Annotated in this window: 93 protein-coding genes and 5 pseudogenes (1 of these 98 running past the window's edge); 50 read left to right on the top strand and 48 right to left on the bottom strand. The window is 67.7% G+C overall.

The features are described 5' to 3' along the window. Window positions 1-519 precede the first annotated feature (519 nt). Together L0P92_RS01640 and L0P92_RS01645 are read left to right on the top strand one after the other, a co-directional pair. The gene (locus L0P92_RS01640) at window positions 520-1,077 is read left to right on the top strand and encodes a TetR/AcrR family transcriptional regulator (protein ID WP_234760564.1); all 558 of its coding nucleotides are present in this window, start codon (window positions 520-522) and stop codon (window positions 1,075-1,077) included. 426 nt (window positions 1,078-1,503) lie between these two features. Beyond that, complete coding sequence (locus L0P92_RS01645; RefSeq protein ID WP_234760565.1) at window positions 1,504-1,899, top strand: hypothetical protein; 396 nt, start codon at window positions 1,504-1,506, stop codon at window positions 1,897-1,899. Between the two features lie 794 nt (window positions 1,900-2,693). On the opposite strand, the gene L0P92_RS01650 is transcribed toward L0P92_RS01645, so the two are convergent. After that, window positions 2,694-3,551, bottom strand: coding sequence for an alpha/beta fold hydrolase (locus L0P92_RS01650; RefSeq protein ID WP_234760566.1), 858 nt, complete (start codon window positions 3,549-3,551; stop codon window positions 2,694-2,696). Window positions 3,552-3,627: 76 nt separating this feature from the next. On the opposite strand from L0P92_RS01650, the gene L0P92_RS01655 reads away from it, so the two are divergent. After that, entirely contained in the window at window positions 3,628-4,221 is a 594-nt protein-coding gene (locus tag L0P92_RS01655; RefSeq protein ID WP_234760567.1) for a CGNR zinc finger domain-containing protein, read from the top strand. Window positions 4,222-4,485: 264 nt separating this feature from the next. Here L0P92_RS01655 and L0P92_RS01660 read toward each other — a convergent pair whose 3' ends face one another. The 6 genes from L0P92_RS01660 to L0P92_RS01685 form a co-directional block, all read right to left on the bottom strand. Continuing rightward, window positions 4,486-4,878 carry a YybH family protein gene (locus L0P92_RS01660; protein WP_234760568.1) on the bottom strand — a complete coding sequence of 131 codons (393 nt, stop codon included), beginning with the start codon at window positions 4,876-4,878 and terminating at the stop codon, window positions 4,486-4,488. Window positions 4,879-5,692: 814 nt separating this feature from the next. Beyond that, window positions 5,693-6,706, bottom strand: a complete 1,014-nt coding sequence (locus tag L0P92_RS01665; protein WP_234760569.1) for a GDSL-type esterase/lipase family protein — start codon at window positions 6,704-6,706, stop codon at window positions 5,693-5,695. 227 nt (window positions 6,707-6,933) lie between these two features. Continuing rightward, complete coding sequence (locus L0P92_RS01670; RefSeq protein ID WP_234760570.1) at window positions 6,934-7,782, bottom strand: SDR family oxidoreductase; 849 nt, start codon at window positions 7,780-7,782, stop codon at window positions 6,934-6,936. A 490-nt stretch (window positions 7,783-8,272) separates the two neighbouring features. Then, window positions 8,273-8,755 carry a VOC family protein gene (locus L0P92_RS01675; RefSeq protein ID WP_234760572.1) on the bottom strand — a complete coding sequence of 161 codons (483 nt, stop codon included), beginning with the start codon at window positions 8,753-8,755 and terminating at the stop codon, window positions 8,273-8,275. Between the two features lie 306 nt (window positions 8,756-9,061). Next, window positions 9,062-9,982, bottom strand: coding sequence for an alpha/beta hydrolase (locus L0P92_RS01680; RefSeq protein WP_234760573.1), 921 nt, complete (start codon window positions 9,980-9,982; stop codon window positions 9,062-9,064). 244 nt (window positions 9,983-10,226) lie between these two features. Then, the gene (locus L0P92_RS01685) at window positions 10,227-11,183 is read right to left on the bottom strand and encodes an alpha/beta hydrolase (protein WP_234760574.1); all 957 of its coding nucleotides are present in this window, start codon (window positions 11,181-11,183) and stop codon (window positions 10,227-10,229) included. A 125-nt stretch (window positions 11,184-11,308) separates the two neighbouring features. Here L0P92_RS01685 and L0P92_RS01690 point away from each other — a divergent pair, with 125 nt between their 5' ends. After that, window positions 11,309-12,307: a helix-turn-helix domain-containing protein gene (locus tag L0P92_RS01690; RefSeq protein WP_234760575.1), complete on the top strand. Its 999-nt coding sequence runs from the start codon at window positions 11,309-11,311 to the stop codon at window positions 12,305-12,307. A 913-nt stretch (window positions 12,308-13,220) separates the two neighbouring features. Continuing rightward, window positions 13,221-14,438, top strand: coding sequence for a cytochrome P450 (locus tag L0P92_RS01695; RefSeq protein WP_234760576.1), 1,218 nt, complete (start codon window positions 13,221-13,223; stop codon window positions 14,436-14,438). A 245-nt stretch (window positions 14,439-14,683) separates the two neighbouring features. Here L0P92_RS01695 and L0P92_RS01700 read toward each other — a convergent pair whose 3' ends face one another. The 3 genes from L0P92_RS01700 to L0P92_RS01710 form a co-directional block, all read right to left on the bottom strand. After that, window positions 14,684-16,522: a pectinesterase family protein gene (locus L0P92_RS01700; RefSeq protein WP_234760577.1), complete on the bottom strand. Its 1,839-nt coding sequence runs from the start codon at window positions 16,520-16,522 to the stop codon at window positions 14,684-14,686. Between the two features lie 367 nt (window positions 16,523-16,889). Further along, the gene (locus L0P92_RS01705) at window positions 16,890-19,154 is read right to left on the bottom strand and encodes an ATP-binding protein (RefSeq protein ID WP_234760578.1); all 2,265 of its coding nucleotides are present in this window, start codon (window positions 19,152-19,154) and stop codon (window positions 16,890-16,892) included. Between the two features lie 272 nt (window positions 19,155-19,426). Next, the gene (locus L0P92_RS01710; RefSeq protein ID WP_234760579.1) at window positions 19,427-20,413 is read right to left on the bottom strand and encodes an alpha/beta hydrolase; all 987 of its coding nucleotides are present in this window, start codon (window positions 20,411-20,413) and stop codon (window positions 19,427-19,429) included. Window positions 20,414-20,828: 415 nt separating this feature from the next. Here L0P92_RS01710 and L0P92_RS01715 point away from each other — a divergent pair, with 415 nt between their 5' ends. The 8 genes from L0P92_RS01715 (at window position 20,829) to L0P92_RS01750 (ending at window position 32,251) form a co-directional block, all read left to right on the top strand. Beyond that, window positions 20,829-22,424, top strand: coding sequence for an ABC transporter substrate-binding protein (locus tag L0P92_RS01715; RefSeq protein WP_234760580.1), 1,596 nt, complete (start codon window positions 20,829-20,831; stop codon window positions 22,422-22,424). A 73-nt stretch (window positions 22,425-22,497) separates the two neighbouring features. Further along, entirely contained in the window at window positions 22,498-23,433 is a 936-nt protein-coding gene (locus L0P92_RS45370) for an ABC transporter permease (protein ID WP_308289595.1), read from the top strand. After that, a complete protein-coding gene (locus tag L0P92_RS01725; protein WP_234760582.1) occupies window positions 23,430-25,451 on the top strand; it encodes a dipeptide/oligopeptide/nickel ABC transporter permease/ATP-binding protein in 2,022 nt (673 codons plus the stop codon). The genes L0P92_RS45370 and L0P92_RS01725 overlap by 4 nt, the downstream gene beginning before the upstream one ends. After that, entirely contained in the window at window positions 25,448-26,470 is a 1,023-nt protein-coding gene (locus tag L0P92_RS01730) for an ABC transporter ATP-binding protein (RefSeq protein WP_234760584.1), read from the top strand. The genes L0P92_RS01725 and L0P92_RS01730 overlap by 4 nt, the downstream gene beginning before the upstream one ends. A gap of 90 nt (window positions 26,471-26,560) precedes the next feature. Next, the gene (locus tag L0P92_RS01735; RefSeq protein ID WP_234760585.1) at window positions 26,561-27,562 is read left to right on the top strand and encodes a LacI family DNA-binding transcriptional regulator; all 1,002 of its coding nucleotides are present in this window, start codon (window positions 26,561-26,563) and stop codon (window positions 27,560-27,562) included. Window positions 27,563-27,604: 42 nt separating this feature from the next. Further along, window positions 27,605-28,600 (top strand): alpha/beta hydrolase fold domain-containing protein, encoded by a 996-nt coding sequence (locus tag L0P92_RS01740; protein WP_234760586.1) that lies wholly within the window; start codon window positions 27,605-27,607, stop codon window positions 28,598-28,600. 132 nt (window positions 28,601-28,732) lie between these two features. Further along, window positions 28,733-30,277 (top strand): long-chain-fatty-acid--CoA ligase, encoded by a 1,545-nt coding sequence (locus L0P92_RS01745; protein WP_234760587.1) that lies wholly within the window; start codon window positions 28,733-28,735, stop codon window positions 30,275-30,277. A 174-nt stretch (window positions 30,278-30,451) separates the two neighbouring features. Continuing rightward, window positions 30,452-32,251, top strand: coding sequence for a glycoside hydrolase family 15 protein (locus L0P92_RS01750; protein WP_234760588.1), 1,800 nt, complete (start codon window positions 30,452-30,454; stop codon window positions 32,249-32,251). A gap of 99 nt (window positions 32,252-32,350) precedes the next feature. Here the strand turns inward: L0P92_RS01750 and L0P92_RS01755 are convergent, their stop codons facing one another. Next, entirely contained in the window at window positions 32,351-33,508 is a 1,158-nt protein-coding gene (locus L0P92_RS01755) for an FAD-dependent monooxygenase (RefSeq protein ID WP_234760589.1), read from the bottom strand. Window positions 33,509-33,632: 124 nt separating this feature from the next. On the opposite strand from L0P92_RS01755, the gene L0P92_RS01760 reads away from it, so the two are divergent. The 8 genes from L0P92_RS01760 (at window position 33,633) to L0P92_RS01795 (ending at window position 42,422) form a co-directional block, all read left to right on the top strand. Next, window positions 33,633-34,538, top strand: a complete 906-nt coding sequence (locus tag L0P92_RS01760) for a LysR family transcriptional regulator (protein ID WP_234760590.1) — start codon at window positions 33,633-33,635, stop codon at window positions 34,536-34,538. A gap of 120 nt (window positions 34,539-34,658) precedes the next feature. Beyond that, complete coding sequence (locus L0P92_RS01765; RefSeq protein ID WP_234760591.1) at window positions 34,659-35,597, top strand: VOC family protein; 939 nt, start codon at window positions 34,659-34,661, stop codon at window positions 35,595-35,597. A gap of 160 nt (window positions 35,598-35,757) precedes the next feature. Further along, entirely contained in the window at window positions 35,758-36,561 is an 804-nt protein-coding gene (locus L0P92_RS01770; RefSeq protein ID WP_234760592.1) for an MBL fold metallo-hydrolase, read from the top strand. 25 nt (window positions 36,562-36,586) lie between these two features. Further along, the gene (locus L0P92_RS01775; RefSeq protein ID WP_234760593.1) at window positions 36,587-37,402 is read left to right on the top strand and encodes a beta-keto acid cleavage family enzyme; all 816 of its coding nucleotides are present in this window, start codon (window positions 36,587-36,589) and stop codon (window positions 37,400-37,402) included. 334 nt (window positions 37,403-37,736) lie between these two features. Next, a complete protein-coding gene (locus L0P92_RS01780) occupies window positions 37,737-38,555 on the top strand; it encodes an alpha/beta hydrolase family protein (protein WP_234760594.1) in 819 nt (272 codons plus the stop codon). 271 nt (window positions 38,556-38,826) lie between these two features. Continuing rightward, entirely contained in the window at window positions 38,827-39,465 is a 639-nt protein-coding gene (locus L0P92_RS01785; RefSeq protein ID WP_234760595.1) for a TetR/AcrR family transcriptional regulator, read from the top strand. 490 nt (window positions 39,466-39,955) lie between these two features. Then, window positions 39,956-41,599 carry an AMP-binding protein gene (locus L0P92_RS01790; protein WP_234760596.1) on the top strand — a complete coding sequence of 548 codons (1,644 nt, stop codon included), beginning with the start codon at window positions 39,956-39,958 and terminating at the stop codon, window positions 41,597-41,599. A 94-nt stretch (window positions 41,600-41,693) separates the two neighbouring features. Beyond that, window positions 41,694-42,422 (top strand): SDR family NAD(P)-dependent oxidoreductase, encoded by a 729-nt coding sequence (locus L0P92_RS01795; RefSeq protein ID WP_308289603.1) that lies wholly within the window; start codon window positions 41,694-41,696, stop codon window positions 42,420-42,422. A gap of 48 nt (window positions 42,423-42,470) precedes the next feature. Here the strand turns inward: L0P92_RS01795 and L0P92_RS01800 are convergent, their stop codons facing one another. The 9 genes from L0P92_RS01800 to L0P92_RS01840 are packed head-to-tail and all read right to left on the bottom strand — an operon-like array spanning window position 42,471 to window position 53,102. Beyond that, on the bottom strand, window positions 42,471-43,439 hold the full coding sequence (locus L0P92_RS01800) for a TIGR03617 family F420-dependent LLM class oxidoreductase (RefSeq protein WP_234760598.1): 969 nt from the start codon (window positions 43,437-43,439) through the stop codon (window positions 42,471-42,473). Continuing rightward, window positions 43,436-44,239, bottom strand: coding sequence for an enoyl-CoA hydratase/isomerase family protein (locus L0P92_RS01805; RefSeq protein ID WP_234760599.1), 804 nt, complete (start codon window positions 44,237-44,239; stop codon window positions 43,436-43,438). Before L0P92_RS01805 ends, L0P92_RS01800 begins: the two co-directional genes overlap by 4 nt. A gap of 3 nt (window positions 44,240-44,242) precedes the next feature. Beyond that, window positions 44,243-45,397, bottom strand: coding sequence for an acyl-CoA dehydrogenase family protein (locus tag L0P92_RS01810; RefSeq protein ID WP_234760600.1), 1,155 nt, complete (start codon window positions 45,395-45,397; stop codon window positions 44,243-44,245). A 42-nt stretch (window positions 45,398-45,439) separates the two neighbouring features. Further along, window positions 45,440-46,051 carry a TetR/AcrR family transcriptional regulator gene (locus L0P92_RS01815; RefSeq protein ID WP_234760602.1) on the bottom strand — a complete coding sequence of 204 codons (612 nt, stop codon included), beginning with the start codon at window positions 46,049-46,051 and terminating at the stop codon, window positions 45,440-45,442. After that, window positions 46,048-47,853: an acyclic terpene utilization AtuA family protein gene (locus L0P92_RS01820; RefSeq protein WP_234760603.1), complete on the bottom strand. Its 1,806-nt coding sequence runs from the start codon at window positions 47,851-47,853 to the stop codon at window positions 46,048-46,050. The genes L0P92_RS01815 and L0P92_RS01820 overlap by 4 nt, the downstream gene beginning before the upstream one ends. Window position 47,854: 1 nt before the next feature. Continuing rightward, window positions 47,855-48,727: a TIGR03084 family metal-binding protein gene (locus L0P92_RS01825; protein ID WP_234760605.1), complete on the bottom strand. Its 873-nt coding sequence runs from the start codon at window positions 48,725-48,727 to the stop codon at window positions 47,855-47,857. Then, window positions 48,727-49,491, bottom strand: a complete 765-nt coding sequence (locus L0P92_RS01830; protein ID WP_234760606.1) for an enoyl-CoA hydratase/isomerase family protein — start codon at window positions 49,489-49,491, stop codon at window positions 48,727-48,729. The genes L0P92_RS01825 and L0P92_RS01830 overlap by 1 nt, the downstream gene beginning before the upstream one ends. Then, window positions 49,484-51,496, bottom strand: a complete 2,013-nt coding sequence (locus L0P92_RS01835; RefSeq protein WP_234760607.1) for an acetyl/propionyl/methylcrotonyl-CoA carboxylase subunit alpha — start codon at window positions 51,494-51,496, stop codon at window positions 49,484-49,486. The genes L0P92_RS01830 and L0P92_RS01835 overlap by 8 nt, the downstream gene beginning before the upstream one ends. Before the next feature lie 7 nt (window positions 51,497-51,503). Further along, on the bottom strand, window positions 51,504-53,102 hold the full coding sequence (locus tag L0P92_RS01840; RefSeq protein WP_234760608.1) for an acyl-CoA carboxylase subunit beta: 1,599 nt from the start codon (window positions 53,100-53,102) through the stop codon (window positions 51,504-51,506). A gap of 357 nt (window positions 53,103-53,459) precedes the next feature. On the opposite strand from L0P92_RS01840, the gene L0P92_RS01845 reads away from it, so the two are divergent. The 3 genes from L0P92_RS01845 (at window position 53,460) to L0P92_RS01855 (ending at window position 57,687) form a co-directional block, all read left to right on the top strand. Beyond that, on the top strand, window positions 53,460-55,136 hold the full coding sequence (locus L0P92_RS01845) for a class I adenylate-forming enzyme family protein (protein WP_234760609.1): 1,677 nt from the start codon (window positions 53,460-53,462) through the stop codon (window positions 55,134-55,136). Further along, on the top strand, window positions 55,133-57,028 hold the full coding sequence (locus L0P92_RS01850) for an AMP-binding protein (protein WP_234760610.1): 1,896 nt from the start codon (window positions 55,133-55,135) through the stop codon (window positions 57,026-57,028). The genes L0P92_RS01845 and L0P92_RS01850 overlap by 4 nt, the downstream gene beginning before the upstream one ends. A gap of 71 nt (window positions 57,029-57,099) precedes the next feature. Beyond that, window positions 57,100-57,687, top strand: coding sequence for a biotin transporter BioY (locus L0P92_RS01855; protein WP_234760611.1), 588 nt, complete (start codon window positions 57,100-57,102; stop codon window positions 57,685-57,687). An 89-nt stretch (window positions 57,688-57,776) separates the two neighbouring features. Here L0P92_RS01855 and L0P92_RS01860 read toward each other — a convergent pair whose 3' ends face one another. From L0P92_RS01860 to L0P92_RS01890, 7 genes are all read right to left on the bottom strand, one after another. Continuing rightward, window positions 57,777-58,766, bottom strand: a complete 990-nt coding sequence (locus tag L0P92_RS01860) for a CdaR family protein (protein WP_234760612.1) — start codon at window positions 58,764-58,766, stop codon at window positions 57,777-57,779. A gap of 587 nt (window positions 58,767-59,353) precedes the next feature. Continuing rightward, entirely contained in the window at window positions 59,354-60,838 is a 1,485-nt protein-coding gene (locus L0P92_RS01865; RefSeq protein ID WP_234760613.1) for an aldehyde dehydrogenase, read from the bottom strand. Window positions 60,839-61,111: 273 nt separating this feature from the next. Beyond that, window positions 61,112-62,317 carry a CaiB/BaiF CoA transferase family protein gene (locus L0P92_RS01870; RefSeq protein ID WP_234760614.1) on the bottom strand — a complete coding sequence of 402 codons (1,206 nt, stop codon included), beginning with the start codon at window positions 62,315-62,317 and terminating at the stop codon, window positions 61,112-61,114. A gap of 358 nt (window positions 62,318-62,675) precedes the next feature. Then, the gene (locus tag L0P92_RS01875) at window positions 62,676-63,926 is read right to left on the bottom strand and encodes a serine hydrolase domain-containing protein (protein ID WP_234760616.1); all 1,251 of its coding nucleotides are present in this window, start codon (window positions 63,924-63,926) and stop codon (window positions 62,676-62,678) included. A gap of 144 nt (window positions 63,927-64,070) precedes the next feature. Then, a complete protein-coding gene (locus L0P92_RS01880; protein WP_234760618.1) occupies window positions 64,071-65,636 on the bottom strand; it encodes an MFS transporter in 1,566 nt (521 codons plus the stop codon). A 633-nt stretch (window positions 65,637-66,269) separates the two neighbouring features. After that, window positions 66,270-67,577, bottom strand: a complete 1,308-nt coding sequence (locus L0P92_RS01885; protein ID WP_308289598.1) for a serine hydrolase domain-containing protein — start codon at window positions 67,575-67,577, stop codon at window positions 66,270-66,272. A gap of 57 nt (window positions 67,578-67,634) precedes the next feature. Further along, the gene (locus L0P92_RS01890; RefSeq protein ID WP_234760620.1) at window positions 67,635-68,447 is read right to left on the bottom strand and encodes an SRPBCC family protein; all 813 of its coding nucleotides are present in this window, start codon (window positions 68,445-68,447) and stop codon (window positions 67,635-67,637) included. 559 nt (window positions 68,448-69,006) lie between these two features. Here L0P92_RS01890 and L0P92_RS01895 point away from each other — a divergent pair. Then, window positions 69,007-70,728, top strand: a complete 1,722-nt coding sequence (locus L0P92_RS01895; RefSeq protein WP_234760621.1) for an ABC transporter substrate-binding protein — start codon at window positions 69,007-69,009, stop codon at window positions 70,726-70,728. Window positions 70,729-70,901: 173 nt separating this feature from the next. On the opposite strand, the gene L0P92_RS01900 is transcribed toward L0P92_RS01895, so the two are convergent. Beyond that, entirely contained in the window at window positions 70,902-71,348 is a 447-nt protein-coding gene (locus L0P92_RS01900) for a MarR family winged helix-turn-helix transcriptional regulator (RefSeq protein WP_234760622.1), read from the bottom strand. Window positions 71,349-71,499: 151 nt separating this feature from the next. On the opposite strand from L0P92_RS01900, the gene L0P92_RS01905 reads away from it, so the two are divergent. From L0P92_RS01905 to L0P92_RS01930, 6 genes are all read left to right on the top strand, one after another. Further along, on the top strand, window positions 71,500-72,504 hold the full coding sequence (locus tag L0P92_RS01905) for an amidohydrolase family protein (RefSeq protein ID WP_234760623.1): 1,005 nt from the start codon (window positions 71,500-71,502) through the stop codon (window positions 72,502-72,504). Between the two features lie 110 nt (window positions 72,505-72,614). Continuing rightward, window positions 72,615-72,923 carry a hypothetical protein gene (locus tag L0P92_RS01910; protein ID WP_234760624.1) on the top strand — a complete coding sequence of 103 codons (309 nt, stop codon included), beginning with the start codon at window positions 72,615-72,617 and terminating at the stop codon, window positions 72,921-72,923. Window positions 72,924-72,943: 20 nt separating this feature from the next. Continuing rightward, on the top strand, window positions 72,944-74,443 hold the full coding sequence (locus tag L0P92_RS01915; RefSeq protein WP_234760625.1) for a class I adenylate-forming enzyme family protein: 1,500 nt from the start codon (window positions 72,944-72,946) through the stop codon (window positions 74,441-74,443). Window positions 74,444-74,521: 78 nt separating this feature from the next. Then, window positions 74,522-76,006, top strand: a complete 1,485-nt coding sequence (locus tag L0P92_RS01920) for an aldehyde dehydrogenase family protein (RefSeq protein ID WP_234760626.1) — start codon at window positions 74,522-74,524, stop codon at window positions 76,004-76,006. 52 nt (window positions 76,007-76,058) lie between these two features. Further along, entirely contained in the window at window positions 76,059-76,865 is an 807-nt protein-coding gene (locus L0P92_RS01925) for an SDR family NAD(P)-dependent oxidoreductase (RefSeq protein WP_234760627.1), read from the top strand. A 47-nt stretch (window positions 76,866-76,912) separates the two neighbouring features. Next, entirely contained in the window at window positions 76,913-78,397 is a 1,485-nt protein-coding gene (locus L0P92_RS01930; protein ID WP_234760629.1) for an MFS transporter, read from the top strand. Window positions 78,398-78,450: 53 nt separating this feature from the next. Here the strand turns inward: L0P92_RS01930 and L0P92_RS01935 are convergent, their stop codons facing one another. Continuing rightward, entirely contained in the window at window positions 78,451-79,449 is a 999-nt protein-coding gene (locus tag L0P92_RS01935; RefSeq protein ID WP_234760631.1) for an enoyl-CoA hydratase/isomerase family protein, read from the bottom strand. Between the two features lie 101 nt (window positions 79,450-79,550). Between L0P92_RS01935 and L0P92_RS01940 the strand changes: the two genes are divergently transcribed. After that, entirely contained in the window at window positions 79,551-80,792 is a 1,242-nt protein-coding gene (locus tag L0P92_RS01940; protein ID WP_234760632.1) for a CoA transferase, read from the top strand. Next, window positions 80,789-82,189: an amidohydrolase family protein gene (locus tag L0P92_RS01945; RefSeq protein WP_234760634.1), complete on the top strand. Its 1,401-nt coding sequence runs from the start codon at window positions 80,789-80,791 to the stop codon at window positions 82,187-82,189. The genes L0P92_RS01940 and L0P92_RS01945 overlap by 4 nt, the downstream gene beginning before the upstream one ends. A gap of 18 nt (window positions 82,190-82,207) precedes the next feature. Here the strand turns inward: L0P92_RS01945 and L0P92_RS01950 are convergent, their stop codons facing one another. Beyond that, window positions 82,208-83,293: a zinc-binding dehydrogenase gene (locus L0P92_RS01950; protein ID WP_234760636.1), complete on the bottom strand. Its 1,086-nt coding sequence runs from the start codon at window positions 83,291-83,293 to the stop codon at window positions 82,208-82,210. Window positions 83,294-83,395: 102 nt separating this feature from the next. Between L0P92_RS01950 and L0P92_RS01955 the strand changes: the two genes are divergently transcribed. From L0P92_RS01955 to L0P92_RS01965, 3 genes are all read left to right on the top strand, one after another. Beyond that, window positions 83,396-83,908, top strand: a complete 513-nt coding sequence (locus tag L0P92_RS01955; protein WP_234760637.1) for a carboxymuconolactone decarboxylase family protein — start codon at window positions 83,396-83,398, stop codon at window positions 83,906-83,908. Window positions 83,909-84,162: 254 nt separating this feature from the next. Next, window positions 84,163-84,663 carry a Zn-ribbon domain-containing OB-fold protein gene (locus L0P92_RS44980; RefSeq protein WP_237695140.1) on the top strand — a complete coding sequence of 167 codons (501 nt, stop codon included), beginning with the start codon at window positions 84,163-84,165 and terminating at the stop codon, window positions 84,661-84,663. A gap of 23 nt (window positions 84,664-84,686) precedes the next feature. Continuing rightward, window positions 84,687-85,853, top strand: coding sequence for a thiolase family protein (locus L0P92_RS01965; protein ID WP_234760640.1), 1,167 nt, complete (start codon window positions 84,687-84,689; stop codon window positions 85,851-85,853). Between the two features lie 76 nt (window positions 85,854-85,929). Here the strand turns inward: L0P92_RS01965 and L0P92_RS01970 are convergent, their stop codons facing one another. The 5 genes and pseudogenes from L0P92_RS01970 to L0P92_RS01990 form a co-directional block, all read right to left on the bottom strand. Next, complete coding sequence (locus tag L0P92_RS01970) at window positions 85,930-86,460, bottom strand: DUF6624 domain-containing protein (protein ID WP_237695141.1); 531 nt, start codon at window positions 86,458-86,460, stop codon at window positions 85,930-85,932. A gap of 96 nt (window positions 86,461-86,556) precedes the next feature. Further along, window positions 86,557-86,679: pseudogene (locus L0P92_RS01975) on the bottom strand (IS5/IS1182 family transposase); the annotation flags it as partial. A gap of 450 nt (window positions 86,680-87,129) precedes the next feature. Next, on the bottom strand, window positions 87,130-87,648 hold the full coding sequence (locus L0P92_RS01980) for a DUF4978 domain-containing protein (RefSeq protein ID WP_234760641.1): 519 nt from the start codon (window positions 87,646-87,648) through the stop codon (window positions 87,130-87,132). A 60-nt stretch (window positions 87,649-87,708) separates the two neighbouring features. Continuing rightward, a complete protein-coding gene (locus tag L0P92_RS01985) occupies window positions 87,709-87,891 on the bottom strand; it encodes a hypothetical protein (RefSeq protein ID WP_234760642.1) in 183 nt (60 codons plus the stop codon). Window positions 87,892-88,076: 185 nt separating this feature from the next. Further along, a complete protein-coding gene (locus L0P92_RS01990) occupies window positions 88,077-89,630 on the bottom strand; it encodes a glycoside hydrolase family 31 protein (RefSeq protein ID WP_234760643.1) in 1,554 nt (517 codons plus the stop codon). Between the two features lie 211 nt (window positions 89,631-89,841). Between L0P92_RS01990 and L0P92_RS01995 the strand changes: the two genes are divergently transcribed. From L0P92_RS01995 to L0P92_RS02010, 4 genes are all read left to right on the top strand, one after another. Continuing rightward, window positions 89,842-90,900 (top strand): LacI family DNA-binding transcriptional regulator, encoded by a 1,059-nt coding sequence (locus tag L0P92_RS01995; RefSeq protein ID WP_273633977.1) that lies wholly within the window; start codon window positions 89,842-89,844, stop codon window positions 90,898-90,900. Window positions 90,901-91,291: 391 nt separating this feature from the next. Continuing rightward, window positions 91,292-92,530: an ABC transporter substrate-binding protein gene (locus L0P92_RS02000; RefSeq protein ID WP_234760646.1), complete on the top strand. Its 1,239-nt coding sequence runs from the start codon at window positions 91,292-91,294 to the stop codon at window positions 92,528-92,530. After that, window positions 92,527-93,483, top strand: coding sequence for a carbohydrate ABC transporter permease (locus tag L0P92_RS02005; RefSeq protein WP_234760647.1), 957 nt, complete (start codon window positions 92,527-92,529; stop codon window positions 93,481-93,483). Before L0P92_RS02000 ends, L0P92_RS02005 begins: the two co-directional genes overlap by 4 nt. Continuing rightward, on the top strand, window positions 93,480-94,325 hold the full coding sequence (locus L0P92_RS02010) for a carbohydrate ABC transporter permease (protein ID WP_234760648.1): 846 nt from the start codon (window positions 93,480-93,482) through the stop codon (window positions 94,323-94,325). Before L0P92_RS02005 ends, L0P92_RS02010 begins: the two co-directional genes overlap by 4 nt. A gap of 172 nt (window positions 94,326-94,497) precedes the next feature. Here the strand turns inward: L0P92_RS02010 and L0P92_RS02015 are convergent, their stop codons facing one another. Together L0P92_RS02015 and L0P92_RS45145 are read right to left on the bottom strand one after the other, a co-directional pair. Continuing rightward, window positions 94,498-94,677 carry a hypothetical protein gene (locus L0P92_RS02015; protein ID WP_234760649.1) on the bottom strand — a complete coding sequence of 60 codons (180 nt, stop codon included), beginning with the start codon at window positions 94,675-94,677 and terminating at the stop codon, window positions 94,498-94,500. Continuing rightward, window positions 94,678-94,803, bottom strand: coding sequence for a hypothetical protein (locus L0P92_RS45145; RefSeq protein WP_273633978.1), 126 nt, complete (start codon window positions 94,801-94,803; stop codon window positions 94,678-94,680). A 311-nt stretch (window positions 94,804-95,114) separates the two neighbouring features. On the opposite strand from L0P92_RS45145, the gene L0P92_RS02020 reads away from it, so the two are divergent. The 3 genes and pseudogenes from L0P92_RS02020 to L0P92_RS02025 form a co-directional block, all read left to right on the top strand. Continuing rightward, window positions 95,115-96,380, top strand: a complete 1,266-nt coding sequence (locus tag L0P92_RS02020; protein WP_234760650.1) for a family 43 glycosylhydrolase — start codon at window positions 95,115-95,117, stop codon at window positions 96,378-96,380. A 771-nt stretch (window positions 96,381-97,151) separates the two neighbouring features. Further along, window positions 97,152-97,819 (top strand): annotated as a pseudogene (locus L0P92_RS45615) (DUF6192 family protein). Beyond that, window positions 97,786-97,960: pseudogene (locus L0P92_RS02025) on the top strand (IS110 family transposase); the annotation flags it as partial. The pseudogenes L0P92_RS45615 and L0P92_RS02025, both read left to right, overlap by 34 nt. A 450-nt stretch (window positions 97,961-98,410) precedes the next feature. On the opposite strand, the gene L0P92_RS02030 reads toward L0P92_RS02025, so the two are convergent. Beyond that, the gene (locus L0P92_RS02030) at window positions 98,411-99,076 is read right to left on the bottom strand and encodes a TetR/AcrR family transcriptional regulator (protein ID WP_234760651.1); all 666 of its coding nucleotides are present in this window, start codon (window positions 99,074-99,076) and stop codon (window positions 98,411-98,413) included. Between the two features lie 281 nt (window positions 99,077-99,357). Here L0P92_RS02030 and L0P92_RS02035 point away from each other — a divergent pair, with 281 nt between their 5' ends. Next, entirely contained in the window at window positions 99,358-100,488 is a 1,131-nt protein-coding gene (locus L0P92_RS02035) for a cytochrome P450 (protein ID WP_234760652.1), read from the top strand. Window positions 100,489-100,714: 226 nt separating this feature from the next. On the opposite strand, the pseudogene L0P92_RS02040 reads toward L0P92_RS02035, so the two are convergent. From L0P92_RS02040 to L0P92_RS02065, 6 genes and pseudogenes are all read right to left on the bottom strand, one after another. Further along, window positions 100,715-101,142: pseudogene (locus L0P92_RS02040) on the bottom strand (transposase family protein); the annotation flags it as partial. Between the two features lie 37 nt (window positions 101,143-101,179). Beyond that, window positions 101,180-101,442, bottom strand: a pseudogene (locus L0P92_RS45620) (IS481 family transposase); the annotation flags it as partial. Window positions 101,443-101,637: 195 nt separating this feature from the next. After that, window positions 101,638-102,408 carry a glucose 1-dehydrogenase gene (locus L0P92_RS02050; protein ID WP_234760653.1) on the bottom strand — a complete coding sequence of 257 codons (771 nt, stop codon included), beginning with the start codon at window positions 102,406-102,408 and terminating at the stop codon, window positions 101,638-101,640. 12 nt (window positions 102,409-102,420) lie between these two features. Further along, entirely contained in the window at window positions 102,421-103,116 is a 696-nt protein-coding gene (locus tag L0P92_RS02055; protein ID WP_372497191.1) for a TetR/AcrR family transcriptional regulator, read from the bottom strand. 57 nt (window positions 103,117-103,173) lie between these two features. Then, window positions 103,174-104,025 (bottom strand): SDR family NAD(P)-dependent oxidoreductase, encoded by an 852-nt coding sequence (locus L0P92_RS02060; protein WP_234760658.1) that lies wholly within the window; start codon window positions 104,023-104,025, stop codon window positions 103,174-103,176. Window positions 104,026-104,112: 87 nt separating this feature from the next. Then, window positions 104,113-104,673: a TetR/AcrR family transcriptional regulator gene (locus L0P92_RS02065; RefSeq protein WP_234760660.1), complete on the bottom strand. Its 561-nt coding sequence runs from the start codon at window positions 104,671-104,673 to the stop codon at window positions 104,113-104,115. Between the two features lie 122 nt (window positions 104,674-104,795). Here L0P92_RS02065 and L0P92_RS02070 point away from each other — a divergent pair, with 122 nt between their 5' ends. The 6 genes from L0P92_RS02070 (at window position 104,796) to L0P92_RS02095 (ending at window position 111,150) form a co-directional block, all read left to right on the top strand. Then, window positions 104,796-105,287, top strand: a complete 492-nt coding sequence (locus L0P92_RS02070) for a VOC family protein (RefSeq protein ID WP_234760661.1) — start codon at window positions 104,796-104,798, stop codon at window positions 105,285-105,287. 73 nt (window positions 105,288-105,360) lie between these two features. Then, the gene (locus L0P92_RS02075; RefSeq protein WP_234760662.1) at window positions 105,361-106,116 is read left to right on the top strand and encodes a dienelactone hydrolase family protein; all 756 of its coding nucleotides are present in this window, start codon (window positions 105,361-105,363) and stop codon (window positions 106,114-106,116) included. Between the two features lie 286 nt (window positions 106,117-106,402). Beyond that, complete coding sequence (locus tag L0P92_RS02080; protein ID WP_234760663.1) at window positions 106,403-107,128, top strand: response regulator transcription factor; 726 nt, start codon at window positions 106,403-106,405, stop codon at window positions 107,126-107,128. Next, window positions 107,125-108,594: a sensor histidine kinase gene (locus L0P92_RS02085; RefSeq protein ID WP_234760664.1), complete on the top strand. Its 1,470-nt coding sequence runs from the start codon at window positions 107,125-107,127 to the stop codon at window positions 108,592-108,594. The genes L0P92_RS02080 and L0P92_RS02085 overlap by 4 nt, the downstream gene beginning before the upstream one ends. 228 nt (window positions 108,595-108,822) lie before the next feature. Then, window positions 108,823-110,163 carry a DUF3500 domain-containing protein gene (locus L0P92_RS02090; RefSeq protein ID WP_234760665.1) on the top strand — a complete coding sequence of 447 codons (1,341 nt, stop codon included), beginning with the start codon at window positions 108,823-108,825 and terminating at the stop codon, window positions 110,161-110,163. 501 nt (window positions 110,164-110,664) lie between these two features. Beyond that, a complete protein-coding gene (locus L0P92_RS02095) occupies window positions 110,665-111,150 on the top strand; it encodes a carboxymuconolactone decarboxylase family protein (protein WP_234760666.1) in 486 nt (161 codons plus the stop codon). Between the two features lie 72 nt (window positions 111,151-111,222). On the opposite strand, the gene L0P92_RS45375 is transcribed toward L0P92_RS02095, so the two are convergent. The 4 genes from L0P92_RS45375 to L0P92_RS02115 form a co-directional block, all read right to left on the bottom strand. Further along, window positions 111,223-111,468: an aminotransferase class IV gene (locus L0P92_RS45375; RefSeq protein WP_308289599.1), complete on the bottom strand. Its 246-nt coding sequence runs from the start codon at window positions 111,466-111,468 to the stop codon at window positions 111,223-111,225. Window positions 111,469-112,035: 567 nt separating this feature from the next. Continuing rightward, window positions 112,036-113,223, bottom strand: a complete 1,188-nt coding sequence (locus L0P92_RS02105; RefSeq protein ID WP_234760667.1) for an FAD-dependent monooxygenase — start codon at window positions 113,221-113,223, stop codon at window positions 112,036-112,038. Further along, window positions 113,220-114,797 carry a class I adenylate-forming enzyme family protein gene (locus L0P92_RS02110; RefSeq protein WP_234760669.1) on the bottom strand — a complete coding sequence of 526 codons (1,578 nt, stop codon included), beginning with the start codon at window positions 114,795-114,797 and terminating at the stop codon, window positions 113,220-113,222. Before L0P92_RS02110 ends, L0P92_RS02105 begins: the two co-directional genes overlap by 4 nt. A gap of 23 nt (window positions 114,798-114,820) precedes the next feature. Continuing rightward, window positions 114,821-115,343 carry part of the coding region annotated (locus L0P92_RS02115) for a benzoate-CoA ligase family protein (RefSeq protein WP_308289601.1) on the bottom strand (this coding region is incomplete at its 5' end). The annotated region continues 1,000 nt past the right edge of the window, so 523 of the 1,523 annotated nt are shown.

Here is a 115,343-nt window from a genome sequence, read left to right on the forward strand (position 1 = left end):
AGTCCCGCCGCATACGAGACCGCACTCACAGCCTGACCACCACACCGATGGTCTCCGCCAAAGCGGAACAAGCTCAGGGGTGACGCCTATACAGGCGCGGGAGCCGGCGCTCAGGTCGTAGCCCAGCCAGAGGCGGGCGACTGCGGCTACGCCCGAGGATCCGTACTCGTCTGGGTTTGAGAACCGGCTTCTCCTCTGTCCTCAGGACCGTGACCCGCGACCTGTTGCCTCGCCCGGGCAGCGCGACGTGCACCTGGCTTCGGCAGGAGGGGCGATTCCGGAAACTTGTGGTCGTCACTCAGCCTGGCTGGACGGTCGAGACGGTGGCCGTTCGCATCAGGCCTTGGTGCAGTTGGGCGCCGCCCAAGCGGTGTCACACGCGGAAGCCCTCGGATACTTTGTTGGTATACGAAAGCGATCTGATTCAGCATGAGGTGACACATGACGTTCGCGGGTGCATCGAGTACGTCTGCCGCTCCTGCGCAGCGGGCTGCCGTGCCGCGAACGCGCCGTAGCCGTATGACAGCCGAACGGGAGGCGGAGTTGTACACCGCCGTCCTCGACCAGTTGCGCAGGGTCGGCTATGAGGCACTCACCGTGGACTCCGTTGCCACCCATGCCCGGTGCAGCAAGGCAACCATCTATCGGAGATGGAGGGGGAAGCCCGAACTGGTAGCCAAGGCTCTGCAACATGCGAGGGGCACCTCCCTTGAGGACCCGGATACCGGATCACTGCGCGGCGACCTCCACGCCATGCTGACGCTGACGGACGATGAGCAAATCCGAAAAAACGCGACATTGGTGCGAGCTTTGGCCAAAGCCGTACAAACCAACCCTGATCTCCTGAAAGCCCTAAAAGAGCTACTGGTCGACTCTGAACCGACCGGACTCAACACCCTGTTGCACCGAGCAATCGAACGAGGCGAGATCCGCTCGGGTTACAAGGCAGCGCAGTACCTGCCCCATCTCCTGATTGGGGCTCTGCTCTGCAGATTATTGATCGAAGACCAGCCGATCGATCGCGCGTTCCTGAGCCGATACATCGATTCTGTCGTCCTCCCCAGCCTCGGTCTCTGAGTATCGATCCCCTCCACGTCATGGAGACCGTCCGGTGCAGCCACCGTCGCGGTGAGACTGACCCAGCAATCTCCTTCGCCCATGTCGAAGATGTGCGGGTGGACGTGCTCGACCGTTCAGCACACTGTTGGACGCTTGGCTCATGGCTTCGTCACAGGCGTGAGGCGACAGGCAGATGCGTTGAGTCGCGCCCATCCCGCGGCAGGCCCGGCGGAACCTCCTCAGCCTTGCCCTCGACCAATGCAATTCGGCCATCTCTGCAGCGCGCCTGTCCCAGCAAGCACGGCGCAGCACCATTGAAAATTCAAGTAGAGCTGCGTAGGGTCACGCCCAACTCCCCCTACAGGACCGTGCGTTGCCGTTCCGCGCCGTAGCAGGCAAGTGTCACCGGCGCCGTATCCGGCAGCACGCATGACAGGAGTACAAATGAAGCGTCATTCACGCTCCAACCGAGCACGGATGAGTGTTGTAGCAGGATCGATACTGACCGCCGGCACCTTGGCGGTCACCCCCGCTGCAGCGGCACCGGCCCAGCAAGAGGCATCCGATGTGACAGTGATCCTGCGGATCACTGTCAACCCCGATCCCTCCTGGGCCGAGGACGCTGTCATGATCTCGGTGCCGGGTTCCCACGGCAACTGGGATTGCCACACGGGCTTCGCACCGCATGTCCCCAAGGACGTCGAGGTCAGCGTCCCAGCGAACACGAACGTCACGATCTGGTCCAGCCACGGCTGCTACGACGCCATACAGATGAGCGGGGCATGGATCCCGCAGGACAAAGATGGCCAGGTCATCAACGTACGCGTCGGAGGCCAGTAGCACAGCACCGAGCTCGCCCGTTTAGCAGCTGACTCGGGGGCGTCGGCGCCCTGTAGTCACTCCTCGAAGTGGCTACAGGGCAAGTCGGCGGCCTTCCGGGCGGCCCCACCAGCCCACGGCAGACGAACTCCAGCGGCACGGCCGCATCGATCGTGCCGGTGGTGCTCACCCCCCAGCAGATCGGGCGTGGTGCTCGCGGCGAAAGCTCCGGGCACATTGTCCCGTCTTCTCCTGGTGCATTCAGGCTCGCCCGCGCCCGGCCTGACAGGCCGAGATACAGCTCCGCGGCGGTTGCCGTATCGCGCGGTTCGCCGGGGTCGCCGCCCTGGAACGCACGGTCGCCGTGGTGAGCTCCACCAGTCGGCGGTAAGAGCCTGTGTCATATCTCCGGTCGGATCAGCGCGCGGCGTCTGGTGCGTGTGATCGCAAGGCGCCGGAGCGTCCTCGTAGCGGAGCTACCAGGACGTTTCTGCAACGCGGCTGGGGGTCCCCCACGCCCTTAAGGCAGTGGGGGAGTGCGTGCCAGGCGTCGCGCGCCCGGCCGAGGATATGACACAGGCTCCAAGCCCGTGTCGGTGCTGTGTACCCGGTCGTCGAGGGACATCTCCGGGCAGGTGAACCGGGTCCACCGGCCCCCTGCTCGACGCAGGCGGACATGAGCGTGTCGATCCGCTACGGCGAACGGCCGATGGATGTCGCCGCTGCCGCGTCAGCTGCACTCCACACTCGGCTCCCTCGCACCTGAGGAGTATGGGGTGGCGTCGAAAATGATCTTCTTCGCTCAACGGTTGTCGTCAGCCGAGGAACTTCCGCAGGTGGCTCAGGAGGACGTCGGGACGTTCCTCGGGGATGAAGTGGCCGCATGCGGGGATCTCGGCGGCGGTGACGTCGTCGGCGTACTGGCGCCAGATGTCCAGGGTGGGCAGCCGGGCAGGCAGGCCGGCAGAGCCCCACAGAGCCAGGAGGGGCATGGTCAGACGGCGGCCCGCGGTGGCGTCCTCGTCGTCGAGGGCGAGGTCGCGTTCCTGGGCGCGGTAGTCGTCGAAGCCGGCGCGCAGCGCGCCTGGGCGGGAGAAGGCTCGGACGTAGGCGTCGACGGCGTCGGGAGTCAGGCCGTGACGGTTGTAGGTCCAGCGTTCGAAGAAGTACTCCAGGTAGGCGCGGACGTTGTTCCCGACCAGCAGCTCGGGCAGGTCCGGCTGAATGTGGAACATCCAGTGCCAGTAGCCGGATGCCACCGAGGCATCGAAGCGGCGGAACATCTCGCGGGTGGGGACCACATCGAGCACGGCGAGCTTTTCGACCTGGTCGGAGCGGTCCAGGGCCCAGCGGTGCGCCACCCGGGCACCGCGGTCATGGCCGACGACGGCCGCCCGCTCGAACCCGAGCTGCCGCACGAGCTCGGCGATGTCCGAGGCCATCTGCCGCTTGTCGTAACCGGTGACAGGCTTGTCGCTGAGGCCGTAACCGCGCAGGTCAGGGGCGATGACGGTGTGTGTGGTGGCGAGTTCGCCGAGCACCGGACGCCAGCACAGGCTGGTCTGCGGCCACCCGTGGAGCAGCACCAACAGCGGCCCCGAGCCCGCGCGCGTGTAATGCAGACGGATCCCGTTGACCTGGGCCACACCCGTGCTCACTGTTGCCGTACTCATGGCTGCTCCCTCTCCGCCCTCAACAACTAACCGCCTCTGGAGGTTATTTTATTGTGTATTCGTGGACAATGGGCTGATGAGGGCGGAAGACGAGTGGCTCTGGCACGGCGGGCGGGTGTGCCTGGACTTCGTCAACACCCTGCGCGATCGATGGAAGGCCTCGCCCCGGGAGACACTGCACGAGCCGGACGACGTTGCGCGCTGGCTGCGCGAGGCCGGCCTGCTCACCGACGGGGTCCGCACCGGCGATGCACCCGCGTCCGCACTGCGCTCCTCGGTGGCCCTGCGCGAAGCCATCGACCGCACGGTGCTGCGCGTGGCCGACAGTGCGCCGCCCACTCCCGCCGACATCACCGTGATCAACGAGGCGTCGGCGGCAGCCCCTCGCCCCGCGCTCCACCTGGTGCTCAGAGATGGCCGGTTGGAGTCGAGCAGCGCGGCTCGGGTCGCCGATGGCGCGACCGCGAGCCTTGGCCTCGTAGCCCAGGACGCGATCGAGTTGCTGCTCTCCCCCGAGATACGACGAGTCCGTATCTGCGACTCCGATCGCTGTGCCCTGCGCTTCGTGGACCGCTCACCCGCACGCAACCGCCGCTGGTGCTCGATGACACGTTGCGGAAACCGCACCAAGGTCCGGCTCCATCAGGCTCGCTCCCGTGTACACGGCTGATCGGCAGGAGCCCAACCCTGTTTCAGACGGCTCGACACCTGGTTCCACGCTTGGCTACGGGGCATGACCCTGCTGGTGACGTCGGCGAAGTGCCGACACCTGGGCCGGCGGGTGCTCGGCTGTTCGGCCCGGGAACATCATCTCTGATGCCCCGGGCCACTCCGGGGTGGGGCCGAGAACTCGACGGCCAGGCTGCCGAGGCCGGATGCGGCCGGCATTCCCAGTAGCGGTCGTCAGTCTCAATACAGGCTGCGCAGACGCTGGTTATTCGATGCCGGACGGATTGTCGATGACGTAGCGCCAGATTCCGTCCGCTCCTCGCCGAACAACGTCGGTCGCGGTGCCCGCCATGCTGATCTCGTTTCCGTCGGGGTCCGTGCCTTTGAGGGACCAGTCGATGACAAGCAGCGCGATGTCGTCCGCCGTGTAGCAGCGGCGCAGGCGGGCCTCCAAGGGGACCCCGAAGCTCAGCAGGCGGGCGTTGACGGCGGACCGCTCCGGGCCGACGACCGGGTGACCCGGCACAGGGACGAGGACGCCGACATCTTCGTAGAGCCGGTCCAGAGCCGACACTTCACCCTTGTTGAAGAGGTCGACCCACTGCGCGACGTGCGCTGTCAGGGCCTCATGGAGGGCGGGATCGGGGGCGATCTCCATCGGTTCAGGGTGTTGACTCCGAGGGTCATGAGTATCTGTCATGACTCCAACATCGTACCAAGCAGCCGAGCCAGCAGGTCGGTACGTCATGAATGGTGCCATGGCGCAGGCTCACCAACGTGGCCAGGCGCCGGGCGACGAAGATGAGCTTATGCTCCGGCTCCGGCAGCCCCGCCGCCGTGGCGGGCCGTGAGCCGAGCCTGATGCTTTTCGTGCCACAACTGCCCTACCTCAGCGATGAGTTCTGCGATCACGTCCGGCAACAGTCCAGTACGCGGTGGTCTGCCACGATCAACTCACGCGCCCTGTCTCCGTCTGCACGGTTCAACAAGCCACCTGAGCGACGACGCACAGCCAGCCGTGCGCAAGGTCGTCAGGTCCCCCCCGTTCGCCTCCGTGGAGACGTCCAGTCTGTCGCCCACGGCCTGCGGAACGCCGTCGGTGAACGACCGAATGTCCCGGAGGCTGTGCATTGGAGGGGGTGTCTGATCCGGCGCCGGTGAACCAGTGCAGCGAATCGCCCACCGTCACCCTTGCAGTCAAGCAGGTCGGCCATCTGCCGTGGGGTCAGACCGTCGTCCAGCAACCGGGTGCACTCCAGCCGCCGTACCTCGGCCTGTGGCCCGGGCGTCAATTCCACCGTCAGGTCCGCGTCAGCACACCTCGCGCTAACGCTGCTATTTCAACGAGGAGTTGACACTACCGAGGCCCCCCGGCGAAATGCACCGGATCGTGAACTGCCTTCCACAGCCCGGTACCCGTCATCCGAACGGCGCCGCGAACCACGACCCGGCCGCATTCCAAGTACCCGGCTCTACTTCTGCTGACCCCGTATGTACGCGGCGAAGCGCTCACCCATGAGCCTCGTGCCGGTCTCTCCTGGATGCAATCCGTCGGGCATCAGCCCCGCGGCGTCGTCGGACTCGGACAGGAGTGTCCGGCCGTCCAGGTACTCGATGGCCGGGTCGTCCGCCCGGCGCTCCTCGACGATGGCCTCAAGAGCGGCGCGGATCCGAACCAGGGTGAGAGAGTCCCCACCGTGCGGCGAATCGCCCGGTGCCGGGGCTATTCGCAAGCCCGTCTCGTCCGGCCCTGACGGCCCCGGGCTGTGCTCCAGCGGCGGGCTCGAAATCGGCGAGATGACAACAATGCGGGGCGCGGCCTGCCCCTCCCTGATCGTGTCGAGGAAGCCATGGACCGCGGGACGGAAGGTACGCAGCGTCATCGAGTCGAAGTTCACCAGGTTGATGCCGAGCTTGAGAGAGATGACATCGGCGGGTGTGTCGCGAATCGCCCTGGCGACGAACGGATCGAGCATCGCGTTGCCGGCGAAGCCCAGGTTCGTCGCCCGCCAACCGAGCTCGCGCGCGGCGACGGCCTGCCACGTACCCGTAGGGTGAGGGACCGAAAGGTTGTGGCTGATCGAGGAGCCATAGTTGATCCAGTGCGGCCTCTCGTCCTGTCCGGCGGAGTCGACCGGCGCATCGGCCCTGACCCCGTGGAAGTCGACCACCGCGCTGTGCGGAAGCCAGACCTCGAGAAGTCGGCGGCCACCGGGCAGTCCGTCGAACACGAGTGTCTGCACCTCGCCCTCCTCACGCTCGACCTTGTCGGTCTGGAGGTCGAGGCCGGCTATGCCGCCCGCGACGGGAAGCGTGTGCACCGTGTCCCCGTCGATGAGTTCGGCGAACACCTCGAACGAGGGCGCCCCCACGAAGTGAAATCGCTGTACGGCGAGGCGAATCTCAAGACGGGTCGCCTCGGTGATCAGTCGCAGCCGCACTCCGGCGGCCGTCTCGGCCGTGAGCCGGATGAAGGCTGTCGGCATCTGAGCCACAGCCCGGGCAGGAAGCCGCGCGGGCCGTAGCGCGGTTCCGACAGCCGTCACATGAAGGGCGCCGTCGATGGCGGAAGCCAAGTCTTTGGCCGAGTAGTCGAACATCTCTCTTCTCCAGGTTTCTGCGGGGGCTCCCGGCCCGAAGGCCTTCGGGCAGCCGGGGCGACACGCGCTGACGTCGCCCTCGGGCGGACAACGCCATCGGTCGACTTCGGATGTCACGCCCCTCGATCGAGCTGCTCTACGGACGCGTCGGACGAGTCCTCGTACAACTCACGCAGAGCCGTGCGCTCCTGGGTGGCGGTGACGTATCCGGCGTCGACATTGAGGTTGACCCCAGTGACATAGGAGGCCTTGTCGGAGGCCAGGAACGCGGCAACCTGTCCGACTTCCTCCGGACGGCCGAAGCGCCTGACGGTCTTCTTCATCTGCTGCACGACCGGCAGGTGACTGGTCTGCGCCAGCATCGGCGTATCGATGACTCCGGGAGAGACACTCACGATCCGCGCCCCACGGTGCCACCAGTCGAACGCGTTGTTCCGAACGAGCCGTACGATGCCGGTTTTGGACAAAACGTACCCCTGGCCCGGGTCCGACGGATCGGCGCCGGCGGCCCGGAGGCGAGCGATCAGGTCGGGGTGCAGCGGCTCATCGAGCACCGAGACGATCTCGGGAGACAACTGCATGAGGTCCGTCATGCTCGCGAACAACACCACTGCGGTGCCCTCACCGACGGCGGGTTCCACGGCGTGCAGCAATCGCGCCACACCGACCAGATTGATGGCGATCGTGACCTCGCCGGGTGCTCCGGAGACCCCGGCCGTGACGATCATCGAGCCCAGCTTGCCTATCCGCGCGCTGAGTTCGTCGATCGCTGCCGAATCCGTGAGATCGCAGACAACGGCCTCACCACCGACTTCGTCCGCGACACGCTGAACGGCCTCCTCGTCGCGATCGACGAGCAGCAGGCGGCGAGAGCCCTTCAGAGCAGCGGCGGACGCCGCGCCCATACCCGATCCCGCGCCCACGACGACATCGACGGCCTCGACGGCTTCGGAAGTGGTCATGCTTGTCCTGCCTTTCAAGGGTGTTTGCTCTGGTCTTGCGTAAGAGCGGAGAGCTCACAGGTTCTGGGTGTGGCTGTCGTGGCAGCGTCATGGGCAGGCTCGACAAACTCGGCCGGCCGGAACCCCGCGCTGACTCGACCACTGGCGGGCGGAGCCCACTGGCGGATCTGACACGTGATCGAGGCCGCGTGTCGTGAGCATCCACACGCCGCGATGACCCGCAGCCGCGCCGACGCGAACCCCAGCTCGGAGCCGAGTTCATCGCCCTACCCGGCGGTGGCAGGGACGCGCTCGGCAGTGCCGTCCAGGCCGCGCGTCCTGCGCGGGGTGAACCGTGACGGGATGGTGCTGCCAAGGCTCACCTCCCATCGCGACCACGGCTCGACATCACGATGGGTACGTCCTCCTCTCCTCAGCGGCGTTGCGACCATCAGAGCGCACGTGCTGGGCCTGTACCGCCTGTCCTGCCGCATAGCCCTTGAGCGGCGGATCAGCCGACGACGAAGGGCGCAAGGCTGTCGAGTCGGGCGTCCCATTCCTCCGGAGTCGTGGTACGGCGCATGAGTTCGAGCCGTGGTCCGTGAGGGTGGGTGTAGTAGCCCCAGGTGCGCGCAGCCGGATCCTCGGCCGCGTCACCGCATTCGAAGGAGTAGCCCTGTGCGGTGATCTGGCGGGCCGCCTCCTGGAGTTCTTCCACCCAGTACGCGAGGTGGTGGACCTGGCCGCCTCGATCGACTTCCCACGGCGTGCCCGGCGTGGCCTCGATGAGGTGGATTCTCGGCTTCTGCCGCGTGATCACCGCGCGGTTGGTGACCGTACGAATCTCGTCCCCGATGAGCACGGGGAAAGGCTGCGCGACGGTCGCTCCGTCACCCCATTCGTAGTCGAAGAGCTCCCGGTAGCGAGAGACGGCTTCGGTGAGGTCGTCCACAACGATGCCGATCTTGTAGAACTCGGCGCCTCTCAGCAGCATTCAGGCCCCTTCCTTTCGACATCTGTCCTCGGCCTGCTTCGCCACAGTGGCCGGGTGCGACGGCACCGGGCCGTGGACAACGGCCAGTTCGTCGTTGCCGGGCACGCCATGGGGCGACCTCGGCGATTCAGCGGATCTCAGGCTTGATGTGATGACATCGGCTTCCGTGCGGCGCACCCGGCAGGTCCGCCGCCAGGGGCCGACCCGCGGTGCGCACTTGACGAGGATCGCGGCCTTCGGCGCTGGGCGACGGGCGGCCGTGTCCGTGTCGATCGTCGATGGTGGTCCCGGCGAGGCCGCCGGCTCTCACTCGGATACCCGAAGGTGCCGCTTCTCGAAGTGCAGCACGTCGGCCTCCAGTTCCGCGTCCTCGGGTGTGTGCCCGCCGAACCCGCCGTGCGGCGCGGCCTCTAGCACTCGGAGTTCCACAGGAACGCCCGCGTTCAGCATCTTGCGGTGCATCCGGACCGTGTTGGACAGGAAGAGGTCCCGGGTCCCCGTCTGCAGGAAAGTAGGGGGAAATCCGGTCACATCGCCGAACAGCGGGGAGAGGTAGGGATGCGAGAGATCCTCTCCATTCGCATACAACTGATTCCATCGGGTGAGGAGCCCCATGTAGTCGATGCCGAGATTCGTGCGGAAGGAGTCACCCGACTCTGTGAGGTCCAGCTCCGGAGTGAGGAGCACGAGTGCGGCGGGCATGGGCAGGCCCTGGTCCTTCGCCCGGAGCAGGAGCGCCGCCGCGAGATTGCCTCCGCCCGACGCGCCGCTGACAACGATCTGATCGGGTGACCGCTCCTTCAAAGCACGGCGGTAGACAGTGAGACAGTCGTCGAGAGCCGCCGGATACGGATGACGGGGTGGCATCCGAAAGTCCGGGACCCACGTGATGGCGTCTCGTTTGACTGCTTTGTGTGCGCTCATCTGCCATGCGAGGTCTCCACCGCACATGAGCAACCCGCCGCCATGGATCTCGACGACGATCGGAGCCTCGTCCTTCTCCACGAGGTGACCCGGCACGAGTTCATAGGTCCTGACGCCGTCGACCTCGATCTCACGACGCGTCAGTAGCCGTTCCGAGGGCTGGTACTGAGCGAACATCTCGCGCACCGGCGCGTCTCGGACTTCGATGAACCGCAGCCATCCCTCGGTGTCGTCCAGAGCGGGTTCGGCGACGGTGTCGGTGAACTGGTCGACGGAGAGGGCGGCCCGCGCCTCCTCACTCACACTTGACGGGGCCGGAGGCCGTTGCTGGAGGTGGATGGGTCGCGAATCCGCCATGTCGTTCTTCCTTCTCGTTCATGGATCGCTGAATGGCCGTGGAACACCGATGTCGGTCACGGACGCCGATTCGGCCGCTTCAGTCGAGCAGCTCAGGGCACTCGGTGGGCCGCGATGAGCGGGCGTGCTCAGAGGTGCTCATCCGGCCGGCCCCCTTACGTGTGGTGATCGCGCCGTCACGTCGGCCTCCTCAGGCGACGCGCGCCTTCAGACCGCGGCTCAATGCCGAGATCATGTCGGAGGTGACGCGCTTGCTCACGGCCGACTCCGGGACGACGCCTCCGTGGATGACCCCCGGGTAGAGGACCAGTTCCGTTGGGACATCAGAGTGCGCCAGACGTTGGGCGTATGCGATGTCCTCATCGCGCAACGGATCGTACTGACAGGCCGTGACGAACGCGGGAGGCAACCCGGACAGATCCTCGGCACGGGCAGGCGCCGCGTAGGGAGAGACCTCGGAGGTGCCGCGCCGTCCCTCACCTAGGTAGAAGTCCCAACTGGCCTGGGCCGCAGGTCGATTCCAGAGCGGGACGTCGTCGTAGTCACGCATCGACGGAGTCTCCAAGCGATCGTCGAGTTCCGCGGACGCCAAGTACTGAAAGCAAAGGCCAGGTCCACCGCGGTCGCGCGCCAGGAGGGTGACAGCCGCGGCAAGTCCGCCCCCCGCGCTCTCTCCCGCCACTCCGATGCGATCCGGGTCGATCCCCAGCTCACTGGCCGCTTTCGCGGTCCATACCAATGCCGCGTAGCAGTCCTCCAGTGCGGCCGGGAACGGATTCTCCGGCGCGAGGCGGTATCCCACGGATACGACCACCGCACCCACCTCCGCGGAGATGCGTGTGGCCGTGGCATCGAACTCCGCGATGCCACCCATGAAGAACCCACCACCGTGGAAGTACAGCAGGCCGGGCAACACATCGCTGTCACGCGAAGCGGGCTCATACACACGGACAGGGACATCGGGTGCGCCTTCAGCCCCCGGAACGGTGAGATCGCGTTTCTCCATCGCGATGCCTGGTTCGTACGGAGGCAGCCCGGTACTGACCGCTTCTTCGCCCAGCGAGCGCATCATGCGAACGTCCGTGACCCGCCCGTTCGGGACCATGGCGAGCCACGGCGCGATCTCGGGGTCGTACGCGTAGGTCATGGTGCCTCCTCGACGGGCGATACAGGAGTCGAGTATGAACGGACCGCGGGGCGATCACACTCCGGCAGCTGGCGGGCAAATCACGCACCAGAGCCACCAGATGGCGGTGTCGTAACCTGAACGTCATGAGGGGGCTACTGCTCCGGCTCTCCGCGCTCGACGCCGCCGCGGAGAACGCCGTTCGCGTGATCCGGTTCTTCGACGAGCTGATGGCGCGCCGCGTGGACCTGGAGACGCTCACACGGGAGACGTCGAAACTCGCGGAATGCCCTGTGGGAGTGGCCGAGGACGAGAGCCAGGTCCCACCCGGCTCAACTGTGCGACGACTGCACGGCGGAAACCTGGTGTGGCTTGCCCGGCCGGGCGACGCGCTCCCTCTCGACGAGATTCTCGTCGAGAGGTTCGCCCTCACCGCTGCCGTGCTCCTGGAGCATGCGTCGGTTCCGTCCACCGGACTCGGCAACGCGGCACTGGTCGAGCTGGCGCTGTCCGCCGGAGCGGGCGAAGCCGATCGGTCACGGGCACTACGCCTGCTGGGAATCCGGCCGACCGCCACAGTGACCGTACTGGCGTTGCGAGCTACGCCTGAACAGGCCAAGGGTGTCGCTGACACGTTGGGCGGCCACATCTCCGAGTTGGGCAGACTTCATGCCGTCATCACCTCGCAACCGGTGACGGACCTCCATGGGCCCGTCCCGGCCGGCGTCGCCCCGCCCGGGCCTGGAATCGAGGCACCCACGGCGTGGCGACGTGCCCGGACCGCCCTGATGTTCGTCCGACAGGAGCATCGTCACGCGGTGCGCTGGGGCGAGCTCGGCGCACTGGCCGTTCTGGCCGAGCGCGCCCGGCCGCAGGACATCTCAGAGGTGCCGGACATCGCCGCACTGGATCGCATCACAGCGGAACCCGGCGGCACGGAAACCCTGGAAGCGCTCACCGCGTTCTGCGACACCGGCTCGGTCCGCAAGGCCGCGGCTCTGATACACCGCCATCACAGCACGCTCGCGGTGCGGCTTGAGCACGCCGAGAAGCAGCTGGGTTTCGTGATCGCGACTCCGGCGGGGAAGCGGCGCCTCGATCTCGCACTGCTCCTCAGACGGCTGCGCGAGTCCGCCGAGGTGTGACCCGGCATCCGGCGCGGGCGACGACCTACAACGACTCCGGGTGGCCGACCCACGAGAACCTGAACGCGGGCCAAGGTGTATGCGGTCCGACTGTTTCCTGGACCGCGCCTCTGACCTGCTCAGATGCCCTGGGTCTGCACGAACCGGCGGAGTTGGGTCGACAGAGGACGGCGGACTGGACGCCGGCGAGGACACGGATGTCGATCCACCGGGCGAATACCGTCGAGCGGATCGACTTCAGTATCCGCAACGGGATCGGACAGCTCGCGCTCCGCACTCGGACAACCCCGGCGTGCCGTCTGCGCATGATCAGCGGTCGACGGGCTGAAGTGACTCCCCACTTCCCGCCGATAATGGTCACCATTAATATGGTCGTGTGCCACGGACAGCGAGAGCCGCAAGGTCGGACACCCAGGAGAAGCCCCTCCGCGCCGCAGAGACGGTCTTCGCCAAGGACGAGGTGGACCGTGGTCAACTGCGCCGCGTCGTCCGCAGAGCCGGGCATGGAAGCGCTCACGTGCGTCAGCAGTTCACCCATACCGCTTTGTCCAACTCTCTCCCAGCGGGCCCCCAACGCCCCACACCATCCCTCGCCCGGCCCTGCATGGCAGTCCCCTTGGGACGTCATCCAGCGCATGGAGCAGGACTTTCGGCATGCACGCGGTACGCCGTGGTCGGTGAGGAACACCTCGATGACGAACAGCTCTTTCTCAACGATCTGATCGCCACGAGCCCCGCACGGCTACAACCAGGCGCTGCCCATGGAGCCGCCGCGAAGGTCCCTCGGGGGCGTGCCGACCAGGTCGCCCGCACGAGGCGGTGACCGCTGGTTCCGTGCGCCCTCGCGACCTTCGAGCCGGCGGTCTCACCACGCCATACCCCCCACCACGAAACCCCCACCAGGAGATGTTTCATGAGCCGACCCGAGCAGTCCTTCCGTCTCCCCCTGCCCACAGCGGGGCCCCTGGAGGCCCCGACCGAATGGAAGGAGATGCGCGGACGGTGCCCCGTGGCCGCCGTCGAACTCCCCAGTGGAGACAAGGCGACGTACTTGACCCGTTACCATGACGTCAGGACCCTCCTCTCCGACCCCCGCTTCACCCGCCCGACGGCTCAGGACAACGCGGCGAGGATCGCTCCCGACGGCGCGGGCGGTCCCGTCGCAAACGGTGACCCCAGCCTCATCGGCGCCCAGACGGGCGAGACCCACATGCGGCAGCGACGGCTGTTGAGCAAGCACCTCACCGCCAAGCGTGTGACCACGCTGCGCCCCAGCATGGTGGCCATCGCGGACTCTCTGATCGACGACATGCTCGAACACGGGCAGCCGGCGGATCTCAAGGCAAAGATCGGCTTTCCTCTGCCCGTCTACGTGATCTGTGACCTCTTGGGTGTTCCCGTCCAGGACCGGGACCGTTTCTCTCATTGGTCAAATGCGTTCCTGAACGTCAGCCGCTACTCCGCAGACGAAGCCCGGGCGTCTCAGGCCGAGTTCGCGCAGTACATGTCCGAACTCATCGTGGCCAAGCGCGCTCGACCGAGCGAGGATCTCCTGAGCGCCCTGATCAAGGACAATGAGGCAGACGGCGATGGCCTGTCCGAAGCACAACTCGTCGGCGTCGGGATGGGACTGCTCGTGGCCGGCCATGAGACCACCACGAACATGATCGGCAAGATGGTCGCCATGCTGCTCGCCGAGCGCACTCACTGGGAACAGCTACTGGCCGACCCCTCCCTCGTGCGCACCGCCGTCGACGAGACACTCCGATTCGACCCGAACTCCGGCTTCGGGCTCCGGCGTTACCTGACCGACGACGTCGACCTCGGCGGAGAACTCGTGCCGAGCGCCAGTACCGTCTTCTGCAGTCTGTCCGCAGCCAACCGGGACGAGCAGACCTTCGCCGAGCCGGACCGGATGGACCTCAGCCGGACGCCCAATCCTCACCTTGCCTTCGGTGCCGGACCCCACTCCTGTCTCGGCCAGACCCTGGCCCGGGCTGAACTCCAGATCGTCCTCGAAGCGCTGCTGCGCAGGCTGCCCACGCTGCGCCTGGCTCAGCCGGTCGAGGAACTGCGACGACTCGACGGCCTGTTGGTCGGCGGCCTGCAGGAAGTGCCCGTGCGGTGGTGATCCCTGGTCCGGTCCCCGGGCACTCCTTCTTCGTGGTACGTGGCGTGTGACGCCGCTTCATGTTCTGGTCGCCCCTGACCGCTGCGAGCCTCACTCATGAGAGGCCGCCGCGTGACATCAGTGGCCCACACCGTCACATGACAATCGGCTCTTGACGATCACAGGCACAATGCCTTGATCGCCAAGAGCCGATCTTGGTGTCCTGGGGTCGAGAATTCCGTGACCGACGTCCGAAGACGCCTACCTCAGAAGACCGGATCCCAGCCGTCGGTGCCGGCCAAGTACTTGCGTGCCGTGTAATCGGCGGCCTCGGTGGCAGTCATCTTCGGGGCATCCGCCCCGACGCCCGCTCCGGCGCCGAAGTTCGCGTACTCCCTGAACCGCGCCGACCGCCAGGAGTAGTCCGGCATCATGTCCGTCCAGGGCTGGGCAGAGTTGATACCCGAGTGCACGTTCGTGTCCCGGACCAGCGCCTGGGGCCACACATCCGGGGAGTTGTGCCATGGCCGACCGAGATACATCGTCTTCTCCGGCACGCCGTTGGTGAAGATCTCGCTGTTGGTGATCAGGATGCCGTACTTCTTGCTCTTGTCCGTGTTCGGCGCCAGAACAGTACCGCCCACCCAGTTGCGTGCGGCGATGTTGCACCGGTCGAACACGGCAGTGGCGTTGCCGAAGATGAAGTCCACCGTGCCTTCGATGTAGCAACCGACGAAGTACTGGCGGGCCTCAGTTGTCGGCGTCACTCCCTTGACGAGGATCGTGTCCTGGCGACTGATGATCCGGGACTGGCTGAATGTCTGCCGATCGCCCATGGCGGCCACTGCGACGGCCTGGGTGTCGAACGGCCCGACCTCCGGGTGATTGGCGGGGTCGAACGAGTTGATGATGGTGAGTTGGGCGACCGTGATACCGGGCGCCTTGAATGTGGCCACGGCGCTGCCCTGAGTGCCGTATGGAAGACCCGTCGCGGGGTTGATCATCCCGTGGGCGCGCTCCGCGGTGATGACGACGTCAGCGGCGTTGCCCGTGCCTCCCCCGATGAAGAGGTTGCTCTTGCTCGCCGGAACGGTGATCGTCTCGTGGTAGGTACCCTCCGCGAGAGTGATGACGTGCTGGATCCCGTCCGAGGGGGCGGCGTCGATCGCCGCCTGCGCGGTCGGGTAGTCGCCGAAGCCGTCGGGCTGGACGTAGGCCGAGAAGTCGGCTTCGGTGAGGTGCCTCCCCTTGGTGTTGAGGCTTGAGTGGTGGGCTGTCATGAGGTACTGCGCGATGGCGGCGACGGTCCCGAAGACGAGAGGGCCGACCTCAAGGGGAGCGCTCAGCACAACGGCGCCTCCGAGGATCGCGGTCAGGAACACCCTGCTCATGAGAGCCCAGTTGTTGTGCTGTGCCACATGCGTCGGGGTCACCGTGAATGCCTGGCCCCGGCCGAAGGCGGTGGCGGTCTCAGCCGCCTGGTTCCGGAAGCGAGAGGCCTCGGCGACCGCCACGATCATCTGGAGGATCGCCGGCGCCGCCATCCTGACGTAACCACTGGCAGTGTTGTCGCCGTTCTGGAGCAGCAGCACAGCGTTGTGGAGGCTCGCGGGGCTGATCTGCATACCGTCTCGGGTGGCTCCCTGCTGTTGCAGGTCGTTGTAGTTCGCCAACCCCTCGAACCGCGTATTGACATTGGCGCCAGTGCCCGTGCGTATGGCACCAGGCAGGTTCACGTCCGCCTCCAGCGTGAAGAACCTGCCAAGGTTCACGACACCGGAACCATCCTCGACGCCCTGCCTCCACCCCATGACATAGGAGTCCGACCGGCGCATGAACAACCGGATGAACTCTGGGCGGTCTTCGGCGTGCAGGTCGATGGCGATGAAGTCGTCGGTCCCCGCCACGTCGGTGACATCGACGGCAGGGCCGCCGCCTTCCGGTCTGACTCGGCCTGCGCTGACACCCTGTCTGATGCCGTTGATCATGGCGGCGTAACCGGCCTTGGCCTCATCAGGCTCGCTGCTGATCCGCCAGGTGACGTTCGCGCCGGTAGCGGCGCCGGCAGTGGTGGCGCTGGTGACCACGATGCCGCCGGCCAGCATGCCGGCGGCGGTCGCAACCGTCACTGCGGCGAGAAATGACCTGCGGGGAAGTCCCCCCGGCCTTGCGGTCGTCATGAAAAGCTCCAGGGTCGTGTCGACTGGTCGTCGGATTGTTGAGTCCAGTGATTGCCGTCAAGGCGACAACTCATCGAGTGTCTTGCCGGCTCTCGCCGTGGGAGGGAAGGCAGGCCCCATCCGACGCCCTCACACCGAGTCATTGGCGACTTGATGAGCGCGGGAGTCCATGGCGCCGTGCGAAGTCGGCGGCTCTCGGCTCCCGGAGGCGCGTCAGTGTGACCTGATGTCAATCAGCATGCACAGGAAAACGCCCGTGGGCCATGGGTACTTTTACCAACTCACATGGGACTCAAGATGTGGGTACTTGGCTTTGTGTCCACCAAACCGCGATCTGGGCTCGGCACCTGAAGTCGAGCTTTGCCCTGATGTTCTCGACATGACGGTCGGCGGTCCGCGGCGAGAAGCCCAGGCGGGCAGCGATCTGCCGGTTACTCATGCCCTCGGACACGAGTCCGGCCACTTCCCGCTCCCTGCGAGTCAGCGAAGGCGAGGCCAATGCTGCCGGAGCATCGCCGCAGTCACGGGCGACGCTCAGAGCAAACCCGATGGCTTCGACGGGGTTGTCGTACCGATCACCTTCCGCGAGTGCCTCCGCGTACGCCGTAGGTCCCAGCACCTGCAAGACCGCCTTCTCGCACTCCGTGTGCCCCTCGGTCAGATAGGGGGCAGCGCCGAACTCGGTGTTGCTCTGCCGGGCCAAGGCGTGCGCCGCACCGAGCAGTTGTCCGGCCCGCAGGTGGTCGCCACGGGACGCGAGTGACCAAGCAAGGATCTCCAGCAGTTGCCAGACCAGGATGTGGTTGTTGAAGCCCTGCTGCATCCCGAGAGCGTTCCTGATGAGCTCAAGGACCGCTTCACGATCGCCACGTGTGTATGCCTCATAGGCCAGAGCGCCCAGTGCCAGACCACGCCCCAGCCGCTCACCATGGGCTTCCGAGGTGGCGACCGCCCGCCGGCCGGTGTCCGCGGCCCTCGGGTCGCCCAGAACGGCCCGGACCAGCGCCAGCCTGCCAAGTGTGACGATCACATGGAACTCGTCCCTCAGCTCCGCAAATGTCGCAGCCGCGTCCTCGTAGTGGGATGCGGCTGCCTCCAGATGCCCATCGAACTGCGCCAGTGCACCACGCAGGTCTTGGAGACAAGCGAGCAACACGAGGTCGTCCTCATGCTCGGCCACTTTCGCGATCTCCTCCGCGTACCGTTGGGCAGCGGAGCGGTCGGCCTGGATCAGGGCCATCCGCGCCACGATCCACAGCGCCCGGCCGCGGGCCGCAGTGGGCTCGGGCGCGGCTGCCAGGACCCGGTAGAGAATGCGGCGTCCCTCCCCCAGGAAGCCGCCCGCGTACCAGTGGAAATACAACGCAGCGGCCAACTGGACCCCGGCCTGCGGGTCGTCGCAGCTCTCCAGAGCCTCTCGCAGGTTGCGGTGTTCGGACCGCAACCGGGCGAGACTTTCCGCTTGTTCGGGACCGCACCAGGTGTCTGCGAGCCGCGCGGTGAGAGCAAGGTAGAAATCACGGTGCCGTTGCCGAAGCCGCGCACCCCATACGGTCCCGGTGAGCCTCTCCGCGCCATACAGGCGCACACTTTCCAGCATGTAATAGCCGGGAAGGCCGTCACGCTCACATGTGAACACCACGGATTGGGTGACCAGCCCCTCGAGCAGCTCCAGTACCTCGGCCGTGGCGATGCCCTCGCCGACGCACACCTCCTCGACCGCGTCCAGCGTGAAGCCGCCGACGAATACCGACAGCCGGGTCCACAGCAGCCGCTCGGAGGGGCTGCACAGTTCGTAGCTGTATTCGACCAACGCCCGCAGACTGCGGTGCCGGGCGGTCACAGCCCGGTCACGGCCCACGATCAGTGCGAACCGATCCTCAAGGCGGGTGACCAGCTGATCGAGGGTCAGCGTGCGAAGGCGTGGAGCAGCAAGTTCGATGGCGAGAGGCAGCCCGTCCAAGTCCGCGCAGAGCCTGGCAGCAGAGGACCGGTTCGCCGGGGTGAGACAGAAATCCGGGCGAAGAGCCGCTACACGGTCCGCCAGCAATTCGAGAGCGTCCCGCTCCGCCAGAGGCAGAACCGGGAGCAGATACTCACCCGTGACGCCCAGCGCCCGACGGCTCGTCGCCAGAATCCTCACCTCGGCGGCGCGAGTCAGGATTTCATACACCAGTTCGGCACAGGCCTCCTGCAGATGCTCGCAGTTGTCCAGCAATACGAGAGCCCGGCGCCCGGCCAGGTGGTTGGCCACGCGCTCCGCGACGGGCACGGGACTGATGTCCGGAATCCCCACTGTGACCGCGACCACGCCTGCCACCGCTGAGGGATCCACGACGGGGGCCAGGTTCACCAGCCACACCCCGTCCGGGAACTCATCTCCGGACGCGGAGGCTATTTCGAGCGCCAGCCGGGTCTTGCCCACCCCTCCGACCCCCGTGAGCGTGAGCAGCCGGGCGGTTCCGAGGCGTCGACGCGCTTCGGCGATCTCCTCTCCGCGACCGACGAACCGAGTGAGAGCGGCAGGCAGACCTACGCCCGTCGTCCTGTTGGTCATCGCTGTGCGTCGCCTTTCGCACGCCCACGGGTTCTCAGGCGGGCCTTTTCGTACGAGTGGTCGGGCGCCGGCCTGACGGTCCGCTCCACCAAGCACGGCCGGCAGGGGAGGAAACCACCCGCGCAACGTGCGCATCGGCTCGCTCCTCCTCCCCCAGCGTCAAGCGCTCCAGTAGCCCCGCGCGCCCCGGACCACCGGCAGCCACAGGCCTCCGTCGGTTTCGAGGCACCGGCCAACCGGACCATCCGCTTCCGCTGGGGCCCGTATCGCTGTCAGGCGCCGCGACCGGACCGGAATTCGGCCGTCGCCTCGATCACATCGGCGAACATGCGTTCCGACGTTTCCGGCAGCGCGATGTTGTGCAGCATCGGGTACGCCAGATGCCGGACGGGGACGCCATCCGCCGCGAGCCTGGCAACATACCGTCGCCCGTCGTCCCGCAGAGGATCGTGGTCCCCTGTGACGATCACTGCGGGCGGCAGGCCTTCCATGCTGTCGGCGAGCAGAGGCGAGACGTATGGATCCATGACCTGCTCGGGCGACGCATACAGCCGCAGGACGGGTTGCAGGGCTTCCCACTGCCCCGGCACCTCGCGCATCGACTCGGACCCCCCGGCCAGATCCAGGGCCGGAACCAGCAGCACCTGACTCGCGAAGCGCGGGCCTTGCTCATCCCTGGCCAGCAGACACACCGCGGCCGCGAGGTTGCCGCCCGAGCTGGCGCCCATGACGGAGACATCGGAGCAGTCGACACCGAGCTCCGTGGCATTCTCGACGACCCAGCACGCCGCGGCATAGGCGTCCCGCAACTGGCCCGGGTAGGGGTTCTCGGGAGCCAGTCGATAGTCGACGTTGATCACCACGCTGCCCAGACCATCACATATGGTCCGGCAGTGGCCGTCGGTCAGATCGAAGCCACGCTCGCCACCCGCGAGCCACCATGCGCCGCCATGGAAGAACACGACCGCGGGAAAGGGGCCCTGGCCCGCGGGGCGGTAGACGCGTGCGGTGACGTCGCCTCCCTCGACCGGGATGGACAGATCCGTCACCGACTCGACAGCGGGCGCGGCCTGCGTCGTCACGTGCACCGCCAGTACGGCGGCGTGCGCATCGTGCTCCCCACGCACGGCGGCCACCTCCGCTAGCCATGCCTCGCGCGACTGCCCTTCCTGCGGCCGAGCAGGCGGAGGGGGAGGCTGCTGGCCCGCAGGGAGCGCCGCCATGATCTGACCCGCGAGAGCGGCCAGTTCGGGAGACATGTCGTTCGAGGGCATGATCGGGGCCTTTCGGGAACGGGGACGGCAGACCAGCGCCGGCACATGCGGACCGGCGTCACACGAACGCCGCGCACGGCGACACGACCCACCCGTGATCGTGACGGGCGATGGGCGCTCCGACCGTCGGCAATGGGCATCATCGGCTGCGGTCGACCATACGTCAACTGCTTTCCCTTGATCACTTTACGCCGTAACCAAGCAACAGCGCACTGAACCTACCTCCGAAGCTCACATGTCAGCCTACCTGCACTTTGCTTGCCAGATCGAGCCTCAGAGCCACGGAGTCAATGAATGTAAAGTGCTTTACGCGAACTACTTGACGCGAAGGTTAAGTGTCTGTTTCCTGAAGCACAGGCCACGCTCCTCTTCCCTCCCTCCAAACCCTCAGGAGGCATTCATGCGCGTTCCCACCGGTCCGAGACACCCCAGCCGAAGCCGAAGCCTGCCCAAGGCGGTGGCGGCGGGGGTGACGGCCGCTCTCCTCCTCACCGCGTGCAGCGCCGGCGGCGAGGCGGCGGCGGGCAAGCCGAACACCGAGCCCGCAGGAGTGGGCGACCTTCTGACGGTGGCGTACCAGGCGGCACCCCCCACGCTGGACCCGGCCAAGATCGACCAGGCCTTCGCCGGTTTCGTGAACCCGGCCTACGAGCCGCTGATCCGGAGGGCCTCGGACGGCTCGCTCAAGCCCGCTCTGGCGACCTCGTGGAAATACGTGGGGAAGGGAAACAAGCTCTTCGAACTGACCCTGCGTGAGAAGGTGACGTTCGCCGACGGCGGATCGCTGAGCGCCGACGGTGTCGTCAAGCACCTGCGGTACGTGCAGAAGACCGGTGGAGCGTCCGCGGCGTTCCTGCAGGGCGCCACGTTCACGGCCTCCGGCGACCGCACCGTGCGCATCAAGTTCGCCACCCCCAACCCGGTGGTGCCCGACATCCTCACCCAGGACTACGTCATCGGCGATGTCATCAGCCCCAAGGCGCTGGCCAAGCCGACCGCCCTGGCCACGTCGACGTCCGGTGCGGGGCCCTACACGCTCGACCCGAAGGCGACCGTGGCCGGCGACCACTACACGTTCGTCGCCAACCCTCACTACTGGAACAAGTCCGACGTGCACTACAAGCGCGTCGTCCTGCGCGCCATAGCCAACCCGAACACGGCGATCAACGCGCTGAAGACCGGCCAGGTGGACGTGGCGTCCGCCGACTACTCGGTCAGCGCCTCGGCGAAGTCCGCGGGCCTGCAGATCGTGCAGACCCCCTTCGTCATCCAGGGCATCAACTTCCTCGACCGGGACGGCAGTCTGCTCAAGCCACTCGGCGATGTGCGGGTGCGCCAGGCCATCAACTACGCCATCGACCGCACTGCCATCAGCAAGGCCCTGCTGGGCGAGTACGGCGTACCCACGAGCCAGTTCACCGTCCCCGGCGGTGAGGGCTACGTCGCGGAGAACAAGAACGCGTATCCCTACGACCTCGCCAAGGCGAAGCGGCTGCTCGCCGAGGCCGGATACCCGAACGGCTTCACGCTCCCCATGCTCTCCCTGCCCTACGCCGGGATCGGGACCATGGCGCAGGCCCTGAGCGACCAGCTCGGCAAGGCCGGGATCCACGTCAAGCTCCGCACCCTCAACAACCCGAACGCCTACCTCAAGGAACTCTCCGGGGGCGACATCGCCTCCGCCGCGGTGGGCTACGGCTACCAGCCGACGTACATGGAAGGGGTCGGGCTCTTCATGCCCACCGCCCCTGTGTTCAATCCGCGCAAGAGCACCTCGCCCGAGCTCACGCGCCTGTTCGGCGAGCTGACCACGGCCTCGCAGCAGGAGCGTCCCGCCGCGGCCAGAGCCATCCACGACTGGCTGGTCGACAACGCCTGGTTCGCCCCCGTCGCGGCGAGCCCGGTCTTCTACTACGCGCGCGCGAACGTGGGCGGTCTGAAGGTCTCGGCCAAGAGCCCCCTGGCGAACCTCGCGGACTGGTACCCGGTCCGCTGAATTCCAATACGCCCGTGATGACGTCCGGCCGGTCCACGGCCGGCGTCACCGATCTCACCGGAAGGAGGCACACGTGCGTCGCATTGTCCGATGGTCCGTGACTTCGACGGTCCTCACCTTCGCCGTCTCGGCACTGACCTTCGTCCTGGTGTCGCTGACGCCCGGCGACGCCGCCCGTGCGGTCCTGGGCCGTGATGCGACGCCCGAGCAGTACCGCCAGCTCAGAGCCCAGCTCGGCCTCGACGAGCCGCTCGCGGTCCAGTACTGGCACTGGCTCGTCCGCGCGGTCCACGGTGACCTCGGCACCGCTCTGTCCACCGGGCAGCCGGTGCTGCGGACACTCGAGCAGCGGCTGGGCCCCTCGCTCAGCCTGATCACCGGGGCGCTTGTCGTCTCCGCACTCCTGGGCGTCGGCCTCGGCGTGCTCAGCGCCGTCCGCGGCGGTGCCGTGGGCCGCGCGCTGGACCTGCTGTCCATGCTGGGCCTGGCCCTGCCCTCGTTCTGGCTCGGCCTGGTCCTCGTCGCGGCCTTCGCGGTGGCCCTTCCGATCTTCCCGGCCAGCGGGTACGTCCCCCTCACGGACTCACCCTGGGAATGGCTGCGGTCGCTCGCCCTGCCGGTTCTCACCCTCGGAATCGGCGGCTCCGCGACGATCGCGAAACAGACCCGGGACGCGATGCTCGACGAGATGGGCCGCGACTACATCGTCCTGCTGCGCGCCCGCGGACTGCCCGAACGCTCCATCGTCCTGCGTCACGCACTGAAGAACGCGGCTGTCCCCGTGGTGACCGTCCTCGGGCTCCTGTTCGTCGGACTGCTCAGCGGCAGCGTGCTGGCCGAGACGGTGTACGTGGTGCCCGGCCTCGGCAGCACCGCGGTCACGGCCACCCAAGCGCACGACATCCCCCTCATCCAGGGCGTCGCCCTCTGCTTCACGGTCATCGTCATCACCGTCAACCTGCTGGTCGAACTCCTCTACGGCCGGCTCGACCCGAGGAGCCGTGGATGACCCCGTCAGCATCGCCGGCCACCGCGCCGACCGCCGCCGAGCGGCCCGCTCCCTCCGTGCCCGGCGTCGGCCGGCGCCTGCTGCGCCGCCCGGCGGCCGTGACAGCCATCGTCTTCCTCGCTGCCGTGATCGCGGCGGTGCTGCTGGCACCCGTCATAGCCCCGTACGACCCCCTCGCGCAGGATCTGCAGAACATACTGGCGCCGCCCAGCGCGGCGCATCCGCTGGGCACGGACACTCTCGGCCGCGACGTGCTGAGCCGGCTGCTGTTCGGAGGGCGCAGCACACTGACGGGCGCGGCGGAAGCACTCGTCGTCCTGCTCCTCATCGGCGTTCCGGTGGGTGTGAGCTGCGGCTACTTCAAGGGAGCGTACGACGCCGCCGTCATGCGCGTCGTCGACGTCCTGCAGTCGATTCCGGTGATCATCCTGCTGCTGGTGGTGCTGTCGGTGTTCGCCGACAGCGAGTCCGCGGCCATGATCACCCTGGGTCTGCTGGGGCTTCCCGGGCTGATCCGCGTCCTGAGGGGCAACACCATGGTGCTGCGCGACACCCTCTACGTCCGGGCGGCGCGCTCGACGGGACTCACCGAACTCCAACTGGTGCGCCGTCATGTGCTGCCCAGGCTGGTCGGTCCGGTCATCGTCCAGAGTTCGCTCTTCGCCTCCTCGGTGGTGCTGGCCGAGACCGGTCTCGGATATCTCGGTTTCGGAGTCCAGCCGCCGGCACCCTCCTGGGGCAACATGGTCGGTGAGGCGGCCGGGGTGATCGACCGCCAGGCGTGGCTGCTGGTGCCGTCGGGGGCACTCATCGCGCTGCTGGTGCTGGCTCTCGGCGTGCTCGGCGACGGGCTGCGTGACGCCTCGGCCGAGGCGTGGTCCGGTCTGCCCGCCGCCCGCCCGGCCAGGCGCCGGCGATCCGCCGGTCCGGGGCGGGAGAAGGCCGGTCCGGCCGAAACCCGGCGTGACGGGAGCGAGCGACGTTCCGGTGAAACCTCCGCTCCATCCGAGCGGCGTGCTCCGGCCGATGGTGCTCTGCTGTCGGTGCGGAACCTGACGGTGGCCGTTCCCCTCGGCGGTGAGCTCACGACCGTCGTCCGCGACATCGACCTGGATGTCCTGCCCGGCCAGACGGTCGGGCTCGTCGGTGAGTCCGGCTGCGGCAAGACCGTGACGGCCATGGCGGTGCTCGGGCTGCTCAGAGGCGGTGGCCGGATCACCGCCGGACAGGTCCTCTTCGAGGGCCGGGACCTCGTGGGCTTGAGCGGGCGCGAACTGCGTGCCGTCCGGGGGACGGGCATCGGGCTGATCGCCCAGGACCCGATCGGCAGCCTGGACCCGGGGTTCACCATCGGTTCACAGCTCGCCGAGGTCGTCCGACTCTACGAGCGGTGTTCCCGCGGGCGTGCGAAGGCCCGCGCCGTGGAGCTGCTGTCCCTCGTCCGCATTCCCGAACCCGCGGCCGTGGCCGCCCGCTACCCGCACCAGGTGTCCGGCGGCATGGCGCAGCGGGTCGGCATCGCGCTGGCCCTGGCCGGCAGTCCTCGTCTGCTGATCGCCGACGAGCCCACGACCGCACTCGATGTGACCGTGCAGGCGGAGATCCTCGATCTGCTGCTCTCCCTGCGGGACGAGAAGGGCATGGCGCTCATCCTCGTCACCCACGACTGGGGCGTCCTGGCGGATGTGTGCGACGAGGCCGTGGTGATGTACGCCGGCGAGGTCGTCGAACGTTCCCCGGTGGACGAGGTGTTCCGCATGCCCGTGCACCCGTACACGACGGCCCTGCTCGAATCCAACCCCGCCTCGACGGTCCGCGGGAGCCGTCTCGACGCCATCGGCGGCACCGTGCCGCCGCCGGGCGCCTGGCCCGACGGCTGCCATTTCCAGGACCGTTGCGGTCTCGTCCAGGACGTCTGCCGTACCTCCCCCGTGGCATTGCGTCCTCTCCCCGACGGTCGTAGCAGCCGGTGTCTGCGGCATGATGACGCCGCCCGGCTCAGGAAGGTCAGCCCATGAGTCCGGACCCGCGCGCCCACGGCAACGGCAGCGACATCCTGCCCGCCGCCCCGCTCCTCGAAGTGAGCGGGCTGACAGTCACCTATCCCCGCGGCCGCCGCCGGCCTCCCCTGCGCGCGGTGGACGGCGTCGATCTCGTGCTCGACGCGGGCCGTACCGTCGGTGTCGTCGGTGAGTCGGGCTCCGGCAAGAGCACACTCGGTTCCGCCATTCTCGGTCTCGTCACCCCTTCCGCGGGGTCCGTCCGTTTCCGGGGACGTGACATCACACGGCTGGGCGGAGCCGACCGCCGGGAACTCGCCCGTGATCTGCAGGTGGTCTTCCAGGACCCCTACGGCTCGCTCAATCCCACCCAGACCATCGGTGCCACCCTCGCCGAACCCCTCCGGCTGAACCTCAAGTGGGACGCCGAGCGGGCCTGGGACCGTGTGGAGGACGTGCTGCGCCGCGTGGGCATGCCGCCCGGCACCGCGCACCGCTACCCCGCGCAGTTCTCCGGAGGCCAGCGTCAGCGCATCGCGATCGCCCGTGCGCTGACGATGGAACCCGCACTGGTCGTCTGCGACGAACCGGTCAGCGCGCTGGACCTGTCCGTCCAGGCACAGGTACTGAACCTGCTGGCAGATCTTCAGTCGGAACTCGGTATCGCCTATCTCTTCATCTCGCACGACCTGTCGGTGGTCCGTCACATGTGTGACGACGTCGTGGTCATGTACCGCGGCCGGATCGTGGAGAGCGGACCCGCCGACCGGATCCATGAGCGCCCCGGACATCCGTACACCCGGGCGCTGGTGGACGCCGCACCGCTGCCCGACCCCGCTGCGCAGCGCCGGCGGCGTGCCCGCCGCGCCGCATCGCGAACACCTGATCAGCAGGCCCTCCTCGGCAGCGGACCGGGCTGCGCCTACGCCCCGCGATGCTCGCTCGTCCAGGATTCCTGCCTGACCACGGTCCCCCCTCTGGAACGTTCCCGGGACGGGCATCTCGTGGCGTGCGTACGACGTGACGAGGCGCCGTGAGGCATCGGGGCGGTGTGCCGTACCCGGCGGACGAGTACGGCACTGCTCTGACAGCAGAGGAATCGAACGGGTGGGGAGAGACGAAAACCGATGAGCAACGACAGCATCACCATTTACGACGTGGCATCGAGAGCCGGTGTCAGCATCAGCACCGTGTCCAACGTGCTCAACAAGCCGAAGCGGGTGAACGCGGATACCCGCGGCCGGGTACTCGCGATCATCGACGAACTGGGTTTCGTGCCCCGGGACGCCGCGATCAGCCGGGCTCGTAGGGGCGTCGGACGCATTGGAGTGATCGCGCCCTTCACCGCTCACGAGTCGTTCCGCCGCCGGTTGATCGGCGTGCTGAAGGAGGCTTCCGAGCAGGGCAGCGAGGTCGTCGTCTGGGACGAGGCGTCGGCGGCCGCGACGACATCCCCCCTGCTGTCGTCCCTGCCGGTCAGGCGCCGCCTGGACGGCCTGCTCATCATGGGACTGCCCGTGGACAGCGCCGTGGTGGACCGGCTCATCGGTACCAACCTGCCCGCCGTTCTGGTCGACACGAGCCACCCACGTCTGAGCTCGGTGACCGTCAACGACATCACGGGCGGATACCTGGCCGCCCGTCACCTCCTCGGCCTGGGGCACCGGCACATCACGGTGGTCGGTGAGCAACAGGTATCGGACCAGTATGTCTCCCAGGGCCAACGGCGATTCGCCGGCATCGAGCGAGCACTCGCCGAGGCCGGGCTGCCCCCCTCACACATGGAGCGGGTCGTCGCACCGGGTACGGACGTGTCGGCCGGGCGCGCGGTGGTCGCCGCGCTGTGGGCAGCGGGCCGGAGGCCCACCGCGTTCTTCGGGCACTCCGACGAACTCGCCGCCGGAATCCTCGCGGAACTGCGTTCCCTGGGCGCCGAGACACCCACCGGTGTCGGTGTCGTCGGCTATGACGACGGCCCACTGGCGGAGGCACTCCGCATGACCAGTGTGCGCCAACCACTTGAGGAGAGCGGGCGGTTGGCGACCCGGATGCTGTACACCCGCATCGCGGGGCCGCAGCCCGTGGGGGATACCGTCCTCGATCCCGAGGTGATCGTCCGCGGTACATGAGACCGCGGCCCCGAGACCTCCTTCGGAAGGAAAGCGTTACAAGTGACCCCGGAACTCGAAGCGTTCATTCGCTCCCTCATCCAGGTCGTACCGACCGATGAGCTGGCATGGCCCGAACCCGCGCCCGCCACCCCGTCGGATCGGCACGACTGGGAGCTGCGTGTCGCGTCCCTGCGCGAGGCGCACAACCAGCGGACCCTCGACGTCGCGTCGGCGGCGGGCACCCTGCTGCCCTTCTCACCGCCCACGGCCGAGGTGTCGGTGCCGGTCGAAGGCGGGCAGGTGACAGCGCAGGTGTACGCGCCGTCCGGCGAACCGGGTCCGCACCCGGCCGTCGTCCACTTCCACGGTGGCGGCTTCTGGATGGGCGACGGTTCGGTGCTGCGCCGGCTCGACGGTCCGTGGTGCCACCAGCTGGCTCAGGACCTCAACGCCGTGGTCATCAACGTGGACTACCGCCTGGCACCCGAGCACAGGTTTCCCGTACCCGTCGAGGACGGATACGCGGTGGTCCGCTGGGTGTCCGAGAACAGCGCCGCCCTCGGTGTCGACCCGGAACGCGTCGCTGTCCACGGCGTCAGTGCGGGTGCCTTCGTCGCGGCGACCGTCTGTCTCCTCGCCCGCGCGCGTTCCGGCCCGCCGATCCGGTTCCAGGCGCTGATGGCTCCCGCCGTTCTCGTCGATCCGGCGGCCCGCTACCCCGCGGTCTCCTCCCTGCCCGGACTCGACGAGGCGGAGATACGCCGCTGTGCCGAGCTTCTGATGGGGCCTGAGCCGTACGACCCGAGGTCGGTCTCGCCGCTGCTCGCGGAGGACATGTCCGGTCTTCCCGACGCTTTCGTGGCGACGTGCGCGTTCGACGTCCTGTGCGCCGACGGTGAGCGGTACGCCCAGCGGCTGTCGGACGCCGGTGTGCAGGTGACCGCCCGACGCTACGACGCCGTCCATGTCATCGCCCGTCCGGAGACCGACGCGCAGCGCTACGCCGACCTTCTCTCGGCTCTGCGCGGTGCTCTGGCACCGCGACCACGGGACTGACCGGCCGGACGGCGGGCAGCGGCCTCTCGCCGGCTTCGGGAGACGGCTTGCCCGCCGACACGGACAACCAGGCGAATCACCCCGGACCACGGGGCCAACGACGAGTCACACCACACCGAAAGGAGCAGTGCCATGTTGAACCTCGCCCTGATGTTGGAGTCGTCCACGCGCCTCCACCCCGATCGGACCGCAGTGGTGTGTGGTGATCGCCGACTCACCTACGCGGAGGTGAACGCCCGCGCCAACCAGGTGGCGAACCTGCTGCGCCACCGGGGCATACAGCCCGGTGACCGGGTGGCGCTGTCCTGCCCCAACATCGAACAGTTCCCCGTGGTCTACTACGGCATCCTCAAGGCCGGCGCCGTCGTCGTGCCCGTCAACGTGCTCCTGACGGCCCGGGAGGTCGCCTACCACCTGGAGGACTCGGGAGCCACCGCGTACTTCTGCTTCGAAGGCACGCCGGAACTGCCGCTCGGGGAGACCGGATGGACGGGCTTCTCCGCGGTCGACACCTGCGCGCATTTCTTCCTCGTGACAGCCGACGACCGCACCGACTCCCCCGTGCCCGGAGTCCTCACCCTGGCCAGAGCCCTGGAACGGATGCCGACCGAGTTCACCTCGGTCGCCACCGACCCGTCGGACACCGCGCTGATCCTCTACACGAGCGGTACCACCGGGCAGCCGAAGGGCGCCGAACTCACCCACAGCAACGTGGTACTCAATGTGCTGACCTGCCACCGGACCTTCGGCACCCGACCTCATGACGTCCACCTGGTCGCTCTGCCGCTGTTCCACACCTTCGGCCAGACAGTGCAGATGAACGCCGGTTTCGGTGCCGGGGCAACCCTGGTTCTGCTGCCCCGGTTCGACGCCGTCACGGCTCTGCGGCTGATGCAGCGGGAGAAGGTCACCGTGTTCGCCGGGGTGCCCACCATGTACTGGGGGCTGCTCGGAGCCGATCACTCCGCCGTCGATCTCGCCGTGATCGCCGCCGAGCTGCGCCTTGCACTCTCCGGCGGCGCCGCGCTGCCGGTGGAGATCCTGGCCCAGGTGCAGGACGTGCTCGGCGTGCGCATCCACGAGGGGTACGGACTGTCGGAGACAAGCCCGCTCGCCACCTTCAACCATCCGGACCGGGAGACGAAGGCCGGCTCGATCGGCGAGCCTGTCTGGGGAGTCGAGCTACGGCTGATCGACGGCGACTGGGACGACGTGCCCGCAGATGCCGTTGGAGAGATCGCCATCCGCGGCCACAACATCATGAAGGGGTACCTCAACCGTCCCGATGCCACCGCGGAGGCCGTCCGGGACGGCTGGTTCCGCACCGGTGACCTGGCCCGTCGCGACGCCGACGGCTACTACTTCATCGTCGACCGGGCCAAGGACATGATCGTGCGCGGTGGGTTCAACGTGTATCCACGCGAACTGGAAGAAACGATCATGACCCACCCCGGGGTCAGCCTCGTAGCCGTCGTCGGAGTGCCGCACGAGTCCCACGGCGAGGAGGTGAAGGCCTACGTGATCAAGAAGTCCGGAGCCCTGCTCGACGAGGCCTCGCTGATCGCCTGGTGCAAGGACAACATGGCCTCCTACAAATACCCCCGGATCGTGGAGTTCCGCGAGGCACTGCCCATGACGGCCACCGGCAAGCTGCTCAAGCGGGCCCTCCGCCCGTGAAGGGCCGCCGGCACACGCGGAGATCTCCGTGGCACCCGAGCAGTCCGCCCGCGGCGTGATCGCGGGTCACTTCCTGCTTGGTCTCGCCACGGCCCAAGCCGCCCGTACGGGCTCGTCCTGCCGAGCCCGTACGGGCACCCACCACAAAGACAGCAGACTCAACGAAGGAACCACATGTCCAGGCGCATCGAGGACTTCGGCCTCGTCAGCGATATGCAGACCGCAGCCCTCATCGGCCGGGACGGCTCAGTGGAGTGGGCTTGCCTGCCGCGCTTCGACTCCCCCGCCGTCTTCGCCCGCCTGCTCGGAACCGAGGACAACGGTTTCTGGCGTATCAGCCCGGCCGGTACCACCGCGCCGGCGGTGGCCGACCGACGCCAGTACCGTGGCGAGTCACTCGTCCTGGAGTCGCAATGGGTCACGGCCGACGGCATCGTGAACGTCGTCGACTTCATGCCACCCCGCGACTCGGGCGCCCCGCAACTCGTCCGCGTCGTCGAGGGTGTCAGCGGACGGGTGCACATGAGCTCCCGCTTGCGAATACGCATGGAGTACGGCTCCGTCGTCCCCTGGGTTGTCACCCGGGGCGGACGCACCCAGGCCGTCGCCGGGCCGCACGCCCTGTGGCTGGACGGCGATGTCCCCACCTACGGCCAGGACCTGACGACATGTGCCGACTTCACGGTCTCCGCCGGACAACGCGTGGCCTTCGTTCTGAGCTGGCAGCACTCCCACGCGGAGGCACCGGCCGTCCCGGACGCCGAGAAGGCGCTGGAGGAGACGGAGAAGTACTGGGCCGACTGGGCCTCCAGGTGTTCCTACACCGGTCCCTACCGTGAGGCGGTGGTGCGTTCCCTCATCACGCTCAAGGCGCTGACCTACGCGCCGACCGGCGCCATCGTCGCCGCCCCGACGACGTCGCTGCCGGAAGAGATCGGTGGGGTGCGCAACTGGGACTATCGCTACTGCTGGCTCCGCGACGCGGCGATCACGCTGTCCTCACTGCTGCGCACCGGCTATCACGAGGAAGCCCGCGCGTGGTCGGCGTGGCTGGTGCGCGCGGTGGCGGGCGACCCGGAGAACCTGCAGATCATGTACGGAATCGCCGGTGAGCGCCAATTGCCGGAGAGCGAACTGGACTGGCTGCCCGGCTATGAGGGATCGCGTCCGGTGCGCATCGGGAACGGGGCTGCCGGGCAGTTGCAGCTGGACGTGTACGGCGAGGTCGCCGAGACGCTGCACCGGGCGCGCCAGGCAGGACTCCCGGCCGAGACCGGCGCCCGCCTCCAGGCCCGGCTGATCACGTTCCTCGAACGGCACTGGCATGAGCCGGACGAGGGCATCTGGGAGGTGCGCGGACCTCGACGGCACTTCGTGCACTCCAAGGTCATGGCCTGGGTGGCCGTCGACCGGACGATCCAGCTGATCGAGTCGGGGGTCATCGACGGTCCGCTGGAACGATGGCGCGTGCTCCGCGACGACATCCACCGGGATGTGTGCACGAAGGGATACGACCCGGAGCGGAACACATTCACTCAGTCATACGGCTCCTCGGAACTCGACGCGGCCCTGCTGCTCATCCCGCACATGGGTTTTCTGCCCCCCAGCGATCCGCGGGTCATCGGCACCATCGAGGCGATCCAGCGGGAGCTCCTGACCCCCGACGGCTTCGTGCTGCGCTATCCCACGTCCTCCGACGCCGACATCGACGGACTGCCCGGGGACGAGGGCGCGTTCCTGGCCTGTTCGTTCTGGCTCGCCGAGGATCTGGCGATGATCGGCCGGGCCGACGAAGCCCGCGAACTGTTCGAGAGACTCCTCGCCCTGCGCAATGACCTCGGTCTTCTCGCCGAGGAATGGGACCCCGTGGCCCGGCGGCTGGTGGGCAACTTTCCCCAGGCCTTCTCACACGTCGCGCTGTTGGACACGGCACTGCGTCTCGGCACCACGGCCGCGGCGACCGGTCAAGCCTGAGCAAGGACATCGACGATCAGGAGGCCGCGCCCCGACTCGGCCTCCTGATTCTCCACGCTGGATCCAGTCGGCGACCGTACTGGCGTCGATTCGGTCACGTCATGGCCCCGCTGCCCAGAAAGCCTGGTTGAGGAAGTTCTCCACCTGTCTGAGCTGACCCGGCAGCGTTTCACGCATGTGCGCCACCGCGGCCGGCAGGGTCTCCGTGGTGACGGCCATCTCGCCGAAGAGGATCTGATGGGACACGTCCTGGACCAGCTTGACCCGCTGACAGCGACGCTCCATGAAGGCCTGCAGCGAGGCGCCGACCGCCCGACCGGTCGGGGACAGTTCCTCCGCGAGGACGACGGCGTCCTCCAACGCCATACCGGCGCCCTGTGTGAGATGCGGGGCGCAGGCGTGTGCCGCGTCGCCCAGCACGATGGTCCGCCCCTTGAACCAGGGTGAGGGCAGAAGGACCTCGCTGAGAGGGCTGTAGACGATGCCGTCGGCGCCGGAGACGCTGTCGCGCAGTTCGCCGATCAGGCCGCCGTATCCGGCCAGCCGCTCGGCGAGCATCTCGGCCATCCCGTCCGCCGGAATATGCGGATTGCCGGGCTCAGCGGTGACGTGGAGCAGGTACATGCTGTCGTCGCTGAGCGGGATGACGCCCGCCTTCGTGCCGTCGCCCTGGAACAGCATCGTATGGGTGACCTCGGCCGGTCTGGGCATGGTGAGACGCCACACCGAGTAGCCGGTGAAGACCGGCTCGTGCTCGGTGCCGAAGAGACGTCGGCGAAGCGGGGAGCGCTGGCCGTCGAAGCCGATCACGAGGTCGTAGGTCTCGGCTTTGCCGTCGGTGAGGGTGACGTCCACGTGGTCCCCGGTGTCGTGGAGATCGTGCAGGGTCGTACCGTGAGTGACCTTGACACCGGCCTTCTCGACGGCCCCGATCAGGATGCGGTGCAGATCGCTGCGGGACAGCGCGGTGTTGGCGGGAACGTCACCTCCGAGGGCGGACGGACAGTCGACGACGAGCCGCCCCTGCCAGTCGTAAAAGCTGTTGCGGTCGTACGGGAAACCGGCGGCGAGCACCTCGTCCAGGACACCGAGAGCACGGAGTGCCCGCAGGGAGTTGGCGGGCTGGTTGATCCCGACACCGAGAACGCCGGAGTTCTCCCGCAGCTCCACGACATCGACATCGACGCCGCGCCGGCCAAGGGCGATGGCGGCACCCAGGCCACCTATGCCCGCACCGATGATCAGAACCTTTGTCACCTGCATAGTGGCCGCCTCACGTCATTGTGGTGGAACGAGGATGACGGTATGACGGGAGTCACAGTGTTCCAAGCGATGGATATCGATGGAAACTATCGATTGCCATGATGAACGGAGCGGCACCATGGGGCTGGCCGGAGTAGACCTCAACCTCCTTCTGGCGCTCGACGCCCTGCTCATCGAGCGCAATGTGACACGCGCCGCCGAGCGCATGTCCGTGGGGCAGCCGGCGATGAGCGCGTCTCTCAGCCGGCTCCGTAAGCATTTCGACGATCAACTACTCGTCCGCGAGGGCAGGACTCTGGCTCCGACGTCACTGGCGTTGTCCCTCATGCCGCTGGTCCGCGAGGCGGTGGCGGCGGCGGACGCGGTGTTCGGAAGGCCTCGGGGCTTCGACCCCCTGGTGGACCAGCGCTCCTTCACCATCATGGCCAGCGACTACGTCACGCTCATCCTGCTGCGTCCCCTGGTCGCCCGTCTCGCACAGGAGACCCCGCTGCAGCGGGTGAACGTGGTGCCCGTGCGGAGCGACTTCGCGGAGCAACTGCACAAGGACCAGATCGATTTGCTGGTCCTGCCGACCGAACTGGTCGGCCCCAGGCCCACCTTCGCCCACCGTCATCTGTTCCATGACCGCTACGTTCTGGTGGCCGACCGGGACAACCAGGCGATCGGGCCCGCACTGACCGTGGAGGAGTTCGCCCAGATGCCCTACGTGGCCTACAGCGGTGGGCCACTGCCCTCCATCGCCGACGCCCAGCTCGACTCCCTGGGCGTTCGGCGCAGGGTGGAGATGAGCACGGAGAGCTTCGTCATCATCCCCTTCCTCGTGACGGGCACCCCTTTCGTCTCACTGGTCCACGAGCGGCTGGCCCGCCACGTCGCGGGGCAGACCCACCTCCAGATCGCGGAAGCCCCCGTGGCCTTGCGGCCGATCAGCGAGGCCCTGTTCTGGAACCCGCGGCACACCGACGACCCCGCTTACACCTGGCTCCGGGAGCGCATCGCCGAACGCGCAGCCGATCTTTGAATCGATTCCGTCGATTCATTGCATCGATAGGAATCGTTTCCGGTGCTGGTCTGCCGTGCGTAGCGTGCTCAACGCGTCCGCAAGGAAGCGAGGCGCGCATCACACGCTGGAGCAGCCGACATGAATCTCTCGACGACCCCGCGCTCTCCGATCACTCATCTGCGCCATGTCGCGATAGCCGTGCCCGACTACGAGCCCGCGGTGGAGTTCAACCGCGGCGTGTGGGGCCTTTCGCCGGTGGCCGACGACCGTGACGTCTCCTTCTTCGCGGCCGAGGCCAGCTCCGAGCAGTACATACTGCGCGTGCGGCGTGCCGCGGAGAAGCGTCTGGACCTCATCGCCTTCGGTGCGGAGAACGCCGCCGCTGTCGATGCCCTCGCCGAGCGGCTCATCGCCGCCGCAGTCCGTATCGATCGCGAACCGGGCAAGCTGGACACGCCCGGCGGCGGCTACGGATTCCGCTTCTTCGACCCCGAGGGCCGCCTCATCGAGGTGTCCAGCGATGTCGAGCGGCGTGCCGCCCGCGCACTGGAGCCCCGCGAATCGATTCCGCGCAAACTCAGTCACGTCGTGATCAACAGCACGGACATCCTGAACACCAAGGCTTTCTACGAACAGCATCTGGGCTTCCGCCTGTCCGACTGGCTGGAGGACCACATGTGCTTCATGCGTACCCGCATCGACCATCACATCCTGGCCATCAGCTCCGGCCCACACGTGGCTCTCAACCACATCTCCTTCGAGATGCGGGGCATCGACGAGTACATGCGTGGCTCCGGCCGGCTCATCCGGCACGGCAACAAACCTCTGTGGGGCCCCGGTCGGCACGGCGCCGGCGACAACACCTTCACCTACTTCATGGATCCCAACGGCAACGTCGTGGAGTACACGACCGAGCTGGAGAAGATCCACGACGACGAGACATGGGTGCCGCGCCGGTTCGAGGCCACGCCCGAGGCGGCCGACCAGTGGGGAACCGGCGGGCTCATCACCGACGCGATGATCCCGGCGATGTTCAACGAACCGGACAACGGATTGTGGACTCCCTCCCCGCTCTGACGCCACCCAAGACAGGAGCCGCCATGAGCACCGCGCACCACGATGGCCCCAGCCTCGCCCCACCCGGCTGGAAGAGGTCAGCGAGGACGTCTTCGCCTACATCCAGCCCGACGGCAGCTGGTGGATCAACAACACCGGCTTCCTCGTCGGCCGACGCGGCGTGATCAGTGTCGATGCCTGTTCCACGGTCCACCGCACCCGCGCGTACCTCGATGCCATCGGCACGATCACACCGCAGCCGGTACGAACGCTGATCAACACTCACCACCACGGCGACCACACCTTCGGCAACCACCTCTTCGCCGGGGCCACGATCGTCGGGCACGAGGCCACACGCGCGGGCATCCTCGACTGGGGCGAACCCAAGTCCGCGCCGTTCTGGACGGAGGTCGAATGGGGAGACGTCGTTCTGGAGCCGCCGTTTCTCACCTACACCGAATCGGTGACCATATGGGCGGACGATCTACGAGCCGACGTGCGCCATGTCGGCCTGCCCGCCCACACCACGAACGACTCGATCGTGTGGCTGCCCGAGCGCAAGCTGCTCTTCAGCGGCGACCTGCTCTTCAACGGGGGCACACCCTTTCTCGTCCAAGGCTCGGTGGCCGGTGCCCTCCAGGTCCTGGAGGAGGTCGTCAAGCCGCTGGGGGCGACGACCATAGTCCCCGGGCACGGGGCCGTCGCCGGTCCCGAGCTCATCGACGACGTCCTCGGGTACCTGCGGTTCGTACAGGAAGCGGCCCGCGCGGGCCACGCCGCAGGGCTGACTCCGCTGCAGACCGCCCGCGACCTCGACCTGGGTGCCTACGCGGGCCTCCTGGACCCGGAACGCATCGTCGGCAACCTTCACCGCGCCTACGCCGAACTGGACGACGGACCGCTCGGCCGCCGCATCGACGTCGCCGCGGCACTCGGCGACATGGTCACCTACAACGGCGGCCGTCCCCTCACCTGCCTCGCCTGAATCGGCCTTGATCCTCGGAGCCGCCATGACCGCCATCATCACCGTCGCGCCAACCGGCCCGATCGCGACCAAGGCCGACAACCCCGGCCTCCCCACGCAGCCGGAGGAGATCGCCGCCGCGGTCAAGGACGGCTACGAAGCCGGTGCCGCCATCGCTCACCTCCACCTGCGCGACGAGCACGACCGCCCGACGGCGGACCTGGGCATCGCCCGTCGCACCATGGACCTGATCGCTGAGCGCTGCCCGATCCTCATCCAGCTCTCCACGGGCGTCGGCCGGTCCGTACCGTTCGAGGAACGGGAGGCGCTCGTCGAACTTCGCCCGCGCATGGCCACGTTGAACCCCTGCTCGATGAGCTTCGCCGACGGCGAGTTCCGCAATCCTCCCCACGCGGTCCGCCGCCTGGCTCTGCGGATGCGCGAGCTCGGTGTCAAGCCCGAGCTGGAGATCTACGACACGGGCCACCTGGACGCCTGTCTGCGCCTCCTCGATGAGGGGCTCCTCGCCGAGCCTCTTCAGTTCAGCATCGTGCTCGGTGTCCGCGGTGGCATGGCCGCCACCCCACAGAATCTGATGACCATGGTCGACCGGCTCCCGGAGGGCGCCGTGTGGCAGGTCATCGCCATCGGCCGTGCCAACCTCCAGCTCACCACGATCGGTCTGGCCCTGGGTGGAAACGCCCGCGCCGGACTGGAGGACAGCCTCTACCTCCGCAAAGGCGAACTCGCCCCAGGCAACGAGCCGTTGGTCAGGCGTGCCGTGCGGGCCGCTCACGCGCTTGACCGCTCCGTGGCCGACATCGACCAAACAGCCGCGCGACTCGGCCTGAACGCGGCGTGAGGAGCCGAAGTGTTCGAGATCTTCCCTGACAACTACGTCTGGAATCTGTCCGTCAACATCGCGCTGAACACGGGGGCGCACATCACCGAGGTCGCGGAAGCATGCGCGCCCGTCCTCGCGGCGTCCCGCAACGGTGAGGATGCCGGCACCGAGCTCTTCTTCCAGTCCTGGACGGCTTTGGCCGATCGCCTCGTCGGGCTGGCCGAGGAGGACGAAGCCTCGGGTCACCCACTCACCGCGGGCGCCCGCTACTACCGCGCCTCCGTGTACTACTTGACTGCCGAACGACTCCAGAGCCGCCACTTCTCCCCCCCGTCAGGACGCCTACCGCAAGATGCTCGACTCGTTCGACAAGGGCATCACTCTCGGCGGGCAGAACTGTTCCAGGGTCGAGATCCCCTACGAGGGGACCAGCCTGCCCGCCCTGTTCGTCGCAGCGGACGGCGTGACCGGCCAGGCACCGTGCATGGTCCACTACAACGGCCTCGACAGCACCAAGGAGATGATCTACGGCTCCGGCATCGCCCACGAGCTCGCGCGCCGTGGCATTTCCACCCTCATCGTCGACCACCCCGGCAGCGGTGAGGCACTCCGCCTGCGCGGTCTGACCGGACGGCACGACAGCGAGCACTGGTCGGCCCCCTGTCTCGACTGGCTCGAGAACCGCGCCGATGTCGACCCGGCACGCGTCGGTGTCATGGCCTGGTCCCTGGGGGGCTACTACGCCCCTCGCGCCGCGGCCTTCGAGAGACGCTTCAGCCTCTGCGTCGCCTGGGGTGCCAACTACAACTGGGGTGAGCTCCAAAAGCGACGCCTGGCCCGCGAGGGGGACCGACCGGTCCCCCACTACTGGGAACACGTCCAGTGGGTCTTCGGCAAGAACACCTTGGAAGAGTTCATGGAGTTCGCTCCGAGCATGAGCCTGGTCGGCGTCACCGAACGCATCACCGTGCCGTTCTTGATCACTCATGGGGCGAATGACCGACAGATCCCCCGCGAGTACGCCATCGCCCAGTACGAGACAGCCGTCAACAGCCCCAAACGCGAACTCAAGTGGTTCACCGAACGCGAGGGCGGAGTCGAACACGTCAGTGCCGACAACATGGCCGCCGCCACCGGCTTCATCGCTGACTGGATCGCGGACGTCCTCTGACAACGAGCCTTAAGCCATGCCGACCAGCCCTGGCGCTGTGCGCCGCCGGCTGACTATTTGCTCGGGGCTGGAAATCCCCTGCCACGAAGCGCGCACGCGCCATAGCCAACCGGCCCATAAAGCCCCAAAAGACGCCTTGCGTGCGTTATGGACAATAAAAGCGCTGCACTCATGATCAATGCACCGATAACCTGCAACGATCAGAGCGTGAGGGTACGTGCCATACTGGGGCTGCTTCGTATGCAGGTGCTGCACCCCTGGAGGTCAGGCGATGGTCGGCTCCCCACCGCACAAAACTCTACGGGAGCAGAAGCGTGAGTTGACGAGGCTGCGACTGCTTGACGCAGCCCTGGAGACATTCCACAAGAACGGCTATGTGCAGACGACCGCCGAAGATATCGCGTCGGCAGCCGGATGCAGCCGGGCTACTTTCTATCTGCACTTCAATAGTAAGTCGGCCGTCATGATCGGGATCCTGGAACGCATGTGGCCCGATTCGGTCCGTAGTACCGAGAGCTTCGCTGACGCCCTGCTCAACGGGATAACCCGCGATGACATGCGAGCCGAGATCCGGTCGCAGCTGGCCACGTGGAACAAGCACATGGGGGCGCTGTCCGCATTCACCGTGGCAAGCGCCACGGAACCGGACGTCGCGGCATGGCGGGACGACAACCTCACCACGGCGCTGACCATCGTCGCCAGACGAAGCGGCCACCGAAACCCCTTGAGCGAGGACGTTCTCGCACGCATGGCGATTCTGGAACGAATGACCCATGCGGCATTCGAACTCAGCACGAGTGGATCAGGCATCGTGACGGACGAGCAGATCGTGGACTACCTTTCCGACCTGTGGACCGATCTTGTCGGGCACCCGGCCTGGCGGACCGGAGGCACCAGCCACCAGCGGTGAGGCGTGCGGCCCAGGTTGGGTGTCGCAGTCGCAGACGCAGGCGATGCTCCGATCACGCGCCTCCCGCCTCGCACTCGTTCATGGGTGCCGATTGCTTGACACTGTGTCTAGGCACCTGCACCATGGCACCGCGCCGGGTACCACACCCTTCGGACTCGCCGCACAGCCGCACATGGCCACGTCACTGCCAGAAACCCTGACGTGTGCCGACGTCTCGGACCAGCCGTCTTGGCCGCGGCCATGGCGCCGCTTCGCCCGCCCGGCGGGCCGACGGCACACGACCTGCCAAACAGTCCAACGACCTCGCCCACAAGGGGCGAAACTCCTTATATCCGGCCGAGCCGTCCGGGACCGGCTCTACGGCTTCCCCGGCTTGCAAGATGCCTTGCCGGCCAGGACATCCGGGTCAAGGTGCCCACAGCTCACCCGATGAAGCCCGGGTACTCAAGTAGTGCCGCCCATGGACGGCGAAGGACACACGGAGTGCGAAATGACCGACCGGACCATTGACCCGCAGGATGGCAAGACCCTTCCGACCACCCCGCTGACCGCCCCGGCGCGATGGCTGGATGTCCCCGAGGTCTCAGCGGAAGTCGCCGCTCTGCGCGCTCGCTTCACCGCACCTGGCCTGTCGGTCGCGTCGGTCCTGTGCGACGAGCATCCTCGCGACAAGACCGCGTTCTTTCTCGTGGACAGCGAGGTACGCGTTCGTCGTTTGACGTTCGGCGAACTCGCCGATGAGTCACGCAGGCTGGCCACCGCTCTGCGGCGGCGCGGCATCGGACGAGGTGACCGGGTCGGCGTGCTCATGAGCAAGCGCCGTGAGCTCCCCATAGTGCTGCTCGCGCTCTGGCGGCTCGGCGCGGTGCACGTCCCTCTCTTCACCGCGTTCGCGGCACCAGCCGTCAGCGTGCGCGTCCTGGACGCCGGCGCGAAGCTGATCGTCACGGAGCCCGACCAGCGGCAGAAGGTCGACGGTCTTGGAATCCCCGTGTTGGAGGCAGGCGACGAGATCAGCGGGCTCGTCGCATCGCACGATCCGATCGAGGAAAGTGTCGCGGTCGGACCTGATGGCCTGTTCATCCAGCTTTACACCTCTGGCACCACTGGCACCCCGAAAGGTGTGGGAGTACCAGGGCAGGCCATCGGCGCGTTCATCTCCTACATGCAATACGGCTTGCAGCTCCTCGACACCGACACGTTCTGGAACGCGGCGGACCCCGGTTGGGCGTACGGCCTGTACTTCGGGATCGTCGGTCCGCTGGCCACCGGGTGTCCGAACGTTCTTCTGTCCGCCGGTTTCTCCGTCGAGCTCACGGCCAAGGTGGTCACCACCCTGGGAGTCTCGAACTTCGCGGCGGCCCCAACGGTCTACCGCGCCCTGAAGAACGCCGGAGTCACGTTCGGGCACAGTCCCATTCGAGTCGCCTCGTCCGCCGGCGAGCCGCTCACCCCCGACGTCACCGCCTGGGCACCTTCGGCGCTCGGGACAGCCGTCATGGATCACTTCGGGCAGACCGAGCAGGGCATGGTCATCGTCAACGCATGGGATCCGCGTCTTCGTGGCGAGGTCCGTGCCGGCTCGATGGGACAGGCTCTGCCAGGTTTCGTGGCCGGCACAGTCGGCCAGGCGATTGCCCTGTCGGTGGAGCAGAGTCCGCTGATGTGGTTCACGGGATACGTCAACTCGCCCCAACAGACTCGCGAACGGTACACGCCGGACGGCGCGTGGTACCTGACCGGCGACATCGGGCGCGAGGACGCGGGCGACTTCTTCTTCGCCTCCCGTGACGACGACGTCATCCTCGCCGCCGGCTACCGTATCGGCCCCTTCGACATCGAAAGCATCCTCACTTCCGATCCCGCGGTCGCGGAAGCCGCGGTCGTCGGGCGCCCCGACGAGATCCGCGGTGAAGTGGTCGAGGCGTTCATCGTGGTGACGCCGGATGCCGACACCGGCGACGCCCTGCGGACCCGGCTCCAGAACCTTGTCCGCAGTCAGTACGGTGCGCACGCGTACCCGCGGAAGGTGCACGTGGTCGACAGCCTTCCGAAGACTCCGAGCGGCAAGGTGCAGCGGTTCATTCTCCGTGGCCTGACCGACGACGAGGTCAAGGAGCGCTCGAAGCGCTGACACGGGTCACGACCACGGGCGGGTCAGCCCATGTACGAACCACAGGAAACGGTAGGAAGAGGCGGCAGTGCAGCTTGAGAATACGTCCGCGATCGTGACGGGTGCGGCGTCCGGACTTGGCCGAGCGACGGCTCGAGCCCTCGTCGCCGAAAACGTTCGGGTCTTCGGGCTCGATCTGTCCGGCGCCGCGGACACGGTGAACGAGCTGCCCGGCGTCACTCACGTGACGGCCGACATCACCCGCCCCGACGAGATCGAGGACGCGGTGCGGCTCGCTGCCCAGGCGGGCCCGCTCCGCACGGTCATCAACTGTGCGGGCATCGCACCCACGGCGCGCATCGTCGGCCGCGACGGCATACACGATCTCGACCTTTTCGCTCGCGTCGTATCGGTCAACGTCCTCGGCACCTTCAATGTCATGACGTTGTGCGCGCGAACCATGGCCGAGAACGAGCCCGACGAGGGGGGTCAGCGCGGCATCATCGTCAACACCGCGTCCATCGCGGCCTTCGACGGCCAGATCGGCCAGGCGGCATACGCGGCGTCCAAAGGTGCCATCGCCTCGCTCACCCTGCCTGCCGCGCGCGACCTCGCCTCCAAGGGCATCCGGGTCTGCACGATCGCACCAGGAATCGTCGACACCCCCATGATGGCGTCCTTCTCCGCCGAGGTCCGTCAGTCCCTCGCAGCGGGGGTCCCCTTCCCACCGCGGCTGGCACGTCCGGAAGAGTTCGCACAGCTCGCGCTGGCCGTCATCGCGCACGACTACCTCAACGGAGAGGTGATCCGCATGGATGGCGCCTTGCGGATGGGCCCGCGCTGAGAGAAGCCGACAACGATGCGGGTCCCGTAGCCGGCCATGCGAAGAGTGTCAGGTGGCATAGGGCCGGTAGACCATCACTCGGTCGAGCACTCCGTCGTAACGACGATGGATCTCGGCCGGCAAGGCCTCGGATGGCGCCTCCACACTGAATTCCGCGAGAAGGTCGTCATCGATCAGATCGGCCATCGCGTCCCACTCCCCCGCCCGGGACATGGCCCGCAGCCGGGCCGCGAGGTCATCGCGACCGTAGTGGCCGAGGACGTCACGGTAGGCGGGCGTGGAGGCGTAGAAGGCGATCTGCCGCCGGACCGCGCGGCGAGCGGCATCCAGCGACGACTCGTCGTCGCCGGTGATCACCATGACCGGACAGGACAGCTCGAAGTCCGCGGCCGCCGTGGACGAGATCCGCGGCCCGATCACCTCGCGCAGAATCCTCGGGGAGGACAGCGGGTGCGCGATCAGTCCGTCGGCGGTCCGCGCCGCGACCTCGCACATGCGCGGCCCCACCGCCGCGAGGTGGATCCGCGGCGGACCGTGCCCGCTCGGACCTGGGTCGAAAGCCGGTGTCATGAGGGTGTGCCGGTAGAAGCGTCCCCGGAAGTCCAGCGGCGCGTTCTCGTTCCAGCAGGCCCAGATCGCACGGAGCGCGGCGACATACTCACGCATGCGGTCGGCCGGGTGGTCAAACGGTTCTCCGAACCGTTTGACCACATGAGCGCCCACCTGGCTGCCCAGGCCGAGGACCAGCCGGCCTCCCGCATAGCGGTTGAGCTCATGGGCCATGTGCGCGACGACCATGGGGTTGCGCACCAACGCCACCGCGACGGCCGTGCCCAGGCGGAGACGGGTGGTGTGTTCCGCGGCCAGGGCCAGCGGCAGGAACGGCTCCGTATGGGCCTCCAGGGTCCACAGGCCCTCGTACCCCGCCTGCTCCGCGTCGACGGCGACCCGGCGCGCGTCCTCAAGGCGCAGTCCCGCACCTGTGTAGAGGTCGATCGCGACATGTGGACGTCTCATGCCGACCCGTACCGGGGGGCGCGTCGTTCCAGGAACGCCTGGATTCCCTCCAGCATGTCCGAGCCTTTCCAAAGTCGGCGGAACTCCTCGATGCCCTCGTCCACCGCCTGCTGCCAGGGGCGGGACTCGCAGCGCTGCACCGCGAACTTGACCGCGGACACGCTGGTGGGACTGCGACGAGCGATGACGGCGGTCACCTCGTCGACGCGTTCGACGAGACCGTCGGACGGGACGACCTCGCTCACCAGGCCCGCCTGGGCGAGCTGGTGCGCGTCGAGTACCTCGGCCAGCATCAGGATCCGCCGGGCTCGCGTCGCTCCGACCGCGTTGACCAGCCCCGCCTCTCCGCCGACGGCGGGGGCGAGGCCGCGGCGGGAGTGCGCGTCACAGAATGTCGCCGCTTCCGAGGCGATCACCAGGTCGCATCCCATGAGCAGTTCGAAGCCGCCCGCGAAACAGGCGCCGTTGACCGCGGCGATCGTCGGCCGACCGGAGTCGCGCAGTCGACCCAGAGCACTGGCCAGCGGGCGCAGCAGCTCCTCGACGAAGAGTTCGCACCCGTCCGGGTCGTCGAGCCGCTCCCGCAGGTGGGCCAGATCCGCGCCGGCGCAGAACGCGTCGCCGGCTCCGGTGATCACGACAGCCCGCACGCGCGGATCGCTGTCGCACGCGTCCAGCGCCCGATGGAGATCGCCGATGAGGGCAGGGGTGAGCGCGTTGCGCTTGTCGGGCCGGTTCAGGGTGATCCATCCGCCCGCGCCGCGGCGGGTGAAGCGGACCAGTGTGTCGTCGTCTGTCATGGCTCAGTACGACCTCGGCAATCCGAGCGAGTGCTGCGCGACGTAGTTGAGCACCATCTCCCGGCTGACCGGGGCGATACGCAGCAACCGGACGATGCCCCACAGGGGCAGCAGACCGAACTCGGTGCTCAGGCCGTTGCCGCCGTGGGTCTGGATCGCGGCGTCGACGGCGGCGTATGCGGCCTCGGCGGCGGCGTACTTCGCCTCGTTCGACGCCTCGCCCGCCGGCAGGCCGTGGTCGTGCAGCCACGCGGCCTTCGCCGTCATCAGCGCGGCGAGGTCGACCTCGATCTTCGCCTTGGCCAGGGCGTGCGAGACGCCTTGGTGGGTGCCGATCGGCCGGCCCCACACCTCGCGGTTGCGGGCGTACTCCGAAGCGAGGGCCAGCGCGCGCCTGCCGATCCCCACGCAGATCGCGGCCCCGGTGATCCGTTCCGGGTTGAGCCCGTGGAACACCTGTTGGAAACCCTCGTTCTCCACGCCGATCAACTGCTGGGCGTCAAGGCGTACGTCGTCGAAGAACAGCGTGTACTGCTTCTCCGGCAGCGACGCGGCCACCGGCAGTTCGTTCGCGGTCAGACCGGGGCTGTCGGTCGGGACGAGGAACAACGACATGAGGCCCTTGCCCGTGGCGGGCTCCGTGCCGGTACGGGCCACGACGACGAGCGCGTCCGCCTCGTCGACTCCGGAGATGTAGTACTTCGTGCCGCGCAGCACCCAGCCGTCGCCGTCGCGTCGCGCGTGGGTGGAGAGCTGGTGGGTGTTCGAGCCGGCGTCGGGCTCGGTGATCGCGAAGACCACCTTGCGTTCGCCGGTGGCCATGCCTGGAAGCCAGGTCTGTTGCTGCTCCGGGCTGCCGTAGCGCGACAGGACCTCCCCGGAGATCGCGCTCGACACGAGCAGGAGCAGCAGCGGGGCGCCCTGCGCCGCGGTCTCCTCACAGACCAGGGCCAGTTCGGTGATGCCTGCCCCGCCGCCGCCGAATCGCTCCGGCATGTTGATGCCGATGAATCCCTTGCGGCCGAGGATCTGCCACAATTCGTCGGTGGGCGTGTGCTTGTCGGCGTGTTCGGTGTAGTACGCGCCCCCGTACGGGGTGGCGATCTTGGCTACGGTCTCCCGGATCGCACGATGGTCCGGGTTCTCGGCGAACTCCACAGCCGTCAGCGCTCCAATCGTGGTCGTGTCGGCGAAGGGGCCTCAGCGGCCGACATCGGGAATGAACAAGGTCGCCTCGGCCGCGGCGGCCATCAGTTTGGCCAGCCGGTCGTCGGGGACACCGCTCTGGTAGAACAACGTCGAGTGCACGGCGCCGATCGCCGCGTGCACCAGTGCGCGCAGGACCGCGTCGTCCACGTCGGGCCGGAGGACTTCGAGGACATGGACCCATTCCTCGATGTAGAGGCGCTGCTTGCGCCGCAGCCGGTGGCTGTCGTCGGCCGGCAGGTTGGTCATCTCGTTGTGATAGACGCGCATGAGTGTGCGGTCGCCGAGCGTGATGCGGACATGCGCGCCGATGAGCTCCCTCAGGGTCTGCGACGGCTCCAGCTCACGGGCGAGGATGTCGTTGGCGGCGTGGGTCAGGTCGTCGATGACCCGGTCGAACATCGCCACCAGCACGGCCGGCTTTCCGCCGAAGTGACGGTAGATGCCTGAGCCGACGATGCCCGCCGCCGCCCCGATGTCGGACATGCCCACCTCGTGGTAGCCGCGTTCGGCCACCAGTCGCGCCGCCGCGGCGAGGATGCGCTGACGCCGGTCGGGATCGCGTCGGCGGGGCGCGGTGTTCGAGGGGGCGGGGGCGTCGCTCATGGTGTTCCTCCGTCGAGCAGGTCCTGCGGCATCGGTACCAGCCGCGACCGGACATACTCTCCCAGTCCCTTCGCCTGTGGATCGGGGCGTGTGGAGGAGGCCACGCCCTCGCCGAGCAGCCCGGCTATCACGAAGTTCAGCGCGTGCAGATTCGGAAGCTCGTAGCGGCGGATCTCAAGGTCCTTCGCCTCGGGCAGCAGTTCACGCAGCCGGTCGGGCGTGAGATGGTCGCGCAGCCACCGGTATCCGGCTTCGTCGCGGGTCCACAGGCCGACGTTGGCGTTGCCGCCCTTGTCGCCGGAGCGGGCCGCGCAGATCCGTCCGAGCGGTGCCTCGATCAGGCGCTCGCTGACGGATGTCGACGGCGGCGTCTGGGGCTCGATGCGACGAAGCGGCTGGTCAGCGGCGTGTGCTTCGGCGACGGTGGCGGGGACGCCGACCCGCGTGCCGTCGGGCAGCACGACCACGTGTGACACCTCGCCGGCCGGCACGAGAGTCGGCCAGTACACGCCGTAGGAGCTCTCGGTGGACGGCGGGGTCGTGGTGTGGAAACCCGCGTAGCCGCCGAGGGCCAGCTCCATGGTGGCGTTGGAGAAGCGCCGTCCGACCTTGCGCGGATCACGGTCCTTGACGGTGATTCGCAGATGGGCGGTCGCCTGTTCGTTGCTGGGAGCGTCGGGGCGATCGAAGCGCAGCAGCCGCACGTCGACGTCGTCGAACTGGTCGCGGCCGCCGAGAACGGCGAACAGTTCGTCCTGCGCCCAGGCCGCCTTTTCCTCGATGTCCAAGCCGGTGAGCACCAGGGTCATCGTGTTGCGGTAGCCGCCGAGGAAGTTCACGCAGACCTTGAGGGTCTCCGGCGGCGGCGTGCCACGGGTGCCCGAGATCCGGACCCGGTGCGGCCCCTGCTGTTCCAGGGTGACCGTGTCGAAGTGCGCGACCACGTCCGGGTTGAGGTACGCGGGCTCGGCGATCTCGTAGAGCAGTTGCGCGGTGACGGTGCCGACGGAGACCAGCCCTCCGGTGTCCTCGTGTTTGGTGATCACGCTGGTGCCGTCGCTCGCGATCTCGGCGATCGGGAAGCCGGGGTAGCGCCGGTCGGTGACCTCGTGCAGATGGGAGTAGTTGCCGCCGGTCGCCTGCGGGCCGCACTCGATGACATGGCCCGCGGCCAGCGCTCCGGCGAGCTGGTCGAGATCGTGACGCTGCCAGCCGTGCCACCAGGCCGCGGGTCCGGTGACCAGGGACGCGTCGGTGACGCGCGGGCAGATCACGATGTCGGCGCCGGCGTGCAGGGCTGTGGTGATGCCCCAGCCGCCGAGGTAGGCGTTGGCGGTGACGGGCTTGCCGTCGGCGTGCGCGAGGGGCTGCCCGGTGTCCACGTGGGCGAGCGGGTGTCCGGCGGCCATCAGCTCGTCGATGCGCGGCAACAGGTCGTCGCCCGTCACGTAGGCGATTTTCGGGTGCAGGCCCAGCCGTTCGGCGAGGGCGGTGAACTGACCGGCCAGCCCGGACGGGTTGAGCCCGCCGGCGTTGTTCACGATCTTGATGCCGCGGTCTAGGCAGGTTCCGAGCACCTGCTCGAGCTGGCCCAGCACAGTCTTGGCATAGCCGGCGTCGGGGTCCTTCTGCCGTGCCTTCCAGAGGATCAGCATGGTCAGTTCGGCCAGGTAGTCACCGGTGAGCACGTCGATGGGACCGCCCTCGACCATCTCCCGCGCGGCTTCGGGACGGTCACCGAGGAAGCCGGAGGAGTTGCCGATCCGCACCGGACGGCGGGCAGTGGTGGCGTCGGATCGCATCTCAGAGTCCTTCTTGTGGGGCCGTGGCCGGTGCTGTGGCGTGCGGCCGTGTGTGCGTGTGGACGGCGCCGGGTGCGCGCCCCGGGCCGGCCGGGCCCGCGAAGGCCTGGGCGATCACGATCCACTGCTTCGCCGTGGCGCCCGTGACCTGGAGGGAGGTGTCGTCGCGGTGGCGGCGCTGGGTGACGACGAGGCAGAACTCCAGTGCGTCACCGGTGACCCGGTCGGAGGCGTCCTGCGGTCCCCAGTCCCAGCGCTGTCCGTCCGGGCCGGCCAGTTCGACGCGGATCGGGTTGTGCGGGACCTCCAGCCCGTTGACTCCGTAGGCGTACCGCAGGGCGCGGACGCCCAGGTCCGCGATGTGGCGTAGACGTGCGGTCGGTGTCCGGGCGACGTCCATCGTGTCGAGGACGTCCTGACCATGCGCCCAGGTCTCCATCAGCCGTGCCGTGACCGAGGACGCGGGGCTCATCGACGGCCCGAACCAGGGCAGCCGCGCTGCGGGATCGACCTGCTGGAAGGCCGTGATCAGCCTCGCGCGGGACCGGTCGAACCAGGTGAGCAGGTCACTCGGCGCCATGTCGTGGAACTGCCTGGCGATGCGGTCCGGGAAGTCCTCTCCACCGGCGACCAGCTCGGCCGCCTCGGCCCGGAAGCGGTCGGGGTCGGTGAGCGAGGCCCGGGTCACGTCGTCGAAGTAAGCCAGGTGGGTGATCTGGTCGAGTACCGTCCAGCCCGCCGCCGGGGTCTGCCGAGTCCAGTCGTCCTCCGTCAGCGAGCTGAGGACACCGCGCAGTTCGGCGGTCTCGGAGCGGAGATCGCCCACGAGGGAGGTGATCAGTCCGGTGCCCGATCCGGGCGTGGCGACGGCCATCAGCGCCCGCTCCAGACCGGGGTGCGCTTGTCGCGGAAGGCGGCGGGGCCCTCCTGCGCGTCCTGGCTGGTGTAGACGGGCTCCCAGATCCGCTCGGCCTCGTCGAACGCCTCGGTGAGACCCATATGGGCCGAGAGGTAGGCGGTCTTCTTGGCCGCGCGCACGGACAGCGGTGCGTTGGCGGCGATGCGCTCCGCGAGCGCCTGGGTCTCGCCGCGCAGGTCGGCGTCCGGTACGACCTTGTTCACCAGACCGACCTCGTAGGCGCGTGCCGCGCTGAGCGGGTCGCCGGTGAGCAGGATCTCCAGCGCGACGCGCGGCCCGACGAGCCAGGACAACGGGGCAGCCCACGGTGACCCACGGCCGACCTTGACCTCGGTGATCGCGAACCGGGCGGACTCGGCGGCCACGCACAGGTCGCAGTTCTGGGCGAGCAGGAAGCCACCGGCGTAGGCGACGCCATTGACCGCGGCGATGGTGGGCTTCTCGATCCGGATGTTGCGGCCGAACTGCGGTACGAAGTCCAGGGGCGGGACGGTGAGCGAGGTCTCGGCCATCTCCTTGAGATCCCCGCCGGCGCAGAACGCGCGGTCACCGGATCCGGTCAGTACCAACACCTTGGCCGAGTCGTCGTCATTGAAGCGACGCACCCCGGCGAACAGGCCCTCGCGCACCGCCTTGCTCAGCGCGTTGCGGGCTTCGGGCCGGTTGATGGTCAGCCAGGCGACACCGTTCACGACGTCGTAGGTGACGGGCTCAGTCATCGCGCTCCTCCTCGGCTTCCTTGTCCTCGACGACGGCGAGCACGGCGCCGCTGTCGACCTGTGTCCCGACGCCGACCGGCAGGGCGGTGACGACACCGGCTCCGGGGGTGCGGATGGCGTGTTCCATCTTCATGGCCTCGATCACGAGGATCGTGGCTCCGGCTGCCACGCTGTCGCCGACGGCCGCGTCGATCCGTACGACCGTGCCCGGCATCGATGCGGTCAGCGAACCCGCCGGTGCGGTGGTGGAGGGGTCGGGGAAGCGCTCGACCTCGATGAGTGCGTCGTGTCCCAGAGCGCTGTCGACATAGGCCGTCGCACCCACGCGGGTCACGTCGATGACGCGACGGATGCCGGCGCACACCAGGTCGACCCGGGTCGGGGTCGCCGAGAGCAGGGCCGTCTCCGTGACGATGCCTCCCTCGACCGTGGCCGTGAGCCCGTCGCGGTCCAGACGGTAGGTCACGTCGATGGGCCGGCCGTGCTGTTCGAAGGCGACCGTCTGCGGCGCGCTCGGGTTGTTGCGGAAGCCGGAGGGCAGGCCGGCCAGCACGGGAGCCTCGGCGCGGCGGGCGGCCTGGGCGGCCAAGGCCGCGGCGAGCACATGCGTGGCACGCGCCTCCTGGCCGCGTACGGGAACGAGCTTGTCGTAGGCGTGTCGCTCCAGGTAGCCGGTGTCGATGGCGCCGGCCGCGAACTCGTCCTCGCGCAGGATGCCGACCAGCAGGTCGCGGTTGGTGGTGACACCGTGCAGGCGTGCCCTCGACAGCGCTCCGGCCAGCAGCCGCCGGGCGTCGTCGCGCGAGGGGCCGTAGCCGATGACTTTGGCGAGCATCGAGTCGTAGAACGTGGAGACCCGGGTGCCCGAGGCGAAGCCCGTGTCGATGCGCAGCCCGTCGACCCGGGGGAACTCGAAGGTGTGCACGGCGCCGCTGGTCGGCAGGTAGCCGGCGGCGGCGTCCTCGGCGTAGAGGCGTGCCTCGATGGCGTGGCCGGTGATGCGTGCCTCGATGGCCTCGTCCGGGATCGGCCTGCCCGCGGCGATGTCGAGCTGCAGCTTGACCAGGTCGATGCCGGTGATCATTTCGGTCACCGGGTGCTCGACCTGCAGGCGCGTGTTGACCTCAAGGAAGTAGAACCGGCCGAAGGCGTCGAGGACGAACTCGACGGTGCCGGCGCCGACGTAGCCGATGGCCTTGCCCGCGGCGACGGCCGCCTGGCAGAGCTCGGCGCGCAGCGCGTCGTCGACGACGGGCGACGGCGCCTCTTCGATGATCTTCTGGTAGCGCCGCTGGATCGAGCATTCGCGTTCGAAGAGGTGGACGACCGTGCCGGCCCGGTCCCCGAGGATCTGGACCTCGATATGCCGCGGCGATTCGACGAACCGTTCGAGGAAGACCGTGCCATCGCCGAACGCCGAGGCGGCCTCGCGTCGCGCGCTGGCCACGGCCGCCTCGATCTCGTCGAGGTCGTGGACGATACGCATGCCCCGCCCGCCGCCGCCGAAGGCGGCCTTGACCAGTACGGGCGTTCCGATCTCCGCGGCGGCCGCCCGCAACCGCGCCGCGTCGGGCTCCCGGTCGCCGTCGAAGACCGCGCCCGGCAGTACCGGGACGCCGGCCGCGCGCATCAGTTCCTTCGCCGCGGTCTTGGACCCCATCGCGTCGATGGCCTCGGGCGTCGGTCCGACGAAGGTGATGCCGGCCGCCGCGCACCGCCGTGCGAAGTCGGCGTTCTCGGAGAGGAAGCCGTAACCGGGATGGATGGCATCGGCTCCGGTGCGGCGCGCCGCGTCGATGAGGAGGTCGGCACGCAGATAGGTCTCGGCCGGGGTGTTGCCGGGCAGCCGCACGGCTTCGTCGGCGTCGGTCACGAAGGGGAGCCCGGCGTCGGCGTCGGAGTACACCGCGACGGTCGCGATGTCCATGGCGCGGCAGGTGCGGAACACCCGCGACGCGATCTCGCCGCGGTTGGCGACGAGCAGCTTCTGGATCGTCACTGTCATCCTGCTTTCACATCCGGAAGACGCCGAAGCCGCGGCGCCCCTCGACGGGCCCCGAGTGCGCGGCGGACAGCGCCATACCGAGCACGGAGCGGGTGTCTCGCGGGTCGATGACGCCGTCGTCGTAGAGCCGGGCACTGACGAAGAAGGAATGCGACTCGCGCTCGATCTGCGCCTCGACCGCCCGGCGGCGCTGTTCGTCGGCCTCGGCGTCGAACTCGCGCCCGGACGCCTCGGCGGAGGCCTTGCCGACGATCGACAGCACGCCGGCCAGCTGCTGGGCTCCCATGACGGCGAGCTTGGCGTTGGCCCAGGAGAACATCAGTCGCGGGTCGTACGCGCGCCCGGACATGCCGTAGTTGCCGGCGCCGAAGGACGCGGCGACGTTGACGGTGATGTGCGGGACCAGGGAGTTCGTGACAGCGTTGATCATCTTTGAGCCGTCCTTGATGATCCCGCCCTGCTCGTACTGGGTACCGACCATGTAGCCGGTGGTGTTCTGCAGGAAGATCAGCGGCGTGTCGCTCTGGTTGGCGAGGAGGATGAACTCGCTGGCCTTCTTGGCCTCCTCGCTGAACAGCACACCGCGCTCGTTGGCGAGAATGCCGACCGGGTAGCCGTGGATCGATGTCCAGCCGGTGACGAGGCTCGTTCCGTAGCGGGGTTTGTACTCGCTGAAGCGTGAGCCGTCGACGACTCGGGCGATCACCTCGCGCGGGTCGAAGGGCACCCGGAAGTCTGCCGAGACGATCCCGAGCAGTTCGTCGGGGTCGTACAGCGGCTCCTCGACCGGACCGCGTGGGCCCGGCCCGAGCTTGTGCCAGTCGAGGTCCGCGACGATCTGGCGTCCGATGCGGATGCAGTCGAGCTCGTCGACAGCGAAGTAGTCGGCCACTCCGGAGACACGCGCGTGCATGTCGGCCCCGCCGAGCGACTCGTCGTCGGCATCCTCTCCGGTGGCCATCTTCACCAGCGGGGGTCCCCCGAGGAAGACCTTGGCCTGCCGGTCCACGAGTACGGAGTAGTCGCACATGCCGGGCACGTACGCACCGCCGGCCGTGGAATTGCCGAAGACGAGCGCGACGGTGGCGATGCCGCGCGCGGACAGGTCGGTCAGATCGTGGAAGATCTTGCCCGCGTTCACGAAGAGGTCCGACTGGGTGGGCAGATCGGCGCCGCCGGACTCGACGAGATTGATCACCGGTAGCCGGTTGCGGCGGGCGATCTCCAGTGCGCGCAGGGTCTTGCGCAGGGTGTAGGGGTTCATCGCCCCGCCCCGCACGGTGGGGTCATGGGCGATCAGGACGCACTCGACACCGGACACGACACCGATACAGGTCACGATGCTCGCACCGACGGGGAATTCAGTGCCCCAAGCGGCCAGCGACGACAGCTCCAGCAGGGGTGCGTCCCGGTCGACGAGCAACTCGATGCGCTCACGGGCGAGCAGCCGCCCGCGATCCCGGTGCCGCTGGGCGTACTTGGCTCCGCCGCCGGCGCGCGCGAGTTCGAGCTGCTCGTCCAGTGCCGCGATGGCGGCCAGCTGACCCGTGCGGTTGTTCCGGTAGGTCTCGCTCGTCGTGTCGACTCGGGAGCTCAGGACCGGCATGGTCGACTCCATCTCTGCGGTCGCGTGACGGAACTGTTCCCGTCCCGCCACGGGGCGTCGGGCTGGATCTCGCGCCCTGCGAGCCATCTCCCGCCAAAGTGAACGGTCATTTACTAAGTCGCCACTATGACGGACCTCATCGCAAACGGTCAACCACACCCCGTGAAGCCTCGCCATCGCCCGCCCCCAATCAGCAGCGGCGCCGAGCTGTCCGATCCGTTGAACTTTCCTCGCGTCCACCCTCTAGGCAAGCGCGGTAACGAACCCTAGTCTCCGATTTAGTGAATGGCGAGTCACTAAATCGTCGCCGTTGGCAATCGAATCCGTGCCCGTGTGTCTGCAGAGAGGCTGACCAGCATGGAACCCTCACTCGACGTGACCAGCCTGCACAACCGGCGGGCAGTCCATCGCTGGGAACGCACCAGCGTCGGCGATCTGCTGGAGCGGATCACCTTCAGCCACCCCGACAAGGAGGCGACGATCGCCGCGGAGGGGGCGTTCGCGGATCCCCGGCTGCGCCGGCTGACCTACCGACAGGCCGACGAGCTGACCAGCCAGGTCGCCAACGGCCTGCTCACGCGCGGCCTGCACCGTGGCGACATCGTCATGATGTTCTGCGAGAACTCCATCGAGGGCATCCTGCTCAAGCTGGGCATCGCCAGAGCCGGACTCGTCTGCGCGCCGATCAACCCGATGATGGCCCCTGACATGGTCGCGGCCATGATCGAACTCGTCGAGCCGAAGCTGGCCGTGGTGGACGCGGAGCTCTGGCCGCGCGCCCGGCAGACCTTCACCGACCACGGCCTGGAAGTCGCGATCACCGTCACCATCGGCGGCGACCCCGTTCCCGGCAGCGTCGGCTTCAGCGACTTCGTGGCCGGCCAGAGCACCGACGAGCCGGACGTGGAGATCCACGGCGACGACATCTGGGAGATCCTTTTCACCTCGGGCACGACCGCCCTGCCCAAAGCCGTGATGATCTCCCACACCTGCACCTACATGGCCGCGCTCGGCTTCGCCCAGTCACTCACCCGGGGCCTGCGGATCGAGAACGATCTGCGACTGTGCACCTACCTGCCGATGCTTTACCACGTCGGCGACCAGCCCTTCCTGTACTCGACGTTCCTCTCCGCCGGCACCCTGCTGATCGGCCGGCGACCGGACGCCGCAGCCATCGCACGCTCCATCGCGGGGGAACGACTCACCGCGCTGTGGGCCGGCTCCCCGGCCATGGTCCAGGCCGTCGACGCGGCGTTCGGCGCGGACGACGATCTCGACGCCACCTGTCTCAAGGTCATCGTCTATGGCTGGGCGGCGCTCCCCCCGGCCACGCTGGAGTCACTCAAACGGCACTGCGGCCCGGAGCTGCTGGCGCTGGAGATCTTCGGCCAGACCGAGTCGATCGCCTGTCACCGCTTCTGGCCCGACAAATGGCCCGAGCTCTACGCACGCACCGCTCCGCAACAGAACTACGTCGGGCTGCCCAGTCCGTTGCTCGCCTCGGTCGTCATGGACCCCGAGGGCAATGACCTCGCCGGTCAACCGGGCGTGGCCGGGGAGGCGGTGTACCGGTCACCGGCGATCATGTCGGGCTACTACCGGGACGAAGCAGCCACGCGTGAGGCGTTCCGGTACGGCTGGTTCCACTCCGGCGACAGCTGCGCCTACGACGATGACGGTCTGAGGATCATGCTCGACCGCTACAAGGACATCATCAAGTCCGGTGGGGAGAACGTCTCCAGTCTGCGCGTCGAAGCCGTACTCAACCAGCATCCCGACGTCGACAAGGCGGTGGTCGTCGGCCTTCCCCATGCCCGTTGGGGAGAGGCGGTCACCGGCGTGGTCCTGCGCAGGCCCGGCTCGAAGGCCACCGCTGAGGAGATCATCGAGTTCTGCCGCACGATCCTCGCCGGGTACGAGACCCCCAAGGACATCCTGTTCGCCGACTCGCTGCCGGAGACCGTGGGCGGCAAAGTCCTCAAGTACAAGCTGCGCGGCGAGTACTCCCACCACTTCGACGGGCAACTGCGATGAGTGGCGCACCGGAGGCCGGAGGCTGGGCCGCCACGCACCGGCGCAGTCTGACCGACGCCGAGGAATTCTGGCTCGAAGCCGCCGAGGCCGTTGCCTGGGACCGGGCGCCGACCGTCGCTCTGGATTCATCCGCGGCACCGCTGTACCGATGGTTCCCCGACGGCCGCCTGAACACCTGCTTCAACGCCCTGGACCGGCACGTCTCTTGTGGACGCGGCGAGCAGGACGCGGTGATCCACCAGTCCGCGTATGGCCCTTCCAGCCGACTGAGCTACCGGGAACTGACTGAGCGGACCGCGCGCTTCGCCGGCGTGCTTCGGGCGCAGGGTGTCCAGGTCGGGGACCGCGTTCTGATCTACATGCCGATGATTCCCGAAGCCGTCGTGGCGATGCTGGCGTGTGCCCGTCTGGGCGCCGTGCACTCGGTGGTGTTCGGCGGTTTCGGCGCCCAGGAGCTGGCCGGCCGGATCGACGACGCCGCGCCGACGGTGATCGTGTTCGCCTCCTGCGGCATCGAACCACGCGGCGTCGTGGCGTACAAACCGCTCATGGACGAGGCACTCACGCTGGCCAAGCACCGGCCCCGCGCGAAAGTGGTGTTCCAGCGGCCGGAGTTGCCGATCGAACTCGACGAGGGCGAACTGGACTGGGCGCAAGCCATGTCGACAGCGCGGCCGGCCGCCTGCGTGGCGGTGGCGGCGACGGATCCGCTCTACATCCTCTACACCTCCGGCACGACCGGCCGCCCCAAGGGAGTCGTACGCGACAACGGCGGTCACGCCGTCGCGATGACCTGGTCACTGCGCAACATCTACGACACTGGTCCGGGTGACGTCTTCTGGGCCGCCTCGGACATCGGCTGGGTCGTCGGCCACTCCTACGTCGTCTACGCGCCGCTGCTGGCCGGGGCTACGACGATCTTGTACGAGGGCAAACCGGTCGGCACACCCGACGCGGGCGCCTTCTGGCGCATCGTTGAGCGGCACAGGGTGAGGACTCTGTTCACCGCGCCGACCGCCATGCGCGCCATCCGTCGAGCCGACCCCGACGGCAGCTTCGCCCGGTCCGCTGATCTGAGCAGCCTGCGGTCGCTGTTCCTCGCCGGTGAACGGCTCGACCCGGACACGTATGCGTGGGCCGCGGACCTGCTCGGCGTGCCGGTCGTCGACCACTGGTGGCAGACCGAGACCGGCTGGGCGATCTGCGCCAACCCCCGTGGCCTGGACGATCTGCCGATCAAGGCGGGGTCGCCGTCGGTACCGATGCCCGGCTACGACGTGCGCGTCCTCGACGAGGCCGGCCGGGACGTGCCCGTCGGCAGCGAGGGTGCCATCGCGATCCGGTTGCCACTGCCACCGGGAGCGCTGACCTCCCTGTGGGGCGACGACGACTGGTACATCAGCTCGTATCTCGACACACATCCGGGCTTCTACACGACAGGGGACGGAGGATTCGTCGACGAGGACGGTTACGTCTACGTCATGGGGCGCACCGACGACGTCATCAACGTCGCCGGCCACCGACTCTCCACGGGCGCGATCGAAGCGGTCGTCGCGGCCCATCCGGCGGTCGCCGAATGCGCGGTGATCGGGGTGGCCGACGAACTGAAGGGACAGCTGCCCCGGGCACTGGTCGTCTTCAAGGCCGGAGTCGACATCGAGCGGGAGTTGCTGACCAGGCAGATCGTGGCCGCCGTGCGGCAGGCGATCGGCCCCGTCGCGGCCTTCCGTGAGGTCTCGGTCGTCGACGCGCTGCCCAAGACCCGCTCGGGCAAGGTGCTGCGACGCACCATGCGTGAGATCGCCGACGGCAAGTCGCCGACGGTGCCGCCCACGATCGAGGATCCGAGTGTCCTCGACGCACTCCGGCCCCTGCTGCGCCCGACCAGCTGATCGATTCCCATGCTTCGTGCGACGAAGACCCGATCACGGTTTCGTCGTCGTTCCACTTCGAGGAGTTACCCATGGCGACTGCAGCCATCGCATCCGATCGGCCGCGGGTCCTGGCCGATCTCATTCCCGGTGCTCTCGCCCGGGACGCCATCCTCGTGCTCGCCGGGGCGGGGGTGATGGGCGTCAGCGCCCAGGTCGCGATCCACACTCCGCTCTCACCCGTTCCTTTCACTCTGCAGACCTTCGCGGTACTCGTCGTCGGCGCCGCCCTGGGCACCGGCCGAGGCGCATGGGCGGCGCTGACCTACGTGTCCGTCGGGATCGCCGGGGTGCCCTGGTTCGCCGCGCACGGTTCTGGCTGGGGCGGCCCGAGTTTCGGATACGTCATCGGGCTTGCCCTCGCCGCGCCCCTCGCCGGACTGTTGGCCGAGCACCGTGCCGACCGGCACGTCGTGGGTACGGTCGTGCTCATGGCACTCGGGACGGCCGTGGTCTACCTGTGCGGCACGCTGTGGTTGGCGCACGCGCTGTCACTGGGCGCGGAGAAGTCCTTTGAATTGGGCGTGCGGCCCTTCCTCGTCGCCGACGTGCTCAAGTGCGCAGCCGCGGCGGGGGCGTTGCCCGCGACTTGGAAAATCGTCGACCGCTTCACGTCCTGAGGTGCCGACTGCCGTGTCGCGGTTGAGCAGGACCGGCCGCGGGCGGCGCCAAGCCTTCCTTGGAGCCACAGTTCGAAGGGGCGGCGGGCTCACCGCGCCTCCGACTCCCACCCACCGGAGGGCATCCCGTCGAAGCGCCGGTGCGTCAGGCGGAAGAGCAGGATGGCCAGATGCAGGCGGGTGCGTCCCAACGCTTCCCTGGGGTCGTAGCCCCAGGCCTCAGTCAGACTCGGCATACGGGCCGCAACCGTCGAGTGATGCAGGTTCCGAACCGCGGCGATAGCACGGAAGCTCGACCCTTCCGCGAGCAGAGAGAGTTCGGGGAGCGTCCAGCCGGTGCGCAGGGCCGACTCGATGTTCGCCACGTCTTGTGGCGCGTGGGTCGAATGGTCGAGCAGGCTCGCCAGTTCGACGAGTGCTCCGTAGTCCTCGGCCAGGGCGACATCTTCGTCGGAGCGCACACGCAGCGCGAACAGCGCCGACTTCCACGACTCGGCCAGATCCCCCGGCACTGCCGGCTTCCCCACCCCTCCGCAGGACACAGGGACGCGCTCCGGGACGATCCCGCCACGGACGAGTCCCCATGGTGTGAGGAGGACAGCCCAGGCCCCCGTCTCTGGAATCGGTTCGGACAGCAGCAGGGCGACGGCCCGGTATCTCCTGTATGGGTCGAGCCGCAAGCATGTCGTTGCCTCAAGAAGCTGGTCACCGTGTCGCGCCGCGGACTGAAGCAGCCACTCGATGCTACGCGTTGGCTTCGAACGGATGTCGTCACGTCCCGCTGTGACTCCGATTGCTCGCGCGAGCCTCTCCAGGATGAGAGCATCAGCGTCCGGATCAGCGCTCACTCGCTCGCATCGCACGTACGAACTCTCGTCGACGCGGCGGGTGAGGAAGGCCGCCATCTCGTAGTCGTCCGGTGCCGCGTACGGTCGTCCGACAGGGAAACGCACGACGCGTCGGGTCGGCGACAGATAACTGATCGGCGCCTTTGCGAGGTCGGACGCGGCCTGGACCAGCACTTCGACGTCCGCGTATTGCGCGACGAGTTCGTCGAAGTACTCCACCACTTCCAGCACGCGAGCGGCCGAGCTCGGCCGCGTTCGCGAGGATGACCCAACAACGGTAGGCCCGACCGGATCGGGCGCCCCAGTGCCGACGGGGCCAGTCAAGCTGAAACCGGTCGTCACAACACCCAGTGCACGTGCTGGCGGCTTCTGCTGACGCTGTGCGCTGTTCACTGGCCAACTCCCTGGGTACGAGCAGTCCGCTCCGGCGGCCTGGAGTCGGGTGCCCCGACCGCGAACGGACGTGTCCGCCCGTCGCGGACATGGCGCGTTCCGGTCGGCGCCCGCAGTCACAAACCGGGCAAGAGTGTGGCGACTTTTCGCGTGCCGACCACCTCAGAGTGCGTAGTGACTGGACACGGTGTCAAGAGTTACTGCGCACCTCACACAGCCGCAGGGCACCGTCGACGAGCCGGCTCCCGCCCGCGGTCTTCATGGAGTATGTGTCCTAAATCGATCAGGCCGGAGACTCCTGCGCAGCCGATCAGGCACCGAGAACGCGCCATTGCGAGCTCTCGCGGAGTCGGCGGCAGGGCTTCGGCTACCGCCGGCACCACTACGTCCCCTCCTGTCCACACCGCGGGCGACAGGACGGACGGTCACGCGAACGGGTAGCCCTCGGCAAGGTCGGCAGTCAGGTTCGTCGGGATGTTGTACGACTTGTACTCCAGGAACGACTCAAACCCTTCCGGTCCGTGCTCACGCCCGATGCCTGATTTCTTGATCCCGCCGAAGGGTGAAGTCGCCGTCGCCGAAAACCTGTTGACACCGACTGTTCCGGTATCCAGCTTCTTCGCGATGGACATGGCGTGCTGTTCGTCACGCCCGAACACACCGCCGTGCAAGCCGAAGTCGGAGTCGTTCGCGATCTCGATTGCCTGGGATTCGCTCTCGTACGGGATGAAGCAAGTCACCGGGCCGAAGATCTCCTCACGCGCGATCGCCATGGAGTTGTCCACCTCGGTGAAGACGGTGGGCTCCACGAAATAGCCGCGGGTGAGCCCTTGGGGCCGTCCCCCGCCGACGGCGACCTTGGCGCCCGATGCCCGGCCTTGCTCGATGTAGCCCAGGACCCGTTCGTAATGCCGGCGGGAGGCGAGCGGGCCCATGGTCGTGTCGGGGTCCATCGGGTCTCCGAGCACCTGCTTCTTGGACGCCTCGATGAACGCCTCGACGACGTCGTCGTACCGTGCGCGAGACACGAGGACCCGGGAGTTCGACGTACACACCTGGCCGGCGTTGGACCACGCACCGAACGCGAGCAACGGGATGAGTTCGTCGATGTCGACGTCGTCCAGCACGATCGCGGCGGACTTGCCACCCAGCTCAAGCTGGAGCCGCTTCATCTCAGGGGCGGCGACCGACGCGATCCGCGCGCCGGACGCCGAACTGCCGGTGAAGGCGACCTTGCGCACGTCGGGGTGGATCACCATCGACTCGCCGGTGTCCGCGCCGCCGTGCACCATGTTGACCACACCGGGGGGCGCACCGGCACTGGTGCAGATCTGTGTGAACAGCGCCGCGCCGAACGGGGTCTCGGGCGAGGGCTTCAGTACAACGGTGCATCCGCTCAGCAGGGCTGGAATCGCCTTCTTGACCTCCCGAAGGGCCGCGTTCCACGGCGTGATGCCGGCGACCACTCCGATGGGACGTCTTGAGATGAACGCGCTCCCGAAAGAGTCCTGGCGAAGATAGTCGAAGACGACATCGCCCACAGACTGGACATAGGCGTCGATCAGCTCCACCGCGCCGGAGAGCCCCAGCGAAGCGGAGTAAGGGGACCCCATCGACCTGGTATGCAGATCCGCGAGTTCCTCGCGCCGAGCACGTATCTCGTCCTGGATCCGCCGCACCAGTGCGATGCGGTCTTCGAGGTTGAAGTCGGCCCAATCACCGTGCAGGGCGGCTTGAGCCGACCCGACGGCACGATCGACTTCTGCGGGTGTGGCGTTGGCGCTCGAGGCCCACTGCTCCTCAGTGAAGGGGTTGATCACGGGGTGCGTGACGGTTCCAGACGCCGCGCGCCAGGAACCGTCGATGAAGAGACCGGGGTAGCGCAACTCTTTGTAGTCGGACTCGTGCACAGTGGGCTCCTATTCGCACACTCTTGATGAGAGTCGCCCCTGTCCGTGAGCTCCGCTTTGGACAACATGATCGGGCGGTCTTCGTGAAGGCACAACACAGGTTTTGGCGCAGTGATGCGGGGGACGTATCGGCTCCTGACGCGAGCGGCCGCCCCGGGCCACTCCGGAACAGAATCCCCACGCACACAGTGTCCCCTTGTCAGGAATACGGCTGAGCCGCAGCAAGGCGGGGCGATTCGCATCGCACGCCGCTTGTCCGGGCGTGGTCGCGAGTCACGGAATGATCCCCTGATCGGTGAGCTCGGCGATGTCCTCCCAGCTGCGGTTGATCTCCAGCAGGATTCGCTCGGTGTGCTCGCTGTACTCGGGGCCCCGCCGAAGCGAGGGGCCGTTTCCGTCGATCTGAACCGGGACGGCGGGCAGGGAGTACTCCGCCCCTCCCATCGCGTCTACCGGCTTGATGTACTCGTTGGCGACGACCTGCGGGTCTCGGATCACTTCCTCCATGGACTGGTAGGGAGCCCAGGGCACGTCGATCGTTTCGAGCAATTCGCACCACTCGGCATAGGTCCGCTTGTCGAACTCTTCTTCGAGCGTCGCACTGAATGCCGCGGAGTTCTCCTGGCGCGCCGCCATGTCCTTGAACCGTTCGTCGGCGAGCCAGTCCTCCCGCCCGATGAGGCGGCAGAAGTCGGGCAGGTAGCGGTCCGGCTGCAGGAAGGCCAGCTGAATGTGCCGCCCGTCCTTCGTGCGGTAACAGTCCACGAGCGGATTGGGATTCCAGCCGTTGGCACGCTGATACTTCCGCGGCTCCTCGCCCTGGAGAGCGAGGACCAGGTCGCTCGCCGTGAGCCACATCGCGGCTGACAGCAGAGAGGCGTCGACGACCGAGCCTTCCCCAGTGCGCTCTCGGCGGTACAGGGCGCCCGCCACTCCGAACGCGAGCGAGAGTCCGGCCGCACGGTCTCCGAAGGCGCCGTTCTGCATGACGGGGTATTCGAGACCTTCTGGGGTGAGCAGGTGACCGAATCCGCCGCGGGCCCAGAAGGCACTGTTGCCGTAGCCCGCCTTGTCGGCGTCCGGTCCGCGGACACCGAAGCCGTGGCCCCGGCCGATCACCAGGCGAGGGTTGATCGCGTGAACGGTCTCGGCATCGTATCCCAGACGCTTCAGAACCCCTGGACGGAAGTTCGTGAGGAATACGTCGGCCTCACGCAGGAGGTCATACATCAGTTCACGGCCCCGCTCGGAGCCGACATCGATGGCGGCGCTGCGCTTGCCTCGGTTGACCAATTCCATCGCGAGGTTGCGGCCGTCATCGCTCTTGGCCTGGGAGCGCTCGTTCAGACCGCGGAACGGATCTCCCCCCTTCGGGTTCTCGATGTGGATGACGTCTGCGCCCCAGTCGGCCAGCAGCGATCCAGCTGCCGGCACGAAAAGCCACTGAGCCAACTCGACGACACGGACGCCTTCGAACATCGAACCTCCTTGGATCTGGCCGCTTGAAAACGCGGCTCCACGCCACGAGATGCTTTCTCAAAGAAAAGATATCATGGAGAAAGTTTCTTCGGTAGCGCCGCCCCCAGGCTCGCTTCCATCGTGATCCCCTGTCCGTAGACGCACTGACCGGAGGCGCAGTCGATGCGGCGAGGTGCCGGCGCCCGCCCGGCGAGGGCTCCATGGGCCGGGAGGCTTCCGTTCGACAGCCAACTCCGACCCGGGAGCACAACGAGCCGTTCCTCGGCCTCACCGCCCGACAACGGCATTCGGTAGCGCGGCCGGATACATCCGGAAGCGGGGCACATTCCGGCCGGCCTATCCGAACGGCAGGCCCCGGTCAGGCGGCGTCGTCCTCACGCAGGCTCGCTACGCACCGGTACAACTGCTCGATGAGCTGGCTGCTCGGTTCGTAGCCGGTGGACATGTGGCTGCGCACGAAGCCGATCGCGATCCGGTTGTCGGGGTCGGCCACGCCCAGCTGACCACCCATACCGGCGTGCCCGTACGTGTTGTCACCGGGGCCGAACGAGCAAAAACCGAGAGGGGGGCGCAGGTTCATCTGGAACCCCAGTGCCCACCGGGACCAGGGTGCGGGTGCGGGTGTGCCGTCCGGCATCACCAGTGGTGGAATGCTGACCGCCGGGCTCCTGAAGTTCTCGGCACGAAACAGCTCGACGGAGTCTTCGGCCAGGAGCCGGTCACCGTTCAGGGCGCCGCCCATCGAGAGCATCGCGTACAGGGCCGCGAGGTCGCGCGCGGTTCCGACTCCTCCCGCCCCGGCGATCTCGGGGGTGCGGCCGGCGGGACTGCCGAAGAACGTGGGGGCCTGGTCGGCGATCGACTCACTGCCGACCGCGACCCATTGCAGAGCCGCCAGCGAGCCGGGCCTGCCTATGGCGTCGGCGAGCTGCCTGGTCATCCAGGCCTCGGCCTCGGTGGGCGTCTCACTGGGCGCGATGAGGTCGGCGGCGCGGGCCTGGTCCTCGATCGATGTGCCGATGCTGAGGTCCCACCCCCGCGGTCCGGCGATCTCCTCGCGAAGGAAGGTACCGATCGTGCGACCCGTGATCCGGCGGATCAGCTCGCCCACGAGCCACCCGTAGCTGATCGCGTGGTAGGAGTGTTTCGTGCCGGGTTCCCATGCCGGTTCCGCAGCGGCGAGGTCGACGGCGATGGCGTCGTAGTCGTCCCAGCCGGCGCCGCGATAGTCCAGGATCCTGTCGGCGTGCGGGAGGCCGAGGACGCCGACGCTGTGGTTCAGCAGATGCCGGACCTTCGCGTTCTCCTTCCCGGCCTGTGCGAATTCGGGCCAGTAGGCCGAGACCGGGGCATCGACGTCAAGCTCGCCGCGGGTGTGGAGGAGTGCCGCGCACACGGCGGCGATGCCCTTGGTCGACGAGAAGAGCGTCGTCGTCGTGTCTCGCGTCCACGGCGTGCCCGGTCGCGCCTCACCGGCCCAGACGTCGATGACCTTCTCTCCGTCGACGTAGGCGCAGAAGGCACCGCCACCACGTCCGAGGTCGGCCTGATTCCACAGGTCCCAAACACTCTCGAAACCTGGATGCACGTATTCAGCTGACGCGTTCATGACCTCCGTCGGCACAGATGTGCCCCTTTCTTGTCCTGCGGGTCCGATGATCGAGCGCGGCAGGCCACTTCGAGCCGTCGAGAAGTGGCCTGCCGCTCGGGGAAGTCCGCTGGGCCGCTCCTGAAGGGCCTCGGCGGACGCCTTCTAGCTCGGCTGCGTCGACAGGTCCGTCGGGGCGTATGGCTTGTCGACCGGCTCGGTCGACCGCTGTCGCCGACCGTGCGGAATGAACACTGCTACGATCCCGCCCACGATCGCGAATCCGGCAGCCACGATGTACGCGATCTTGAATCCGCCGCTCTGGAACATCTCGACACCACCACCGACCGGCTTCTTCGAAGCCTCAAGGATCGCGTACGCGATCTGCCCGGTGATGGCAACGGCGATGGACGTCACGCTCTGGTTGACACCCAGCGCGACCGCACGCTGGTCCTCGGGAGCCGCCAGCATCACGAGCGCCACCGCGGCCACCGCCGCCATCGACGCGAATCCGCCGAGGGAGTAGACGGCGATGATGACAGCGTCCGACGCCTCAAGCGTGAAGCCGAGCAGCAAGGTCGAGATCGCGAGGATGACGGCGCCCCAGATGACGTGCAGCCGATAGCCGATCGACTTGACGGTCAGGCCGACGAAAACACCGGAACCGACCCAGAGGATCGCGTACGGGATGGACCAGTAGGCGACATGAAGCTGGTCGAGCCCCTGCCCGTAGCCGGCTGCCGCCGGCGGCGTCGACCAGGCGAGAACCGCGAGCACCTGCATGATCGCGGTGCCACCGACGATCAGGCCCATCGCCACGATCGTCACGGCCATCGCACGTCGCCCGATCAGCGCCAGGTTGATCAGCGGCTCCTTGATCCGCGAGGAGTACATCATCCAGACCAGGAGGGCGACCGCGCCGCCGGCGGTACCGCCGATCGTCAGCGCGTCCCAACCGCGGGTCTGGACTTGGGAGAGTGCCCCGACCACACCGAACGCGCCGAGACCGAGCAGGAACGCGCCGATGTAGTCGACGCCGGCCCTGACACGAATCGGGGTCTCCGGGAGCGCGATCAGTGCGATGATGCCCGCCACCGCGGCCATGCCCAACTGGGCCCAGAAGGTCGACTCGAGGCTCACGTGTTCCGTCAGCCAGGCCGACATCATCGGGCCGCCGATGATGATGAGGCCGCCGCCGGTCGACACGATCGAGAAGACCGTGGCACGCATCCTCACGGGGAAGACCTCACGGACCAGGGCCAGCACGAGCATGACCAGGCCACCACAACCGGACATGAGCACTCGGCCGATGATGAGGACCGTGAAGTTCGGCGCCACCGCACACACCAGGCAGCCGACGCAGAGGATCGCGACGCTCCAGACAATGATCTTCTTCTTGCCGTAGACGTCGCCGAGTTTGGTGAGCAACGGAATGACCACGGCCTGACCGAGCATAAGGCCCGTCATGATCCAAACGACATTGGATCCAGGGTACTCGGCCGCAAACGATCCGAGAGCGAACGAGTAGAGCCCGAAGCTGAAGGAAGTCTGCTCCGCGAGCAGGACAACCACTGCGGCCATAAGAACCCAGAAGACCATGCCGCGCTTCTGAAGTTCTGCGACCTTGCGTTCTGCCGCCTGGTCGATATCGACCTCGGCAATTCTGGTCGATTCGTCGACCGCTTCCGCGCCGAGTCCGCTGGACTCGGAGGGAGGGGTGGAGTTGGACACGGGTCCGCCTTTCCTGACATCTAACCACGTCGCCGTTGACAGGAGGCCACTCGTTATTCGTGTGGGTGAGCGGTTCGGGCTGGCGCGACTGGATAAGCCATCGCCTCTCCTGGGCTGCTCCGGTCCCTGTTCGACTATTGGACACCTCGCCACCAGTCCGGTCGGATCATCATCCGTTCGAGTGGCTTTAGGTGTGGGAGATTCTTGATTCGCGACTCAAGGCGAAGTAACCGCCATCCCGACGCAGCTTCCTGCCGATTCCTAGCCACCTGGCGGGCGTCTAGGTTCGATGCTAGTCCGGTCTGCTTTCCTGTCACCCCGGGCAGACTGGGGCACGCTGTTCACAGAGCTGTGACACCGCTGAGTGCGTCAGTTTCTGGAGATGAGGCGGGGTTGTGGGGCGGGTTTGGTTCCGAAGCCGCCCCGGTCGTGCCGACGAGGCCGGGAAACCTGAACCGCTTCGACTTCATGGAGATCACATCAGAATCCGATGGGAGAGCGACGTCGGACGCGCGGCCGTCGCGGTGCGCCGCGGACACCCGGTGAAGGTCGTCTCCCACCGGGTACGGCCGCACCATCGATCCGCATTGCCGCGGAGCCGTCAGCCGGCGGCGTCCGGCTCCGGTCCCGTCGTCAGCGCTCCAGACATGTGTACAGCGTTCGGGTGAGGTCGCCGCAGGCCTTCCACGAGTGCGTGAGGTGTGACCTCACGAAGCCGACCGAAACCCGATTGAAGGGGTCCGCGAACCCCAGCTGCCCCCCCGCGCCGGCGTGCCCGTACGCATCCCGCTCGGGCCCGAAACTGCAGAACTCCTCGGGCCACTGGTCGTTCATCTGGTACCCGAGTGCCCATCGCGTATCCGGCGCCGGCAGCCGCGTGCCGTCGAGACCGTACAGCGGCGGGACCTCCAGCGCTCGGGCATGCAGCGCCTCGCGCCCGAACTCGGCGACGGAGCTCTCCGACAACAGCCGCTTGCCGTCCAGCTCGCCGCCCAACGCCAGCAGCGCGAACATCCCGGCGAGACTCCGTGCGGACCCGCTGCCGCCCGCTCCCGCTATCTCGGCCGTCCTGCCACTCGCCGATCCGAAGAACGGGACGACTTCATCTATGACCGATGTTCCATGCATTTCCACGCATGTAAGGGCACAAAGACTGCCCGGCTCGATACGCGCCGCTGCGAGTTGTGCCTGGATATGCGCTTCCTCCTCTGACCATTGGTCGCTGAACGGAACAAGATCAGCCATTCGCCCCTGTTCGTGCGGGGGCGTTCCGATACGCAGATCCCAGCCGAACGGATCCGCGATCTCTTCGCGGAAGAAGGTTCCGATCGTGCGTCCGGTGACTCGACGTACCAGTTCACCGACCAACCAGCCGTAGCTGATGGCGTGGTAGGACGTTTCGGTGCCGGGGACCCACGCCGGCTCGGCGGCCGCCAGTTGCTCGGCGATCGCGTCGTAGTCGTCCCATCCCCGGCCGTCGTAATCGAGGAGTTCCGCCGCCTTCGGCAGGCCCGGCAGTCCCACCGAATGCGTCAGAATGTGCCGGACCAGGGCACCCTCCTTGCCGGCCTGCGCAAATTCAGGCCAGTACTTCGCCACCGGCGCGTCGAGATCCAGAAGCCCTCGGCTGTGAAGCACGGACGCGCATATGGCCGCGAGGGCCTTCGTGGCCGAGAACAGGTTGGATGTCGTTTCTCGCGACCAGGGGGTGTCGGGGCCGGCCGGCCCTCCCCATACGTCGACGACCTTCACACCGTCGACGTATGCACAGAAGGCTCCTCCACCCTCACCGAGGTCAAGTTGCTTCCATGCTTCGATTACCGGTTCATAGCCCGGCTGAACCTCGTACAGAGAATCTGGCTGTGGCACTGAATGATTCCCTTCATAGAAAGGACAAATTGGGGACACTGCGAGCGCGCGGACAGGACGTCTGCCGACCACGCCGTGCGACCCTTTCCGTGGTGTTCCATGCCTGCTGGGCCGTCCGGTTCGCCAAGATCAGGGAGCGGCGGGGAAAAGGTCCTTCAGCCATTGGCCCCAGACCGGCGACTCGCGCTTGACATGACTTTCCGCCTCCGCGCCATACAAGTGACATGCCATGCGGATGAACGCGCCGGTGTTTTCGTCAGGGAAGGTCTGCAGGGAGAGCATGCCGTGCACGGGAGAGTCGAGCAGGACCACGGCATGGACGTCGCTCAGGAGCGCTACCTCGCCCTTGAAACCGTGCAGCTTCACCTGCCGCCCCTCCCGATCGACGCCGAGCGACCGCAGCACGGTGGCCATGGCAGACGTCGGCGAGGCCTGCGACACCGCCATGTGGTCGAACATCCTGGCACCGCGTTCGCCCGGGAAGTGCGTCAGGAACAAGCGGAGCTGTTCGAAGAGGGGCCCCCAGCCGAGCTCCATGTTGATCTCGAAGAAGTGCCTCTCCCAGGCCTCGCCCTGACCGAAGGCGCTGGTGACCACCCGGATGACACGGGTGTCGCGGTCGGTCGTCGTCAGGAAGAACTCGTTCACGAGCGGGGTGACCCTGGACTGGTCCTTTCCCGCCAGGGTCGCCCAGTACTCCTCGTACACGAAGTAGGAAGGCTCGTCCCACGCCCGAACGATCCCGGGCGAGTCCGCGCCGCCGACCTCGTCGACGTTCAGATACGTGCGGCCGCCGACGAACTCGTCGACCGACGCCGGGAGCATCCACGCTGTGATGCCCTCGCCCGTAGCGATGGAGTACCACGCGTCCTGAAGGGATGCCGGCACTTCTATGGTGCGCTCAAGGCGGTAGGGCACGTAAGGGACTGGCGTATCAGCCATCAGGCCTCCTCTGTGCTCGGGGGCGACATCGGCGACTCCCTGCCAGCCCCGGAAGGATCTCGCGTCAGGCACGGCACACCGACGTCACCGGTTGGCACGGGAACGTAACAAAGCAAACTTCGGTATGTAAACCTTCTCTACAAGAAATGTTTGCCTGGAGCCTGCCGCGCCACAGCGGGCGCTTACCCGCGGGGCTTTCGTCCAGCCCGACGGCCACCGATCCTGTCGAGAGATCATGCATCGACGGCATCTGGCGGCCGGGATCGGTACGGCCCCCGGGATCATGAAATTGACTACGGTGCGTGACACGACACAAAAGCCATGCCGACCTACACGGCATCATCCTCGGCCTCGTCCGCTCTTGGCCAGCCTCACGCCGATCGACCTGGGCAATTGCCCTGCGCAGGGCCTTCTCCGCCACGCCGCACCCCTGCCGGTTCAGCACGCCTCACATGAACCACCGTCCACAGCCGCCTCCACCGCCGCCCGCGAGAGCATCGGTACGCCCCCTCGGAATCGGACCTCCCGGGCTGCCGTACGGGCACGCGGCCCCAGAAGCTTGCCTATTGACATCATTGCCACGCGACAGCAAACTTGCCGAAACTTACGCCGGCGCCCCGACACGGCCGCTTGCACGCCATCCACCGCCGAGGCGGCCGGCGCAAGTCATGCCGGTACGGCTCGGCAATTTGCCCGATCTCACCAAGCGGAGCGACTCGAACGCACCGCCAACCCGAAAGACGGCGCAAAAGTGACCGCTTCTTCTAAGAGCGAGAACCCTGTCGAGGTCGTCGACCGCTCGGCGACTCTGAGGTTCGCCATGAGCTTCGGCCTGACGTCTCTCGACCCGCACAGGACCCCGCACGTCACCAAGGACGTTCTCTGGCTCCGCCCCGTGTACGACTCACTTCTGCGCGGCGTGATGCGACCAGGCGGCGGAGTCGGCATCGGGCCACAACTGGCCACCGACTACGAGGTCGCAGCCGATGGCAAGAGCATCAGACTCACGCTGCGCGAAGGAGTCACGTTCCAGGACGGCACCGTGTTCGACGCCCGAGCCGTCAAGGCGAACATCGAACGAGCCAAGGAGCCTGACTCCACCGTCGCGGTCGAGCTGGAGGCGATCGACAGCGTCGAGATCGTCGATGACCACCACGTCGTACTGCGACTTTCGGCACCCGATCCGGCGGTCATCTGGGCACTCGCCGAGTCGCCGGCCGGGATGATGCTCAGCCCGGCCGCTTTCGGCACCGACGTTTCGAACAACCCTGTGGGCACCGGCCCCTTCACCTTCGTCTCCCGTCAGGAAGACTCCATCGACAGCGCGATCCCGGAGACCGTTGACGTCAACTACACGCGGTGGGAAGGGCATTGGGACCCCGATGCGGCGCTCGTCAAGAATCTCACCATCGCCACCATCGCGGACTCGACTCCGCGCTACGAAGAGGTCGTCGCGGGGCGCTATCACGGCGCGCAGCTCGCTCCGCCCCACGACACCGAGGAGCATCTCGCTCGGGGCGTCGCCCTCACATCACGCGGCTTCCGGTTCGAATCGGTCGTCGGCACCAACGACTTCACGGTCTATCTGAACCACAACAAGGCCCCGCTCGACGACGTGCGCGTCCGGCGTGCGATGTGGATCGGACTCGATCGGAACAAGATCGCCGCTGAGACGCTGCACGGGGTTGTCGGCCCGGCCTACCAGATCTTCGCCAAAGGCTGGGAGGGCTACGACCCGGCCCTCGATGTCGATCCGTTCGATCCCGAGGAAGCCAGGCGTCTGGTGCGGGAGGCCGGTGCGGAAGGCGCCACCGTCGAGATCATGTGGGCGACCAACGAAGAGGAGATCGCGCACGCGATCCAGGAGCAGCTCTCGGCCAACACCGGCCTGGACGTGAAACTCGTCGCGATCCACCCGAACAAGCTCGGCATCTCGATGGGTGCCGGACTGCACCACGCGATGATGTCGATGGCGGTCACCGAGCCGGAACCCAGCAGGACCCTCGAACTCACCTACTTCCCCAACGCCCGGAACCCGTCGAAGCCGTCGGACGAGTTCTACGACATGGCCGCGGCGGCCAAGACCACCCCGCCCGGGCCCGAACGCGAGCGCGCCTATCGCGCCATCAGTCGTTACCTCGTCGCGAACCCGATGCACATCAACGTCGTCAACTACCTGTACGTCCTGCTCTTGCGCCCGGAGGTCGTCACCGCGCGAAACCTGATGACCCACGGCCTCATGCAGCTCGACTTCCGCGGCGTGGGAATCCGAGCCGCCTGACACGGGGCCGGGCGAACACACACGGGCCGTGCGGTGCCGCCGCAAACACCGCGGGACTCCGGCCCCTCGCAGTCCTGGGCGGCGACGCGGAAGAACGGCAAACGTCAAACCCGCGTCGCCGCCCAGCTCCACGGGAGCCAGGTCGCGATGCGAACACCCGAACGGTCGGCGCGTCAGGCCTCGTCGTAGGCCAAGTGCTCCAGCACCGGCAGGGCCGCGACCAAGGCTGCCAGCTCCGTCGCCTTGAGCCTTGAGATACGCCCGGCGAGCCAGGCGAAGCGCCGCGCCCCGCCCTCCTCGAACCACTTCTCGCCCTGCTCACTGAGCTGCACACGGGAGATTCGACGGTCGCTCGGGTCAGCCAGCCGCTCGATCAATCCGGATTCCTCAAGGATGATCACGACTTTGCTGATCGTCGGTGCCGAGTATTTCTCGCGGGCCGCCAGCTCGGTCAACGACAACGGTCCATAGCCCTTGATCGTCTCCAGCATCGAGAACTGAGTGGCCGTGAACGGCTGGGTCGTCTCGAGCCGGAGCTGGCGCTCCAAAGGACCGATCGCAATCCGGAGTCGGGTCGCCCACTCCAAAATCTGGGGATCAATCTGGGGGTCACTCGGCATGCCGCAACCGTAGCGGCTTGGACACAATGAGGTCAAGAAACAGTTTCTTCAGGAGATAGTTGCCAGAAGAAAGGATTGACGTTAGGGTTTACCAGCGTCCAGCGAATGGATCCGGCGGGTGCGCCGGACAACACGGAGGAGGTGGGAGCCGATGGCGGTCGATCTGAATCGCCAAGACTGGATCGCCACGACACGCGAGGCGGCGGTCGACCCGAACCGACGCATCGTCGACCCTCACATTCACCTGTGGTCCGAGCGCGAGATGGGGGCCGGCAAGTATCTGTTCGCGGAACTCCTCGCGGACGCCCGCGCCCGCCACAACGTGACGCATGCCGTGTTCGTGGAACCAGGAAGCGGGTCCCGCGAGGACGGCCCCGAGCATCTCCGGCCCGTCGGCGTCACCGAGTTCGTCGCCGAGCAGGCCGTCACCTCCCGTGAGGCGGCCACCCGCATCGGCGGAATCGTCGCCTACGCCGACCTCAAGGCCACCGACAGGCTGGGCGAGGTGCTCGACGCGCACGAGGAGGCCGGACGCGGCTACTTCCGCGGTATCCGGCACGGCATGTCATGGGACGCCGACACCACCCTTCTCGGAGGGCAGGACCCCGGCCTCATCACCAACGACGACTTCCGCCGGGGCGTCGCGTTTCTGGGCGAGCGCGGCTACAGCTTCGACGCCTGGCTCTACCACCCGCAGCTTCCCGCACTGGCCTCCCTGGCCGACGCGGCCGCCGGAACCACGATCATCGTCGACCACCTCGGGGTCCCCCTCTACGGAAAGGCCGGCGCCGACCGCGAGACCACCCGCGGCGAATGGCGCGAGGGAATGAAGGCCCTGGCGGCCCACACCAACGTACTGGTGAAGATCGGCGGCATCGGTATGGAGTTCGTGTACGGCCGACGCTGGTCCGTGCGGCCTGCCGCACCCACGTCGGACGAACTCGTCGCCTGGTGGGGCGACGACATCCGTTGGGTGATCGACACGTTCACGCCCCAGCGGTGCATGTTCGAGTCCAACTACCCGGTCGACCGTCAGGCGGCTGGATACACGGTGCTCTGGAACACCTTCCAGAAGATCGCCGCCGACTACACCGAGGACGAGCAGGCCGCGCTCTTCGCCGGCACGGCTGAACGCGCGTACCGCATCACCGACTGACCCCGTATCAACGAGTCGCGTCGCGGGCGATGCGGCCGGCTGGAGGCCACGCACAGGCCCCCGGACGCCACCATCCCTGACCGCAAGCAACGAATTCCGTGGAGACCTCAATGGACCTCAAGGCAGGAACCGGCCTGAAGAGCACCGTCTGCGCCACCGAGATCATCGTCGTACGCACCCCCTCGTCCGCCGTCGACCTCCGTTGCGGAGGCGCCCCGATGGTCACGGCGGCCGATACGGCGATCCAGGGCCAGGAGCTGAACCCCGCCCATCGTGACGGGACCCTCCTCGGCAAGCGGTACGCCGACGCGGCATCCGGTCTTGAGGTGCTCTGCACCAAGGGTGGTGAGGGCTCGCTCTCCGTCGGTGACTCTCCGCTCGTCCGCAAGGACGCGAAACCGCTCCCGTCGTCGGACTGACCAACCCCAGGACCATCACCATGCATCTGTTCACACTTCTCGACATGGCCGCTGCCGGTTTCCCCGACCGTGTCGGGTTCGGCTCGCGCACCGACGGACTGACTTACGCCGACCTGGCCACCAAGGCGCGCAAGGCGGCAACGTGGATAGCCGGCCAGAAGGTCGAGCGGGTCGTCCTCATCGATGAGAACTCCCCCGCTGTGCCCGTCCTTCTGTACGGATCGGCCCTGGCCGGGCTGCCGTACGCCCCCTTGAACTACCGGCTCGCGACCGACCAGCTCCGAAGCGTGCTCGCCCGCACGGCGCCGGCGGTCGCGGTCGTCGACGCACCGGTCGTCGACCGGCTCGGCCCGGTGGACGGCATCACCTTCGTCACCCGGGAGGAGTTCCTGCACCAGGTCGATGAGGCGGCTGAGGCGGCGGACGGTCCCCTCGACCCCGAAGCAGCCGCCATCTGGCTGTTCACCAGCGGAACCACCGGCGAGCCCAAGGCAGCCGTCCTGCGCCACCGCCACCTCGCGTCCTACGTCATCGGGTCCGTCGAGTTCATGGGGGCCACCGACGACCAGGCCGCTCTGGTGAGCGTTCCGCCCTACCACGTCGCGGGCACCTCCGCCGTGACCAGCTCCGTCTACGCGGGCCGCCGAGTCGTCTACCTCCCGGCGTTCGGCCCCGAGACGTGGGTCGACACGGTCCGCGACGAACGCATCAGCCAGGCGATGGTCGTCCCGACGATGCTCGGGCGCGTCCTGGACGTCCTTGAGTCGACCGGCGAGAGGCTGCCCCACCTTCGGAACCTGGCCTACGGCGGCGGGCGGATGCCGGTGCCCGTCATCGAGCGCGCCCTCAGGATGCTGCCCCACGTCGAGTTCGTGAACGCCTACGGCCTCACCGAGACGAGCTCGACCATCGCCGTCCTGGGGCACGAGGACCACAAGCTCGCACTGGCCAGCGAGGACCCGGCTGTTCGAGCACGTCTCGGCTCCGTGGGCCGGCCGCTGCCGACCGTCGAGATCGAGATCCGCGACCCGGACGGCACTCCGGTCCCGGTCGACACCGCCGGTGAGATCTGGGTGCGTGGGGAACAGGTCGCCGGTGAGTACCTCGGACGGAAGGCCTCCACGGCTGACGGATGGTTCCCGACCAACGACGGCGGCCGACTCGACCGTGACGGCTTTCTGTTCCTGGAGGGCCGCCTCGACGACATCATCGTTCGCGGCGCGGAAAACCTCTCGCCGGGCGAAATCGAGGACACGCTCCTGGCGCACCCGTCCGTCGCGGACGCGGGCGCCGTCGGGGTGCCCGACACCGAATGGGGCGAAGCCGTCGCCGCGGTGGTGGTGCTGAACGCCGGTGCGAGCGCGACCAAGGAAGAGCTCCAGGACTGGGTCCGCGGCCACCTGCGGTCCTCCAAGACTCCGGAGCACGTCGTCTTCGCGGACTCGCTGCCCTACAACGACATGGGCAAGCTGCTCCGCCGAAAGCTCAAGGAGCAGCTGGTCACCGAAGCGGGCGCCTGACGGCTCCGGCCCCGGCCCGTTCGGCCCGTCTCGCAGCCGACGAGTTCCGCGACGTCGAACCAGAGAGGACCAGCCCTCGTGCCCGGAACGAATGCCCCGGAGCCCAGGCATCCCGGCGTTTACGTCGACGGAGCCTGGCGCGACGCCTCCAGCCGCGATGCCCACCCCGTGGTCGACCCGTTCACGGAGGAAGCCTGGGCGGCGACGCCCATGGGGACCGAGGCGGATGTCGACATCGCCGTGCGGTCGGCCGATCGCGCCCTGCGCGGAGCGTGGGCCGACTTCGATCTGCGGGACCGGATCGCGGTGGTGCTGCGTATTCAGGAACTCATCCGCAAGCGCCGGAAGGATTTCGCCGAAGCACAGACCAGGTCGATGGGTTGCCTTCATTCCTACGGCCTCGGGCTCGCCGGGGCCATCGAACTCATCGACATGTATGTCGAGACAGCACGGAACCTCACGTTCGCGTATGTGCGCTCGGATGCCTACGGGACCACGCTCATCACTCGCCGGCCGATCGGTGTCACGGGCGGCATCACCCCTTGGAGCGCGCCCCTGCGCGAGGTCACGAAGGCGATCCCCGCGCTCCTCAGCGGGTGCACGGTCGTCCTCAAGCCGGCGCCCGAGACTCCGTTCGGAGCAGCCATGTTCGCCGAGATCTGTACCGAGGCCGGAGCGCCTCCGGGCGTTGTCAACCTCGTGCACGGCGGGGGCAGCACGGGGGAGGCCATGGTGCGACACCCCCAGGTGCGCAACATCGCGTTCACCGGCAGCTCGGCGTCCGGTGCCCGCATCGCCGAAGTGGCGGCGCCACGGATGAAGCGCCTGCGACTCGAACTCGGCGGTAAGTCCGCGGCGATCGTTCTCGAGGACGTCGACATCGACGCGCTGATGCCGCTTCTGGTGGCCGGTGCCTGGCAGAACGCGGGCCAGGTTCGTACGTCGACCTCGCGGGTCCTGGTGCCGCACAGCATCTATGAGGACGTTGTCGAAGCGTTCGCGGGCCAGGCCGAACAGCAGGTACTCGGCGACCCGATGGACCCGTCGACGACGATCGGGCCACTCGCCACTCAACGCCGGCGCGACCAGGTGCTCGCCTACATCGAGTCGGGCAAGGCAGAGGGGGCACGGCTGGTGACCGGAGGCGGTCGGCCCGACGACCTCACGGTCGGCTACTTCGTGGAGCCGACGGTCTTCGCCGATGTCGACAACCAGATGACAGTGGCTCGGGAGGAGATCTTCGGACCGGTCACCTGCTTCATCCCTTACGCCACCGAGGACGAGGCCGTCTCGATCGCGAATGATTCCGCGTACGGGCTGCACGGCGCCGTCTTCGGGCGGGACGAGGACCGGGCGCTCGCCATCGCACGGCGCTTCGACAGCGGGACGGTCTCCGTGAACCGATCGTCCGGGACTCCGGTCTCGCCGTTCGGGGGCGTCAAGCAGTCGGGAATCGGACGTGACCACGGACCGGAAGGCTTCGACAGCTTCCTTGAGTACCACAGCTACAACATCGGCCCCGCGCTCGCCGAGAAGGCCCACCGGGAGTTCCCGGCCGGATAGCCGGGACGAAGCAGCACAACGCTACGCGTCGTGATGTGAAAGGACAGCACACATGCCCAACCAGCTCGAACGCTTCTCCCTGGAGGGCCGGGCGGCCCTGGTCACCGGAGCCGGCCACGGAATCGGCCGCGCCATCGCGATCTCCTTCGCCGAAGCCGGTGCTCGCGTCGTCGCGGTCGACCGTGACGAGGAAGCAGCATCGTCCACGCGGGACACGATCGTGGCCGCCGGGGGTGAGTGCACAGTCGCGCAGGCGGACGTCTCACGTCGGGCCGACGTCGACGCCGCCGCACAGGCCTGCGTCGACGCCTACGGCCGGCTCGACTCCGTCGTCAACGCGGCCGGCGTCATCAAGCTCATGTCGCTGGCCGACCTGACCGACGAAACCCTCCAGGAGCTGCTGGGCATCCACCTCCACGGAGCCTTCTACACCACTCAGGCCGGACTGCGGCTGATGCGGGCCAACGGAACCCGGGGCAGCATCATCCACTTCGTGTCCGGCGCCATCGATCACCCCTCTCCCACGCTCTCTGTGTACACCGCCGCCAAGGCGGGCGTCGCCGCCCTCACCAAGGTCGCCGCGATGGAGGCCGGCGGCGACGGCATCCGGGTCAACGCCATCGCACCAGGCGCCATCAGGACCAACATGGGCAGGCGGCACGGCTACGACGCGGAGGGGAACTTCGACCCTGTCAAGGTCGATCAGTTCTACGCCGACCGGGCGAAGGAATGCCCGCTGCAGACGGTCGGTGAGCCCGAAGAAGTCGCGCTGATGGCGCTGTACCTCGCCTCCGACGCCGCCCGCTTCGTCACCGGACAGACCCTGCGCATCAACGGCGGCAGCCAGATGCCGTGGTGAGGCGACCGCTGTCCGCCCTACGAACCACAACACGAAGGACGACCAAGATGGACGACCCGGCAGCGAGCACCCCTCCGACGGAGGGCTCGGGCCGCACATCAAGCGCGACGGCCCTGCAAGCGCGGCACGCTCGCCTCACGGTGCTCGCGCTGTGCTTCGGCGGTCTGAGCGTCGCGATCACCCAGACCCTGGTCATTCCCATTCAGCAGGATCTGCCACGGCTCCTGGGAAGCACGGCGGCCGACACCGGGTGGGTCGTGACCATCACCCTTTTCACGGGGGCGGTCTCGATGCCTGTCAGCGGGCGCCTCGGCGACATCTACGGGCGGCCGCGGATCGTGATCGCCAACGCCGCCATGCTCGCTCTGGGCTCACTCGTCTGTGCCCTCTCGTCGTCCCTGCTGCCGATTCTCGTCGGCCGAGGTCTCCAAGGCCTGGCGATGGGGTTCATCCCCGTGGGAATCGCGCTGGTCCGCGACGTCACGCCGCCCCGGATGACAGGTACGGCCATCGCCGTGATGAGTTCCACCATGGGCGTAGGCGCGGCGATCGGACTCCCGCTGTCGGCTGTCATCGCCGAGGCCTTCAGCTGGCACGCGTTGTTCTGGATGTCCACCGCGGTGGCCGGACTGCTGCTGATCGCCCTCCTGGCCTTCCTCCCGCGTGGAACGACCACCGGCGGTGGATCGGTCGACGTCATCGGCGCCCTGCTGCTCGCCATCGGAGTGGTGTCTCTGCTGCTGGGCATCTCGAAGGGGCACCAGTGGGGCTGGACGAGCGGGTCGACCCTTGGCTGTGTCACCGGCGGTCTGGTCGTTCTCATCTTGTGGGGCGCCTTCGAGGTCCGACAGCGGGAGCCTCTGGTCGACCTGCGCAGCACGGCTCGGCGGCCCGTCCTGTTCACGAATCTCGCGGCCTTCGCGGTGGGATTCGGAATGATGACCCAGTCGATCGTCGTCCCGCAACTGCTTCAATTGCCGGCGAGCACCGGTCACGGGATGGGTCAGTCGATGCTCGCCACCGGCCTCTGGATGGCTCCGAGCGGCCTCATGATGATGCTCTTCGCTCCGGTGTCGAGCCGGTTGATGCGGGACGTCGGCGCCAAGCACACTCTCATGATCGGCGCTGTCGTCATCGGGGCCGGGTACCTCATCGCCCTGTTCCTGATGAGCAGTCCCTGGCAAATGATGCTCGCGACCTGCATCGCCACCGCCGGGGTCGGCATCGGGTACGCGGCGATGCCCACATTGATCATGAACAACGTCGAGGCGGAGGCCGCCGGTTCGGCGGTCGGCGTCAACGCCCTCGGGCGTTCCATGGGTACGACCTGTGCCGCGGCGACGATGGCCATGGTGCTGGCCAGTTCCACGACCGCCTCGGGGGTACCGACACGCAGCGGCTACGAGCTGTGCTTCCTCATCGGTGCGACCGCGTCTTTCGCGGCCGCCCTGATCGTGTTGCTCGTCCCACGGGCGGACGCCGCGTCGTCGTCGGCGCTGCGGCGGAAGGGGCTCACGCGGGTTGAGCGGTGACACGGTTCCTGCTCCCGCCCACGCGCCCCGCCCGGCGGCCCCGACAGGCTCTCTCAGACCGACTGCCGGGGCTCAACGGCGTCGATCAGCCCGCATGCGAGGGCGTCCTGAGCGGTCATCGGTGTGCCGGTCAGGGCGAGTTCCGCGGTCCGGTGGCGGCCGATACGCCGGGGGATGCTCACGGTGCCGCCCGCACCGGGAATGAGCCCAAGGCTCAGCTCGGGGAGCGCGATCCGGGTGCCGGGGTCGGCGACGATCCGGCCCGCGAAGGCGGGAATCTCCACTCCGGACCCGTAGCAGGCGCCATGCAGAAAGACCGTCACCCGGTCACGGATCTGGTGCACCGCACGTCCGACGCTCTGCTGGAGCCGCACGAGGTGTGCTTGGACGGCGTTCTCGAAGGTTCCGAATTCGTCGAGGTCACCGCCTGCGCTGTAGGTCGGACCGGCACCGCTCAGGTACACCTCGGACACGCTTGTGTCCAGCGCCGCGAGACGGAAGGCGTCGACCAGTGCGTCGCGCATCGCCGCGTTGAGGGCGTTGCGCACGTGGGGCCGGTTCAGGCGGATGTCCAGGCGGTGCCCGCTGCGCTCCAGTACGACGGCGGAGCCGGCCTCCGAGGGCCGGGACCGCGGTGGGGTGGTCGCGCGCCAGCGTGCGAACTCGGGGCCCATGAGCAGTGTCGAATAGGCCAGCGACTCCACGAACAGGCCGTCATCGACAGACCGAGTCGAGGTGCCGCGGAGCAGTTGGGCCAGGACGGTGGACGCTCCCGGTGCGCGTGCGACGGTGCCGGCCATCGATTCGAGACCCGCGTCGTCCTTGTCGAGGACGGCGTCGCAAGCGGCGGCATGGGAGTGTTCCCCGGGGGACGCGGCTGTGGTGACGCCGACGACCACCAAAGGTGTCATCGTCTCCGGTCGGCTGGTCAAAGGACCGGAGTCCAGGTCGACCACGACCAGCGGGGAGTTGTCCCTGACCAGTTCGGACACGCCGGTGGGGTCGGCGAGGAGTTCGGCCAGATGTGTCGTGGAGATAGGCGCCGCATACATAATTGTACTTTCTATCGCATACCAGAGCGATCCACTCTGCGACTGTGAACACACGTCGACACCGGCCTCGGGCAGGAGCGCCGGAAGGTCAAAGGCACAAGATGACACGGGAAGACATCGAACAGTGGGCTCGCAGCGGTGCGATGACGCTCACGGGACGCGCTGACGGCTACGGCCTCGGACCTCCGGGCGATCTGGTCTCCGGACTCAGGGCGATCACGGCAGCCATCGCTGAGGCGACACACAGACTCGGCCGTGAGATCCGGGTCAGCCCGCTCGAACTGTTGGCCGAGCGCGCCGCCGTGCTCGGCCTCTCACGACAGGGATCCACCAGTTGCGGCGGAGCCAGCCGGATCCTGCGCGCGGCCGACGGCTGGTTCGCGTTGACGCTGAGCCGGACGGACGACGTGGACATGCTGCCCGCGTGGCTCATGCGGGACGTACGCGGCGGTGACGACCCGTGGACGGACGTGGAGGGCCCTGTCGCACGCATGCCGATGCAGCCACTCGTGGAGCGAGGCATCATGCTGGGCCTGCCGATCGCGGCACTCCCCTCCGAACGCGTCACGACGGCACGGTCGGCAGCTTTCGGTCAACTGCCGGTCGCTGCAGCCGCGTTCGGACACTCCGCAGCGGTGACACGTTCCGGGAGCGTCCGGGTGGTCGACCTCAGCTCGCTCTGGGCAGGCCCCTTGTGCACATCGGTTCTCCACGCGGCGGGCGCCGACGTCATCAAGGTCGAGTCCGTCGCTCGCCCTGACGGAGCACGTAGGGGGCCGGCAGCCTTCTTCGACCTGATGCACGCAGGTAAGCGCAGTGTCGCGTTGGACTTCCGGACGGCTTCGGGACGAACGCTGCTCAAGATGCTGATCGACACCGCTGACGTCGTCGTTGAGGGTTCTCGGCCGAGGGCCCTTGAACAGCTCGGCATCGACGCCGTGTCCGTCCTGACCGCGGGCCGCCCCAAGGTCTGGATATCGATCACCGGGCACGGACGCTCAGGCAGTGCTCGTCATCGGGTCGGCTTCGGCGACGACGCGGCAGTGGCGGGTGGGCTCGTGGTCTGGGACGACGACGAGCCGCTGTTCTGCGCCGATGCCGTCGCCGACCCGGCCACGGGCCTGGTTGCGGCGGCAGCCGCACTCACCGCTCTCACGACGGAGGGATCGTGGCTGGTGGACGTGTCGCTGGCCAACGTCGCCGCACATCTGAGCGGCCCCGGAATCCCAGTCCCGAAAGGATTGCGTGCCTGGCCACCGGTTGCTCGCCGACCGGTGGGCCGAGCGGCCCGGCTCGGGCAGCACACACAAGAAGTCATCGAGGAAGTGCGAGGTCTGCGATGACCGGCCTCCTGGTACGCAACGTTCTCCTCGACGGGTGCGCTGTCGACGTGCGGGCCCGCCGAGGCGTCATCGTCGCCGTGGGCACGGATCTCCGGCCGAACGGCGAGGAGCACGTGTTCGAGGGCGAGCGGGCGACGGTGCTTCCGGGACTCCACGACCATCACGTCCACCTCCTGGCGACTGCCGCCCGTCAGGGATCGGTCGACGTCGGACCGAACGTCACCCCCGACCTCGACGGGTTCATGGCCAAGCTGCGGTCGGCCGCACGTGAACTGCCCCTCGGGACGTGGCTTCGCGCGGTCGGGTATCACGAGACAGTGGCCGGCGATCTCGACCGCACGGTGCTCGACGCCGCCGTCCCCGACAGACCTGTGCGCGTCCAGCACCGCAGCGGTGCGCTGTGGGTGGTCAACAGCGCGGCCCTGGCGGAACTCGACCTGGCACGCGGTCCGGCCGGACTCGAACGGGACGAACGCGGTATGCCGACCGGACGCCTCTACCGGGCCGACGACTGGCTCCGTCGGCAGGTTCCGGGCGGCGGCGCTCCGGACCTGGCCGCGCTCGGGGCACAGCTCGTGAGCTGGGGGATCACCGGCGTCACGGATGCGACGCCTTTCCAGGACTCGACCGGGTTGGAGACACTTGCCGAAGCGTGTCGCTCCGGAGCCCTGCCGCAGCGTGTGGTCGCGATGGGAGGCCCGGAACTCGTGGACGCACGGTTCCCCGCTCCGCTGTTCCGCGGCCCCGTCAAGGTCGTACTGGACGAGTTCGCATTGCCGGCCCTCGATGAGTTCACCGCCCTCATCGCACGCGCACACGCATTCGGTCGGCCGGCGGCTGTCCACACGGTCACCAGAACCTCCCTGGTGTTCGCGCTCGCCGGCTTCAGGGCCGCCGGCGCGGTGCGGGGCGACCGGATCGAACACGGCTCCGTGATACCGCCCGAGCACTGGCAGGACATCGCGCGGCTGGGCCTCACCGTCGTCACCCAGCCGGCCTTCGTGGCCGAGCGCGGCGACCAGTACCTGCGAGACGTCGCCCCTGAGGACCAGCCCTACCTGTACCCGTGCGGCCGACTGCTTGAGGCGGGCGTCGCCGTCGGGGGGAGCAGCGACATGCCCTACACGCACGGGGATCCCTGGGCCGCCATGCGGGCCGCCGTCGAAAGGAAGACGGAAAGCAGGGCCCGCCTTGGCATCGACGACAGGGTGCCCCCGGAGATCGCGTTGAATCTGTATCTCACGAACTCGATGGCCCCCGGCGGCCCCGCTCGCGCCGTCACACCCGGGTCGCCGGCCGACCTGCTCCTCTTCGAGGGGCAGCCCACAACGAAGAACGACCTGACAGCGGACCGGGTCGTCGCGACGGTCGTCGACGGTGTCGTGTGGGCGAACTGAGGTGTTGCTCAAGGCGCTCTAGAAGACGATCACCGAACGGATGCCCTCTCCCCGGTCCATCGCGTCCATCGCTTCCTGGACGTCCTCCAGGCCGATACGCCGAGTCACCATGCCGGCCAGGTCGATGCGACCGTCCTCGGCCCATCCCACGATCACCGGGATCAGCCTTCGGGGATCGCCGCCGCCGGCGACAGACCCGACCAGAGCCTTGCTCCCGAACACGAACTCGGTCGCGTCCAGGCCCACGGGGTCGCCAGGCGTGGGCAGGCCGAGCACGATCGTGGTGCCACCGACGCGAGTGGCCCGGAAGGTCTGGGCGATGGTCGCACTCGATCCGACGGCTTCGAACGCGACGTCGACGCCGCGGCCGCCCGTGTGTGCCCGCACCGACTCCGCGTGATTCTCCGCGGTCGGGTCGATCGCGTGGGTGGCGCCGAGTGCCAGAGCGGCTGCTCGCTTCGACTCCAGCGGGTCGACAGCGATCACCGTGGTGGCTCCGACAGCTTTCGCGGCCTGGATCGCGGCCAGACCGACTCCGCCGCACCCGACCACCGCGACGGATGAGCCGGCGCGAACAGGCGAGGTCAGAACGGCGCCGGCGCCGGTCAGGACCCCACACCCCACGAGCGCGAGTTGCTCGGACGGCAGACTTGACTCGATCCGGACGGCTGCGGCCTGGTCGACGACGATCTGCTCGGCGAACGTGCCGAGCCCGACGAATCCGGGAACACGCAGGCCGTCGACCGTCCGGCTGCGAGCGGCGCCGCGGATACTCTCGGCGTCGAGGCAGTTCTGCCCTTCGCCTCGAACGCAGTACCAGCAGTGACCACATCCGGGGTTGGTCAGCAGGACGACGGTGTCGCCCCGCTTCAGGACATGGACCTCCGACCCGACCTCTTCGACGACGCCTACGGCCTCATGTCCGAGGATCAGCGGCGGTTCGACCGGAATGGCGCCACTGAGCACGTGACGGTCTGTGTGGCAGACGCCACTCGCGGTGATGCGCACTCGGATCTGGGTCGCCGCCAGGGCGTCGAGCGTCAGCTTGACCGGCTCCAGCGAAGCCGAGCCACCTTGGTACACAACGGCCTTGAAAGTCTGCATGCCGACGAGGATATGCTTTCATCAAGAAAAGATACTAGAGGGAAAGAAACTTTCCCCGTCAGGTGGACCTCGCCCGAACCTCAGCCGAAGGATGGCAGCGCCATGACCGAACCCAGGATCCCGCTGGTCGACGTCCCCCAGGACGTCCTGGATGCCCTCGTCGACATCGGAGCACCCGCCGCGGTCAAGGACGCGCCACCGTACCGAGCCCTCGCCAACCACCCACCGGCGTTGCGGGGGTGGGGTGAACTGTCCTGGCGCCTGAGGCAGGCCGCCGCACCAGGGCGACTGCGCGAACTGGCCATCATCCGCATCTCGATGCTGGCAGGAGTCGAGTCCGAACGTCAGGCCCACGAGCACATCGCGCTGTCCCGATCATGGCTGTCACAGGCGGAGATCGACCAGATCCCGGACTGGCGCACCAATCGGTCGCTCTCCACCGAAGATCGCGCGGTCCTGGAGTTCAGCGACGCCGTCTTCGCCGGCGAAGCACCCGAAGCGGTCGTCCGGCGACTCACGGAGCTGTTCGACAGTGCGGCCGTCGTCGACATCGTCGTCACCTGCGGCTTCTATCTGATGCTCACCAGAGTCAGCCGCGCCCTCGGCACAGCCTGACGCTTCATGGCGCGACATACGTCGGCCCGCCATACGCGGCAGCACCTCTGAAACACCCAATCTATTTTGATCAGTAAAACATTTACAAGGGAAAGCGCTCGGGTTAGGGTCTGCCTGGTCGAGTTCAACTGTGCGGAGGTCTGAATGCTTCAGGGCAAGCGGGGTGTCTGCAGCACGTGGCGGCTTGCAGGACCCGCCACCGCGACGAGTGCCGATCGGGAAGCCGAGAACACTCAGGTCGGCAAGCCTGACGGATGCGCCCTTTTCGGGGAACTGACGCACCTGCCACCTGGGTTGGCCCTGGCAGGCTCCGTCACCGAGGGCGTCGACTCGTGAGCTCCGCCCCGATCCGGCTCAGTCCCGATACAGGCTCCTCTGGCTACTGGGACGCCGCCCGGCGCAACGAACTCGCTCTGCCTGTATGCGATGAGTGCGGGAACCTGACGCTGCCGCCCGCGCCGGTCTGCCCGAACTGCGGCACGACAGCCCCCCGCTGGAGGTTCACGCCCGTCAGCGGGCGCGGAACCGTACGGTCCTGGACCCTGGTGCGCAACTCGTTCCACCCGGCGTTCGACCACCTCGTGCCCTACCTCGTGGCCGACGTCGAACTGGACGCGCAGCCCGGGCTGAGGGTCGTCGGGCGCCTCCTCGACGAGGGGGCGGAGCCGCCCCGTCTCGGTGATCGCGTCCAGACATCGTTCCAGGAGTTGGCCGACGGTCTGACCGTCCCGGGATTCGTACGGGAGCACACGTGAGCACACGATCGGCCGGCCGCCAGGTGGCGATCGTCGGCTACGCCCACAGCAGGATCGAGCGTCGGTCGGACCGCCCACTGGGGGCGATCACTGTCGACACCGCCAGAGACGCGATCACGGACGCCGGTCTGACCGTCGCGGACATCGACGGCTTCGTCAGCGACCCGCGCCTGCCGTCAGTCGGTGGTCACGAGGTGGTGGACGGCGTGAGTGTCGTGACCTCGCCCTGGCTCGCCCAGACACTCGGCGCCGACGCACGCCTGGCCGCCGGGCATGTCGGCTACAGCCCCATCACCAGTTCCGTGATCGTTGCCGCCAACGCTCTCGCGTCGGGTGCCTGCGACTACGTCCTTCTCCATCGATCCCTCCACAACCCCGCAGGCAGGTACCACGCCGCGACGTCACCCGATGTCGGTGGTGAAGCGCAGTGGACCGTGCCGCACGGCATGGTCGGACCGCCGGTCGGCATCGCATTGCCGTACAACGAGTACATCCTGCGCTACGGCGCGACGCGCGAAGCTCTCGCCGAAGTCGTCGTCGAGGGCCGCCGCAACGGCGCCCGGCTTCCGTGGTCGTACTGGCACGGCAAACCGCTCACCGTGGAGCACTACCTATCCGCCCGGATGATCTCCGATCCGATCAGCCTCTACGACTGCGACATCCCGGTGGACGGCGTAGCCGCATTCGTCCTGACGACCACCGACAGGGCAGCCGATCTTCCGCACCGGCCGGTCGTGGTCGACGGCTACGCGAAGGGCATGCCGGTGGCCCATCGTCCACAGGGATTGCTGGTGCTCGACGACATGATGGAGGCCGGCTTCACGCTCGTGAACCGGCTCTGGGAGCAGTCGCAGACGGGAATCACCCGCGACGACATCGACGTCCCTCAGCTCTACGACGGCTTCGCGCCACTGATTTACGTCTGGCTCGAGGCTCTCGGCTACTGCGGCGTCGGCGAAGCACACGAATTCGTCCGGGACGGCCGCATCTCGGCCGAGACCGGTCTGCCCATCCTTTCCGGCGGAGGGGCCATCGGAAACGGCCGGATGCACGGCGTCCCACAAATGCTCGAGTGCTACCTGCAGTTGTCGGGACGGGCCGGCGAGCGGCAGCTGGACCGAGCCGAAGTCGGCCTCGCCTGCCACGGTCTTCCTCTCTACGGCGGAGCAGTCCTGTACCGGGCAGGTTAGGTCGTGTCCGATGGATCATCGCCCGCAGCAGGTGAGCCAGGGCAGTGATCCACCGTACGCGCCTGAGGAAGGGGCGTCAGGCCCTGGGGAACTTGGCGACGTACTCGTCGAAGGGCTCGATACCGACTTCCGCGCGGAGTTCGTCCATGCGCTTGGGCTCTTGACAGGGCCACGGAACCGGCGCCCCGTCCTTCACTCCGGCGATCTGCGTTCCGTAGACCTGCCTGCGCCCCTCATTGACCAGCGTGCGGTCGCGCAGGAAGGCCAGCTCGCGCGGGCTGGCCGAGCCTGCCGACACCGCTTGCTGCATCAACTGGAGAGCCCGACGCTGAACATCGAGTTGCCGGTCGGCGTGCTGAGCGATGAGCCATGCCGCGCGTGCGGCCTCCTCACCGACCAGATCCGCCGTCGGCCAGCCGTACTCCTCCATGATCTCGTTGAGCCGGTCACCGTGCCGAGCGGTCAGTCGCCGCCACGCCAGTTGCTCGGCGGGGTCATCGCTGTTCGCGCGGACTGCGGACTTGTGATCGGCCGCAGCCATCTCCGTGAGTTCCACCGCCAGCGCGGCAACATCGTGCGCCACTCTCAACTCCCAGGACAGATCCATGTGTTGTGTTCGCCCGCGAGCCTAGATGAATGGATCGAGCGAAAAGATCATTCCGGAGCACGGTGACAGGCGCCCAGCCGCACCGGGATAATGGATCTACCCTCCGAGCCAGAACCGGATCGCTGCGACGGTCACGGTGCCCCAGAAGGCGTGGACCCTCTTGTCGATCCTCGTGGCAACGGCCCGGAAGTTCTTGAGGGTGTTGATCGTGCGCTCGACTAGATCTTGTCCCACGTGCCACCCGCCGACCAGCGTTCGTGCCTCTCGTACATGGACTCAACAGGCAGCAGGCACAGCCACTTTCAGCACGGACGGGCGTAATCTCAGGTGATCCACGACCTGGTTTGAGGATGCCGCGCGGACTAGTGCTGGATTGCTCAAACGGCGTACACATATCAGCCTTGAGCTGGGATGTTGTGAGACGGCTAGTTTGATCGATCCCTGGCGTCCGGCGAAGCATCGGCCAGCGAGGGCGGTCTGACCGAAATGCGCCCCCAGCCTTCCTGGAGGTTGAGCCAGCAGACGCCGACAAGGTGGATTTGTCCATGGCGGTGTACGTGACGATCGCACCGTCGATCGAGACCGAACCGGTGCAGCTGATGGCGAGCACATTCGTGCCGATGTTGAAGCCGGCCATGTAGGCCGGAAGCACCTTCGCCATGAGCTGTGTCATCTTGTTGACCGCGTTTTGAACCGGGTCATCCGCTTGGCGCCCTCGGGCATCGTGGGGATCGTGCTGAGTGTCCAGGTCGTGTAGCTGGGATAGCCGTTGCTCGGGATGCCGTACGGCGAGTGGTTGGTATCCGCCCACGAGTCGGTGAGCTGCCAGTAGTTGACGAACCCCCCGTTGACGAGGGCGGTGGCGGCGATCACCGTCAGGTAGGAGTTGGTGCGGTAGCTCTCGGGGATGTACGCGATCTTCGACTTCGTCGCCGTGTCTTTGATGGCGGCGGCAATGTCCGAGACGTTCCACGAGTACGTGTCCGGCCCGAGGAAGTCGACGTTCGACAGAGACCCGATGGGGCTGTCAGCGCTGGAGATACGGCTGCCGACGAGGTTGACCCTGGTGGCGACGGCGTAGTTCGAGCTCTTGACGGCACCACCCAGCTGGTTGATGAGATCAACCCACAGCGAAGGCTGCGTGGACCCGATGCCCGTGCCGTTGGGCTCGTTGTAGTCCTGGAACATACGCGCCACCGCAGCCGTTGGAGCCCCACCGGACGATGTCGATCTTGAGGTCGTACTTCTCTACCGGGTGACGTACTTGTCCAGTAGGGTCCAGTCGTACACCCCCTGGGTGGCCGGCTCGATCTGGTTCCAGGCGAGCATGCTGAACGGCTTTCCGTCGGCCTCCAGGTATCCCTTGCCGCCGTTCTTGGCCAGTTGGGAGACGACGACGGCGCCGGCTGCACCGGCGATCCGCTCGCGCACAGTGCGGAGAGGGGCAGCAGACTCCGGCGGTGGTGCGCGCACGGCTCATACGGCTCATACGGGTCCCCTTTCGAGGGTCATCCAACGGGGGAAGGGGAATCTCGGTGAGCACTTCGGCAGCGAGGTCGGCCGTTGAGACCGGAAACCGACGCGACGCGTCCCCTACCCCCTTCTCCAGCGGAGTGTCATACGTCGGTGATGCGCTCGAAGCGAGGGATGCGCCTGAGGTCGCAGCGCACCGTCACCGTCGCGGGGCCGTCGACCACCGTGCCGTCCTCGCCCCGCCAGCGGCCTGCCGGCAGAACGACGGCTCGCTCAGTGGCGGCCTTCACCAGCACAGGGGCCACCACGAGGTCGGGGCCGAGGAAGAACTGGTCCGTGATGTCGTCCAGGCCGTCCGCATGGTAGGCCATCGGCCGCACGATCGGCTCACCCGTCGTGGCCGCCTCGTCCACGAGTCGGAGCAGCATCGGCAGGACAGAGGCGCGGACAGCCAACGCCTCGCGCACCGCGGCGAGATGGACGTCGTCAAGGACGCGGGAGGGTACGACCGAGAACTGCATCATGGGACTGAGCGCGGCGATCTGCGCATAGCGTACGAAGAACTCCTGGTCGGTCGCCCCTTGCGCACCCATCGCCTCGATCTCGCCACCGCCGATCATGTCGGGGCAGGTGAAGGGGTAGCCGGTCATCCCCTGGGCGAGCATCTCGGGGATCAGCGACCCAATGCCGGCCGGTCCCCACAGTGGAGGCTTGTCCTGCAGCCGCTGGCCGAGCGGTTGCCCGCCCATCCTCCAGCACGCCCGGTACTCGTTGAACGGGTAGCGCAGACCGACCCTCGCCCACGCCTCGCACAGGTCGACCGGTTCGGCCGGGCTGGCCAGGATGTCGTCGGCACGGTAGTCCCGGATGTCCCCGGCGTCGAACTTGAAGCCGTCGACGCCGGTTTCGGCGATGAGGGCGTCGAGCTGGCTCGTCATCCACGAGACCGCGGACGGGTTGGTGAGGTCCAGAAGGGCACTGAACCCGTTCCACCACCGCCGGATCGCGATGTCGCCATGGCGGTCACGGATCAGCAGACCCTCGGCCTCCAGCTGCCGGAAAACCGCGGAGTCGGGGCTGACGAACGGGACCACCCACAGCATGACGGCGAAGCCCCTGTCGTGCAGGTGCCGGACCATGGCCCGGGGATCGGGGAAGCGGGCGCGGTCGAACCGCCAGGTGCCGTAGTCCGGCGACCAGAGATCGTCGATCATCAGCACGCCCGGCGGCATCCCTGCGGCCAGAAGGTCGTCGGCCAGCCGCAGGACCGCCTCCTGGGTCGGCGTGTGGGGCAGCTCGATCCAGGTGTTGTACTGAGGTCCGGTGAACAACTGCCGCGCGGGCGCGCGCCCGGAGGGGGGGAAGAACCGGCGTGCGGCCGACCGGTATGCCTCGCGCAGCGTGTCACCTCCCCGGCCGACGAGGACCTCACGCCCCGACACCCGCAGCACACCCTCCTCGAAGGCGAACTCGAAGGGCCGGTCCGACCAGATAACCCGCCCCCGCGTCGAGACCAACAGCGGGTTGCCCTGGTTCGACGGCGCGGCGTCGGGGAAGCCGTACCGGACCGGTCTGCCGAGATCCCGCGTGAACGGCCGCGCGCCGAAGGGCATCGACAGGCCGTCCTCCGCGGCACCGCCCCACCAGCGCTCGTCCTCCTCCAAGGGCAGCTCCACTTCGTCCCCGGAGTGTTCCACGACGGGGTCCGGGGGCAGAGTGGGAGCGGGGTGGGAGAGCATCATCACGACCTTCGAGAGGAGCGGGGGGACATGAGCAGAACGCGATACGTATCGCGCGATACGTATCGACCCTAAGACATGCCCTCTGGCGAAGGCAATATCCCCGCGTGCCCACGGGCGTGGAAACGAAAACCCACGTGGGCGCAGGGGTCGGCTACCGTAACGTCCCATGGCAGCAGATGAGCGATCTTCGGATGAGCGGGCCGGCCGGACCGCTCCCACGAGCAGGGATGTTGCCGCGCTGGCGGGGGTCGCGCAGAGCACCGTGTCCGCGGTCATGAGCGGCAAGCGTCCCGTGTCCGCCGAGACACGCGAGCGCGTGGAGCGGGCGATGCGCGAACTGCGCTACCAGCCCAACGCCGGCGCGCGGACCCTTCGCACGGCGAAGACGAACCTGATCGCGTTGATCGTGCATCTGGGGTCCAAGGTCGACGCCGAGGAGTCGCTTCCCTATATCGACACGATCATCGAGCAGGCGCGCACCGAGGACTACGACGTGGTCTTGAGCAGCCTGCGGGAAGGCACGGCCGGCATCACGCGTCTGGCCGGCCGATCGATCTGCGACGCTTTCGTACTCATGGACATCCAACCGGATGACGACCGGGTCGCGGTCGCCCACGACCTGGGCCTTCCGGCAGTTCTCGTCGGCCGCCCGAACGACCCGCTCGGCTTCGACGTGGTCGACTTCAACACCCGGCGCTCCGCCGAACTGCTGGTGGACGAACTCGCGATCACGGGGCACCGGCACATCGCGGTCGTGGGCGAGGTCGCGGGTGAGCGGGAGCGCTTCCAGTTCGTGCTCGACTTCTACGACGCCGCCCGGGAGCGGGCCGCCTTCCACGGCATCGAGCTGAGCGTCGTCCCGCGCCCGTCCGACGGCTGGGACGGCGTCGTGGCCTGTGGCGACCAGGTCCTCGCCCATCGCCACGACCGGCTGGGCCTGATCGCACGTGCACCGCAGATGACCGAGTGGCTCGTCCGGCTGCTGCACGAACGGGGGCTCGTTCCCGGGCGGGACGTCTCGCTCGTCAGCTTCTGCACGGCCGAGACCGCACTGTCGTACGCACGTCCCATCACGAATGTCTCGCCCCGGCCGCACGCGGTGTCGAGCCTGGCGATGAGCCTGCTCTTCGAACGGCTGGACGGCGCCGACCACCCGCCGCGCCTCGAACTGGTCGCCCCCAAGGGACTGGTGCGTCGCGCCACCACGACCGTCTTCACCGAGTAGGGCCGGGAACGGGAGGGACACGCACGGAGACGTGTCCTGCCCGCTGCCGTATCCGGCATCGGCCTCTGCAGTGGAAGAAGACCATCGCTCCCCTCTTGCCGCCATTTAACGGCTGTGCCATAGTCACGACTCGTCAGCGATACGTATCGACCTGATCCCCGGGACCCGAAACGACGCGTTCACGAGGCCGAGCCACTCCTCGTCCTTCTGACGGTCACGCCCGCCACGGCAGTGAGCGATCAGCCTGTCGGCTCGATCGGCCGCTGGGCATCGCGCTTGTCGCGTCGGACCGCAAAGGCACCCATACAACTGATCGCCCACGTGGGCAGTTCACCAGGGCGCAGAGCCGGTAGGCGTCGCGAACTGGACATCACGCACTGAGGAGAGAGTGATGAGAAGCCGAAGAGAGTTCGTCGCGGCGCTCGCTGCCCTGACCGTCACGGCTTCGCTGGCCGGGTGCGGCGGCGGTAGCGGGTCGAGCGGCAAGACGACCATCACCTACTTCTCGTGGAACAACCAGAAGGTGATGACACCGATCATCGAGGCCTTCGAGAAGGCGAACCCGGACATCCACATCGACATCAGCGCCGCGCAGGGGCAGGCGAACGACTACGCCCAGACACTGACCACCCGGATCGCCGGCAACCAGGTCCCCGACGTCTTCCACATGTCGATCGAGACCCGCAGCGCGGTCATGGACGGCGGTTTCGCCCGGGACATCACCCATGAGTCCTTCATGAAGGGCATCGACCCGACGGCCTCCACGCTCTACACGCGCGACGGCAAGGTGTACGGCATGGCGCCGACGGCCTGGGCCGGCGGCATCGTCTACAACAAGAAGTTGCTGGCCAAGGCCGGCTACAGCTCGGTGCCGACCACCTGGGACGAGTTTCTGAAGATGGGCAGGAAGCTCGCCGACTCCGGAGTCACCGCCTACATGGAGGACCCCAGCGTCGTGTCCGGGTCCTTCGGACCGATGCTGGGCGGCTACTACGCCAAGCAGGGCATGAAGACGGGCGATGACGCGATCTTCGAGGGGAAGACCACCTTCGAGAAGGTGTGGACCCCGCTGATCGAGCAGTGGGACCGCCTTGTCAGCGAGGGCGTGATGCCGAAGAACGTGGTCGGCGTGAACACCGATCAGATCAAGCAGTCGTTCATGACGGACCAGCTGGCCATGTTCCGCTCCGGGCCCTGGGACTTCGCCGACCTCGACTCCGCCGGCATCGACTACGGTGTCGCGCCGTTCCCCGCCCTGCCCGGCGGCGAGCCCTTCGTCGGTGGCGGACCCGACTCGCCATACGTGATCAGTTCGAAGATCTCGGGCACCAAGCTGAAGGCCGCGGAGAAGTTCCTGTCCTTCGTCAACAGCACCGAGGGCCTGAAGCTGGCGCAGGAGAACATGAATCAGATCTCGACGTCGGCCAACTACGACAGCAAGGTCCCCCCGCAGTTGCAGGACGTCTACACGAAGTACATCAAGACCGGCAAGTACTACTGGGTCAACTGGCCCAAGGGCGGCACGGTCATGGGCCAGGAGATCGCCTCGCAGTGGCAGCTGTTGATCCAGGGCAAGGAAACGCCGAGGTCCGTCGCCCAGAACCTGGACAAGAAGTGGAAGTCCCAGTGACGAAGGTGGACGTGCCGCCGAGCACCGACGCGGTCCAGGCTGTCGCGCGCACCGGCGCGCGACGGCCCGGGCGGCGCGCCGCCGGCCGCAACTGGGCGCCGACGGCGTTCCTGCTGCCGATCGCGGCCGTCTTCGTCGTCCTCTACGCGGTTCCCCTGGCTGAGACGATCTACTACTCGTTCACGGACTTCAACGGCTTCTCCACGGACGTGAACCTCGTCGGCCTGGCCAACTACCGCACCATCTTCACCGATCCCTCGTTGCTGACGGGGCTCGGGTTCACCCTGGCATTCGCGCTCGCCACCACCCTGCTCATCACGATGCTGGCGATCCCGCTCGCCGTCGTACTGAACAAGAAGTTCTTCGGGCGCAGCCTGGTCCGTTCGATCTTCTTCTTCGTCGGCGTGCCGTCCCAGGTGATCCTCGGCCTGGTGTGGCAGTACATCTTCTCCCCTCTCAACAGCGGCGCGCTCAACTCGGTCCTGGCGAAGTTCGGCATGGACCCGGTCTCGTGGCTGGCCGATCCCCAGATCGCACGCGGCTGCGTCGTCTTCGTCGCGGTGTGGGCAGGTGTCGGCTGGCACGCCATGCTGTATCTCGCCTACCTGCAGGCCATTCCGGCCGACCTGTACGAGCAGTCACAGGTCGACGGGGCGAGTGGACGCCAGCAGTTCTTCCACATCACCCTGCCCCAACTGGTTCCCGCCGTGGTCGTGTCGTCCTTCCTGCTGATCACTGGCGGACTGAGGGTGTACGAGCTGCCCTTCGCCATGACCAAGGGCGGCCCCGGATATGCCACGAACACGATCACACAGTCGATCATCCTGCGGGGTCTCGCGCAGTCCGACTACGGCGTCGGCTCGGCATTGGCGGTCCTGTTCACCGTCGCCTGTCTGGCCGTCATCCTCGTCCAGCTCCGCCTGGCCGGTATCGTCTCGAAGAGGTTCGCATGATCCGCACGCACCCGGGACGTCGTGCCGACGGACGCCGTACAGCCCTCCACTCGGTCGTCATGATCTCGATCACGGCGGTCATCGCGGTCCCGCTGTACTACATCGTCATCAGCACGTTCAAGACGCCGATCGACATGGCCAAGTCCCCGCTGGGCCTGCCCGGCTCGTGGACCTTCGACAACTACGTGAACGTGTTCCGCACGTCCCCCGTCGTGCGGAGCTTCATCAACACGCTGATCGTCACCGTGGTGGGTGTCGCCTTCCAGGTGCTGATCGGATCCATGGCCGCGTACGGCATGATTCTGCGCAAGGGGCGGCTCACGGCGGCGGTCGGTACGGTCTTGATGGTCGCCTTCTGTATCCCGATGCAGTCGACCCTCATCCCGCTGTACCGGATGGAGGCCTCGCTCAACCTGGTCAACACCCTCCAGGGCCTCATCCTCATCTACCTGGGCAGCGCGATCTTCTGCTACTTCCTGATCGTCGGGTACATGCGCAAGCTGCCGATGTCTCTGTTGGAGGCGGCGAGGATCGACGGCGCCGGACCGTTCCGGATCTACTGGCAGATCGTCCTGCCGCTGATCCGGCCGATCCTCACGACGGTGGTCGTCTTCCAGACGCTGTCGACGTGGAACGACTTCATGTGGCCCAACGTGCTGCTGTCGTCGACCGAGAACCGCACGATCGTGCTGCAGGTCTACAACGCCGTCGGGCAGTTCAGCACGGACTGGCCGTCCTTCATGACCGTCACGGTGATCGCCCTGGTTCCCGTGTTCGTGTTCTTCATGTTCTGCCAGAAGTGGATCGTCTCAGGCCTGGTCGCGGGCTCGGTCAAGCAATGAGCTGGCTCGCCCGGCTCAACTCCGAGCCGGTGACCTGACGATCACCGCACGCTTCCGGAGGCACTGTCCATCGACGCCGACCGGAGACCGCCGCCGCGCCTCGCGCACTCCCATGGCAGACGGCCGTTCCGCTCCACCAGCACACCGCGGACCCGGAAGACAACGTCCGCACCTACAACCTCAACTCGCCCTCGACCACCGTCCAGGCCGGCTCCTTCGACAGCAACGGCACATGGGTTTCCAGCGGCACCCGCTTGGTCGCCGGCAGCCGCCACATCCAGATCGGCGCGGCGAACCGCTGAAGGTCACAGAGGTCACCCCGCGAGGAACCTGGCCCTCGGTGCCTCTCCATCTACTCCAGCAACCAGACCTCCGCCTTGGTCATCGACGGCAACACCAGCACACAGTGGACCGCGGGCTCCGGCTCTTTCCCGCAGACACCGACGGTCGGCCTGGGCACGTCCAGAGCTCTGACCACGGTCCGGCAGGTCCCCGGACGGCAGCACCTGGACCACTCTGCCGGAATCACCACCATCCCCATCACCGAATCAGTAGTCACTGGGCCAGCAACAAGGAGTTCCAGATCTTCGGCTGAACCCGGCACGGCAAATGATCGCCGGCGCCATGGCCGACCTCGGCATACGTCCGGGCCGACCATGACGCGGTGCACAGTACTTGAGAGATCCACACGGCCTTCGCCCCGCACCGCAGCGGGACAGGGCCTGGATGAAGACGGCAACCGGGCGCCCTGCCAGAGGCGCGCTCCACACGAACATGCAAGGGAAGCAGATGAGTCAGCAACTGGTGACGAGCGGGGTTCCATGGTTCGACGACCGAGGGCAGACGGTGAACGCGCACGGCGCATGCCTGTTGCAGCACGATGGCCGGTACTACCTGTTCGGCGAGTACAAGACCGATGACCTCAACCGGTTCGCCGGCTTCAGCTGCTACTCCTCCGCCGACCTCGTGAACTGGCGGTTCGAGAAGCTCGTGCTCCCCCAGCAGCCCGACGGGCTCATGGGCCCCGGCCGTGTCGGTGAACGAGTCAAGGTCATGCGGTGTCCCTCCACCGGCCGCTATGTGATGTACATGCACTCCGACGACCCCGGGTACATGGACCCGCACATCTGCGTGGCGGTGAGCGACACCATCGACGGCGAGTACACCTTCCTCGGCGAGCTGACCCACCGGGGCGAGCCCATTCGCAAGTGGGACGTGGGCACGTTCCAGGACGACGACGGAACCGGGTACCTCCTGCTCCACGAAGGCGACATCTTCCGCCTCAGCCAGGACTACCTCACCGCCGAGGAGCAAGTCGCCCACGAGATCGCCCGGGGCGGCGAGTCACCGGCCATGCTCAAGCACGGTGACACCTACTTCTTGATGTTCTCGCACAAGACCAGCTGGGAGAGCAACGAGAACTTCCACCTCTCCGCACCCGCCATCGAAGGCCCATGGACCTACCGCGGCTTCTTTGCGCCCGACGGCAGCCTTACCTGCAATTCTCAGTGCACCTACGCCTTCAAGATCTCAACCGCGGGCGGCGACGTCCCGGTCTACATGGGCGACCGCTGGTCGTTTCCACACCAGGCGTCCGCCGCCACGTATGTGTGGCTGCCGCTTCATGTCGACGGCAACACCCTGGCAATCGAGCAGTTCTGGGGCGCCTGGAACCCGCTGACGTGCCGGCCGGCCGAGTTCACCGGGAAGGAGACGGACGTCGGCTTCTCCTCCGACACCGCAGGTGACAGCGTCGAGCTCCCTTTCACGGGAAGCCGGATCATCCTCGTGGGGCAGTCCCGACCCGACGGCTCCTACGCCCGGGTAGAACTGATCGACGCCGACGGCGCGGTGATTTCCTCGATCTACGTCACCTTCTACAGCAAGGTCCCCGACTACGGATACCGGTACGCGAGCCCGGTCGTGCCGCACGGCGAGTACACGCTCAAGGTCAGCGTGACCGGTGATGTCACCGAGTGGAGCGACAAGCGGGGCGAGCACTTCGGTTCCGTCGGAACTCGGGTCGCCGTGGACCGGGCCGTAGTGATCGACTAGGGTCCTGCCCTCGCTCGCGAGCGAGTCAGGTACGGACGATGGCTCGCCGGGGCCGGCTGTGGACCGTTTCCAGGACGTAGCGTTCCGGCAGGTCACGCCACGCGAGCCCGTTCCGAACCGTGTACGCCGGCCTGTCGATGGCCTGCCGGTCCTCCACGCCAGGCCGTGTTGGCGGCTGTGCCGAGGGCGGTCCACTGGTCGGCGGCGTGTCGGGCCAGGCGGTGGCGGCACGCACGGCGGATTCGACGCCGGGCCGCGGCCGAACGAGATGGCGAAGGACAGCGGGTGTGTGCGGTCTGCCCGGCGGTGTGAGTGGCCGGGGTCGATCACCGTCACAATGCGGTGTATTGCTGATCCGCGGCAGGTGGTGATGCCAAGGCCCACCATGATCGGCCGTGCTCCGGGAGATCTACGACGAACTCATGTCGGAGTCGAGACTGCTGGTCGAGACCGAGCGGGACAAGGGTTTCAACCAGACGACTACGTTGTGGAAGCTGAGCCCCTTCAGTCGAAGGAGCGTACGCGGGCCGCCGTGGGCCAGAATGTGCAGTCGCTGGAGGAGACGATGGCCAGGTTCGCCGACGACATCAGTATGTGTGCCTACAGACTGCTGAACTACCGGTTTGCCGCGACCCATTGGCCTCCGGAACACAAAGTGGAGAAAGGCCTCGCTGGACATCGACCGCGTCGGGACTGGTAGTGATCCGCAACCCTTTGTTCAACCCGCAACTTCGGAACGCACCGGTGGACCCCAGGACGCCGGCCAGGCGGGTGCGTGGGTGGAACGCGCAGCATCCGGAATCGCAGAAGGAGAAGGTGGCCGCGATCCGTGGTCGGGCCGTCGACGACCAAGTCACCGCTCAGGTCGCGGCGGACCTGCCGCAACGCCCGGCAGTGGCCCAGAAGGACCCCGCAGGTGCACGTCGAGACGATCGTCGGCCTTGCCCGCGACGAGGTGCCCCCCGGGGGGCCGCCAGGCGGCTGCTACACCGGCCCGACGTCGTGTTCAATGCGATGGGCGACGACCGAGCACGCGGCGGGTCCGCCAGGCCCAGGTCGAACGCAGGTTCCAGGCCCGTGAGGAGTGCGAGCGGGCCGGCAAACTCGCCCCCGCGCTCCGGCAGTTGACGCGAACGGCCGAGTTCCTGGACCTGGTCCGGGACCGCCATGCCTTCGCGGCCGCCGCCAGGCGGACCATGTCCGACAACGACAAGGCCGTCCTGCGGGAGAACGTGGCCAGGGTGCGCCACGCCGGAGAGAATCGAACACACTGCCGGTACCGCCGACGTGGGCGTGGCCGAGGCGCTGGTGCGGCTCCTGCGAGGCGAGTGAACTGGGCGCTCCAGAAGGGAGCGCGACCGACTCCGCATACCGACGCCCGGCATACCGACTCGATCCGGTTGGCCCGGTGGCCATCGAGACCTCCCACGACCTGCTGATCGCCTGCCTTCGTACGACCGGTCGCCCCATCCATGCGATCGATCCGGTGGCCGCCGACCGCTACCGCGACGGCATTCGGTCGCACGCAAGAAGTCCGACCATCTCGACGCATGGTCCTCGCGAACATCCTGCGGACCGACGCAGTTGGAGGCCGCACGCACCAGCGCCCACGGCTTCGCCGACGCCACGTCCGATAACTCACCCCGGAGCCGTTCCACCTCCCCGACTACAGACACGGAAGGCACTCACCACCAGTCCCGATCACCCAAGGCGGGGCGAAGGTGGCGATACGGCCGCACCGGCATGGCGGGCACACCGCCCGGAAATTCTCGTCATACATCAGCCCAGACCTGGGCGCCCATGCGAGCGGGCGCGCCAGGGGCACCGGTCCTTGCTCGTACGGCACCGACGGCAGCGCATGCCGTAGCCGACACAGACGACTGTCGGCCGGATCCCGACTCGCTACCAGCACAAACCCCCGGGGGAGCTCTGTTCGGTCCTCCACCAGCTCCGCGTCCCAGCTGGCCTCAGGGATGTCACGTCGCCTCAACACCGCGTTCGGCATGCCACGACGTCGGTGCCCAAACGAGTCAGCCAGGTCGCTTCAGCGGCGGCGTGAGTCCGGGCCCCAGCAGGTCCAGAGCGTGGCGGACCAAATCCGTCAAATCCTCAGAGGGATCACCCTGGCCGCGCAACCAGTGTTCCTTCGCGGTCTGCAGCGCCGCCTGCACGACGCTGACGACCAGCCGTGGGCGCATGTCGGCATCCGGACTCGCTCCCATGCGTTCGGCCAGCAGGCCGGCAAGGTTGTGACTCTCTTCTGTGGTTCGCTCCAGGCTCTTGGCCAGAAGGGCGGGCGTGGTGATGATCAGTCTTTGCAGCCGCAGGTAGCGTCCACTGTCTACCCCCTCGGCTCCGAGCGCGGCGAGCACAGAGGCGCGCAGTGCTTCCAGCGGAGATTCTCCGGCCGGCCGACGGGCGAGCTCACCAGCCACGATGGCGTGGTAGTCGTCCTCGTACCCCAGGACCACGCCTTCCTTCGAGCCGAAGTAACGGGTGAGGGTGCGCGCCGAGACGCCCACGACGGCGGCGATGTCCTCCAAGGTCGTGGCGTGAAACCCGTCGCGCTCGTAGAGATCCATCGCAGCCTCCATCAAGGCTGCGCGCGTGACCTGCTTCTTGCGTTCGCGCAGCCCCTCTGGGGCGGTGCCGTCTGCCCTCACCGCCGATTCGTGCGCTGCCCGTGGATCATGCATCGCCGCAGAGTAGCCCCGGCCGTCACCAAGGGCAACCGAACCGGCCAATCACCGACCGGGGGTATCGCCATCTCTTCCCGACCGCTAATCTGTCAGTAACGGCCATTTGTCCGTGATGGACAGACGGCTCTCTGCTTCGATTCGAGGAGAGACCCCTCGTGGCATCCGCGCACGCCCCTCATCCCATCCCTGACGCCCCGCTCCCCCTCCCTCTTCCCCGCGAACAGGAATGTCCCTTCACGCCGGCTCCGGAAATCGCTCGCATCCGAACGGACTTTCCGGTGGTCAGGGTCACCAGTCCGACAGGCATCGAGGCATGGCTGGTCACCCGCTACAGCGATGTGCGCGAGGTGCTCGGCGACCCGGATCGTTTCAGCAACCGGTCTGGGCAAGTCGGACACGTGCTCGCCAACACGCCGCCCGACGCTCCGGTCCCGGCGGGCTGGTTCGCGAGGATGGACGGAGCTGAACACCTGCGGTTCCGCCGGCTGCTCGGCCCGGAACTCTCCGTCAAGCGTATGGAGCGGCTGCGCCCCGCAGTGCAGCTGCTGGTGGACGAACGTATCGACGCACTCGCCGAGACGGCCCCGCCGGTGGACCTCTATCAGGGGTTCGCGGTACCGCTGACCTCCTCGATCATCGCCGAGTTGCTCGGTGTCCCCGCAGCCGACCGCCCCGTGTTCCAGAAAGCGGCCGCGACGCTCTTCGACCGGAACAGCGATGTCGAAGAGACCGAGGCGGCTATGGCCCCCCTGTTCAGCTACGTGGGCTCCCTGGTCGAACAGCGGCGGCACAAGCCCGGCGACGACCTGATCAGCCGGTTGATCACGCGCGGGACCGGCGGCGAGCAGCCGTTCTCGGACACGGAGTTGGCAGTGTCGGCCGCTGGACTGCTCATCGCGGGATTCGACACGACCGCCAGCATGATCAGTTACGGCATGCTGGCTCTGCTGCACCACTCCGACCAACTCGCCCTGCTACGGGCTGACCCGTCCCTGATACCCGGCGCCGTGGAAGAACTCGTGCGGTATCTCGGCGTAGGTACCGGTCTCATGCGAGAGGCCACCCGCGACACAGAGATCGCGGGGCAGCGCATAGCAGCGGGGGACTTCGTCATCGCCGCCGCGCAGGCGGCCAACCACGATGTGCAGCACCTCCCCGACGCCGACCGGCTCGATGTGACTCGTGCCTCCTCCCAGCACATCGGCTTCGGATACGGGCCGCACCAGTGTGTCGGCCAGCAACTGGCCCGTGTGGAGCTGAAGGTGGTGCTGGAGACCCTGCAGCGTCGGATCCCCACACTGCGCCTGGCCGTTCCGTTCGAGCAGATCGAGTTCAAGACCGACGCCGCGGTGACAGGCCCCGCGGCCCTGCCCGTGGCCTGGGATTCCGTACTGCCGGCGGGCCGCTGACAGTGACGGGGCATCACGAATCGGCTGGGACGCCCAGAGAGGCGTCCGGCCCACGCGGGTCTGAGACGTGGCACGCCGGCAGCACGAGGTGTTGAGTTCCTCGCTGCGGATGGAGAGCCGCACCCATGCCACCGAGCAGGCGGCCCCCGTGGCGACAAACATACTTGGCAGGAATGAGACTTACAGGCCCGTTCCCTATCCATGGACCGACCAGTTCGATGCGCGGAAGGCGAGTGTCGGCATCGATGATGACCTGCACGTTTGCGAAGAACCGGTAGTTGCGGCTGGAGGCGCCGACCCTGCGGTCACGGACCGGGACCAGCGTGCCGTCCACGATCCACAGCCGGTCCGCGGCGTCGACGGGACGCGCGGTCGGCTCGGGCGCGAGGAGGGGCGCAGCCGCTGGACGACCCTGCACACCGTCGCCGACGACACCTCGAACGGTGGCGCGAATTGCCGCATGGTGAGGTTCGTCCGGTAGCAGACAGCCACCACCAGAAACCGGTCGGCAAGCGGCAGACACCACCGGCGGCCTATGCGCGGCCTTTCGCCACCTCGCTCCCGCACCACCTTCAACAACCGCTCGAACTGGTTCATCCGCAGCCCGTTGAACGTCTCCACCCACAGCGGATCAGCCCTCAACACCCCACGCATACAAGGGAAATGCCCTGATCACAGCCTTGTGCAACACCCTTTGGCGCCAGGCGTTGTCGGTCAGCGCCCATGCGATGCGATTGATGCCGCAGGTGGTGAAAAAGGCTACGGCCCGGCGGAGGAAGTCTGCGCAGGTGCGCAGGTGACGGCCTTCTCGTCGCCGTGGACGCTGTGGGCGAGGCGGGTGTGGTCATCGACGGCGGAGTGGATGTAGTCGAAGCCCACGCTGCTTCGCCGGGCCCGGCCGGCCTTTCGGCCCAGGACCTCGTGGCCGCCGCCGTCGGGGATCCGGCCGAACTGCCCAGTCTTTCTCGGACCTGTTGGTCGGGAGTCACGTTCAACGCGATGCGCATCGGCGAGGGCGCCCGCCCGCCCTCGCCGACCTCCCCAACGGGGGCCTCGTCGTCTTCTGTCCCGTCACCGCAACGGGGCCTCGTCGTCTTCTGTCCCGTCACCGCCCTCGGTGGAGGGCACGTCGCCGGGAACGCACCCTCGCTATTCCGTGACAGGCTTGACCGCGGGCCCGGCGGTCCAGCCTCCGTCAACGGCCAGTTCCGCCCCTGTCACGTAGGCGGCAGCGTCCGAGAGCAGATAGACGACAGCTGAGGCGATCTCGTCGGGCACGCCGACCCGGGCCATGGGGGCGTTGGTGTAGCCGCCCTCGCCCGGCTCAATACCCGTCGGCGCGGTCATGGGGGTGTAGATCATGCCGGGGTGCACGGAGTTCACCCGCACCCTGGACAGCCCCTGTTCCACGGCGACGATCTTGGACATCCCGCGTACCGCCCACTTCGAAGCCCCGTAGGACGAGGTCAGGGCGACGCCCATCAGACCCGCGGCTGAGGAGATATTGACGATCGATCCCCCGCCGTTCCTCTGCATGACGGGGATCGCGGTCTTCAGGCCGATGAAGACGCCAGTGAGGTTGACGTCTATCACCTTGCGGAAGTTCTCGACGGATTCCTCGTGCAGGAGTTGGGCTGTGGCGATACCCGCGTTGTTCACCAAACCGCTGAGTGTGCCGAACTCCGCGACCGCGAGCTCAACCGCCTGCCGCCACTGTTCTTCCGACGTCACGTCCAGGTGCACGAAGCGGGCGCGCTCACCGAGGTCTGCTGCTGTGGCCTTGCCGTCGTCGTCCAGGACGTCCGCTATGACGACCGCGCCACCCGCGGTGACCACCTGCCGCGCGATCGCGGCACCGATGCCCCGGGAACCGCCGGTGATCAGGACCGTCTTGCCGTGGAGGCCGAATGCGTTGCTCATCTGTCGTTCCTTTCAGGCTGCGGGCGGGGTTGCCCGCAGAAGTGCGGTGGTCATGCTGACCAGTTCGGCGAGAAAGATCTGATCGCCCGTGAGGTGTTCGACACCTGCCAGTGAACGACGGGCACGGTCTGCCAGGGCCGCGGAGATGAGGGTCAGGGCCAGATCGAGCCGCTCCCTGCGGAGAGGCTCCGCCAATCCGTCCGGCAGGACGTCGTCCATACGCTGAATGACATCCCAGTGGACGCTGCCGCGCAGCTCCGGATGCGGGACGCGGGAGCGGATCCCGCTCTCGTGGCTCAGTTGGGCGGCGACACACAACCGACGTCGGCCGCGTTCGGTGCCCAGTTCCTCTGCCTGTGCCAGTACCAGGGCACGGACCGCTTCCTGCCCGTCGAGTCCCTCTACTCCCTCTACGGCAGGTTCGACGGCGGAGCCTCGCGAGGTTTTGACGAGGCCCGTCAACACACTGTCCGTGCGCTCGTGATGCAGAGCCATCACCGCGTCGAGAAGTCCCCTCCGCGATCCGAAGTGGTACTGCACGGCTGATGGGTTGCTCTGCCCCGCCGAACGGACGATGTCGCGCATCTGACCCCCGTCGACCCCGTCCCTGGCGAAGATTTCCTCTGCGGCACGGATGAGCTTGTCCCGTGTCTGCGTGGTGGACGCTCTCACCGTTCTCGACATCAAATTCGTACCAATACTTGACATTATTAATTCTGGAGCCGTACACGGCCGCTGGTGCCTCTGGGGAAGCGATTCACTCTCTCAGAGAAACGCTATGTCCGGCAGGTTCGTCAGTTCAGCCGAACGCTCCCACAGTCGACGGGCCAGGTCGGGCTCGTCCACCTGTGGATTCGTCGATTTCCCGGGCTTGAGGCGGTTGAAGTACTTTCCGTTGACGGCAGCCGCGTCGGGGGTGGTGGCCAGGTGGAGCAGCGGTTCGGCGCCCTGTTCGGGCGTGGATGTCATGGCCTTGAACAGACGCGTCCCCATCAGCGCCGACATCATCGCGCTGTCCCGAGCGACGTCGCTGGCCACGACACCGGGATGGAAGGCCGAGGTGGTCAACCTCGTTTCCCGCGAACGGCGAGCGAGTTCCCGAGTGAAGATCACAGTCGCGAGCTTGGCCGTCGCATAGGCGCTCCGCCAGTGGTAACGCCGCCGCGTGCCGTCGAGGTCGTCCAGATCGAGCCGCCCCTTGAGATGATCCATGCTGGCCGTGTTCACCACTCTGGCGCTCTGCGGGGCCTGCGCCAGCCTGTTCAGGAGCAGGTTGGTCAGGAGGAAGGGCGCAAGGTGATTGACCTGGAAGGTCAGCTCGTGGCCATCCCGGCTCTCGTTGCGTGAGGTGTACCACCCACCCGCGTTGTTGGCCAGGACGTCGATACGGGGGTAGATCTCCAGCAGTTCACGGGCCAGGCGCCGTACGTCGTCCAGGTCGCCGTAGTCCACCACATGCGCCATCGCACCGATGCCCCGGGCTACCGACGTGGTCTTCTCCAGAGATCTGCCGACGACGGCGACCCTGGCCCCGAGGGCCGCGAAGCGTCGAGCCGCAGCGGCTCCGATCCCCGAACTCGCGCCGGTCACGACAACCGTGCGGCCGCGAAGATCCATCTTCGCACCTTCACTCATCACGAACTGTTCCCTTTCCGCCTCTTTGGTAGGACGGCGAGCAACAGGGGAGTCGACGCTCGCCGGGAGTCACTGAGCAGGGGCGACCAAACGCCGCACCGCCTCCTGGACGACCTCGACGCAACGCCCTTCGGTGAGGCCGTCAGTCCCGGAGGCCTTGGCCCAGAAAGTGGAGATGGCGAGAATCACCTGCAACAGTTCGCCGGGATCCCATGTCGCATCGACGATGCCGGCCGCCTGGGCCCTGCGTACGGCGGCGAGCTTCAGTTCCTGATGGGCGAGGACGCTGTCGACCATCAGGGCCCGTTCACACTGGGCGTCCAGCCGTATCCACGCCATCATCCTCAAGTCGTCCGGGTGCCGGAAGAAGTACGCCGCGAGGCGACCTGCGTAGGTCACCAGATCGTTGGCCTCTATATCGACCGCCATCGAACTGCGCTCGATGGCGCCGCGAACAGCCTCGTCGAAGAGTGCCTGCTTGTCGCCGAAGTACGCGTAGAGCCGCTCCTTGCTGGCTCCGGCGTTCCTCGCGATCCGGTCGATGCGGGCACCGTCGACGCCATGGCGGGTGAACTCGTCCCTGGCGGCCTCGAGAATTCGCTGCCTCGCCTCCGCGCCTGTCCTTCTCATACGACCGAGTCTACATACAAACAAGTTTGTTTGACTTGCCTGGTCGCATCCTGCTTCCATCTGACGAGCTGGTTGTCCGCCTCACACCTGCGACAGCTCTTGCGCCTCGTGAAAGGAAACCCATGACGAGCACAGCCCCGCCCGTCAGCTTCTCCCATGTCGGCGTCACGGTTCCCGACCTGTCCGCAGCCATCGAGTGGTACGGCCGCGTTCTGGGGATGTACCTGCTCAAAGGGCCGATCGAGGTGGTCGAGGACGATTCGTCTCGCGGACGGGCCGTGGCCAGCATCTACGGAACGGACTTCCAGAGGTTCCGATTCGCCCACCTCTGCGGTCCTGACGGGGTCGGCCTGGAGCTGTTCCACTTCGACAACCCCCCGACGACCCCGCGAGAGAACAATTTCGAATACTGGCGCACCGGGATGCATCACTTCGGTGTCACCGCGAGGGATGTCCACGCGACCGCCGAGCGCATCGCCTCCGAGGGCGGCCGTATCCGCTCGGCCCCCCTGGTGATCGACCCGGGCAAGGGATATGCGGTGATCTACTGCGAGGACCCGTGGGGCACCGTCATCGAGGTGTGCTCCCATCCCTACGCGCAGATGTGGGCGTAGGGCTCACCGGACACCACGCGACCGGACCGTCACCTGGTCGATTCACGCTTACCCAGTGATTGAGAGACACGCCATGGCCGACGTACACGGATCCTCCGTCGACATCATCACGCCGGACGGCCGGGCCGACGCCTATATCGCCCATCCCGATGACGGAGCACGCCATCCCGCTGTCCTGATGTTCATGGACGCCTTCGGACTGCGTCCCCATCTGAAGTCGATGGCCGACCGACTCGCCTCCTCCGGATACACGGTCCTGGTCCCGAACGTGTTCTATCGGAATGGCCGCGCACCCGTGGTCGACCTTCCCGGGTTCATCGATCCCGCCGAGCGCCCGGAGATCTTCCGGAGTCTGCGGCCCGCTGCCGAAGCCCTCACGTCCGAGAGGTTCGTGGAAGATTCCGGGGCATACCTCGATTGGCTGGCCGCCCACCCCTTGGTCGCGGCGGGCAAGATGGGCGTCAGCGGCTACTGCATGGGGGCCGCGCTTGCTCTGCGCGCTGCCGGGACGTACCCGGGCCGCGTGGCAGCCGCGGCCGGCTTCCACGGCGCGTACCTCGCCACGGACGCGCCGGACAGTCCGCACCTGCTCGCCGACCGCGTCACAGCCGAGCTCTACTTCGGTCATGCCGACCAGGACGCCACCAACCCCGCCGAGCAGATCGACCGCCTCGACAAGGCCCTCATGGCGGCGGGCGTCTCACACCGCACCGAGGTCTACACCGGAGCCCCTCACGGATTCACCCAGGCCGACACCGCGATGTACGACGCCAAGGCGACCGAGCGACACTGGACGGCCCTGCTCGCGCTCTTCGCTCGCACGCTCTGATTCGGGCGGCCCCGCCGGCCGAAGGCACCAGGTGTTCGCGCGCACGAGCTTCCTCACTCCGCGAAGGTCGATCCGGACCGGCGGAAGAGTGGCGGCAGGCGTCAATGTGGCTTCGGGCCCGCCGTGACGTCACCGATGGGTTCTCCTCACGTGTCACCGTCGCGACGACGCCCCGCGCAGGTATCGGTGCGCCGGTTCCCGACGGATCGGCTCCCCGGTTGCCGATCCGCAGGCCCCGCCAAGTCCCGGCACAGCAAGCTCCAATCAACCCCGGCAGGATCGAACCATGTCTGGTGCTTCCGGAAACAACGAGGACCTGATCCGCGTGCTGATCGTCGATGACGAGCCCGGGCTCGTCGAGACGTTGTCCGTGGCCGTCACCGAAGCGGGCTGGCGACCCTACTCGGCGGCCGACGGGGAGAGCGCGCTGCGCACCGCACGCGGTTGCGCGCCGCACGCCGTGGTCCTCGACGGGATGCTGCCCGACCTGGACGGTGTGCAGGTGCTCAGGCGTCTGCGGTACGAGAACCCCCGACTGCCCGTTCTCATGCTCACCGCCCGGGACGCGCTGGAGCACCGCATCGAGGGACTCTCGGCCGGCGCCGACGACTATGTGACGAAGCCCTTCTCCCTGGAGGAGGTCGTTCTGCGGCTGCGCGGCCTGCTGCGCCGGGCCGGCGTCGAGGACGCGAGATCCGACGAGTTCGTATTGACCGTCGGCGATCTGGTCCTGATGGAGAAGACCCGCGAGGCGCACCGCGACGGCACGCCCATCGAGCTGACCGCCAAGGAGTTCGACCTGCTGTGGCTGCTGATGAGCCACCCGCGCCAGGTGCTGAGCAAGGCCCAGATCCTCGACCACGTGTGGAGCAGTTCCTTCGATGCCGGCGGCAACCTCGTGGAGGCGTACATCTCCAACCTCCGCAGGAAGATCGACAAGGGCCGGGCTCCGATGATCCGGACCCTGCGCAGGATGGGGTACACCATCCGCCCGGCCGAGGAGGGCAGATGAGGCCCCGGATGCGCGGGCACTCCCTGCGCACCCGTCTCCTGCTGTTCGTCGGCTTCACGCTCACCGTGGTGTGTGCCGCGATGGCACTCACGACCATCTACGCCCAACGCGCCTATCTGCTGGGCAACCTGGACCAGCGGGTCAGCGACGCCGCCGAGCGCAGCCAGGGCGGGCTCCAGCGGCGGGCCGGCGACGCGGAGGACCTGGGCTTCCTGAACGAGCGGGGGCAGCCGGCCGGCACGATCGCCGCCCGGCTCGACGGCGATGTCGTCGCCGCCGAATTCGTCGATTCGGACGCCGTGCCACGGCCCCTCACGGCCGCTCAGGTCGCCGCGCTGGACGGTGTCCCCACGGACGGGTCCCTCCACACCCGGCGTGTCCCCGGCCTGGGCACCTACCGGGTGACCGCCATCGACGGCGAGGGCGTGCCCGTCCTCGCCGGCCTGCCCATGGACGACGTACAGGACATGATCAACAACCTGGTCGTGATCGAGGCCGGTTTGGCGACCGCCGGGCTCGCCGTCGCCGGATGCGTCTGCGCCGTCGTCATCCGGCGCCAGCTCCGGCCGCTGAGCAGGGTGGCCGCCACTGCGGTCGGCGTCTCCCGTGCCCCGCTGGGCCATGGCAAGGTCTCCGGACTCGTCCGGGTACCCGAACGCGACACCGACACCGGGACGGAGGCCGGACAGGTCGGGGCCGCCCTCAACCGCATGATCGACCACGTCGAGTCCTCACTCGCCGAACGTCAGCGCACCGAGGAACGCATGCGCCGCTTCCTGGCCGACGCCAGCCACGAGTTGCGCACGCCGCTCGCGTCCATCGTCAACTACGCGGCTCTGATGGATCGCGGCACCGACAGGATCGACCCCGCACTCGCCTGGCGCCGCGTCTCCGCCGAGTCCGTGCGCATGACCGCTCTCGTGGAGGACCTGCTGCTGCTCGCCCGGCTGGACGAGGGACGGCCGCTCAGGCGGGAGGAGGTGGATCTCACGATCCTGGTCGCCGAGGCGCTCTGGGACGCGCGGGCCGCCGGTGGTGGACACGAGTGGCAGATCGAGGTGTTCCTCGACGCCCCGGCGGTGGTGATCGGCGACTCGGCGCGACTGCACCAGGTGGTGACCAACCTGCTGGCAAACGCCCGTACGCACACGCCGCCCGGCACCACGGTCACCGCCACGGTCGAGGCGACGGAGCAGTCGTGCGTGGTCCGGGTACGCGACGACGGGCCGGGTATCCCGCCCGGCCTCCTCCCCACGGTCTTCGAGCGCTTCACCCGCGCCGACACCTCCCGCTCCCGCACCACCGGTGACGAGGGCGGAACGGGACTTGGGCTGGCCATCGTCACCGCCATCACGGCGGCCCACGGCGGCCGTATCGGTGTCGAGAGCGAGCCCGGCCGCACGGTGTTCACGATCGAACTGCCACTTGCCGGCAACGGCGAACCCACGCTCACGCGGGAGATCTGACACCGCGCCTGCGTCTTCCGCGGACTGTTCAGGACTTCGGGGACACTCACCCCGAAGTCTCAGCGACTTCACATAAACGCAGGTCATTCGCATCTTCTACACCTGGGAACCCGGCTGTTCGCCGGGTCCGGAGACCTCAGTTCAGTTTCAAATCAGGTTGCTCCGCCACAGTCGACGTCGCCCGGCCGTCCGCCATGGACGCGCCAAAGACTGAGGGAGCCAGTGACGATGTCCGAGTTCGAGACCGGGGAGTCCGCGGCGCAGGAGGAGCGGTCGGAGACCGGCCGCCGCGCGCATGCGAGCCGTCGCAACTTCATGCGCAAGGTGTTCTTCGCCAGCGGTGCCACGGCCGTGGCGACGATGGGCGGCGCCGGTGCCTGGGCCGCCATGGCCGACGACACCACCGGCACGGCCGACGCCACCGCCTCCCCGGCCCCGAGCGGGGCCCCCAGCGGTGGCCCCGGTGGTGGCACAGGCGGACCCGGCAACCAGTCGATCACCGAGGACTTCGTCGGCCTCACCACCGACGGCAAGCGGATCGACGACCTCTTCACGATCCACTCCACCGGCGTGAAGACGGGCCCCGTGATCACCGCCGCGAACGCCTTCCTGGGCGGGCTCACCGACACCCAGAAGTCCTCGACGCAGTTCACGGTCCACTCCACCGAGTGGCGGCTGTGGAGCAACATCGACTCCTACGACCGCCAGGGCGTCTCCCTCGCGGACCTGAGCGACGATCAGAAGGCCCTGGGCACCGCTCTGTTGAAGTCGGCGCTGAGCGCCGACGGCCTGGAGACCACGGAGAAGATCCGCAAGATCAACCAGGCGGCCGGCGAGGCGATCGGCAAGACGGACTCATTCAACGAGGACGCCTTCTACTACACGGTGATGGGCACCCCGTCCGACACCGAGCCCTGGGGCTTCCAGTTCGACGGTCACCACCTGGTCATCAACTACTTCGTCCTCGGCGACCAGGTCGTCATGAGCCCCTGTTTCTGGGGCTCCGAGCCGACCTCGATGGAGATCGATGGCGAGACCGTGACGGTCTGCCACGAGGAGGTCGTCGCGAGTCTCGCCTTCATCAACTCACTCACCGCGGCCCAGCAGGCCGTGGCCATCGAGTCCTCGACCAAGTCGAACGAGTCGATGAAGGCGGGCGCCTTCTCCGACAACACCGTCCAGGCGTACACGGGCCTGCGCGGCAACAAGCTCTCCGCCGCCCAGAAGCAGAAGCTGCTCGGCATCGTCGAGGCCTTCGCGAGTCGTGCCAAGGCCGACGTCGCGAAGGCCCGGATGGCGGAAGTCCGGAGGCACGTCAACGACACGTACGTGACGTGGGCGGGCGGCATCGAGGACGACTCCGCATTCTACGTCCGGGTGCACAGCCCGGTCGTCTGGGTCGAGGTCGACTGCCAGGCCCCCGGCCCGCTCGCCGGCGCCTACGGCGCCAGCCAGGGCAGCGGCGCGACCCAGAAGCACGTCCACTCCGTCATCCGCACCCCCAACGGCAACGACTACGGAAAGGAACTCCTCCGACAGCACTACCTGACGTCACCGCACCACCAGTGACGTAGCAACCGAGCATTCCCGTCATCGAAGGGGCCGCGCCCGTCCCGGGTGCGGCCCTCGATGCCGCATCGTTCGACAGCCCTGCGGACAGCTTGGGCCGAGACCACGTCGTCAAGCCTGGCATCGTCCGCCCGCACATTCCGTTGCCGCGATGTGCGAGCTTCGAACCGTCCTGCACTTCCCTGGCGTGGGCTCGTCCGCGACTGCCGCTCGGTTTCCATGGCCATGAGCCTCGGGACATGATGCGTGCCGCGCTTGCCTGGATGTGGGCAAGGAGCTTGACCGTGGGCCAGTGGGTGCGCATCGTGCCCAGCCCGGACACGTAGTCAGCGAACGCGGCGGCCGCGTTGGTGAAGGCGCCTCATATCCCGCTGACCGAGAATGCGTCAGTTCCTCCCGACACGGTCATGGAGCGACTGGAAGCATTGTGCTCGGAATTATCTCTCATCGCCTTTGGGAAATAGCGACTTCTCGCCTCTATATCGCGGGTACAGTCGCCCCATGAGCAACCACGATCACATATCCCGTGTAGCCTTCAAGAAGGCAATTCCCCGACATGTCCGCGGCCATGGGGCCCTCCACGCGGCCACCGTTTCGGCGGCTCAGGACGCCAAGGTCGAACCGGAACTGCTGGAACTGGTCAGGATCCGCGCCTCGCAGATCAACGGCTGTGCGTTCTGCCTCGACATGCGCACCGAGGACGCCCGCGCGCAGGGCGGGACCGAGCAGCGGATCTACGCGCTCAGCGCCTGGCGGGAGACCTCCTTCTTCACCGAACGGGAGCGCGCCGCACTGGCGTTGGCCGAGGCGGTGACTCTGGTGCACGACCGGCAGGTGCCGGACTCCGTCTACGCCGAGGCCGCAGGGGTCTTCGACGATGCCCAGATCGCGGCGCTGCTCTCGGTAGCCACCGTCATCAACGCGTACAACCGGATCGCCATTGCGACACGCATGGTTCCCGGTGGTTATCGGCCCACTCAGAAGTAGGATGAATTCCGGCATGAGTTATTGCGTCGAGTCGAATCGAAATCGGCCCGGCGTCGCCAGTGTCCCCCGTTCTCATTCCCCCGGCAGCGACTCCATCACCTCGTCCAGCCATTTCCGCCATTCCGGGACCCGCTCCGCCGGCGCCGCCTTCATCGGCCGTCCCCTCCATTCCGTCACAGGCCGGATTCCGTGCAGCGCGTTGACCAGCCACACCTCACGGTCGTCCAGCTCAGCAACGGTCCGCGCACGACGGTCGACCGGGATCCCGGACTGCCGGGCACGTTCCTCGATGAGCCCTGCTGTGACCCCGGCCAGCACGGGCAGCCGTGCCGGGGGCAGGCACAGGGTGTCGTCCTCCCACCACAGGACGCCGGCGGGTGGCTGCCTCCAGCACCTCGCCGGAGGGCGGCCAGCACTGCTTCCTGGGCGCCACTCTCGCTGGACGCCCGCCGACGGACCTCTGCCAGGGTGTCCAGGTCAGGTCCCTTCCGGCGCGGGACGGCACGCGGATCGGGCTGCCCCGTCGCCCAGACTCGCACGTCGGCGGCGAGCGGTGGAGCGGGCCGCCGCGGCAGCAACAACAACTCCTGGGAGTCAGCGGCGAGTTCCACACAAGGAAACCACTCGCCGGTGCGAGTCAGTACGGCAGTCACGTCCTGCCAGAACTCGACGAGCCGATGCGGCTCGTGTCCGCCGCACTCGCCGCAGGCACCGAGGAACCGGTCCCGGTGCCTGCCGTACCCTCGCATCCGTCCCTCACGCAGCAACCACGAGTCGGCCACGAGTCGTGGCCCACTCGCTGCCGGACCCGGGATCAGACCGCAACCGGGCGTCCATGTGTACATGCCTTCCGCGATGGCCGGTTGTGTCACCAAGAGCTTCTCCTCAGTACTTGCGACCCGCGACGGCGGGCGCGTCGTGCCGGGGACCGTACGGCGCATGCTCCAGCCAGGCCCCGCACCACGGCAGCACAGGCGCCAGGGCCGCCGCCACGCGCTGCTTGCCCCGCACGGTCCGGCGTCGGGGCCGCAGGTGATCCAGCGCCGTACCGGCGGCGGCGCTGTTGAACAGGCCCGCCGCACACCGGACTTCCGCGAATTCGGCGACCGCCTCGGCTGTCCCCGCAGCGACGGCCTTCGCCGCGGTCGCCGCGTCGGCGATCCCGCTGTTCATACCGCGTGCCCCGAACGGCGGGAAGAGATGCGCCGCCTCCCCGACAAGGAGCACCCGGCGGTGCGGATCGGTGAACGAGGCCGCCACCTTGCGCAGGAAGCGGTACGTCGATACCCAGAGGACCCGTTCGCCGTATCCGGCCCCGACGACCGCCGGCAGCCGGCGCCGTACGGCCTCCTCGGTCCCGTACTCCTCCTGCGCGTCGTCGTCCCGGCACTGCAGGTCGACCTGGAAGCCCCCGGTGAACGGCACCCGCATCACACTGCGCCCGCCGACCCCCGGATGCTCGTAGTGGAAGACCCGCTCCAACGGCAGCTCGGCGCCCGGGACATCGGCCACGTCCACGACGACGTGGAAGCCCCTGCCATGCGTGCCCTCCATCGCGATGCCCAGCTCGCGCCGGACGGTGGAGCGGGCGCCGTCGGCGGCCACAGCGTACGCGCCGGTCCACGTCCGCCCGTCCTCGGCGGTCAGCGTGACGCCGGACCGCTTGCTGCGTACGGCGGTGACGCGAGCGTCCCACACGAACTCCACCCCGGCCCGCTCGCAGGCCGCCCGCAGGAAGCGTTCGGTGTCCACCTGGCGCAAGCTGGTGAAAGCCGGGAGTCCCGGAGGGCGGGGCGAGGGCGGGAAGGTGCGGGAGTAGACCTCCCGGCCCCGGTACAGAGTGCGCTTCGTGTGCCAGGTCTGTCCGTACGAGGTGATCTCGGCGGCCAGCCCCGGCTGCATGCCGTCGAGCAGGCCGAGAGTCTCCCCGTGCACGAACAGGGCCCGGCTGCCCGGCCGTTCGCGGCCCTTCGGATCCGCTTCCAGCAGCATGACGTCCAGTCCGTGCGCACGCAGCCCGAGCGCCGCCGCCAGGCCCACGGGGCCGGCGCCCACCACGAGGACAGGGTTCACGCGCGAACGCCCGCGGACTCGGACTCGGACTCGGAGAGCATGCGGGTGATCTCCACCCGCTTCACCTTCCAGGTCGCGGTCATCGGCAGCTCCTCGAACCGCCACTGCCGCGGCGGCGCCATTGCGGGAAGATCCGCCGTAGCCTCCCGCCAGCGCTCCGGGTCCAGTGGCCGCTCGCCGCGCACGCACACCACCGGCACCGGTTCGCGGTCCGCGCCGGGCACGATGACGACCTCGCGCAGTTCCTCCAGGCGGGACATCAGGGCGTCCTCCACCTCCAGATTGCTGTGCACGGAGTCGATTCGGTCGATCTCCCGGTCGACCAGATGAAGGACGCCCAGCCGGCTGCGGTAGCCCATGTCGCCCATCTCCCACCAGCCGTCGGTGAGTTGACGGTCGTAGCGGTCCTGCATGCCGAGGTAGGTGAGGATGCGGCCCCTGGTGTGGGCCTCGATCCGGCCGACGGTTCCGGGCGCGACTCGCCGGCCCTCCGCGTCGGTGACGCGGACGCGGGTGAAGCCGGGGATGCCGGTACCGACCCGGCGGCCGTCCGCGCGGGCGGCGCTGCGCCGGGTGAACCACTGGAACGCGACCGGGCCCGTCTCGCTCTGCCCGTACAACTGGATCAGCCACGGCGAGCGGCGCTTCGAGGCGTCCAGCAGCCGCCGTACGGTGCGCGGGTGGATGGCATCGAACGTGGAGCCGTAGGACCGGACCCGGGACAGCGGGGCGCCGGGGGCGTCGGCGAGTTCCTCCCACAGCACGAAGGTGTTGGGGTGGGTCTCGACGATGCCCGGGCGGTGCCGGACGAGCAGGGGGGCTACCTTGGCCGGCGCCGGGTCGGTGATCAGCACGAGCGGGCTGCCGAAGTGGAGCAGGACGCCGAGCAGGTGGTAGAAGCGCGAGTGCACGAAGGACATGTGCAGCGCCGCGGTCTCACCACGGGTGGGCCAGCCCATGGCCTGCTGCGGTACGAGCCGGTTCCACATGGTGTTCGGGCAGTGCACGGCGAGCTTGGGGACACCGGTGGTGCCCGAACTGTGGGTGATGAGGGAGGGTTCCCGGGGGTGGAGCCGTACGGGTGCGGCGGGTTCGGCACCGGCGTACTTCTCCAGTGGATCGGCTCCGGGGGCGTCGTCCACGGAGAGGGTTCGTCCTGCGGGCAGGGTGACGTCGGCGAGCGGGCCTTCCACCTTCGCCTGGTCGGTGATCAGCCAGGGCCGCCGCAGCCGGGCCAGCAACTGCCCGGCCACCGAGCCGGTCAGCGCGGGCGACAGCAGCACCGGGACGGCACCGATGCGGGCGACGGCACAAGCCAGCAGGACAATGTCCACATTGTCGGTCTTATGGATGGCCACCTGCTCAGAGGGCCGCACTCCCGCGGCCCAGAGTCGGTCGGACAGGTCGTCGACCACGTCGGCGAGCACCCGGTAGGTGAGATCCGGGCCGAGCTCAGGGCGGACGTCCAGCGGCCGGTCCAGGGTGACCAGGACGGCTCCGTACCGGTCCGCCGCGCGCCGGAATGCCGGGCCCAGATAGAAGCCACGTCCGGAAGGCAAGGATTGCTGTGGCATGGGACGGTTCCTCTCTGGCATGGTCACCACGCGCCTTGCCGGACCAGCTGGCGGCGCAGCTTTCCGGTCGGGGTGCGGGGCAGGGACGGAACGAGGCTGACGCCGCGGGGGACCTTGAAGGCGGCGAGATGTTCGCGGGCGAGTCTGAGGAGGTCGGTCTCCAGGCCCGCCGGCGCCGGGGTGAGGGGTACGACGAAGGCGCGCAGCCGGCTCATGCCGTGCCCGTCGGTGACGGCGGCGACCGCGACCTCCTTCACCGCCGGATGGGTGCGCAGCACGGCCTCCACCTCCAGCGGAGAGACGGTGATGCCGCCGACCATCTCCATGTCGTCTGCGCGGCCCAGGTGCCGGTAGGTACCGTCCGGCTCGCGGCGTGCCCGGTCCCGCGTGGCCAGCCAGCCGCCGACGAGCGTGCGTTCGGTCTCCTCGGACCGGTTCAGATAGCCGGGAGTCACCGTCGGCCCGCGGACCCAGAGTTCGCCTTCCTCACCGTCCGGCACCGGGCGCCCGGCCCGGTCCCGCAACTCGACCTCGAATCCGGGTACC

The organism is Streptomyces muensis (genome assembly GCF_021474425.1).
GTDB classification, from domain to species: Bacteria; Actinomycetota; Actinomycetes; order Streptomycetales; family Streptomycetaceae; genus Streptomyces; species Streptomyces muensis.

What these genes read in the sequence shown, in the direction of transcription:
- L0P92_RS01640 (WP_234760564.1), top strand. Translation starts at nt 520, where the DNA reads ATGACAGCCGAACGGGAGGCGGAGTTGTACACCGCCGTCCTCGACCAG.
- L0P92_RS01645 (WP_234760565.1), top strand. Translation starts at nt 1,504, where the DNA reads ATGAAGCGTCATTCACGCTCCAACCGAGCACGGATGAGTGTTGTAGCA.
- L0P92_RS01650 (WP_234760566.1), bottom strand. Translation starts at nt 3,551, where the DNA reads ATGAGTACGGCAACAGTGAGCACGGGTGTGGCCCAGGTCAACGGGATC.
- L0P92_RS01655 (WP_234760567.1), top strand. Translation starts at nt 3,628, where the DNA reads ATGAGGGCGGAAGACGAGTGGCTCTGGCACGGCGGGCGGGTGTGCCTG.
- L0P92_RS01660 (WP_234760568.1), bottom strand. Translation starts at nt 4,878, where the DNA reads ATGGAGATCGCCCCCGATCCCGCCCTCCATGAGGCCCTGACAGCGCAC.
- L0P92_RS01665 (WP_234760569.1), bottom strand. Translation starts at nt 6,706, where the DNA reads ATGCCGACAGCCTTCATCCGGCTCACGGCCGAGACGGCCGCCGGAGTG.
- L0P92_RS01670 (WP_234760570.1), bottom strand. Translation starts at nt 7,782, where the DNA reads ATGACCACTTCCGAAGCCGTCGAGGCCGTCGATGTCGTCGTGGGCGCG.
- L0P92_RS01675 (WP_234760572.1), bottom strand. Translation starts at nt 8,755, where the DNA reads ATGCTGCTGAGAGGCGCCGAGTTCTACAAGATCGGCATCGTTGTGGAC.
- L0P92_RS01685 (WP_234760574.1), bottom strand. Translation starts at nt 11,183, where the DNA reads ATGACCTACGCGTACGACCCCGAGATCGCGCCGTGGCTCGCCATGGTC.
- L0P92_RS01690 (WP_234760575.1), top strand. Translation starts at nt 11,309, where the DNA reads ATGAGGGGGCTACTGCTCCGGCTCTCCGCGCTCGACGCCGCCGCGGAG.
- L0P92_RS01695 (WP_234760576.1), top strand. Translation starts at nt 13,221, where the DNA reads ATGAGCCGACCCGAGCAGTCCTTCCGTCTCCCCCTGCCCACAGCGGGG.
- L0P92_RS01700 (WP_234760577.1), bottom strand. Translation starts at nt 16,522, where the DNA reads ATGCTGGCCGGCGGCATCGTGGTCACCAGCGCCACCACTGCCGGCGCC.
- L0P92_RS01705 (WP_234760578.1), bottom strand. Translation starts at nt 19,154, where the DNA reads ATGACCAACAGGACGACGGGCGTAGGTCTGCCTGCCGCTCTCACTCGG.
- L0P92_RS01710 (WP_234760579.1), bottom strand. Translation starts at nt 20,413, where the DNA reads ATGTCTCCCGAACTGGCCGCTCTCGCGGGTCAGATCATGGCGGCGCTC.
- L0P92_RS01715 (WP_234760580.1), top strand. Translation starts at nt 20,829, where the DNA reads ATGCGCGTTCCCACCGGTCCGAGACACCCCAGCCGAAGCCGAAGCCTG.
- L0P92_RS01725 (WP_234760582.1), top strand. Translation starts at nt 23,430, where the DNA reads ATGACCCCGTCAGCATCGCCGGCCACCGCGCCGACCGCCGCCGAGCGG.
- L0P92_RS01730 (WP_234760584.1), top strand. Translation starts at nt 25,448, where the DNA reads ATGAGTCCGGACCCGCGCGCCCACGGCAACGGCAGCGACATCCTGCCC.
- L0P92_RS01735 (WP_234760585.1), top strand. Translation starts at nt 26,561, where the DNA reads ATGAGCAACGACAGCATCACCATTTACGACGTGGCATCGAGAGCCGGT.
- L0P92_RS01745 (WP_234760587.1), top strand. Translation starts at nt 28,733, where the DNA reads ATGTTGAACCTCGCCCTGATGTTGGAGTCGTCCACGCGCCTCCACCCC.
- L0P92_RS01750 (WP_234760588.1), top strand. Translation starts at nt 30,452, where the DNA reads ATGTCCAGGCGCATCGAGGACTTCGGCCTCGTCAGCGATATGCAGACC.
- L0P92_RS01760 (WP_234760590.1), top strand. Translation starts at nt 33,633, where the DNA reads ATGGGGCTGGCCGGAGTAGACCTCAACCTCCTTCTGGCGCTCGACGCC.
- L0P92_RS01765 (WP_234760591.1), top strand. Translation starts at nt 34,659, where the DNA reads ATGAATCTCTCGACGACCCCGCGCTCTCCGATCACTCATCTGCGCCAT.
- L0P92_RS01775 (WP_234760593.1), top strand. Translation starts at nt 36,587, where the DNA reads ATGACCGCCATCATCACCGTCGCGCCAACCGGCCCGATCGCGACCAAG.
- L0P92_RS01780 (WP_234760594.1), top strand. Translation starts at nt 37,737, where the DNA reads ATGCTCGACTCGTTCGACAAGGGCATCACTCTCGGCGGGCAGAACTGT.
- L0P92_RS01785 (WP_234760595.1), top strand. Translation starts at nt 38,827, where the DNA reads ATGGTCGGCTCCCCACCGCACAAAACTCTACGGGAGCAGAAGCGTGAG.
- L0P92_RS01790 (WP_234760596.1), top strand. Translation starts at nt 39,956, where the DNA reads ATGACCGACCGGACCATTGACCCGCAGGATGGCAAGACCCTTCCGACC.
- L0P92_RS01800 (WP_234760598.1), bottom strand. Translation starts at nt 43,439, where the DNA reads ATGAGACGTCCACATGTCGCGATCGACCTCTACACAGGTGCGGGACTG.
- L0P92_RS01805 (WP_234760599.1), bottom strand. Translation starts at nt 44,239, where the DNA reads ATGACAGACGACGACACACTGGTCCGCTTCACCCGCCGCGGCGCGGGC.
- L0P92_RS01815 (WP_234760602.1), bottom strand. Translation starts at nt 46,051, where the DNA reads ATGAGCGACGCCCCCGCCCCCTCGAACACCGCGCCCCGCCGACGCGAT.
- L0P92_RS01820 (WP_234760603.1), bottom strand. Translation starts at nt 47,853, where the DNA reads ATGCGATCCGACGCCACCACTGCCCGCCGTCCGGTGCGGATCGGCAAC.
- L0P92_RS01825 (WP_234760605.1), bottom strand. Translation starts at nt 48,727, where the DNA reads ATGGCCGTCGCCACGCCCGGATCGGGCACCGGACTGATCACCTCCCTC.
- L0P92_RS01830 (WP_234760606.1), bottom strand. Translation starts at nt 49,491, where the DNA reads ATGACTGAGCCCGTCACCTACGACGTCGTGAACGGTGTCGCCTGGCTG.
- L0P92_RS01835 (WP_234760607.1), bottom strand. Translation starts at nt 51,496, where the DNA reads ATGACAGTGACGATCCAGAAGCTGCTCGTCGCCAACCGCGGCGAGATC.
- L0P92_RS01840 (WP_234760608.1), bottom strand. Translation starts at nt 53,102, where the DNA reads ATGCCGGTCCTGAGCTCCCGAGTCGACACGACGAGCGAGACCTACCGG.
- L0P92_RS01845 (WP_234760609.1), top strand. Translation starts at nt 53,460, where the DNA reads ATGGAACCCTCACTCGACGTGACCAGCCTGCACAACCGGCGGGCAGTC.
- L0P92_RS01850 (WP_234760610.1), top strand. Translation starts at nt 55,133, where the DNA reads ATGAGTGGCGCACCGGAGGCCGGAGGCTGGGCCGCCACGCACCGGCGC.
- L0P92_RS01855 (WP_234760611.1), top strand. Translation starts at nt 57,100, where the DNA reads ATGGCGACTGCAGCCATCGCATCCGATCGGCCGCGGGTCCTGGCCGAT.
- L0P92_RS01870 (WP_234760614.1), bottom strand. Translation starts at nt 62,317, where the DNA reads ATGTTCGAAGGCGTCCGTGTCGTCGAGTTGGCTCAGTGGCTTTTCGTG.
- L0P92_RS01875 (WP_234760616.1), bottom strand. Translation starts at nt 63,926, where the DNA reads ATGAACGCGTCAGCTGAATACGTGCATCCAGGTTTCGAGAGTGTTTGG.
- L0P92_RS01890 (WP_234760620.1), bottom strand. Translation starts at nt 68,447, where the DNA reads ATGGCTGATACGCCAGTCCCTTACGTGCCCTACCGCCTTGAGCGCACC.
- L0P92_RS01900 (WP_234760622.1), bottom strand. Translation starts at nt 71,348, where the DNA reads ATGCCGAGTGACCCCCAGATTGATCCCCAGATTTTGGAGTGGGCGACC.
- L0P92_RS01905 (WP_234760623.1), top strand. Translation starts at nt 71,500, where the DNA reads ATGGCGGTCGATCTGAATCGCCAAGACTGGATCGCCACGACACGCGAG.
- L0P92_RS01910 (WP_234760624.1), top strand. Translation starts at nt 72,615, where the DNA reads ATGGACCTCAAGGCAGGAACCGGCCTGAAGAGCACCGTCTGCGCCACC.
- L0P92_RS01915 (WP_234760625.1), top strand. Translation starts at nt 72,944, where the DNA reads ATGCATCTGTTCACACTTCTCGACATGGCCGCTGCCGGTTTCCCCGAC.
- L0P92_RS01925 (WP_234760627.1), top strand. Translation starts at nt 76,059, where the DNA reads ATGCCCAACCAGCTCGAACGCTTCTCCCTGGAGGGCCGGGCGGCCCTG.
- L0P92_RS01930 (WP_234760629.1), top strand. Translation starts at nt 76,913, where the DNA reads ATGGACGACCCGGCAGCGAGCACCCCTCCGACGGAGGGCTCGGGCCGC.
- L0P92_RS01935 (WP_234760631.1), bottom strand. Translation starts at nt 79,449, where the DNA reads ATGTATGCGGCGCCTATCTCCACGACACATCTGGCCGAACTCCTCGCC.
- L0P92_RS01940 (WP_234760632.1), top strand. Translation starts at nt 79,551, where the DNA reads ATGACACGGGAAGACATCGAACAGTGGGCTCGCAGCGGTGCGATGACG.
- L0P92_RS01945 (WP_234760634.1), top strand. Translation starts at nt 80,789, where the DNA reads ATGACCGGCCTCCTGGTACGCAACGTTCTCCTCGACGGGTGCGCTGTC.
- L0P92_RS01950 (WP_234760636.1), bottom strand. Translation starts at nt 83,293, where the DNA reads ATGCAGACTTTCAAGGCCGTTGTGTACCAAGGTGGCTCGGCTTCGCTG.
- L0P92_RS01955 (WP_234760637.1), top strand. Translation starts at nt 83,396, where the DNA reads ATGACCGAACCCAGGATCCCGCTGGTCGACGTCCCCCAGGACGTCCTG.
- L0P92_RS44980 (WP_237695140.1), top strand. Translation starts at nt 84,163, where the DNA reads ATGCGCCCTTTTCGGGGAACTGACGCACCTGCCACCTGGGTTGGCCCT.
- L0P92_RS01970 (WP_237695141.1), bottom strand. Translation starts at nt 86,460, where the DNA reads ATGGATCTGTCCTGGGAGTTGAGAGTGGCGCACGATGTTGCCGCGCTG.
- L0P92_RS01980 (WP_234760641.1), bottom strand. Translation starts at nt 87,648, where the DNA reads ATGTTCCAGGACTACAACGAGCCCAACGGCACGGGCATCGGGTCCACG.
- L0P92_RS01995 (WP_273633977.1), top strand. Translation starts at nt 89,842, where the DNA reads ATGGCAGCAGATGAGCGATCTTCGGATGAGCGGGCCGGCCGGACCGCT.
- L0P92_RS02000 (WP_234760646.1), top strand. Translation starts at nt 91,292, where the DNA reads ATGAGAAGCCGAAGAGAGTTCGTCGCGGCGCTCGCTGCCCTGACCGTC.
- L0P92_RS02010 (WP_234760648.1), top strand. Translation starts at nt 93,480, where the DNA reads ATGATCCGCACGCACCCGGGACGTCGTGCCGACGGACGCCGTACAGCC.
- L0P92_RS02015 (WP_234760649.1), bottom strand. Translation starts at nt 94,677, where the DNA reads ATGGAGAGGCACCGAGGGCCAGGTTCCTCGCGGGGTGACCTCTGTGAC.
- L0P92_RS02020 (WP_234760650.1), top strand. Translation starts at nt 95,115, where the DNA reads ATGAGTCAGCAACTGGTGACGAGCGGGGTTCCATGGTTCGACGACCGA.
- L0P92_RS02030 (WP_234760651.1), bottom strand. Translation starts at nt 99,076, where the DNA reads ATGCATGATCCACGGGCAGCGCACGAATCGGCGGTGAGGGCAGACGGC.
- L0P92_RS02050 (WP_234760653.1), bottom strand. Translation starts at nt 102,408, where the DNA reads ATGAGCAACGCATTCGGCCTCCACGGCAAGACGGTCCTGATCACCGGC.
- L0P92_RS02055 (WP_372497191.1), bottom strand. Translation starts at nt 103,116, where the DNA reads ATGTCAAGTATTGGTACGAATTTGATGTCGAGAACGGTGAGAGCGTCC.
- L0P92_RS02060 (WP_234760658.1), bottom strand. Translation starts at nt 104,025, where the DNA reads ATGGATCTTCGCGGCCGCACGGTTGTCGTGACCGGCGCGAGTTCGGGG.
- L0P92_RS02065 (WP_234760660.1), bottom strand. Translation starts at nt 104,673, where the DNA reads ATGAGAAGGACAGGCGCGGAGGCGAGGCAGCGAATTCTCGAGGCCGCC.
- L0P92_RS02070 (WP_234760661.1), top strand. Translation starts at nt 104,796, where the DNA reads ATGACGAGCACAGCCCCGCCCGTCAGCTTCTCCCATGTCGGCGTCACG.
- L0P92_RS02075 (WP_234760662.1), top strand. Translation starts at nt 105,361, where the DNA reads ATGGCCGACGTACACGGATCCTCCGTCGACATCATCACGCCGGACGGC.
- L0P92_RS02080 (WP_234760663.1), top strand. Translation starts at nt 106,403, where the DNA reads ATGTCTGGTGCTTCCGGAAACAACGAGGACCTGATCCGCGTGCTGATC.
- L0P92_RS02085 (WP_234760664.1), top strand. Translation starts at nt 107,125, where the DNA reads ATGAGGCCCCGGATGCGCGGGCACTCCCTGCGCACCCGTCTCCTGCTG.
- L0P92_RS02090 (WP_234760665.1), top strand. Translation starts at nt 108,823, where the DNA reads ATGTCCGAGTTCGAGACCGGGGAGTCCGCGGCGCAGGAGGAGCGGTCG.
- L0P92_RS02095 (WP_234760666.1), top strand. Translation starts at nt 110,665, where the DNA reads ATGAGCAACCACGATCACATATCCCGTGTAGCCTTCAAGAAGGCAATT.
- L0P92_RS02110 (WP_234760669.1), bottom strand. Translation starts at nt 114,797, where the DNA reads ATGCCACAGCAATCCTTGCCTTCCGGACGTGGCTTCTATCTGGGCCCG.